Source organism: Pseudomonas atagonensis (assembly GCF_011369485.1).
GTDB lineage: Bacteria > Pseudomonadota > Gammaproteobacteria > Pseudomonadales > Pseudomonadaceae > Aquipseudomonas > Aquipseudomonas atagonensis.
The window spans coordinates 1-112,041 of record NZ_VXCA01000018.1; the positions used below are offsets into that span (position 1 = coordinate 1).

Here is a 112,041-nt window from a genome sequence, read left to right on the forward strand (position 1 = left end):
GTGCTTGGCACGAGGCCTGAAGGCTACGGAAGCGTTGGTGATACTGGCTCGCAAGCTGGCAAGAGTGATGTTCGCGTTGATGAAAAACCAAAGCGAATACAAGCCGAATTCTATGTTTGAGGGTTCCCCTCAAACATAGAATCTCCCACATTCGATTTGGGCAAAGAGACAGAAATGCATCAGTCCGTGATTGATTTGCCTGCAAGGCTCTTGCTGAATCTCGAGCCATGGCGCGAGGCTGCTCATTGGCATATCGCGTTCTCGGGTGGTCTCGACTCCACCGTCCTCCTGCATTTGCTCGCCCACCTCGCCAAATCTGAATCCCTCCCCACGCTTCGCGCCATCCACATCCATCACGGCCTTCAAACTGCGGCTGATGCTTGGCCGCAACATTGCCAGTCCGTTTGCGATGCACTGGGCGTGCCGTTGCGGATCGAGCGAGTGGCCGTGAAGCCGGGCGCAAGTCAGGAGCGGGCCGCGCGGGATGCGCGATACGCGGTGTTCAGTTCGCTGACGCAAGCCGACGACGTATTGCTCACGGGCCAGCATCGCGACGATCAGGCGGAAACGCTGTTGTTCCGGCTGTTGCGCGGAGCCGGGGTGCGTGGCCTGGCGGGGATGCCGGCGCAGCGGACGCTGGGGCAGGGCGCTCTGGTTCGCCCGTTGCTGGATGTCTCGCGGACTGAGTTGGAAGCCTACGCGCAGGCTTATGGATTGAGCTGGATCGAAGACCCGTCGAATCAGGATCCGCATTTCTCGCGCAACTTTTTACGCCATCAAGTCATGCCGACACTGACCGGGCGTTGGCCACAGGCAGCGGCGAGCATGGCCCGCAGCGCCGCGCATCTGCGCGAGGCGCAAGGGCTGCTGGATGAGCTGGCGCAAATGGATCTGGCGCAAGCCAAGACCCCGAACACGCTTGAATGGCTACGCCTGCCTTCGCTGGAGTGGGCGCCACTGGCGGCGTTGTCTGCCGCTCGTCAACGCAACGCGCTGAGTCATTGGCTGCAACCGTTGACGCGGCTGCCGGATAGCGACCATTGGTCGGGTTGGGCTGATCTGTGTGAGGCCGCTCACGATGCTACGCCGATCTGGCGTCTGGCCGAAGGCGAACTGCATCGCAGCGGCGGTCGGGTCTGGTGGCTCAGCGACGACTGGTTGCGTAAACCGGTGATCGGCGGCGAGTGGCAGACGCTCTCGGCGCCGCTACGCTTGGCGGATAACGGTCGTGTCATGTTCAGTGGCCAGCCGCCTCACGGGCCATTGCGCATTGCTTATCGGCAGGGCGGCGAAGTGATGCATCTGGCCGAACGGGGTCATCGCGACCTCAAGCGCCTGCTCAATGAGCGTGCTGTGCCGGGTTTTGTGCGTGGCAGATTGCCGCTGCTGTTTCGCGGCGAAGAATTGCTCGCGGTGGCGAACCTGCCGGGTCTTGATGGCAATGCGCTGGACGGCTGGAAATTGCATTGGCAGCCAAGAGACGAAGATCAAGGTTTGAGATGAAAGGGGCATTCCGGTAGACTACGCTCCCTTCTTGATACAACTTCTGTGGATTCGCCTGAATTGCAGGAGTTGCCGATTACCAAGCAGTCTTTGCTGGGCGATTCCAAAAAATGTGTAGCGAGCAACGTACCGGTGTTTCATCTGCCGGTCTGTCCCAACGCGGCGGTTTTTTTGAAAGGTGCACTGTGATTAATGCAGGTGATCGGGGGCTTCGGCCTTCCTTCGCTTTCCCCGGCGGCTCGTACCGCTTTAACGCAGACTTCTAGGGTTTTTCATGACGCGCTACATATTCGTCACGGGCGGTGTTGTTTCTTCATTGGGGAAAGGCATTGCCTCGGCTTCATTGGCGGCCATCCTGGAGGCGCGGGGGCTTAAGGTCACCATGCTTAAGCTGGATCCGTACATCAACGTCGACCCGGGCACCATGAGCCCGTTCCAGCACGGTGAAGTGTTCGTCACCCACGACGGCGCCGAGACCGACCTGGACCTGGGCCACTACGAGCGGTTCATCCGCACGACCATGACCCAGAACAACAACTTCACCACCGGCCGTGTCTACGAGCACGTGCTGCGCAAAGAGCGCCGTGGTGACTACCTGGGTGCAACCATCCAGGTGATTCCGCACATTACCGACGAAATCAAACGTCGCATCATCAAGGGTGCCGGCGACGCCGACGTGGCCCTGGTGGAAATCGGCGGTACCGTGGGCGATATCGAATCGCAACCGTTCCTCGAAGCCATCCGCCAGCTGCGTGTGGAAGTCGGTTCCAAGCGCGCGATGCTGATGCACCTGACCCTGGTTCCGTACATCGCCACCGCGGGCGAGACCAAGACCAAGCCGACCCAGCACTCCGTGAAGGAACTGCGTTCGATCGGCCTGCAGCCAGACGTGCTGATCTGCCGCTCCGACCATCCGGTGGATGTGTCGTCGCGTCGCAAGATCGCGCTGTTCACCAACGTTGAAGAGCGTGCGGTGATCTCCCTGGAAGACGTCGACACCATCTACAAGATCCCGGCCGTGCTCCACGCTCAGGGTCTGGACGATTTCGTCGTCGAGCGTTTCGGCCTGCAATGCAATGGCGCCGACCTGTCCGAGTGGGAAAAGGTTGTCGATGCCAAGCTGAACCCGGAGCACGAAGTCACCATCGCGATGGTCGGCAAGTACATGGAGCTGCTGGACGCCTACAAGTCGCTGATCGAAGCGATGAGTCACGCCGGCATCACCAACCGTACCAAGGTCAACCTGCGCTACATCGATTCCGAAGACATCGAAAATCAGGGCACTGCGCTGCTCGAAGGTGTCGACGCGATCCTCGTACCGGGCGGCTTCGGTCTGCGTGGCGTCGAAGGCAAGATCACTGCCGTTCAATACGCTCGCGAAAACAAGGTTCCATACCTGGGTATCTGCCTGGGCATGCAAGTGGCGGTCATCGAGTTCGCTCGTAACGTGCTGGGCTGGAAAGACGCCAACTCGACCGAGTTCGACCGTGCCAGCGGCCATCCGGTTGTCGGCCTGATCACCGAGTGGGAAGACGCCACCGGCGCCGTTGAAGTGCGTACCGAAGCGTCCGATCTGGGCGGCACCATGCGCCTCGGCGCTCAGGAATGCCTGCTGGAAGCCGGCTCCAAGGTGCACGATTGCTACGGCAAGGACGTGATCGTCGAGCGTCACCGTCACCGTTACGAAGTGAACAACAACCTGCTGCCACAAATCATCGAAGCCGGCCTGAAAATCTCCGGTCGCTCCGCTGACGCAGCGCTGGTTGAAGTGGTCGAAGCCCCGGATCATCCATGGTTCGTCGCTTGCCAGTTCCACCCTGAGTTCACCTCGACACCACGTGATGGCCATCCGCTGTTCAGCGGCTTCGTCAAAGCAGCGTTGGCTCAACACCAGAAGAAGGCGTAACCCCGATGGCACAGAAGATCATCCGCGTCGGCGACATCGAAATTGCCAACGACAAACCCATGGTGCTGTTCGGCGGCATGAACGTGCTGGAAAGCCGTGACATGGCCATGCAGGTTTGCGAAGAGTACGTGAAGGTCACCGAAAAACTCGGCATCCCTTACGTGTTCAAGGCCAGTTTCGACAAGGCCAACCGTTCTTCTGTGACCTCGTATCGCGGTCCTGGCCTGGAAGAGGGCATGCGCATCTTCCAGGACATCAAGCAAGCTTTCGGCGTGCCGATCATTACCGACGTCCACGAGCCTGATCAGGCTGCGGTCGTCGCTGAGGTCTGCGACATCATCCAACTGCCGGCCTTCCTGTCGCGTCAGACCGATCTGGTCGTCGCGATGGCCAAGACCAATGCCGTCATCAACATCAAGAAAGCCCAGTTCCTCGCGCCTCAGGAAATGAAACACATCCTGAACAAGTGCGTGGAAGCGGGTAATGACCAATTGATCCTCTGCGAACGTGGTTCGAGCTTCGGCTACAACAACCTCGTGGTCGACATGCTCGGCTTCGGCATCATGAAGCAGTTCGAGTACCCGGTATTCTTCGACGTGACCCATTCGCTGCAAATGCCTGGCGGTCGTTCCGACTCCGCCGGCGGTCGCCGTGCACAGGTCACCGATCTGGCCAAGGCGGGCATGAGCCAGTCGCTGGCGGGTCTGTTCCTCGAAGCGCATCCGGATCCGGACAACGCCAAATGCGACGGCCCTTGCGCCCTGCGTCTGGACAAACTGGAGCCATTCCTGGCCCAGCTCAAAGCTTTGGACGAACTGGTGAAGAGTTTTCCGACGGTAGAAACCGCGTAAACCTCAATTCTCCGGTAAAGTACCGCACGATTTGTCGCACATGCCCTCGGGCATGTGCGTTGTCGTCTGCAAGCTGCCCGCTGCACACCACTTGCCGACGGTAAAAAGATTTCCTCTAGCTGCGTCGTTTTCGTCAACTTTGGAGTGTTTACAACAATGGCAAAAATCGTCGACATCAAAGGTCGTGAAGTTCTCGACTCCCGTGGCAATCCCACCGTGGAAGCGGACGTGCTTCTCGACAACGGCATCATCGGCAGCGCTTGCGCGCCGTCCGGTGCATCCACTGGCTCGCGTGAAGCGCTCGAGCTGCGTGATGGCGACAAGAGCCGTTACCTGGGCAAGGGCGTGCTCAAAGCGGTAGCCAACATCAACGGTCCGATCCGCGATCTGCTGCTGGGCACTGACCCAAGCGACCAGAAAGCCCTGGATCACGCGATGATCAAGCTCGACGGTACCGAAAACAAGGCAACCCTGGGCGCCAACGCCATCCTCGCCGTGTCCCTGGCTGCTGCCAAGGCCGCTGCACAGGATCAGGATCTGCCGCTGTACGCGCACATCGCCAACCTGAACGGCACCCCGGGTGTTTATTCGATGCCGGTTCCGATGATGAACATCATCAACGGTGGCGAACACGCCGATAACAACGTCGACATCCAGGAATTCATGGTGCAGCCGGTTGGCGCCAAGTCTTTCTCGGAAGGTCTGCGCATGGGCACCGAGATTTTCCATCACTTGAAAGCTGTGCTGAAGGCCCGTGGTCTGAGCACTGCCGTTGGCGACGAAGGCGGTTTCGCACCGAACCTGGCGTCCAACGAAGACGCTCTGAAAGTAATCTCCGAAGCTGTGGCCAACGCCGGTTACAAGCTGGGCACCGACGTGACCCTGGCTCTGGACTGCGCGGCCAGCGAATTCTACGAAGACGGCAAGTACAACCTGTCCGGCGAAGGTCAAGTGTTCACCGCTGAAGGTTTCGCCGACTACCTCAAAGGTCTGACCGAGCGTTACCCGATCATCTCGATCGAAGACGGTCTGGACGAGTCCGACTGGGCTGGCTGGAAGATCCTCACCGACAAGATCGGCGAGAAGACCCAACTGGTCGGCGACGACCTGTTCGTGACCAACACCAAGATCCTGAAAGAAGGCATCGATAAAAAGATCGCCAACTCGATCCTGATCAAGTTCAACCAGATCGGCACCCTGACCGAAACCCTGGAGGCCATTCAGATGGCCAAGGCTGCCGGTTACACCGCCGTGATCTCGCACCGTTCGGGCGAAACCGAAGATTCGACCATTGCCGACTTGGCTGTAGGTACTTCGGCTGGCCAGATCAAGACCGGTTCGTTGTGCCGTTCCGACCGCGTTTCCAAGTACAACCAACTGCTGCGTATCGAAGAGCAGTTGAATGGCAAAGCCAAGTACAACGGTCGCAGCGAGTTCCGCGGTTAAGCGGAAACTGATAAAAGGACACCGGATTGTGTCGGAAAAGTCGTGACAGCGATGGATTTGCCACTAATCTGATGCCTTACAGCACAAGCCTGGTTCTTCCAGGCTTCGTGCTATCAGATGCTTCAAAGTTTTGGCGTGGCGGTCTTTTTTCACTGGATACCTGATATTCGATGCGCAGTCCTTACTGGTTGTTTCTCGTTTTGCTCTTGCTGCTGGCCGGTCTGCAGTACCGCCTGTGGGTGGGCAATGGCAGTCTGGCGCAAGTCGCCGAGCTGAATCAGCAGATTGCTGATCAACATGCCGAGAACGAAGGTTTGCTGGAGCGCAACCGAGTGATGGATGCTGAAGTCAGCGAGTTGAAGAAAGGCATGGAGACCGTTGAAGAGCGGGCTCGTCACGAATTGGGCATGGTCAAGGACGGCGAAACCCTTTACCAGTTGGCCCAATGATCGATTCCCTGCCGGCCTTCTGGGCCGTGATTCCTGCCGCGGGCGTCGGTGCCCGTATGGCCGCGGACCGTCCCAAGCAATACCTGCAACTGGGCGGACGTACAATTCTCGAACACAGCCTCGGCTGTTTTCTCGATCACCCAAGCCTCAAGGGGCTGGTGGTCAGTCTTGCTGCTGATGATCCTTACTGGCCGAACCTGGCCAGCGCCAGCGATCCGCGAATTGCGCGAGTCGAGGGTGGCGCCGAGCGTTCCGGCTCGGTGCTCAACGCATTGCTGCATTTGCACGCGCAAGGTGCTGACGACGAGGACTGGGTGCTAGTGCACGATGCTGCACGCCCCAATCTGAGTCGCGATGACCTCGACAAGTTGCTCGCTGAGCTGGCGGATGACGCGGTGGGTGGTTTGCTCGCCGTTCCCGCGCGCGACACGCTGAAGCGCGTCGACAAGCACGGTCGCGTGGTTGAAACCGTTGATCGCAGCGTGATCTGGCAGGCCTATACGCCACAGATGTTCCGCATTGGTGCTCTACACCGCGCGCTGGCGGACAGTCTGGTCGCGGATGCGGTCATCACCGATGAAGCTTCAGCGATGGAATGGGCGGGCCTGGCCCCGCGCCTGATCGAAGGTCGCGCGGATAACCTGAAGGTCACCCGTCCCGAAGATCTCGAATGGTTGCGTCAGCGCTGGGCTAACCGCCGCTGAGTTCACTGGCGTCTCTCAGATCGCCTTCGCGAGCAAGCCCGCTCCTACATTTGGAACGCATTCCCCTGTGGGAGCGGGCTTGCTCGCGAAAGCGGTACCCCCGGCCAGCCAATCTGTTGCTGACACATCGGTAATCTTCTAAGTCCGATACTCCGGCCTTTCAGCCAACCCTTCCTTCAAGAAATCAACCAGTTTGCGCACCTTCGGCGACAAGTGTCGTTGCTGCGGATACAACGCCCACACCGCTGTGTTCGGCGGTTGATGCGCCTCCAGCAAAGAAATCAGCGCACCGCTGTGCAGGTGCTCCAGCACGTAATAGTCCGGCAACTGACACAGACCGACGCCTTGTAGCGCCGCATCCAGCACCGCTTGCCCACTGTTGCAGCGCCAGTTTCCCTGAACGCGCTGGGAAAATTCCCGCCCGTTCTGTTCCAGTTGCCAGATGTCCGAGCTGCCGATCAGGCAATTGTGCCGACTCAATTCCGACAAGCTGTGTGGCCGACCGTACCGTTCAAGGTAGGACGGTGACGCGCACAGATACATCCGACGCGGCGCCAGGCGTGTAGCGACCAGCCGCGAATCCTGCAGACGACCCAGACGGATCGCCAGATCGAGCCCTTCATGCACCAGATCGAGTTGTCGATTGGTCAGTTCAATGTCGATGCGCAGTTGCGGGTATTGCCCCATGAACCGGGTGACCAGAGGCACGATGAAGCGTTCGCCGTAGGCCACGGCACAGGTCATGCGCAGCATGCCCTTGGGTTCGCTGGTCAGGTCACCCACCGCGCGCAAAGCTTCTTCACGGCCGTCCTGCAAGCGTTGGCAATGCTGCAGAAACGTCTGTCCCGCCTCGGTCAGTGTGACCCGCCGGGTACTGCGGTAGAGCAGACGTGTCTGCAATCGCTCCTCCAGTCGTACAATTTGTCGACTGACGTGCGAGGAGGAAACCCCAAGGCGTTCAGCGGCGGCGGTGAATTGGCTGCATTCGGCGACGGCCACAAACTCGTCGATGCCTTCCCAGCGGTTTTCCGACATTAGGATTATCCCTGTACGGCAATAATATTTTTCATTTGGTCAGATTATTAATCAGTCAGCGCTGAACTACACTGGCCGTCTGGTTTTTTATTCATTGGATTCACTGGAGAGTCAGCATGATCAAGTCGCGCGCCGCCGTTGCCTTCGAGGCCAAAAAGCCGCTGGAAATCGTAGAAGTCGATGTCGCCATGCCCAAGGCCGGTGAAGTGTTGCTGCGCGTGGTGGCTTCCGGGGTTTGTCACACTGACGCTTACACCCTGTCCGGTGCTGACCCGGAAGGTATCTTCCCGTCGATCCTCGGCCACGAAGGTGGCGCCATCGTTGAAGCGATCGGTGAAGGCGTGACCTCGGTGGCCGTCGGCGACCACGTGATCCCGCTGTACACCCCGGAGTGCGGTCAGTGCAAATTCTGCAAATCGGGCAAGACCAACCTGTGTCAGGCGATTCGCGCCACTCAGGGCAAGGGCTTGATGCCGGACGGCACTTCGCGCTTTTCCTACAAGGGAGAAACAATTTTCCACTACATGGGTACTTCGACTTTCTCCGAGTACACCGTGTTGCCGGAAATCTCCGTTGCAAAAATCTCCAAGGATGCGCCGCTGGAAAAGGTCTGCCTGCTTGGTTGCGGTGTGACCACTGGCATTGGCGCGGTGATCAACACTGCCAAGGTCAAACCGGGTGACACCGTTGCGATTTTCGGCCTCGGCGGCATCGGTTTGTCGGCAGTGATCGGCGCAGTGAAGGCCAAGGCTTCGCGCATCATCGCCATCGACATCAATCCGGCCAAGTTCGAAATCGCCAAGCAACTGGGTGCCACCGATTGCGTGAACCCGAAAGATTTCGATCGCCCGATCCAGGAAGTGATCGTCGACATGACCGATGGCGGCGTCGACTTCTCCTTCGAGTGCATTGGCAATGTGCAATTGATGCGTGCGGCACTCGAGTGCTGCCACAAGGGCTGGGGCGAGTCGGTGATCATCGGCGTGGCCGGTGCCGGTCAGGAAATCGCCACCCGTCCGTTCCAGTTGGTCACTGGCCGCGTCTGGCGCGGTTCGGCGTTCGGCGGGGTGCGTGGCCGTACTGAGTTGCCCAGCTATGTCGACATGGCGCAGAGCGGTGAAATCCCGCTGGATACTTTCATCACTCACACCATGGGTCTGGAAGACATCAACAAGGCCTTCGACCTGATGCATGAAGGCAAGAGCATCCGTACCGTCATTCATTTCTGATCAATCGTGGCGACATGGCTGCAAGTCTTGAAGGCTTGTGGCTGTGACCGCGTAGGAGTCTTTACATGAGTCTGGAAAACATCTCCTGTCAGAAGAGTTTCGGCGGCTGGCATAAACGCTATCGCCATCGCTCCGAAGTGCTGGGCTGCGACATGGTGTTTGCCGTGTATCTGCCGCCGCAGGCAGAGCAGGGCGGCAAGCTGCCAGTGCTGTATTGGCTGTCAGGCCTGACCTGTACGGATGAAAACTTCATGCAGAAGGCCGGCGCGATGCGCATGGCTGCCGAACTGGGTTTGATCGTTGTGGCGCCGGACACCAGTCCCCGTGGCGCCGATGTACCGGGTGACCCGGATGGCGCGTGGGATTTCGGTCTTGGTGCCGGGTTCTATCTGAATGCCACGCAGGAACCTTGGTCGCGGCACTATCGGATGCATGACTATGTTGTGCAGGAATTGCCTTCACTGGTTGAAGCGCATTTCCCGGCGTCGGACAAACGCAGCATCAGCGGCCACTCCATGGGCGGTCACGGTGCATTGGTCTGCGCGCTGCGCAATCCGGGGCGTTACCAGTCGGTGTCGGCGTTTTCCCCGATCAACAATCCGATGGATTGCCCGTGGGGCCAGAAAGCGTTCAGCCGTTATCTGGGCGAAGACCGTTCGAAATGGCGCGAGTGGGATGCCTGTGCGCTGATCGTCGAGGCGGACGAGAAACTGCCATTGCTGGTCGATCAGGGTGACCGCGACGACTTCCTCGCCACCCAGCTCAAACCCGAAGCCCTGCAACAAGCGGCAAAACAGGCGGGTCATCCACTGACTTTGCGCCTGCAACCGGGCTACGACCATAGCTATTTTTTCATCTCAAGCTTCATTGACGACCACTTGCAGCATCACGCACGCGCCCTGGGGGGGGTTCTCAGTTAGTTTCCACTCCGCGCCGGGTCTGCTGTTTTGCAGGGCAAGGCGCGAGAAGCGTGGTTTGGTCGTTCCAAATGAGCTTCGAGCAACGCAGCCCTGCAAAACAGCAGGCCCGGCCCTTCGGGTTGTGCCTTAAAGCGTGCCAAGCTGCGTTACAGGCCTTGGGAAGGGAACAACCATTCCCAGCGGCCTGCGCCTTGCCTGGCACGCTTTAAGGCGACAACGCGGAGGGGAAACTAATTGAGAACACCCCCCTGCCTAATGCAGGTAGAATCACGCCCTGACAAAAATCGGGGCGTTTTTTTTATGCGTATTGGCCACGGCTATGATGTGCACCGTTTCGCTGAAGGCGATTTCATTACTCTGGGCGGCGTGCGCATTACACACAGCTTCGGGCTGCTCGCTCATTCCGACGGTGACGTCCTGCTGCACGCCTTGAGCGATGCCTTGCTCGGCGCGGCGGCGTTGGGTGATATCGGCAAGCATTTCCCGGACACCGACCCGCAATTCAAGGGCGCCGACAGCCGATTGCTGTTGCGACATGTGGTCGCGCTGATCCACGCCAAAGGCTGGAAAGTCGGCAACGTCGACAACACTATCGTTGCCCAGGCACCAAAAATGGCACCGCATATCGAATCGATGCGCGCGCTGATTGCCGCGGATCTGCAAGTAGAACTGGATCAAGTGAACGTGAAAGCCACCACCACCGAGAAGCTTGGCTTCGTCGGTCGCGAAGAAGGCATCGCCGTGCATTCCGTTGCCTTGTTGTTGCGCGCATGAACGAACTGCAATTGCTCGGCCCGCGTGCCTACGGCGAGTCCCTGGGCAGCGCCGTACTGAAGGCGGTCGCGGAAGACTTTCAGGTCGATGAAGTGCTCGACATTCCGTTCAGTGGCGATGGCGAACACCTGTGGATCTGGGTGGAAAAGCGTGGCCTGAACACCGAAGAAGCTGCGCGGCGTATTGCCAAGGCTGCGGGTGTGCCGTTGCGCACGGTCAGTTATGCCGGTTTGAAAGATCGTCAGGCGCTGACCCGTCAGTGGTTCAGCGTACAACTGCCGGGCAAGGCCGATCCTGATCTGTCGGCGGCGGAAAACGACACGCTGAAGATCCTCAAGACCACGCGCCACAAACGTAAGCTACAACGTGGCGCGCATTCGGCCAACGGGTTCACCTTGCGCCTGACTCAGTTCAATGGCGACAAAGCTGCGATTGAAGAACGTCTGCAGATGATCGCCAAGCAAGGCATTCCCAATTATTTCGGTGCCCAACGTTTCGGCCATGACGGCGGCAACGTCGTCGATGCGCGTTCATGGGCGGCGCGCAAGGCATTGCCGGAGCAGCGAAACGTGCGCTCGCGCCTGCTGTCGACCGCGCGCAGTTTTCTGTTCAATCGGGTGCTGGCGGCGCGTGTTGCCGATGGCACCTGGCAGAAAGCCCAAGTTGGCGATCTGCTGGCCTTCACCGACAGCCGCAGCTTTTTTCCTGCGGGTGAAGCCGAGTGCAGCGACCCGCGTCTGGCGATTCTCGACCTGCATCCGACCGGCCCGCAGTGGGGCGAAGGTGACTCGCCAGCCGCCGGCGCTGTCCATGATCTGGAGCAGGGGATTGCCGCTCGTGAAGCGGATCTGCGCGATTGGTTGATTCACGCCGGCATGAGCCACGAACGTCGCATCCTGCGGCTGCCCATTGGCGGGTTGACGTGGCATTATCCCGAACCTGACATTCTGCAACTGGAATTCGTCCTCCCGGCCGGATGCTTCGCCACCGTATTGGTGCGCGAACTCGTTGATCTGGTGCCGGTGGGGCAGACGGACAGCCCATGCGTATTCTGATTTCTAACGACGATGGGGTAACCGCACCCGGTCTCGCCGCGCTTTATGCTGCGCTGGCGGATTACACCGAATGCGTGGTTATCGCCCCGGAGCAGGACAAAAGTGGCGCCAGCAGTTCGCTGACGCTCGACCGTCCGCTGCACCCGCAATACCTGGCCAACGGTTTTATCAGTCTCAACGGCACGCCGACCGACTGTGTGCACCTGGGGCTCAATGGTTTGCTGGAGCGCGAGCCGGACATGGTGGTTTCGGGCATCAACCTTGGCGCCAATCTGGGCGACGACGTGTTGTATTCCGGGACGGTCGCGGCGGCCCTCGAAGGCCGTTTTCTCGAACGTCCCTCTTTTGCCTTCTCGCTGGCTTCCCGGCAGGTGGACAATCTGCCCACCGCTGCCTACTTTGCGCGCAAACTGGTCGAGGCCCATGCCGGGCTCGATCTGCCGCCACGCACGGTACTCAACGTGAACATTCCGAATCTGCCAATCGACCACATTCGCGGCATTCAGCTAACCCGACTTGGCCATCGCGCCCGGGCAGCGGCGCCGATGAAAGTGGTCGATCCGCGTGGCAAGGCCGGTTACTGGATTGCTGCCGCCGGCGATGCCGAAGACGGCGGCCCGGGCACTGACTTTCATGCGGTGATGCAAGGTTATGTTTCCATCACTGCGCTACAACTTGATCGCACCTTCAATGACGCCTTCAGAAGTCTCGACGGCTGGCTGGAGGGACTGCGCTGATGGCTCGTGAACACGAAGATCGCCTGCGCAGCGGGATCGGCATGACGTCCCAGCGCACGCGGGAACGACTGATCCAGCGTCTCTATGAAGAAGGCCTGTCCAACGCCAAGGTGCTGGAAGTGATTCGCCGCACGCCGCGTCATCTGTTCGTCGATGAAGCGCTGGCGCATCGCGCGTATGAAGACACCGCGCTGCCCATCGGCCACAACCAGACGATTTCCCAGCCTTATATGGTGGCGCGCATGAGCGAGCTGCTGCTGGAGGCGGGGCCGCTGGACAAGGTGCTGGAGATCGGCACCGGTTCCGGTTACCAGACCGCCGTGTTGTCGCAACTGGTGGAGCGGGTGTTTTCGGTCGAGCGCATCAAGGTCCTGCAGGATCGGGCCAAGGAACGTCTGGTCGAGCTGAACCTGCGCAATGTCGTCTTTCGTTGGGGCGATGGCTGGGAAGGCTGGCCGGCGTTGGCGCCTTATAACGGCATCATCGTCACTGCCGTGGCCACTGATGTGCCGCAAGCGCTGCTTGATCAACTGGCTCCCGGCGGGCGCATGGTGATCCCGGTCGGCTCTGGTGAAGTGCAGCAATTGATGCTGATCGTGCGTGAAGAAAACGGCTTCTCCCGGCATGTTCTGGGCGCTGTTCGTTTCGTGCCATTGCTCAACGGGCCGCTGGCCTGAGCATTTGTTCAACGGCGCTGAATTCCTTTCGCTGGCTTCGGTCTTACACCGGCGACATTGGTTTAAACGCAGCGGATTGCCCACTTGCAAACGTGTGCGCGAAGCGATTTCGCTTCATTAAAGGTAAAGCCGATCCGGCCCGTTATACTTGCGACACCTCATGCCGGAATCCGGCATTCCAAATTTTTCAGCCACCACAAAGGGAGCGGCGGGTGAGTCTCACAGTCATTGCGCAGCGTATAGGTAACACGAGCTTTCAGCGCCTGGTGACTGGCCTTGTCTTGAGCACCTTGCTGGTCGGTTGCTCCAGCACCAAATCGAGCAACGTTCGGGTGGTCGATCGCAACAATGCGGTCGCGCAGCGTCCTGCGGTAACCACCGGGCAGTATGTAGTCCGTCCGGGCGATACGATGTTTTCGATCGCTTTTCGCTACGGCTGGGACTACAAAGCCCTCGCTGCCCGGAACAATATTCCTACGCCGTACACGATCCATCCGGGTCAGACGATTCGCTTCGACGGCCGTACCGGTTCAACGTCGACAGCGGTGGTGAGCAACGCCGGTTCTTCGCCTTCATCGTCGAGCAAAACCACGGTAATCCGGCGCCAGGCGAATGGCACGACGACCACGACAACCACTGGTTCCACGGGTGCAGTACCGTCCGTCGCCAACAAGCAAACCCCAGCGCCACTACCTCCGGCAGGCCCGGCCCCGACCGGCTGGGGATGGCCATCTAATGGCATTCTGATTGGAAAATTCTCTTCAAACGGTAGTTTGAATAAAGGAATTGATATCGCCGGAGATTTGGGACAGCCTGTTTTAGCTGCGTCTGATGGGACGGTGGTATACGCCGGGAGTGGCTTAAGGGGCTACGGCGAATTAGTCATCATCAAACACAGCGAAACCTACGTCAGTGCTTACGGACACAACCGTCGGCTGTTGGTACGGGAGGGGCAGCAGGTCAAGGTCGGACAGACAATTGCCGAAATGGGGTCAACGGGTACAGACCGGGTGAAACTGCATTTTGAGATTCGCCGACAAGGTAAACCTGTAGATCCACTGCAGTTCCTGCCAAGACGTTGATTTGTAGGCCAGCCTGTTCCGTCGCGTAGAGGGGACAGGCTCCAGCGTTGCCAAGGATAAAGGCGTCGCTTGAGCTTGGGGTCGAACTCACCAAAGGACTATAACAATGGCTCTCAGTAAAGAAGTGCCGGAGTTTGACATCGACGATGAGGTTCTCCTTATGGAGACCGGCATCGATTCGGATTCTTCGATGTCGAATGATGAAGGGGCTGCTCCACCTTCCGTTCGTTCCAAATCCAAACACTCCGCTTCACTTAAACAACATAAGTACATCGATTACACGCGTGCACTTGATGCCACGCAGTTGTATCTCAACGAAATCGGCTTTTCCCCATTGCTCTCTCCGGAAGAAGAAGTTCATTTTGCGCGCTTGTCGCAAAGTGGTGATCCGGCGGGGCGCAAGCGCATGATTGAAAGTAACCTGCGGCTGGTGGTCAAAATCGCCCGGCGTTACGTCAATCGGGGGCTGTCGCTGCTGGATCTGATCGAAGAGGGCAACCTCGGGCTGATCCGCGCGGTGGAAAAGTTTGATCCCGAGCGCGGCTTCCGCTTCTCGACCTACGCGACATGGTGGATTCGTCAGACCATCGAGCGCGCGATCATGAATCAGACCCGGACCATCCGGTTGCCGATTCATGTGGTCAAGGAGCTCAACGTGTACCTGCGGGCCGCACGGGAGCTGACGCAAAAGCTCGACCACGAACCTTCACCCGAAGAAATCGCCAACCTGCTGGAAAAACCGGTAGGTGAGGTCAAGCGCATGCTGGGCCTGAATGAACGGGTTTCTTCGGTCGACGTCTCGCTGGGTCCGGATTCGGATAAAACCCTGCTGGACACCCTCACCGATGATCGTCCGACCGATCCATGCGAACTGCTGCAGGACGACGACCTGTCGCAGAGCATCGATCAGTGGCTGTCGGAGCTGACCGACAAGCAGCGTGAAGTGGTTGTACGCCGCTTCGGTCTGCGTGGCCACGAAAGCAGCACGCTGGAAGATGTAGGCCTGGAGATCGGCCTGACCCGGGAACGGGTGCGCCAGATCCAGGTGGAAGGCCTCAAGCGTCTTCGCGAAATCCTTGAGAAAAACGGCCTGTCGAGCGAGTCGCTGTTCCAGTAAGCGCCTTTAACGATCGCCCGCCAAAAGCCCCGACTGGTTCGGGGCTTTTTGCTGTCCACCAGTGGCTGGCTCGAAAAGAAACATCATTGTCGGACATACGGTCGGCGTTTCCATCGTTTGTAGTCTCTCGCTGTAAGCCTTGGCTTACTCTTTCGTAAGTGTTCGTTATTTTTACAGTGCAGTAGACGTCTATCGAGATGATTGTTTGATCCTAACTTATTGATTTTGATATTTATTTTTTAATGTGAAGTGCTTATTACAGCGCTTTTCAGGCGAGAGGCCCGATTGCTCTTGGCCGGGAACTCTCTAGTATCTGGGTTGTGTCGACGGATAGACACGCCCATCAAGGATGAGGGGAACGGACATCGCAGGAAGCGATTCATCAGGACGATGAAAAGGAACACAGGGAATAGGGAAAAAATGTGGGCGGGTCAAACCGCCCCTTTTTTTCGCCTGAAGAAAAGCAAAACCCGGAAAAGCAAAAAGGCCCGCAAGGGGCCTTTTTGAAAACGCGCGACAGATCAGCGTTCGAGATCTTTGATCTTGCCTTTGACGCCATCCCACTCTTCGGCATCCGGCAGCGATTCTTTCTTCTCGGTGATGTTCGGCCAGATTTCGGCCAGTTCAACGTTCAGCTGAATGAATTCCTGCATCTCTTCCGGAACTTCGTCCTCGGAGAAAATCGCGACGGCCGGGCATTCCGGTTCGCACAGGGCGCAGTCGATGCACTCATCCGGGTGAATCACCAGGAAGTTCGGGCCTTCGTAAAAGCAGTCCACCGGACAGACTTCTACGCAGTCGGTGTACTTGCACTTGATGCAGTTGTCGGTGACGACGAAGGTCATTTCTAATTTTCTCCTCAGGCGGCGGCAGCGTTGCCCCTTCACGGTTGGGGTCGCCAGGTTCGGGAGCGATGTCTGCCAGCCAGGCTATTAGCCAGCAGCATCCCAAACCGCGCGAGATTCTAACAGCTTGAAGCCGTTTGCGTTATATCCGGTTCTTTAGTGCTTAGATCCGGTTCTTAAGTGCATATAACATTTCGAGCGCTCGACGCGGGGTCAGATCATCGAGGTCCAACTTGGCCAATTCATCCAGCACCGGATGCGGAAGGCTGGCAAACATGTCGCTTTGCTGCGGAGCGGCAGGCTTGCCTTTGACGGCAGGCTTCGGCGCTTCATGGGGCAATGCGGTGTCTTCCAGTCGGCTCAGGTGCTCACGGGCACGCACGATCACTTCGCTCGGTACGCCGGCCAGTTGAGCCACAGCCAGGCCGTAGCTCTGGCTCGCGGGCCCCGGCAGCACGTGGTGCAGGAATACGATGCGCTCGTTGTGCTCGGTGGCGTTGAGGTGCACGTTGGCCACCAGCGGCTCGGCTTCCGGCAATACGGTGAGTTCGAAATAGTGCGTAGCAAATAGAGTATAGGCACGCAGATGTGCCAGACGCTCGGCCGCCGCCCACGCCAGGGACAGACCGTCGAAAGTGCTGGTGCCACGGCCGACTTCGTCCATCAGCACCAGGCTGCGTTCGGTGGCGTTGTGCAGGATATTGGCGGTTTCGCTCATTTCGACCATGAAGGTCGACCGGCCACCGGCCAAGTCATCGCTGGAACCGATCCGGGTGAAGATTCGATCCACCAGTGACAGTTCGCAACTGGCCGCCGGCACGAAGCTGCCGATGTGCGCGAGCAGGACGATCAAAGCGGTTTGGCGCATGTAGGTGGATTTACCGCCCATGTTCGGGCCGGTGATCACCAGCATGCGCGTGTTGTCATCGAGGCTCAGGTCGTTGGCCACGAACGGCGTGGTCAGCACTTGCTCGACCACCGGGTGACGGCCCTGATTGATGCGCATGCACGGCTCGCTGACGAAGCGCGGGCAGTTCAAGTCCAGATTCAGCGCACGTTCGGCGAGGTTGCTCAGCACGTCCAGCTCGGCCAGAGCGCCGGCGGTGTCCTGCAGTGGCGGCAACTGGCTGATCAGATCTTCCAGCAGTGCTTCGTACAGCATCTTCTCGCGCGCCAGTGCGCGGCTCTTGGCCGACAGCGCCTTGTCTTCGAACTCTTTCAGTTCCGGCGTGATGAATCGCTCGGCGCCCTTCAGCGTTTGCCGACGGATGTAGTCCGCGGGCGCCGACTCGGCCTGCTTGCTCGGCAACTCGATGAAGTAGCCGTGGATGCGGTTGTAGCCGACCTTCAGGTTGGCGAGGCCGGTACGGGCCTTTTCCCGGGCTTCCAGGTCGATCAGGAACTGGCCGGCGTTTTCGCTCAGCGATTGCAACTCGTCGAGCTCGCTGTCGTAGCCGGTTTTCAGCACGCCACCATCACGGATCACCGCTGGCGGGTTGTCGATAATGGCTTTTTCCAGCAGTGCCGCCAGTTCCGGGTAGGTGCTGGTGGTGATGGCCAGTTGTTGCAGATGCGGCGCTTCCAGATCGGTCATTGCCACTTGCAATTCAGGCAGGGCGCCGAGGGCGTCACGCAGACGAGCGAGGTCACGAGGACGCGCATTGCGCAGACCGATCCGCGCGAGAATCCGCTCGATGTCGCCGATTTCCTTGAGCTGCGGTTGCAGCTTTTCGAAGCGGTAACCGTCGAGCAGGCAAGTGATCGACGTCTGGCGCGCCAACAACACGGTCAGGTCGCGCAAGGGACGGTTTAGCCAACGGGTCAGCAATCGGCTGCCCATGGCGGTCTGGCAACGGTCTACAACCGATTGCAGGGTGTTGTCGCGGCCACCGGCCAGGTTGGTGTCGAGTTCCAGATTGCGACGGCTGGCGCCGTCCAGCACCACGGTGTCATCGAGACGTTCGTGGCGCAGGCTGCGCAAGTGGGGCAGGGCGGTGCGTTGGGTTTCCTTGGCGTACGCCAGCAGGCAACCGGCGGCGCCGATGGCCAGGGTCAGGGTTTCGCAGCCGAAGCCTTTCAGGTCTTGGGTCGAGAATTGCTGGCAGAGGCTTTTCAGCGCCGAATCGCGTTCGAAGTCCCACGGCGCACGACGACGCACGCCGCGACGTTTCTCCGCAGGCAAGTCTTTCGGCCAGTCATCCGGAATCAGCAGTTCCACCGGGTTGACCCGCTCCAGCTCCGCCAGCAGATTCTCCCAGCCCTTGATCTCGAGCACGGTGAAGTTGCCGCTGGTGATGTCCAGCACGGCGAGGCCAAACAGACGCTCGTCGCCCAGTACTGCAGCGATCAGGTTGTCGCGGCGCTCATCAAGCAGTGCTTCGTCACTGACTGTGCCCGGCGTGATGATTCGTACGACCTGACGTTCCACAGGACCTTTGCTGGTCGCGGGGTCGCCAACCTGCTCGCAGATCACCACCGACTCGCCGAGCTTGACCAGTTTCGCCAGGTACCCTTCTGCCGCGTGGTAAGGAATCCCGCACATCGGGATCGCCTGCCCCGCCGATTGCCCACGCGCCGTCAGCGTGATGTCGAGCAATTTGGCCGCCTTCTTCGCGTCTTCGTAGAAGATCTCGTAGAAGTCGCCCATGCGGTAGAACATCAGCTGAACCGGGTGCTGGTTCTTCAGGCGCCAGTACTGCTGCATCATCGGAGTGTGGGAGGACAGGTCGGAGACGGCTTTATTCATCGGATTGTCAGGCAACTCGGTTTAAAGATGTAGGGCAAAAGCGCGGCAACCGCCGGGCTTTTCCGCGATGGGCGCAAGGTTACCATGGGCAGTCTTCCGGGCGCAGGCATCGCGGGCGACCAAGCGTTTTGTTCATCGAAAAGTTGATTTATGCATTACTTATGCAAATCAGCATTTGTCTTCGGGAAAGACTTCAAGCACTATGCGCGTTATGCAAAAACGCAACGTATCCTCCGTCTTAAGAGCACTGCTCGACCAGCACGGGATCTCCCCCACGGAGCTCCACCGTCGCACCGGCGTGCCTCAATCCACTCTCTCGCGGATTCTCAGCGGGAAGATCGTCGATCCTTCGGATAAACATATTTCGAAGATTGCCGAGTACTTCGCCGTGAGCACCGATCAATTGCGCGGGCGCGCGGATGTCGCGGCGTCGGCCGGTGCCGTGCGTGATGACGTACACGCGGAACTCAAGGACATAATGCTGTGGGACGACGATACGCCTGTCGATGATGACGAAGTATCGGTGCCGTTCCTTCGCGAGGTTGAATTGGCTGCTGGATCAGGAAGATTCGTCATCGAAGAGAGCGAGCGCTCTAGCCTGCGCTTCGGCAAGCGCAGCCTGCGCCATAACGGTGTGCAGTTCGACCAGGCCAAATGTGTGACCGTACGCGGCAACAGCATGTTGCCGGTCTTGCGTGATGGCGCCACCGTCGGCGTCAACGCCGGCAAGTGCGGCATCGGCGACATCATCGATGGCGACCTGTACGCGATCAATCACAACGGCCAGCTTCGTGTGAAGCAGCTCTATCGTCTGCCTACCGGCATTCGTCTGCGCAGCTTCAACCGTGACGAGCACCCGGATGAGGACTACAGCTTCCAGGAAATCCAGGAAGAGCAGATTGTCATCCTCGGTCATGTCTTCTGGTGGGGCATGTACGCCCGCTAACCCGACCTTTTCAGAAAAACCCGCCCATCGGCGGGTTTTTTTTCGCCTGGATGAAACAGGTCAACCCTTGAATCGCGGGGTCTTCATGCGTCCGTGCATTTCTTGCGCATAAATAAATGCATTCGTGCATTGACTGTATATGCATCCATGCATATTATTGCCACCAAGCCGCTCGACACAGCGGCTGGCAAGACAAGCTCTTTAGTTCCACAAGAACAGGCAGCGATGAACCGGCCTCAACGGTTCAGAGGGTTGGCAACTGACCCGGGTGTGCAGCGTAAAGCACCAGAAGCAGTTATCCGGCGGGCAGGGACCGCGGTCGGAAAAACAATCTGAATGGACTCGTACCGCGCCAGTAGCGCCGAAAAGTCAGCTTCCTTCACGTACACAGGATTGAAGGAAGGCGAAGGAGCGCATTACTGAAAAGCCCGGCCGTTGCGCCGGGCTTTTTGGAATGCCTGCCTTGCTCGCATAGGCATTACTACCAACCAATCATTCATAGATGAGAAGCCACACAATGTTGAAGAAATACCTCGCTCCACTCCTGGCCACCGCGGTGCTGTTCGGCACTGGCACACACGTGCTGGCAGCCAACCTTTTGGTCAACGGCAGTTTTGAACAATCGGATTGCGCTGGCGGCTGCATTCTGGACACCCCGGCGAAAGCCAATGCCATCACGGGCTGGACGACGTTCTTGTCCGGTGCTGAATACTTCAACATGCCGAATGCCATTGGCGGCTCTGTTGCCGCGGACGGCGTGATGATCGTTGACCTGGCCAACTATGTTTACGGTAACGGCGGCGGGATCCAGCAGAATTTTGCCACTACCCCGGGCGCCAGATACCGACTGACCTTCAGCGCCGGTAACTCCCGTTACGCCAGTCGTTCGGGAGACGGTGTCATTCAACTGAAAGTGGCCGGTCAAACCGCCACGTTCAACACACCGACAGCCAAAGGCGTTGCGGTTGAATGGAGCACCTTAACCTACGAGTTCACCGCAATTACCGCGCAGACAACCCTGGCGTTTTCCAACGAGCAGAATCCGTACGCCAACTATGCCTTTATCGATAACGTCATTGTTGAGCGCCTGTAACACCCTCCGCCAGGGAGCTGCGCTTACTACCAAAGTGAAAAGCAGCAGCGCACGGGTGCTGTCTGCGCACCACCTCTACTTTCATCAATGCTCCCGGGAGGCGTGACATGACAAACGAGCAACAAGCGTTGGCGGACATGCCGATCTGGCTGGTCATCCTCCTTGCCGTGGTGGGCGGGGTGTCCGGCGAAATGTGGCGCGCCGACAAGGAGGGCGCTCGCGGCTGGCCGCTGTTGCGGCGTCTGGCCCTGCGCTCCGGCGCCTGCATGATCTGCGGCGTCTCGGCGATCATGCTGCTGTACGCCGCCGGCATGTCGATCTGGGCTGCCGGCGCATTCGGTTGCCTGACCGCCATGGCCGGCGCCGATGTCGCCATCGGTCTGTACGAGCGCTGGGCCGCCAAGCGCATCGGCGTCTGCGAAGTCCCGCCGCGCGACCAGCCTTAACCTTGACTGTTTCCATGCCGCCGTTCTGGCGGCAGGGCTTCGCGTGGACGATTGAAAAGGAGGTCATGTATGCCCACACCGATTCAGCAGCCGTCGCAATTGTTCACAGCCATCGCGACGACGCTGCGAAACACTGCCGGACTCAACCTTAATGTCGGCAATAACGATGATTTCGCCGCGCCGGGCGATCAAGCCTGGGTGTTGATCGACTTCGACCGCAACGCGCCGGGAGTGCGCGCCGCTGACGGACGCATCGCACACGTCATGACGGTGTCGCTGCAAGTGATTCCGGCGCTGTCTGCCAGCGCATTTGCCGCGTGCGATCTGATCGCAGTGCTGAAAAACCTGATCACCGACAACCGCTGGAACCTGCCCGGCGATCAATGCGATCTGCCAATGAACATTGATGGTTTGCCGTCATCGCTTATCCGTGCCGAGCAGCAATACAAGGCCTGGACGTTGACGTTCAACCAGACCCTCTACCTCGGCCCGACGCTGCTCGACGATCCGCTCGGCACACCGAAATTTGCCCGCACCTGGGAAGTCAGCAGCATCGACGACCCCGACCAATACACCGCGCTGGAGGCCTGACCGATGTTCGACGCATTACTGCGCATGCAACTGGGTCCGCTCATCGAGCGCCTGGCCGAAATGGAAGCGGAAATCGATGACCTGCACCGTCGCGCCGAGAGTTTTTGTCGCATCGGCATTTGCCAGTCAGTCGATCCCGCGAGCAACACCTGTCAGGTCAGCCACGGCGGATTGCTGACGCCGGCCATCAAGTTCTTCAACCCGAGTGCCGGCGCGCAAAGCGAGTCGCGGATTCCCTCGGTGGGCGAGCAGTGTTTGCTGCTCAACTACGGCAGCGGTGAAAGCGGCGCCCAGAGCGTGGCGTTGTTCGGTCTGAACAGTGACCGTTTTCCGCCGACTTCGACTGTGCCGACGCTGACCCGCCGCGTGCATCAGGACGGCAGCGAAAGTGGCTACGACGACGCCACGCACACCCTGCAATGGCTCAACGGCCCCGCAGCCTTCAACGGAAACCGCGAGTCGCTGGAACTGAAAATCGGCCCCGCGCGCCTGGCGATGAGCCCACAGGCAATCAACCTGCAACTGGGCGCGGTCGGCCTGACCATCGACGCCTCGGGCGTGCACTTCAGCGGCCCGTTGGTCGATCACCAGGGCCGCGTCATCAGCCCCTGATTAAGAAACTTCCCATGATCGGAATCGATAGAGACAGCGGGGCCACGGTCGACGACTGGCTGCAGTTTGTGCAGCGCGCGACCCGGGCCCTGACCACGCCGCTGGGCACCCGGCAAAAACGCCCCTTGTACGGCTCGCTGATCCCCTCGCTCTTGGGGCAGAACCTTGGCGACGACGTACTGCTTCTGGCCCAGAGCCACGCCGCGCAAGCCTTCTACAACCGGCAGAACGGCATCGATGATTTTCAGCCGAGCGTGATTGTTGCCAGCCGTCAGGGAGCCGGTCTGCTGCTGCGTTTCGCCGGTACCTGGAAAAACCGTCAACAAACCTTCGAGGTCGTGACATGAGTATGTTGATCCCCGGCCAGAACCAACTGGCCGAACCCGCGCTGATCACCGTCGAAGCCTTCGAAGACCTGCTCGCCGAGTTCAAGACTTTCGTCATCGAATACGTCGGCGCGCGTTCGCCGGACAGCGCGGCGAAACTCAAGACCAGCCTGGAAAATGAAAGCGAACTGCTGACGCTGGCGCTGGAAGCGTTCTGCGTGCGCCTGCAAACCCATGAACGCAAATACAACGCTCGCATCAAGCAGATGCTGGCGTGGTGGGCGACCGGCAGCAACCTCGATGCGCGGCTGGCGGACATGGGCCTGGAGCGGCAGTTGCTCGATCCGGGTGATCCGGCGGCATTCCCGCCGGTGCCGGCGATTTATGAAAGCGACGACGACGCCCGGCTGCGTTATTACCTCGCGCCCCATGCTCCGGCGGCGGGCTCGCGAATGCAGTATCGCCGAGAAGTCTTCACCCTTGGCGAACGGCCGACGGTGAAGGTCGAATCCACCGACGCCGGTGTGGTCAACGTCACGTACACCTTCAACCCGGATGGCCTCGCTGCGCAGGTCAAGGATGGCAACGGTCGGCGCACGGCGCCGGGCGAAGTTCAGGTCACGGTGTTGTCCCGCGAGGGCGACGGCACGCCGACCGCCACACTGCTCGACGGCGTCCGCCAGCACTTCGCCCGCCCCGACGTCTGCCCGGAAACCGACAAGGTCACCGTCAAAGGCGCTGACATTCAGCGCTACAAGATTCGCGTGGTGGCGAAGATCAATTCCGGCCCCGATTCAGGCCTGACCAAAGTCGCTGCGCAGCAGCAATTGCAGGCTTACGCCGACAGTTGTCATCGCCTTGAAGGGCGGGTCGATCCGAGCTGGATCGACTACACGCTGCACAGCGCCGGTGCCGTGCAATTGCAGATTCTGGAACCGATGGCGCCGATCGTGTGCAGCGCTTTTCAAGCACCGTACTGCACCGCAGTTGAAGTCGAGGTGCTGACGCTATGAGTGAGCCAACTCAGCGGCCGACGTTGCTGCCAGCCAACAGCTCGGCGCTTGAACGCGGACTGGATCTGGGCTTCGGTGCGCTGCTTGATCGCATCGCACCGCCGTTTCCCGAGCTGATGAACCCGAGTGAAACCCCGGCCGCGTTTTTGCCGTATCTGGCAGCGGATCGCGGTGTCGCCGAATGGAGCAGCACCGCAGCGGAAGCGGAAAAACGCCTCACCGTCGAACTCGCCTGGCCCACCGCGCGCCAGGCTGGCACCCGCAAGGCTTTGGAAAACGCTGCCAAGGGTTTGCAACTGCGCCCGGAAGTCCGCGCCTGGTACGAACAGTTACCCCCCGGCGCGCCGTACAGCTTTTCTGTGCGGGCCTTCAGCGAACAACCCTACAGCGAAGAAATCGACGCGCGTCTTGATCGACGACTGGCCGATGCCAAGAGCGAACGGGACGTGCTGTCGGTCTCGGTCGGCCTGAGCGCTTTCGGCAATCACGTCATCGGCGCCGCGACTTTTTGCGGCGAGCTGACCACGGTTTATCCGGTGTTCGTCGAAGGGCTCGAAACTTCGGGAGAGGCATTCATGGCCGCCGGCATGTACACCGTCGAAACATCCACTATTTATCCTCAGGGGGCCTGAATGGCTGACTATTACACCCTGCTCACCAACGCAGGGATTGCCTACGAAACGGCGTGCAAAGCCGCGGGCACGCCGATCAAGTTGACGCAGATTTCCGTCGGCGACGGCGGTGGTTCCGTCTACAACCCGGCCGCAACCGCCACGGCGCTGAAACGCGAAGTCTGGCGCGGGCCGCTCAATGCACTGTTCCAGGACGAAAAAAATCCGAGCTGGCTGCTCGCCGAAGTGACCATCCCGCCTGATGTTGGTGGCTGGTACGTACGGGAAGCCGGGCTGTGGACTGACACCGGGATTCTCTACGCCATCGTCAAATACCCGGAGTCGTTCAAACCGGTTCTGGCGACGTCGGGCTCGGGGAAAGAGTTCTATATTCGCTCGATTTTCGAGACCAGCAATGCGTCGCTGGTGACGTTGTTGATTGATGACACGGTGGTCAAAGCCACGCGTGCCTGGGTCATGAGTTATCTGGCCGAAGAACTCGGCAAGCTGGATGGTAAGCAGTCGGTGCGTGTCGCCGCAACGGGCAACGTGGTGTTGAACGGCGCGCAGCAGATTGACGGTGTGGCTGTGATTGCTGGCGACCGCGTGTTGCTGGCGAATCAGACGCTGGCCAAGGACAACGGCCTGTGGATTGTCGCCAATGGTGACTGGGTGCGGGCAACCGATGCCAACAGCAGCGCCAAGGTCAAGCCGGGTCTGACGGTCATGGTGGAGGAGGGCACGGCGAACGGTGATTCGTTGTGGCACCTGACCACCAATGCACCGATTACCCTCGGCACGACTGCGCTGACGTTCAAGATGTTGGCCGGGCGCACCGGGATTGCTGCCGGGACTTACAAGAGTTTGACTGTTGATGAATATGGTCGGGCGACGGCGGGTGCGAACCCTGAGACGCTGGCCGGATTTGGCATCAAGGATTCGTACACCAAGGCTGAAGTTGAAGCGTTGATTGCCAAGGCGTCGGCGTTGCCGGTGGGTTCGATTGTTGCGTTCCCCGTTGATGCACCGCCGCCGGGTTTTCTTGAACTGGATAACAGCGTCAAGAGCAGTGCGACTTACCCGGACTTGAGCGCTTATCTGGGCGGCAAGTTCAACAAGGGTGATGAGGGTGTCGGGAATTTCCGTTTGCCTGAGGCGCGTGGGGAATTCTTGCGTGGTTGGGATCATGGGCGTGGGGTGGATTTCAGTCGAGGGATCGGTGACTGGCAGCCGGATGAAGTCAAAGAGCACTTGCATTTTCTTTCCGCGAAATATGGCGGTGGAACTGGCACATCAATAGCCGCGACGGTGCAGTTGGGACTTTCGGGTCAGCCTGACACTCAAAGTAAAACGACGGGAGTTGAAGCTCTTGATGGTTCGGCGATGGGAGGAGGTGAAACCCGTCCTCGCAACATCGCCGTCATGTGGTGCATCAAAGCCTGGAACGCCCCGGTCAATCAGGGAACCATCGACGTCGCCGCGCTGGCCAAAGAAGTCGAACGGCTGAAGTCCGCCGTTCCGGTGGGTGCTGTTCTGGCATTCCCAACGGGAATTGTTGCGCCTGGTTATCTAGAGTTGGATGGCAGTGTGCAAAGCATCGCGACCTATCCGGATTTGGCGGCGTATCTCGGTACGACATACAACAAGGGCAATGAGGGTGCCGGTAACTTCCGCTTGCCGGAATCGCGCGCTGAGTTCCTTCGTGGCTGGGATCACGGACGCGGCGTGGACGCTGGGCGTGGCATCGGCACTTGGCAAGCTGACGACAATAAATCCCACATTCACGGGACTACCTATGACGTCATCGCCGATATTTTCGCGGCCGGAGACGTCAGACGTAATTATCTTCAGCAATACAACAATGTTGACGATGTCGTAACAAAGGCGTCGGGTGGAGCTGAAGCACGTCCCCGCAACCTTGCGGTCATGTGGTGCATCAAGGCCTGGAACGCGCCGATCAATCAGGGAAGTATCGACATTGCTGCGTTGGCCGTTTTGGCACAGCAAGCGACTGAAACGAGTCAAGGCACCGCTAAGGTTGCCACGCAGATTCAAACCAACGCCGGAACCGACGACACAGTTATTGTTTCACCGAAAAAACTGCGCCTCGGATTCGAGATCAGTCTTGCCGCCAATGGATACATCATTTTCCCATCGTGGCTTGGCGGCCTGATGTTGCAATGGGGATTGGCGAATATGCCGGGGACATCCGCAAACTTCAGTTTCCCGATTGCCTTCCGCAACAATGTTTTTCAAATGATAGCTACCGATGGCGGCGGTGGTGCCCATTCATTGGGTGTGAGTCCAGGAACAACCGGCTTCACCGCTTGGGGCAATGTGGCGACAACGAACTTCCGCTATCTGGCCATAGGTAACTAAAAATGCGTTATTACAGCAAATCAACAGACTGCACTTATCTGGATCGTGTGCATTCGGTGATGCCGGATGACGTGATTGAAATCAGTGACGCTCTCTATCAGGAAGTCTTCGCCAATCCCATGCTCGGAAAAGTCCGTAGTGTGGATGAAAGCGGACTGCCGATCTTGATTGATCCGCCGGGTTTGACTTCAGAAGAGAGAGACAAGCTGGAACGCAGTTGGCGAGATGAACAGATCAACACTGTTCTTTGGTTGCGTGAGCGTCATCGCGACCAACTCGATCTGAACCAGACACCATCGCTGACAACTGAGCAATTCAGCGGACTGTTGATCTACATTCGAAACTTGCGCGATTGGCCCCAATCGCCAGATTTTCCATCGGCAAAAGCACGTCCGATCGTGCCTTCCTGGATCGCTGAGCAGCCTCAATAAACGCCCCGCACCCCGGGGCGTTTTCTTGTCCGCTTAAAACATTCAACACCCGCCAAAGCCCCTCCCTCTGAGGGGCTTTCCCGTTTATGGAGAAACGAAAAATGGCAACCCGCCAAACCTACACCGTGCTCGTTCCATTCCCCACCGGTGGTGGGCACTGGTCGAGCGTCGGTCAAGACCTTGATCTGCTCGACGTCGAGGCCAGTGCCTTGCACTTCGCCGGTCGACTGGAACTGAAAGCCCCCTCCACCCAGGCCAAAAAGGCCGCTACCAAGAAGGCTGACTGAATATGGCTGAGGTTCTGAACTTCGAGCACAACGGCATTACCGTCAATGCCACTGAATCCCCCGAGGCCATGGGTGGCCTGGGTGACAACGTCATCGGTCTGGTCGGCACCGCGCCGAAGGCTGATCCGCTGATTCCGCGTAACGCCCCGTTTCGCATCAACAGCTTCACCACCCACGCGCTGCTCGATCCGACCGGTTCGGAAGAGGGCACCCTGTACCACGCGGTTTACCAGATCCTCAAAGTGGTCAAGGTGCCGGTCTACGTGGTGATCGTCGAGGCGGGCGCGACCCCGGCCGACACCGTTAACGCAGTGATCGGCGGTGTTGAGCCGGCGACCGGCCGCAAGCTCGGTCTGGCGGCGCTGGGCAGTGTCCCGGAAGACCTGACCATCATCGGCGCGCCGGGCTTCACCGGCACCAAGGCTGTGGCCAGCGAGTTCGCCTCGTTCGGCAAGCGCATCAAGGCCCGTGTGGTGCTGGACGGCAAGGACGCGTCCGTCGCCGATCAAGTGCTGTACAGCCAGGAACTCGGCGGTGCGGATCTGGGTTTCGACCGTTGCCTGGTGGTGCACAACATGCCGGCCGTGTACTCGAAAGCGGCGAAGAAAAACGTCTTCCTGTCGCCGTCCAGTCTGGCGATTGCCGCACTGGCCAAGGTCAAACAGTGGGAGAGCCCGGGCAACCAAGTGACCTACGCCGAAGACGTCTCGCGGGTCGTTGAATACAACATCCTCGACACCTCCACCGAAGGCGATCTGCTCAACCGCTACGGCGTCAGCTATTACGCTCGCACTGTGCTCGGCGGCTTCTCGCTGCTGGGTAACCGCTCGATCACCGGCAAGTTCATCAGCTACGTCGGCCTCGAAGATGCGATCAGCCGCAAGCTGGTCAAGGCCGGCCAGAAAGCCATGGCCAAGAACCTGACCAAGTCGTTCATGGATCAAGAGGTCAAGCGCATCAACGACTGGCTGCAGACCCTGGTCGCCGACGAAACCATTCCGGGCGGCAGCGTCTATCTGCACCCGGAGCTCAACAGCGTCGAGAAGTACAAGAACGGCACCTGGTACGTGGTCATCGACTACGGCCGCTACGCGCCGAACGAGCACATGGTTTATCAACTCAACGCCCGCGATGAAATCATCGAGCAGTTCCTGGAGGACGTTCTCTAATGTTTACCAACCGCAATCGCCAGGCCATCGCGGCCACCCTGCAAGGCCTGCCGCTGTCGGCGACCGTGGAGGAATTCACCCCGCCGAAAATCGAATTCGACATGGAAGAGATGCGCGGCGGCCGCTTCATCGTCGAAGAAATGGCCAAGGGCGGCAAAGCCCTTGCCGCCAAGTTGACCCTGCAAGGCATGGGCACCGAAGTGATGCTGGCGCTGGGCGTGAAGCTGGGCGACGACATCCTGCTGAACGTGCGTGAAGCCGGTCAGGATCAGGACGGCAACACCTGGTTCACCTACCACACCGTCGGCGGCAAGCTGAAATCCCTCGAGGAGACTGCGGTGAAGATGGGTGAGAAACCCAAGACCAACCTCGAGCTGTCCTGCCGCACCTACAACCGCCTGGAAAACGGCGTGCCGGTGATCGACATCGATGTACGCACCCAGAAGTTCGTGCTCAACGGCGTCGACGTTCTCGGTGATGCCCGTCGTGCGGTGCTGATGCCTTAACGCAGTAAGTCCGCCGGGCATATGACCCTGTGGGAGCGGGCTTGCTCGCGAATGCGGTGTGTCAGTCGAAGCATGTGTTTCTGACCCTCCGCCTTCGCGAGCAAGCTCGCTCCCACAATGGGTCAGTGTGACTGGCAGATGTTTAGCAACACCCCCTCAAGAATCACCAAGGAATTCATTCATGTCGTGGATGCCACCCAAGCATGATCTGTTGTCGCCAATCACCGGCGATGACGGTTCGCAGATCGAACAGATCCAGCTCAAGCCGCTGTTCTACGCCGCGCAAAAAGAAGCGCTGGAGCGCGCCGGCGATGACGAAGACGATCAGTTTTTCGAACTGGCGCTGCTCGCCACTGGCCTGTCGGTCAAGGAGCTCGACCAGCTCAAACGCCCGGACTACGTCAGCATCGCCCAGTACGTGCACGAGATGTCGACCCGCCCGGCGGCGTACTTTCTCGATCAGGTCGAGGACGCGGAAAAGTCGAACGATCCCGATCAGATCCAGCTGCTGCAACCCTTGGCAGTCACCGGCCGCACCGTGACCTCGCTGAGCCTGGAAATGCCGGTGCTGCGCGCCACCAAAGTGATGAAGAAACTGAAAACGGCCAAGGAACGCGCCGAATTCATCACCGCCCATTGCACCGGCCTGATGATCCCCGATCTGGCCCTGTTGAGCGTCCCGGACTGGACGCAATTGCAGGTGCGCATCGACGATTTTTTAAACCAGCCGGCGGCCTACTTTCGGAACGCGACATCGAAGTAATCCTCGATATCGTCCCGCTCATTTACCCGGTAAGTGAAGCGGAGATTCTGGAATGGGACGCCGAAAAGGCGTTGCGCCGCTACGACATAGCGATCACTCGCCTTGGCGTTAAACAGGAGTAGAGCGGCATGGCAGAGAGCAAATTTGCGCTCACGTACGCCAATGAGAGTGGCAACGCAGCAAGCGGATTGACGAGCCCGGATGGCCTCGGCAGACCGCTGCAGGATTTGAACCTGACTCTGGCCGTGGCGAGTGTCGACATTCGCTTGCTGACGCAGGAACAGATCAAGCTTCGGGAGTTACTGGTCAACCAGCAGTCGTTGTTCAAGGCCAGCGGTTCGGCCCCGGCTGCCAGCAGTGAAGCGAAGTCAAAACTCAAGGCCGAGATCGAGCAGCGTTCGCCGCCAAAGCTCATGCAACCGGCGATGGCCAACGAAACGGCGCTGGTCGAACTCAACCAGTTGCTCAAGATGAGCCATGAACAGTTGCAGGCGCATTCCCGGGGCACGCTGGAACTCGCCAGCGAGAAGCAGGTTGCAGCCAGTGGTGCGACCAACGCGGATCTGTTGCAAGTGCAACTCATCGGCGCCCGATCCGGTATTGGCGAGGGTGCCAAGGGTGACCAGCGGGCGAATGTATTGACGTGGTTCTCCCGTGACGCCGCGATCAACGCGTCGGCGTTCAGGACGGATGTCAAAACCGCTGGCGAGATGTTGGCCGCCTGGCGTTCTTCGCTGAAGCTCGATCAATACCAGAGTCAGGATCTGGCCGATGCAACGAGTTACCTCGGCAGCAGTGGCCTTGATGCCAAGGCAGCTGATATCGGCTCGGTTGTACAACGTTCCGGCGAGGCTGCAATCAGCGCCGGAATGACGCCTGAGCAAGTGGCTGCATTCGCGGCGGCGTTGCTCAACAGTGGCGCAGACAAGGAGGGCGCCAGCGCTGCACTGAAGGGAATGACTTCGGTGCTGGCCAAGGGTGAAGCGGCATCGACCGAGCAGCGTGCGGCCTTGGCTCGTCTAGAGCTAAACCCCGAAGCGCTGGCTGGCGAGATGCACACGGACGCCCCGGCAGCCATCAACTCGGTTCTTGCGGCACTCAATAAACAACCTGTGCAAGAACGGGCGGCACTGACGAAAACGCTGTTTGGCGAAAACGACGCCCGGGTTCTGGAGCTGCTGAAGAAGCCCGAGGATGTACAAAGCGCCTTCTCTCGGGTGGCAGACAAAGGCAAATACGCCACATCGGAGCTTGGCGCAGACGCAGGCGCAGCGGCGAAATCTGCTGAGGCTTTCGGCGCTACCTCGCAGGGGCGCTGGAATGCACTGGATGCAAGCCTGACCCGACTGTCCACGGCATTTGGCACTGCGTTGGCGCCTTTGGCTGATGGCGCCGCGGTGGTACTCACGGCATTGGTCAATGGTGTCAGTGCAGCAGCCGAAGCGTTTCCGGCGCTCACGGCTGGACTGGTTTTACTGGGGGCGGCAGCTCTTCCCTTTGTAGGCGGTGCATTGAAGTCCGGCGTGGCCTCGGTGCTCGACGCTGTATCCAACAGGCTGTTACGCCTGGCGGCTACGCGATTGCCGACCGAAATGGGCGACATGATTGTCGGCGATGACGATGACAATGGTGGACGCAAGAAGAAACGGGCTGGCCGTCGACCCGCTCGACGACACCCGTCGAGCGGATCTCGCGCGGCAGCTTCACGTTCAGCTCCGAGGGGGCGCCTGGGAGGGGCGATGGCGAAGCTCACGCCTCTGTTTGACGATGTGAAAGTCGGGTTCAAGCTTTGGGGTGATGGGGCTGCCAGCAAACTGGCCCCCCTGACCAGGGGACCGGTCGCCAGACTCATGCCCATGGTCGAAAGTGTTGGCGCCAGGGTCATGCCATCGGTAGCCAAGGCTTTGCCCGCCATCAAAATCGGTGCGCCACTGGCCATTGCCCACGCCGCCTACACGGGATTGAAGGGCTGGCGCGAAGGCGATGACAAAGCCGTCAAAGGTGCCGCCGGTGAACTGGCCGGAACCGCCATTGGCGCCACAATCGGTACGTTCATTGCGCCGGGTATCGGTACGTTCATCGGTGGGACGCTGGGTGGAATGTTCGGTTCCTATCTGGGAGAACAATTGGCGACGCCCCCCGAGGACAAACTGGCTCCGCCCGCGCAGGTCGCCAGAGACCTGTCCAGTGCGCAGACACAAAACCAGCAACTCACCTATGCGCCGTCGATTCAGATCAGCGGCAGTGAAATCGCCAGTTCCGAAAAGGTCGGCGCGGTGATTTCGCAAGTCCTGCAAAACCATTTCAGCAGCCAATTCGTCTCCACGATGAGCACCAACCCCCTCGCCACCCGCCGCGACGCAGCCCTGACCGATGGAGTCGCCTGATGAAACAACAAATGGCACTGGGCAGTTTCATTTTCGGCCTGTCGCGTAACTTTGCGTACCACCAGTTGTTGCGCAAATCCGACGGTGGCTGGACCGAGCTGCAGATTCTCACCAGCAAACCCAAGTCCCACCAGACGGGACAGAAACCCGAAACCCTGACCATCACCGGCAAGTCGATGTACGCGGTGGCCATGGATCGGCTCGACGAACTTCGGGCACTGCAGGCTCTGCGCATTCCGCTGCCGTTAATCGACGGCATCGGTCGCAATTGGGGCTTGTGGCGAATCAACAGCGTGCAGGAAACCCAGACCCAGATCATCGATGACGGCACGGCGATGGTCGTCGACTGGGTCATCGAACTGGCGGAGTTCAACAATGCGTAAGGTACGAAGCGTGGCCGGTGATTCGGTGAATCTTTTGCTCTACCGCGAAACCGCTCGCAGTGATGACGCCGCCGAAGAGGCGTTGTGGAAACTCAATCCGACGCTGGCCGAATACGGCCCGGTTTTGCCGGCGGGCGTCTGGGTAACACTGCCGGAGCTCGACAGCAAACCCGCTGCGATCAAACCGGTTCTGGCCTGGGATTAAGGAGGCTGCATGGCACAGGGATTTACCCCGGCAATCGAAATCTACGGGGCCAACAAGGACCTGCTTAACCAGCGGCTGATCAGTTGGGAACACATCGATGCCGCAGGCATGGAGTCCGATCAACTGACGCTGGTGCTCGACCTCGAAGGCCTCGAAGGCTTGCCGAGCCTGGGTGGAACGATCGGCCTGCGGGTGGGTTATCGGGAGTCCGGGCTGGTCGAAAAAGGTCAGTTCAAGGTGACTCGACTGACACCGACGCTGTTTCCATTACGTCTGACGCTGGTGGCTACCGCAGCGCCCTTCAGTGGCAAGGACGAGAGCGAATTCAAGGAACGACGCACGGCCAGTCATGGCCCCACGACCCTCGGCGGATTGTTTCGGACACTGGTTGAGCCACACGGTTTCTCGCCGCGCGTCGATCCCGAACTGGCGCTGATCAGAATTGCCCATGTCGACCAGTCGAATGAAACCGACATGAGCTTCATCACACGACTGGCAAAAAAGTACGACGCGGTGGCCAAACCGTTCAACGATCTCTACGTGCTGGCGAAACCGGCGCAGCTCAAATCGCTGTCGGGCCAAGTGATACCGGACGTCAGGCTGGCGGTGACCCGCAACAATCGTCCGGGCGATCACGCCTTCATCAGCGCCACGCTGGAAGAGACCGCTCGCACCCAGAACCAGGGGTGCAAGACCTGCTTCTGGGACGGTGCTGTTGGCGAGCTGCGGGAGGTGATCACCGGTTCCGCACCCTACAAGGTCATTCGCCAGAAACAGGCCAGTGAGGAAGAAGCCAAAGCCATCGGTGAAGCCGAAGTGCGCAAGATGCTGCGCGAGAAATACACGCTGAAAGTCACCTGCCCGGGCGATCCGCTGCTGGCTGCCGAAGGCCTGTTGGTGCTCGATGACACTTGGCCGGACTTCATGCGCGGTCGCTGGTCGATCAAAAAGGTCACCGCCAGCGGCAAGCGCGAGGAAAGCTATCGCTGCCTGATCGAGGCAACCGGTCTCGACGCCAAGGCCTGATCCCGCGCGCCCCCACAGCGACAGATATCCCTGTGGAAGCCGCGGTGTCTTCCTCAATCTACCCCATTCTGGAACACCCTCATGAAGATCACCCCGATCCTCACGCAGTTGCGTGCGCAATGCCCTGGTCTGGCCAACCACATCGCGGTGGGTGTCGATCTGGCGTTGCTGCAAGGCAACCCTGATCTGCCGACACCTTCTGCCCATGTCACGCCGCTGGCCGATGTGGCCAGCAACAGCACCGCGCAAAACCTCATCACCCAACCGATCCGCGACCGCTTCGAAGTCGTCCTCGCGCTTGACGCCACCGACGCCACAAAAGCGCTGGATCTGTTGCATGACCTGCGCGCCGAACTGTGGCGTGCGCTGGTCGGTTTCAAACCGGACACCGACTACAACGCCATCGTTTACGACGGCGGCGAACTGGTCTCGATCAACAGCAGCCGCGTTCTCTACCGGCTGCGCTTTTTTGCCGAGTTCCAGCTCGGTCGCAATCTGCCGAGCCAGCCTGCGCAGAGTTGGCACGAACGTGAACTGGACGGCTTGTCGTCCTTTACCGGGGCCACCGTGCGGGTCGATGCGATCGACCCGGCCGACCCCAATCTGAAACACCCGGGCCCCGATGGGCGCGTGGAACTGACTTTCTCTGGAGACGTAACCCCATGAGCAATCGCATCACCGTACTGCCGGCCGCCGGCCGTGTCGTACCTGACCCGGAAGCGGGCGATCTGCTGCCCAAAGAAGGCCGTGAAGTGCTGGACAGCGCCTGGTGGCGCCGGCGTCTGGCCGACGGCGATATCACCCTCAAAACCGTAAAAGCTAAACCACAGGGAGCCAAATAATGGCGATCGGATTCAGCAACATCCCCGCGGACATTCGTGTGCCGCTGTTCTATGCCGAAATGGACAACTCGGCAGCCAATAGCGCGACCTCGGCCATGCGCCGTTTGATCGTCGCTCAGGTCAACGACAACATCGCTCCGAGCGAAGTCGGCAAACTGGTGCTGGTGTCCAGCGTGGCACTGGCGAAAAGCATCGGCGGCCAAGGCTCGATGCTTGCCTCGATGTACGAAACCTTCCGCAAGGCCGACCCGATCGGCGAGATCTGGTGCCTGCCGCTGCACAACGCTGAAGGGGCCATCGCCAAAGGCGTGCTGACCCTGACCGGCACTGCCACTCAGGCTGGCATGCTCAACTTGTATGTCGGTGGCGTTCGCGTACAAGCCACCGTGGTCAATGGAGCCACCGCCGCTCAAGCGGCTACCGCGCTGGCGCAGAAAATCAACGCCACCGCCGATCTGCCGGTGAGCGCTGCGGCGGCTGAAGGTGTGGTCACCCTGAACGCCAAATGGACGGGCGAGAGCGGCAACGACATCAGCCTGCAATTCAATCGCCTGGGCAAGAGCAACGGCGAAGAAACCCCGGCGGGCCTGACCACCGCGATCACCGCCATGGCGGGCGGCGTCGGCATACCGGATCAAATCGCTGCCGTCGCGGCGCTGGGTGACGAGCCGTTCGAGTTCATCGCGCTGCCGTGGTCGGATCTGGCCACCCTCAACACCTGGCAAGCGGTCATGGATGACAGCACCGGTCGCTGGTCGTGGGCCAAGCAATTGTTCGGTCACGTCTACAGCGCCAAGCGCGGCACCGTCGGCACTCTGGTGGCGGCCGGTCAGGCGCGCAACGACCAGCACATGACCATTCAGGCGCTGGAACCGGGTGTTCCGCAACCGGTCTGGGTGCAGGCTGCGGCACTGGCGGCACGTACTTCGGTTTTCATCTCTGCCGACGCCAGCCGTCCGACCCAAAGCGGCAGCCTGCCAGGTGTCGATCCGGCTCCGGCCAGCGAGCGTTTCACCCTGACCGAGCGTCAGTCGCTGCTCAATTACGGCATCGCCACCGCGTACTACGAAGGCGGTTACGTGCGCATCCAGCGTTCGATCACCACTTACCAGAAGAACGCTTACGGCCAGGCCGACAACTCCTACCTGGACAGCGAAACCATGCACCAGTCGGCGTTCATCGTGCGTCGTCTGCAAAGCGTGATCACCAGCAAGTACGGTCGCCACAAACTGGCTTCCGACGGTACCCGTTTTGGCGCCGGTCAGCCGATCGTCACCCCGGCGACCATTCGCGGCGAGCTGATCGCTCAGTACGCCAAGCTCGAACTGGAAGGCCACGTGGAAAACGCCGAACTGTTCGCCGAGCACCTGATCGTCGAGCGCGACGTGCAGGATCCGAGCCGCGTGAACGTGCTGTTCCCGCCGGATTACATCAACGGGCTGCGCGTGTTCGCACTGCTCAACCAATTCCGTCTGCAGTACGACGACGCGGCCTGATAAGCGCGTTTGACGCCAAGCATTCAGCCCACCGCGCGTGGGCTTTTTTATTGAAGGGAGTAACACCATGGGTCAACTGATTGCAGGCACCTGCTACGTCAAGGTCGACGGCGCACAACTGACTATCAATGGCGGCTGCGAAGCCCCGCTGATGGCGGTCAAACGCGAAACCGTCGTACCCGGCTTCTACAAGGAAACCGACATCGCGCCGTCGTTCAAAGTGACTGCGCTGCACACCGCCGACTTCCCGCTGAAGAAGCTGATCGAAGGCACCGACATCACCGTCACCTGCGAATTCAGCAACGGCAAAGTCTACGTACTGGCCGGCGCGTATCTGGTCGAAGAGCCAGTCTCCAAAGGCGATGACGCCACCATCGAACTGAAATTCGAAGGCATCAAGGGAACCTGGCAATGAGCGGCGCCGTGAAGCTTCAGGTTGCGATCGAAGCTCACGGCGAGCCCCTGACCGAACTCGTCCTGCGCCGCCCGACGGTGCAGGAAGTGCGAGCGATCAAGGCGCTGCCGTACAAGATCGACAAGAGCGAAGAGGTCAGCCTCGACATGGACGTCGCGGCCAAATACATCGCCGTGTGCGCCGGCATTCCGCCGTCGTCGGTCAACCAGTTGGATCTGGCTGACCTCAACGCGCTGAGCTGGGCCGTTGCGAGTTTTTTCATGAGTGCGGCGTCGGCGCCATCACCGACCTGATCGCCGTCGCCTATGACCTGGCCTGGTTCTGGAAGGTTGACCCCGAACAGATGATGGCCAGGCCACTGGATGTGCTCCGCGAATCGCTGGAGCACGCGCAACGGATCAATGCGATGCAGGAGGTGCAGTGATGGCAGACACGGATAACAAACCAAAAACGTCGGTGCTGATTACCGGCATCGACGAGCTGTCGCCCAAACTCGGCGCCCTGCGAGTAAAGGTCGAGAGCTTCAAGAAAAACCTCGAGCAGACCGGCCTCGGCAAACTCGACATCAGCGGTCTGTTCAAGGGTGGCAGCGTGATCACGCCGTTCGTCGACGGCATCAAATCGGCGGCGGCGTTTCAGGGCAAGTTGACTGAAGTCAGCGAGACGGCGAAAACCGTCGACCTGCCGGCTGCACCGAAAGTCGCCGCGCAGAACATGAACGTGTTCAGTGCGTCGATGGAGAAGGTCTCCACGGCGGTGAATGCCGCCCTGGTGCCGGCAGTCGGGGCCGTGGTCGTTGGACTTGAGCCGATGCTGACGGGTTTCGGCAGTTTGCTCGATGACAACCCTGAACTGGTGCAAGGCCTGGCCGCGGGCGCTATCGCGTTTTCGGCGATGCAAACCGCAGTGACCGGTGCGACGCAAGTGCTTGATGTCATGAGCCTGGTGATGAAGGCCAACCCGATCATGCTGATTGCCACTGGCATTGCCTTGGCAGCCGGTTTGATCGTGGCGTACTGGAAGCCGATCTCGACGTTTTTCGCCGGTCTCTGGCAGAAGATCGCCCCGGTGGTCATGCCGATGGCCGAGTTTTTCAAGACGATGTTCGGTTATACGCCGTTGGGGCAATTGATCAGCAACTGGGAGCCTGTCACAGCGTTTTTCGCGACATTGTGGGACGGCGTCAAAGCCGTTGCCGCACCGGTGATCGAGTTCTACAAGACGCTGTTCAACTACTCGCCGCAAGGGTTGATCCTCAATAACTGGGGACCGTTGGTGGGTTTGTTCTCATCAATCTGGGATCTGCTCAGAGCGGTGTCTGTGCCGGCGAAAACCTTCCTTCAGCAGTTTTTTGACTGGTCACCGCTTGAAGTGATCCAGGCGATCTGGGGTGGGGTGGTCAGTGTGTTCACGGCGATCTGGGATTACATCAAGCTGCCGTTCCTGGCGATGTACGCGATTATTCGCGAGCAATTGGGATGGTCGCCGCTGGAGAAAATCATCGAGAACTGGGCGCCCGTCACGGCCTGGATTGAAACGTGGTCGAACAGGTTTCAGGAGGCCATCGCACCGATCAAGGCATTTTTCAACGGCGGTTTCGGTGAGCTGGTAGCCGACGCCAAGGCCCGAGTGGATGTCTTCACGCAGGCCCAGTTGAAAACCAACGCTGAAGGCAACGGTGAGCTGGCGCCGGTGTTTTTCAAAGGCAGCAGCGAGTCGCCAGCGAGCAAGTTGTCCGCACCGGGCACCTTGCCGGAAAAGCCACCACTGCAAACCGGTTCACTGTCGCAAACCTCCAACACCCTGATCCAGCAAAGCGCAATCAACAACCGCACACAACTCGAAGGCGGCCTGACGGTGCGCTTCGAAAATGCGCCGGCCGGATTGCGCACCGATCAACCGCAAACCAATCAACCGGGGCTGGCGCTGTCTTCGCGCATCGGCTATCGCTCGCTGTCGGCAGGAGGTTCCAATGAACTGGCGTGACCGTTTGTTGCCGGCATCCTTTCGCGGTGTCGGGTTCTGGATCGATCAGGCGAAAACCCCGGTCGGTCGCAAAGGTCAGTTACACGAATACCCGCAACGCGACCTGCCGTATTTCGAGGACCTCGGCCAGCAGGCCAAGACCCACGATCTGACGGCGTTCATCATCGGCCCCGATTGCCTGGAGCAGCGCGACAAGCTGCTCAAGGCGCTGGAGGCGGGCAGTGGTGAGCTGGTGCATCCATGGCTTGGACGCCTGCAAGTCAAGGTCGGCGAATGCGACATGACCCACACCCGCCAGGACGGCGGGTTGGTGACCTTTGCGCTGAAGTTCTATCCCGACCAGCCGCTGCCGTTCCCCACCGCGACGGTCAGCACGCAGAAAGTCTTGCTGGTCAAAGCCGACACGTTGCTGGGTTCGGCGGTGGCGCGTTTCGAACAGGCAATGACCCTGATCAAGGCTGCGCGGATCGGCATTGCCAATCTGCGCAACAGCCTCACCGGGGTTTACGAGGTAATCAAGGAACAGCTCAAACCGCTGATCGAGCAATACCGGCAGATCACCGAACTGGTCAAAGCCGTCAAGGAGCTGCCCAAGGAAGTGGCAGCGGAATTCAAGGGTTTGCTCGGTGATATCAAGGAGCTCAAGGCGTTCGCGAAGGAGGGCTACCGTGGCGTGATTGCCGACGTGTCCCAACAACTCGAAGCCATCCGCAAGGCGGATGCGCCGAAGATCACCACTGGCAAGGACACCAACGCAGCAGCGCAGGCGATGGCCGATCTGGTGCAGGACACGGTGCTGGTCAAAGTGGCGCAGTGGGTTGCGTCGATGCCGGTGGCGACCACCCCGGTGAAGCTGCAATCGACACCGTCGTTGGGGCAACAGGCTACGAGCCCGGTGACCCGCCAGGAAGTGCCGGTCAGTGACGACATGAAAGCCCTGCGTGCAGCCGTGTCGGCTGCCATCGATCCAATGTTGGCGAAGGCCGGCCCGGCGCACTTTCAGGCGATCAACGATGTGAAAGAAGCACTGGTGGCGCACCTCAAGGCAGTGGCGTCCTCCGGTGTGCGGCAAGTCAGCAAGTCGTTTCAGGAAAGCTTTCCGGCACTGGTCGTCGCGTACAAGCAATTCGGCGATGCCACGCGGGTCGATGAAATCACTCAGCGCAACGGGATTACCCATCCGGGGTTCTCGCCCAACGATGTCAAAGTCTCCGGGGAGTGAACCATGAGCGAGATGGATAACCGCGTCACGCTGACGGTTAACAACATGGAATACGGCGGCTGGAAAAACGTGGAAATCAGCGCGGATCTGGAGCGTCAGTTTCGTACCTTCAAACTCGACATCACCTGGCAATGGCCGGGGCAGACGGTCGACCAGCGAATCAAACCCGGCGACCCGTGCGAAGTGAAGATCGGCAACGATCTGGTGCTCACCGGCTACGTGTTCAAGGCGCCGATCCGTTACGACGGCCGGCAGATCAGCCTGAGTATCGAAGGCAGTTCCAAGACCCAGGATCTGGTCGATTGCGCGGCCACCAACCGGCCGAATCAGTGGCAGGAACAGCCGCTGCTGCGCATCGTTCAGGGATTGGCGATGGAGTATTCGTTGCAGGTCGTCAACGAAATTCCCGAGACCGCGCGACTGGCCAAACACACCATCGTGCCGGGTGAAACCGTTTTCCAGTCGATCGACCGGTTGCTCTCGCTGTTCCGCGTGTTTTCCACCGATGACGAACAAGGCCGGCTGGTGCTGGCCAAACCCGGCAGCGGCGGGCGGGCTAGTGATGCACTGGAGCTGGGCAAGAATGTGCTGTCGGCCAGCGCGGCGATGGATTACAGCCAGGTGTTCTCCGAATACCGGGTGATCGGCCAGCAAAAAGGCTCGGACAAAAAGAGCGGGGCGGCGGTCAGCGAAGTTGAATCAACGGCTGCCGATCTGTCTTTCAAACGTCGGCGTACCACGATCATCAACGAGGGCACCGCGCTGACCTTCGAGTTGGCCCAGCAGCGTGCGCAGTGGGAAAGCGCGACCCGCATGGGCCGTGCGCAAACCACTACTTATCAGGTGCAGGGCTGGCGTCAGTCCAATGGCGACCTGTGGCGCCACAACACGCTGGTCAAGGTCACGGATCCGGTACTCGGGTTTGATGGCGACATGCTGATTTCCAAAGTGACGTATTCACTGTCGGCACAAGGTTCGGTGACCACCCTGCAAGTGGCGCCGCCACAGACCTTCGATCCCGATCCCACTCCACCGAAGAAACCCCAGGCCTGACACCCAACCCACATGTGTTCGGTGTCGGGTCTGCTCCCTGAGGACAATTCATGAGCCTACTGACACGCCTGCTGGCGCGCGGCACTGTCGTGCTCGCCAACTCGGCTTCCAGGCTGCAATCGCTGCAAATGCGCCTCACCGCCGGCGAGGTCAACGATGACCTCGAGCACTTCGAACCCTACGGTTTTACCAGTAACCCGCTGGCGGGCGCCGAGGGCATCGTCACCTTTCTCGGCGGCGACCGCTCCCACGCCATCGCGCTGGTGGTCGCCGACCGCCGTTATCGCCTGCAATCGCTGGCGGCCGGTGAAGTGGCGATCTACACCGACGAAGGCGACCGGATTCACTTCAAGCGCGGACGGATCATCGACATCGAAACCGCCACGCTGAACATTCGCGCCAGCAGCGCGGTGAACTTCGACACGCCGGTGATCAATCAGACCGGCAAGATCGTCTCCACTGGCGACCAGCTCGCTGGCGGCATCAGCCAGATTAAACACGTGCACGTCGGCGTGCAGGCCGGCAGCGGCCAGACCGGTGCGCCGGCAGGAGGCAAGTGATGTTTATCAGTCAGAACCTCCACGCCGCAATGACCCGCTCCGTACTCATCAGCCTGTTCACCTGGCGCCGCGCTGCCGATGACGATGCCCTCGACGACGAGGAGCGTTTCGGCTGGTGGGGTGACACCTTTCCCACCGTCGCCGACGACCGGATCGGTTCGCGGTTGTGGCTGCTGCGCCGGGTCAAGCTAACCCGTCAGACCCAGATGGACGCCGAATTCTATGCCCGTGAAGCCTTGCAATGGCTGATCGACGACGGCCACTGCCGCGCCATCGACATCATCAGCGAACGCCTCGACGCTCAGCGCCTGAACCTGCGCACGGTCCTGACCCTGGCCGACGGCGAACGTCTGGACATCAACCCTGATAACAGTTGGCAGGTGATCTATGCCGTTTGAAACCCCTTCGCTGCCGGTGCTGATCAAGCGCACCCAAAGCGACCTGGCCGGCGATTCGCTGCGCCAGTCCGATGCGCAAGTACTGGCCCGCACCTTGGGCGGCGCTGCTTATGGTCTGTACGGCTACCTCGACTGGATCGCCGAGCAGATTCTGCCCGACAAGGCCGACGAATCGACCCTGGAACGCATCGCCGCGCTGCGCCTGAACCAGCCGCGCAAACCGGCGCAAGTGGCCACCGGCAGCGTGAGTTTTACCGCGACTGCCGGTGCGGTGCTGGACGTCGATACGCTGTTGCAGTCGAGCGATGGACGCACCTACAAAGTCACCGCGTCACGCACCGCCGCCAACGGTACGAACAGCACCAGCATTGCTGCGCTGGAAGCGGGCAGCGTGGGCAATGCCGACGCCGGTCTGGCGTTGACACCGGTGCAGCCGGTTGCCGGGATTGTCGGCAACAGTTTCGTGGTGCTGGCGCCGGGCCTCAGCGGCGGCGTGGCCCGTGAAAGTCTGGAGTCGCTGCGCTCGCGGGTCATCCGCTCCTACCGCGTGATCCCCCACGGCGGCTCCGCCAGCGACTACGAAACCTGGGCGCTGGAAGTGCCGGGTGTGACGCGCGCCTGGTGCCGTGGCGGCTTGCTCGGGCCGGGCACGGTGACGGTGTTCATCATGCGCGACGACGATCCGCAACCGGTGCCGAACGATGAGCAACTGGCCGAGGTGCAGGACTACATCGAACCACTGCGCCCGGTGACCGCCGAAGTGCATGTGCAGCGACCGATTCAGGTGCCGGTGGTCTATCGCTTCAAAAGCGTCAATCCCGACACCACCGCCGTACGTGCGGCGGTCGAAGCGCAATTGCGCGATCTGCACAACCGCGAGGCCGATCTCGGCACGCCGCTGCTGATCAGCCATATCCGCGAAGCCATCAGCAGTGCCGGCGGCGAATACGATCACACGCTCACCGCACCGGCGTCTGACGTGCCTGCCGGCAAGAGCGAACTGCTGACGTTCGGAGGTTGCGTATGGGGGGCATAAGAACCGCCGCGCAATACCAGGCGCAATTGCGTGCGTTGCTGCCCAGCGGCCCGGCGTGGGATCCGGAGCTAGTCCCGGAACTCGAAGAAGTCCTGCAAGGCGTCGCCCTCGAACTGGCACGCCTCGATGCCCGCGCCGCCGATCTGCTCAACGAAATGGACCCGGCCGGCGTCAGCGAACTGGTGCCGGACTGGGAGCGGGTGATGGATCTGCCTGACCCGTGCCTGGGCGCCACTCCGTTGTTCGACGACCGCCGCCTCGCCGTACGCCGGCGCTTGCTCGCGGTCGGCAGTCAGGCGGTCGGCTACTACCTCGAAATCGCCAAAAGCCAGGGCTACCCCAACGCCACCATCACCGAACTCGAAGCCCCACGCATGGGCCGCGCACGTTTCGGCGCGGCGCATTTCGGCACCTGGGAAGCGCAATTAATGTGGACGCTCAACACCGGCGGCCGCTTGCTTCTCGGCCGGCGCTTCGGCGCGAGCTATTGGGGCGAGCGCTTTGGCGTCAATCCGGGTTCGGCACTGGAGTGTTTGATTCACCGCAGTGCACCGGCGCATACCAAGGTGCATATCAATTATGACTAGGGAGGAATGACGGGATGGATTATCCGAAAAGTGTGCCCAGTTCCGGGTTGGTGAATGGGAAGTTTGTTGATGAAAATCCGTTGACCGGCACGCCGGGATCTCTGATTCCGGCGACTTGGGGCAATGCAGTCACCGAGGAGCTGCTGACTGTGATTCGTGCGGCGGGAATGGTGCCTTCCGAGAGTGAGTCGAATCAACTGCTCAGGGCACTCAAGAGTGTGTTATCGCAGGATGCCTTGCCCTTTGCTGCATTGGCATTTCCGACGGTGGCCACGGTAGATGGGCGCGTTGCCGTGACTGCTGCCAGCGGCCTGGCGGGTGGAATCGTGTCGGTGCCGGGTGGGGTTCTCATCAGTCTCTGCGAGGAAGTGACCGTTGGCCTGACAGCTCGTCCGCGTGGGTTAAGTACGACAGCGTGGGCATCGCCTACCCTTGACATCAACAGCACCTATTTTCTGCGATTACAGGTGCGTGACGGGGCATTGGTTTTTTACACGCAAAAAGGTGCCGATACCGATGCGATCCCAGCAGCAATGAAGGGCGGAACAGGGGGCAGCGGTGGCGGGTTCGACTCCACCTGTATCGACATGCTGGTCGCCAAAGTGGTGACTGCCGGCGCAGGGACACTGCCCAAGCTGACGCTGCTGGCGAACAAGGCGCGACTTGAAGCCGTCGGGGTCTGGTCGGCTGCCAACGGCAATTATTCGGTGACGTTGAACTGGGCGCGCAAACCACGCGCGTATATCGCAGGGATCTACGATTATGACGGCAATGTCAAAACCGATTACGGCGTGGTCAGTGAGGAAATCGGAGTAGGCCTGTCGGGCGCGCAGATAGTGCCGGAAGGTGGATTTACGGACCGTTACATGGGGCGCGTGATCATTAATGCTTGGGCGCAGAATCTTAGTACGGCAGGTGTTATCAACGCGCGCGTACGGTGGGAGGTTTGACGATGAAAGCCATTATCGAAAACGGCTTGGTGACAGCTCTTGTAACTGGAGACGTCGATTGCGGCGTCGCGATTCCAGCAGGCAAGACGGTCTTGACTGGCTGGATCTATAAGGGAGACACCTTCAGTGCGCCCGCCGCAATTACCCTTTCGCAGGACGCCGCAGCCACAGCGGAGCGTCAATGGCGCGCCGCTGTTCTTGTAGAGTCTGATTGGCTGGTGACCCGCCATCGCGACGAATTGGATGCCGGAGTACCGACAAGCCTGAGTACCAAGCAGTTCGCAAAGTTGCTGGCCTATCGTCAGGCTCTGCGCGATTGGCCTGGCGCCAGAGACACTGTCGAGCCCGAATCGCGCCCGCAACCACCCAAGTGGTTAGCGAAGATGTCCTGATAGCTGCTTTATAACTTCCTCGCGCGTCACTCAAGCCCACTTCACTGTGGGCTTTTTATTTTCAGAAAACAGACCGTGAACAGACACACAGAAAACGTTGTGTCGACGCCGGTAATTTGTCATTTCAAAGGTACGAACAACTTATGGATTATCCAAAAAGCGTCCCCAGCGTCGGCCTGGTCGATGGCCGCTTCGTCGATGAAAATCCGGTGGCAGGCACGCCGGGATCGTTGATTCCGGCGGTGTGGGGCAACAGCGTTACTCAAGAGATTCTGAGTGTAATTACTGGCGGTGGACTGGTGGCTTCGGAAGCCGATACCGGCCAGTTGTACAAGGCGATTCAGTCGATCATCGCGAACGCGAGTCCTATGCGTTCGATCGTCACTCGGCTGGCTGCGTCCAGGACGCTCACCGAGGCAGAACTTGGTCTTGTGCTGGTCGATGGCAGCCCGGGGCCCGTGACCTTGTTGCTGCCACCGGCCAACGTCGCACTCGGTGTGCGCGACGTGATTGTGCGTCGGGTGGACAACAGCGGCAATCGCATGGTCATTCAGGCGTCCGGTACTGATCGCATCCGCTTTCATACGCATCTGTCGGCCAGCGGTTATCCGTTCTTCGTTTTGATGGGTGGCGGTGACTGGTGGCACTTGCGCAGTGATGGGGCGGGGAGTTGGTGGCCGGTCGGTCGCTTCGACAATACCCCGTTGGGACGGCCGTTTTTCGAAACGACCCTGATGCTCAGCCCCGGTGGATACGGTGCGCTCAATGGCACCGTCATGAAGCGTGCTGAATGGCCGTGGCTGTGGGATCACGCCCAACAATCGGGAATGCTGGGAGCAGAAGCCTTACGCGTGGGCACCGAGGGGAAGTGGACCACAGGTGACGGTGCGACGACGTTTCGTGGCCCTGAAGGACGAGGGGAATTTCTACGGGTTCTGGACGAAGGTCGCGGCGTGGACGCCGGGCGCGTCATGGGAACCTTCCAGCCCGGATCCACCCATTCGTATGCAATGGGGGCGAATGGTGGTGGCGCCGTCGGATCCCGCTGGACGGACAGCCTGACCGCTGTAGGGGCCGATACTCGAGAGGAGCCGCAGTACATTTCGGGACTCAGCAATGGCGGCCCGATCTATCCAGCAGGTACCAGCTATCAGATGGATCCTGCAGCCACTTTGCTCTACGCCTTTAAATCCCGACCTCGCAACATCGCCTATCCCGGCCGCATCAAACTCATCTGAGGCACTTTATGTTCAATTATCTATTTGATGGCGCGGGCGCTCTGTCGGGGCCCGTCGAGTTCATTGTCACGCCCGGCATTGGCGTCCAGCTCCCGGGCAATGCCATTGAACTGGCGTATGAGTTACCAGAGCCGGAAGCAGGACGCAGTTGGGCGCTGATCAAAGGTGTTCCCCGTGAAGTGATTGACCAACGGGGAGTGGTTTACCGCAAGGACGGCGGTGCCCAACAGCTCTGGACGGAGCTAGGGGAATTGCCCGACACCTTTACTGCTCAACCCTGGCCAGGTGAGTTCCATATCTGGCGCGACAACGCTTGGGTGCTGGATGAGCAGGCTCGCTTGTCGAGCGTCCGACAACAATGTCTCTCCCAGCGCGACGCACTGCTACGCGACGCCGTCCTGCGCATCGCTCCCCTGCAATACGCCGAAGACATCGGCGATGCCAGTCATGACGAGCAGTTGCTGTTGATGGAGTGGAAGCTCTACAGCGTAGAGCTGAATCGTGTCGACAAACAGCCTGGTTTCCCGCAGTTGATCAAATGGCCGCGGGTGCCAGTAGCGCACGCAGAAGGCTGATCACCACTCAGCCTCTGTGCAGTGAACCGTGAAATGGCTTGCCGCAAATCAAGGTGATTCAGACACCCCGGTGCTCTGACGTTTTTTCGTCCGTTGCGTTTTCAAAACGCTCGGCGATACCCCCGGGAACTGACCCAACCCAAAAACTCCTGCTTATCGGGTCGAATTAAACTCTCAATGAGGTGCTTATGTTTTATTACGCTTTTCAACAATACTCGCTGGAACTGATCTATGTGCCGGAGAACACTACGCACGAGGACAGTGATATTGCGCTGGCCGAAAAGCTGCCGCCCGCCGAACCGGGCCATGCATGGTCGTTGCGTGACGGGGTACCGGTCCAGGTGATCGACTTGCGAAGCAAACCTCTGTATCGCAAAAGTGATGGTGCTTCCGAAATGCTGTTTCAAGTGGGGCCACTGCCTGACCATCTGACGGAAAAACCGCGTCCGGGCATTTACTATGTCTGGAGAAATGATGACTGGGTACTGGACACAGAAGCTGAGCGAGCAGGCTTGATCGCGCAGGTTGAAATCAACCGCGACAATCGACTGCGTGAGGTCGTCATTCGTGTGGCGCCTTTGCAATATGCCGTTGATCTGAACGAAGCGAGCCTCTATCAAGTGACTTATCTGGAGGCGTGGAAGCGCTATGCAGTGAAGTTGAGCCTGGTTGAACTGCAATCGGGTTACCCATCGACAATCGACTGGCCCGTTGCACCTGCCAAAGTGGTTGTCACCCCCGCTGCATAACTGAACAAACCCATCGAAAACCTTGCAGGTGGCCTTGTGCTGTCGGCATTCGGCTGCCTGTAAAAAGCGTAATTTTGACGTGGACTATCCCAAAGGCATTCCAGGTGCAGACCTGGTCAACGGTAGCTTTGTCGCAAAAAAAACGGTGCTCGGAGCACCGGGTCGTTGATACCGCCCTTTGTTCATGTTTTCAGATAAGGATAAGAGTCTTGGACTATCCAAATAGCGTTCCCAGTGCGGGTTTGGTGAACGGCAAGTTTGTTGATGAAGACCCACTGACGGGCAAACCGGGATCATTGATTCCGGCGAGTTGGGGCAACGGCGTTACTGAGGAAATTCTGGGTGTTGTACGAGCGGGCGGACTGACGCCAAGTGAAGCGTCCAACACTCAATTGCTTGGCGCACTTCGAAGCACCCAGTTGTTCAAGACTGCTGCGCCATTCGATGTCAGCCGTTCGGCAGCTACTTGCGAGTTCGTACAACGAGCGCTGGGTAGCTATGCAGGTTCGCGAGGCATCGCTGGCGCCACGCAACTGACGATAGCCGATGTGGGCTGTTCGATAGGTCTGGGAGGCGACTCGTCTTACACCGTGACGTTGCCAGATGTCACCACGGTTCCCAATGGCGCAACATTGGGCTTTCACTGCCGTAGCAATGCCCCCGTCACGATTGCGCACCCCGGCAATCCACGAATAAGCCCGCAAGGCGTTTTGTTGAATTCGATTGTGATGAACGGTGGAGAGAGCGCCACCCTTGTTAAAGAAAGTGGGGTCTGGACTGTTCACGGGACGGCCAGTTTGAAATATGCCGCGCTGTTTTCCGGTTTGGCCGGTAATCCCGGATACCAGAAACACGCCAGTGGAAACATTGATCAGTGGGGATTCGGGACTACAGATGTCAACGGTGAAATGTGGGTGAATTTCCCGATCTCCTTCCCGAATGCTTTTTTCTCGTGCGTCGCCAACCATGTCGGCGGTGATGGCGCCATGGTGATTGTTGTTGGAGGCACCGCTACCAAACAAGGTGTTCGCTTGAAAGTGCGTGACTCGATGAACAGGGTCGCGGCAGGTTGGACCGTGTTTTACTTCGCCAAGGGCTATTAAATGAATACCTTCAACGTTTTCTTCAGTGCGAGTACCCGAGGGGCGTACATACCGGGTATCAACTCATCGGACATTCCGGACGACGTCATCGAAATTCCTCAGGCCTATTGGATTTCGTTGCTCCAGCAATTGGCAGTCACCGCGAAAGTAATTGGTGTGCATGTGGAAACCGGTTATCCGATCCTGATTGATCCGCCGCCTCCTTCGGCAGAACAAGCGGCAGATATCGAGCGCAATTGGCGCACCGCACAACTGGCCGCCACCGATGGTCTGGTCGCGCGCGACCGTGATGAACTCGAAGACGGCGGCGGTACGACACTCACCACCGCGCAATACGCTGAATTGCAAACTTATCGGCGCGAGTTACGTGATTGGCCGCAGGGTTCTTTCTTTCCGTTCAGCGAACATCGACCGGCGGCACCGCGCTGGCTGGCAGTGGCGCTTTGAATCAAGATGAGAACGTTGTCGGCGGAAAACTCCGGAAAGAAATGCCTGGCAGGCAGAGGCGGCAAGTCATGGTTCAATCCGGGGATATCCAGGGAGGATCAAGCATTATGCAAATAACTGAAAACAACCTTTCAACCATCATGCCCAACGCCCGCTCCCAAGCGGGCGTTTTTGTTTCTGCGCTCAACACTGCGATGGCGCGCCGGCGCATCGATTCGCCAAAACGCATTGCTGCGTTTCTTGCGCAGATCGGCCACGAGTCAGGGCAATTGCAGTATGTGCGTGAATTGGGCAACAACCAATATCTAAGCAAATACGACACCGGTACGCTGGCTCTGCGTTTGGGCAATACACCTGAAGCCGATGGCGACGGCCAGAAGTACCGGGGGCGTGGGCTGATTCAAATCACCGGTCGCAGCAATTACCGTCAATGCAGTCTTGGGTTGTTTGGCGATGAACGTTTGCTGGCCCTGCCCGAACTGCTCGAGCAACCGCAATGGGCGGCTGAATCGGCCGCATGGTTCTGGGAGCAGAACGGCTTGAATGAACTGGCCGACCGCGACCAGTTCAACACGATTACCCGTCGCATCAACGGTGGGTTGAACGGATTGCAGGATCGGCTGGAAATCTGGGCGCGGGCGAGGGCGGTGTTATGCCAATCCCCTGGCGAATGATTGGCGTCTTGTTGCTGGGTTTCGGTGTTTTTGCCGTGGCCTGGCAGTTTCAGGATTGGCGTTACGGCGAGCAATTGGCCGAGCAGTCTCGCTTAAACGCCGAAACCCTCAATCAACTGACTTTGACGGCCGCCACCGCGCAACAGGCCGAGCAGGACAAACGTCTGGCGCTGGAGCAGCGGCTCGCGACCAGTGAATACACACACTTTCGAGCGATGAGCGATGCCCAACGTGATCAGGATCGCTTGCGCGATCGCCTTGCCACTGCTGATGTGCGCCTGTCAGTCCTCCTCGACGCCGGCGACGTTGCCGCCGGCTGTGCGCTGCCAGCCGCCGCCGGCACCGGCGGCGTGGATCATGCAACCGTACGCGCCCGACTTGACTCGGCGCATGCTCAACGAATTGTTGCCATCACCGACAGCGGGGACCGGGGACTGATCGCCTTGCAGGCCTGTCAGGCCTATGTCAGAGCGCTGGCGCCCGAACATTTTGAATGAGTCTGTGTATTGAAAGCGCAACCGGCTCGTGTACGGTGGTACGCATTCCATCTGATCCGGAGCGTACCGTGAAAGAGATCACTCAACTGGCTGCCGAGCTGGGCCGACGTCTGCAGGTGCTCAATGCCCACGTCACCACGGCCGAATCCTGTACCGGAGGCGGGATCGCCGAAGCGATCACGCGCATTCCCGGCAGTTCGGCGTGGTTCGAAGCCGGTTACGTGACCTACTCCAATCGGCAGAAAACCCAGCAACTGAATGTCCCGGCAGAACTGTTCGGCACCGTGGGTGCCGTCAGCCGTGAAGTCGTCGAGGCGATGGTGGTCGGTGCGCAGAAAAACAGCCTGGCGCGGTTCGCCGTGGCGGTCAGTGGTGTCGCCGGCCCCGACGGCGGCACGCCGAACAAACCGGTGGGCACGGTGTGGCTGGCCTGGGGCGTGGGCGATGCGGTTTCCAGCGAGGTTCAACACTTCGCCGGCAACCGCGACGAAGTCCGCCGACAAACGGTGAAGGCCGCGCTAGAGGGGCTGCTGCGACTGGCGGCACGAGAAATCGAAAATCAGGGGTAGGCGATCCGCGAACGCTGTGGAATAATACTGGCTACTTATACAGGTGTTGGCCGTCAGGCCTTATTGATTACGTGAGGACTTTAATGGACGACAACAAGAAGAAAGCCTTGGCTGCGGCCCTGGGTCAGATCGAACGTCAATTCGGCAAGGGTGCCGTAATGCGTATGGGCGATCAGGACCGTCAGGCGATCCCATCCATCTCCACTGGCTCTCTGGGTCTGGACATCGCGCTCGGCATTGGCGGCCTGCCAAAAGGCCGTATCGTTGAAATCTACGGTCCTGAATCTTCCGGTAAAACCACACTGACCTTGTCCGTGATCGCCCAGGCTCAAAAAGCCGGCGCGACCTGCGCATTCGTCGACGCCGAACACGCCCTCGACCCTGAGTACGCCGGCAAACTGGGCGTCAACGTCGACGACCTGCTGGTGTCCCAGCCGGACACCGGCGAACAGGCTCTGGAAATCACCGACATGCTGGTGCGCTCCAACGCCGTTGACGTGATCATCGTCGACTCCGTGGCTGCACTGGTGCCGAAGGCTGAAATCGAAGGCGAAATGGGTGACATGCACGTGGGCCTGCAAGCCCGTCTGATGTCCCAGGCGCTGCGTAAAATCACCGGTAATATCAAGAACGCCAACTGCCTGGTGATCTTCATCAACCAGATCCGCATGAAGATCGGCGTGATGTTCGGTAGCCCGGAAACTACCACCGGTGGTAACGCGCTGAAGTTCTACGCTTCGGTCCGTCTCGACATCCGCCGTACTGGCGCGGTGAAGGAAGGCGACGAAGTGGTCGGCAGCGAAACCCGCGTCAAGGTTGTGAAGAACAAGGTGGCTTCGCCGTTCCGTCAGGCCGAGTTCCAGATTCTTTACGGCAAGGGCATCTACCTGAATGGCGAGATGATCGACCTGGGCGTGCTGCACGGCTTCGTCGAGAAGTCCGGCGCCTGGTACGCCTACGAAGGCACCAAGATCGGTCAGGGCAAAGCCAACTCGGCCAAGTTCCTGGCAGACAACCCGGAAATCGCCGCCAAGCTCGAGAAGCAACTGCGTGACAAGCTGCTGGCACCAGCGGCAGACGTCAAGGCTTCGCTGGCCAAGGACAAAATCGACGATATGGCTGAGGCCGACATCGACGTTTGAGTCTCTGAATGACACTTGTACTTGATACCCTCGTCGCGGTGCGACGAACCGCCATGGACCTGCTCGCACGTCGCGAGCATGGCCGAGTCGAGCTGACGCGTAAATTGCGTCAGCGCGGCGCTGAGGCGGAAATGATCGAAACAGCCCTCGACCGTTTGACGGAAGAGGGTCTGCTTTCCGAAGCCCGTTACCTTGAAAGCTTTGTTTCCTACCGTGCCCGATCTGGTTATGGTCCTCTGCGGATTCGCGAGGAACTGAGCCAGCGCGGTTTGCAACGCGCGGATATCGAGCTCGCCCTGCGCGAAAGCGGTATCAGTTGGCAGGAGCAACTTCAGGAAACGTGGCAGCGGAAGTTCTCCGGGCATTTGCCCATCGATGCAAAGGAGCGGGCCAAACAAGGTCGATTCCTGGCGTATCGGGGGTTCTCGATGGAGATGATCAACCGCTTGTTCAGCGGCAGAGGCATGGACGATTAAGACGATTCAATAAAAAACGGCCCGCTATGAAAATAGCGGGCCGTTTTTTTTTGCCTTCAGATTACCTTCGACGGTTCCCGGTTGCGTTGCGCGGTTTGCGGTTTGTAATGAGCCCAGTTTTCCGGCACGTTGATGTAATCGACCAGCTCCCTCAAGCGCCCATGATTACGGGCGTTGAAGGCAAAAGCCAAACGCGCCAGATGGCTGAACTTCGCGTCATCGTGCTCTTCGCCGCTGTAGGCGTGTTGATGAAAGTGGTCGCTCAGGCATAAATCGGCAAAGGCCTCCTGCATCTGCTCCAGCGCCAGATCGCTGAGCTTGTGATTCATACGGATCACGAATTGCCCCTTGAGCCAGCGACTGGAGTGGAAGTTGCTGTAGAACTGGTTGATCTGCTCCACCGCCTCCTCGACGGTGTAGACCAGCCGCATCAACTGCATGTCAGTCGGCAGGATGTAGTGGTTTTCCTGCAGTTGTTGGCGAATGAAATCCATCGCGCCTTGCCAAAAGGTGCCACCTGGTGTGTCCAGCAACACCACCGGCACCAGTGGACTTTTGCCGGTCTGGATCAGCGTCAGCACCTCCAGCGCTTCATCCAGCGTGCCAAAGCCACCCGGGCACAGCACCAGGGCATCGGCTTCCTTGACGAAAAACAGCTTGCGGGTAAAGAAAAAGTGGAAGGGCAGCAGATTGGCGGTGCCATCCACGGTCGGGTTGGCGTGCTGCTCGAAGGGCAGGGTGATGTTGAATCCAAGGCTGTGATCACGCCCGGCACCTTCATGGGCGGCAGCCATGATGCCGCCACCAGCACCGGTGATGACCATCATATCCGAGCGCGCCAGTGCAGCGCCGAGTTCCCGGGCCATGGCATACAACGGATGTTCCACCGGCGTTCGCGCCGAGCCGAACACGGTGACTTTGCGTCGCCCCTTGAACTGTTCCAGTACCCGAAAGGCCTGCTCCAGTTCGCGCAGGGCCTGCAGGGTGATCTTGGCGTTCCAGCGGTTATGGTCTTCCTGAGCCATGCGCAGCACGGTCAGGATCATGTCGCGGTAGATCGGAATATTCGGGCTGTTGGGGGAAACACGGTTGAGTTGTTCTTCAACCTTGCTGATGAGGTCGGGACCGCTTTCCTGAAAATGACGGCTCAAGAGGTCATTCGGTTGGTAAGGCATTCAACGTCTCCTTCTGCACAGAGCGGGTGGCCCTGACGAGCGGCGTCAGTGCCGCGCTGCAATAACACACACACGAACGGCAGTTCCTTGGCTGCCGGTGACAGGTGATCGGGAATACTCTGAATTTAGACCCTTGCGCGCATTTGCGCTGACTTGATCATTGCGCCGCGACGTCCTGACTGGCAACCGCTTATCGATTTGAGCCAAACGCCGCGCCGCTCGTCCGAACGTGCACCGGCAAGCATTCCCTCTGATTAACTAACTTACAGGCGCCGTACGACAGCTTTGCGTCAAAAAACGTACGCAAGGTGCACGCTATTCAAGGATTTGCGGGTGGCAAGGAGGCGGGACACATGACCAGAGTGGTTCTGGAGATCGATACGCAGCTGTATCGAATATTGAAGGCATCAGCCGAGACCCATCATGTCAGTCTCGAGGAGGAGTGTTGTCGGCGTCTGGCGGGAGGAGAGCGCCGCTCGCATTATCTTCAGGCCTTGTTGGCCGAGTTGCGCGCCGAGGATGAACAGCGGCGCGCCAATTCGCGATGATTACTTCTTCTTCGCCGGGGCCGCTTTCGGGCAATCCGATTCCTGGTAGCTGGCCGAGCCGATCGCTTTGTTGGTTTTCACTTCGGTGAAGTCGTAACGCATGATCGCCCCCTTGGCCATCAGCTTGCGGTACGACGGGTTGTTGCAGACCGAAGCGCCCAGCTGGAAATACACGGCTTTGGGATCGGCGCGCATTTTGTCGGCGTGGCTCTTTTGCACACTCAGGTGGTTGATCAATTGAGTGCCTTCAACGGTGTAGCCCTGATCAAGAATGTCTTCGTTGATCGCCCGTGGTGTGCCGACGCTGCTCTGGGCGGCGACGTTGCGCAGCTCTCGGTTCAGATTCTGCTCACTCAGGGATGCAGCCTGAGCGGTGAAGGACGACGCCAGCAGAATGGCAGCGGTGGGAACGATAAGGCGCAGCATGAAACTCTCCTGATTCGGTGACTGGTGGTTCGACCAGCCACGGGGCTGTGCGTTCAGTGGCGGCGAATTATAGGGGAGCCGGTCTGGACGGTACAGGCTTGTCCCCGTCGCTCTGGTAAACTGCCTGCCTTTATTGCCCTGCCGAGTTTTGTTCGTGTCGAGTTTTCCTGCTGTTCGGCGTAGCCCGCGATGAGTCACGCCCCCAACGCCGTAGCCCGCTTGCGCGACCAGCGCGAGGATGAGGGCATCAAGCCGATTCAGGCCCGGGGCTTTCGCTCCGAGCGTTGCCGCGACTGTCGCGTGATCATCAGCCATTGCCTCTGCGCCTGGCGGCCGAGCGTCGAAACCCGCTCTGGCGTGTGCCTGATCATGACCGGCAAGGAAGTGTTCAAGCCGAGCAACACCGGATGGCTGATCGCCGACGTGGTGCGCGACAACCATGCGTTCATCTGGTCGCGCACCGAGCCTGACCCGCAGATGCTGGCGCTGCTCAACGACCCGCAATGGCAGCCTTATCTGGTGTTTCCCGGCGAATACGTCGAGCCGTCGCGGGTGACCAACACTGTCGAACTCGATAGCAGCAAGCGCCCGCTGTTTATTCTGCTCGATGCGACCTGGACCGAAGCACGCAAAATTTTCCGCAAGAGTCCGTACTTCGACCGTTTGCCGATTCTCAGCCTGTTGCCCGACAAACTGTCGCGCTACCGCTTGCGTCGTTCGACCCGCAGCGAGCATCTGTGCACCGCCGAAGTCGCGGCATTGTGCCTGGAGCTGGCGGGCGACAGTGATGCCGCTTCGGCGCTGGACGCCTATTTCGATGTGTTCAGCCAGCATTACCTCGGGGCCAAGCAACAACTGGACGTGAATGAATCCACGCCGGCCCACGCCGAGTTGCAGCCCTATATACGAAAGCCGCAAGCGGAGTTGGCCCAATAGTGGCCCATACTGTACGCAGCGGTGGCCGTGCGGCTTGACCACCCCGTCTTCGCTGGGCATGCTTGGCGCCGATTAAGGTGCGGCCAAGGTTTGAAACGCCGTGTTTTGCTGGTTATTGGCGTTGAACGTGCCCCTGTGGATACCGCTTCGAAGCGGCATCTTGAGTTGCTTTGGCGCGACCCGAATACACCGGGACTGCCATCAAAAAACAGGATCATTTGAAAAATGGCCACATACGACATCCTGATTGCCGATGATCACCCACTGTTTCGCAGTGCCCTGCATCAAGCCGTGACCCTGGGCCTCGGTCCGGATGTACGCCTGGTGGAAGTGGCGAGCATCGCCGAACTGGAAGCGCGTCTGACTGAAAAGGCTGACTGGGATCTGGTATTGCTGGATCTGAACATGCCCGGCGCTTTCGGGTTTTCCGGGCTGGTGATGTTGCGCGGGCAATACCCGCAGATTCCCGTGGTAATGGTTTCGGCGCAGGAAGAAGCTTCGGTGATGGTCAAGTCTCGTGAATTTGGCGCCAGTGGTTTCATTCCCAAGTCCAGCGACCTGAGCGTGATTCAGGAAGCGGTGCGAAAAGTACTCGATGGCGATGTGTTCTGGCCGCCGCAAGCGTTTGAAGCGGTCGCTGTTTCCGACGAAGCCAAAGCCGCCAGCGATGGCCTGGCCAGCCTGACGCCGCAGCAGTTCCGCGTGTTGACCATGGTCTGCGAAGGCCTGCTGAACAAGCAGATTGCTTACGAGTTGAGCGTGTCGGAAGCGACCATCAAAGCTCACGTCACGGCGATCTTTCGCAAGCTGAATGTGCGCACCCGCACCCAGGCTGCACTGCTCCTGCAACAACTTGAGTCAATTCCGAGCCAATAATGGCTGGCGTCTTCACGCTTTTTTGACTTTTGTTGATCTAGCTTTCCCACTCCTTTTTGGTTGGTTTCTACTTTATGTCACCTTTCAAGGGCCAGACCGGCCTGAAACGTATCCTCAACGCCTCCGGTTATTCGCTGGACGGCCTGCGCGCAGCCTTCACCGGCGAAGCCGCGTTCCGTCAATTGGTACTGCTGAACGTGGTGCTGATTCCGCTGACGTTCTTCCTGAATGTCAGCCGGGTCGAGCAGGCGCTGCTGATCGCCGTATGTTTGCTGGCGCTGATCGTCGAGTTGCTGAACTCGGCAGTGGAAGCGGCCATTGACCGCATCTCGCTGGAATTGCACCCATTGTCAAAGAACGCCAAAGACATGGGCAGCGCCGCGCAATTCGTCGCGCTGAGCATGATCGCGCTGGTGTGGGCGGTGATTCTGCTTTAAGCGATGCTGGGCAGAACGATCTCGTCGCTGCGCTGCACCCCGGCGGTGAAAGCGCGGCAAAGATCGAGAAACTCGCGCATGGCCGAGGTCTGGTATTTCTGCTTGTGCCAGATGAAATAGAACTGTCGCGCCAGATCCAGATCCGGTGTTTCCACCGGCACCAGACTGCCGCGACGGAACGCGTCACGCAGGGCAAGGCGTGAGATGCAACCAATCCCCAGTCCCGATTCCACCGCGCGTTTGATCGCTTCGGTGTGCTCCAGCTCCAGACGGATATTCAGCGCACTGCGATGGTGACGCATGGCCTGATCGAAGGTCAGGCGCGTGCCGGAGCCTTGTTCGCGTAGAATCCACGCTTCGTGAGTCAGCTCTTCCATGGTCGCGCTGCCGCGTTTGGCCAGTGGGTGCTGTGGGGCGCAGAACACCACCAGTTCATCCTCGACCCAGCTCTGCACTTCGATGTCCGGGTGGCTGCAATCGCCTTCGATTAGACCCAGATCAATTTCGTAGTGGGCGACTTGTTGCACGATATTGGCAGTGTTCTGTACGTGCAGCTTCACCTGGCTTTCCGGGTGGCGCTGCATGAAACCGCCGATCAGCAGGGTCGCCAGATAGTTGCCGATAGTCAGGGTTGCGCCCACCGACAGCGAGCCGAAACCGGATTTGCCGTTGAGCAGGTCTTCGATTTCCTTGGCCTGATCGAGCAGCGCGACCGCCTGCGGCAACAGTTGTTTGCCCAGGGCGTTGAGGCTCAGCCGTTTGCCGGCGCGGTCGAACAACTGGCAACTGCACTGGCGCTCAAGCTCGGTGATAGAGGTGCTGGCCGCCGATTGCGAGAGGTTGAGCAGACCCGCAGCACGGGATACGCTTTCCTGCTGGGCGACGGCGACGAAGACTTGCAGTTGACGGAGAGTAAATCGCATATCGATATAACCGATAACCCTTATCTTAATAATCCAGTTAACAGATATTGTCGTCGCTATTAGAATGCGATGCAATTGCGCACCGTCAGCTTTAAAAGCCCGCGCAGACCCAATATCCAGGAGTCAAACGTACATGAGCAACATGAACCACGAGCGTGTCCTCAGTGTTCATCACTGGAACGACACTCTGTTCAGCTTCAAGTGCACCCGCGATCCGGGCCTGCGCTTCGAGAACGGTCAGTTCGTGATGATCGGCCTGCAACAGCCCAACGGCCGCCCGCTTATGCGCGCTTACTCGATCGCCAGCCCGAACTGGGAAGAGCATCTGGAATTCTTCAGCATCAAGGTGCAGGACGGTCCGCTGACCTCGCAACTGCAGCACCTGAAGGAAGGCGACGAAATCATCATCTCGAAGAAGCCTACCGGTACGCTGGTTCTCGACGACCTGAACCCGGGCAAGCACTTGTACCTGCTGAGCACCGGCACCGGTCTGGCGCCGTTCATGAGCGTGATCCAAGACCCGGAAACCTACGAGCGCTTCGAGAAAGTGATCCTGGTGCACGGCGTGCGTTACGTCAACGAAGTCGCCTACCGCGAATTCATCACCGAGCACCTGCCGCAGAACGAGTTCTTCGGCGAAGCGCTGCGTGACAAGCTGATCTACTACCCGACCGTGACCCGCGAACCGTTCGAAAATCAGGGTCGTCTGACCGACCTGATGCGCAGCGGCAAGCTGTTCAGCGACATCGGCCTGCCACCGATCAACCCGCAGGACGACCGCGCGATGATCTGCGGCAGCCCGAGCATGCTCGACGAGACCAGCGAAGTGCTCGACAGCTTCGGCCTGAAGATCTCGGCGCGGATGCGCGAGCCGGGGGATTACCTGATCGAGCGTGCGTTCGTCGAGAAATAATTCCGACGATGCCAATAGAAAAGCCCGCGTTGCCTGAGAAGGCAACGCGGGCTTTTTCGTTTCCGGGATTTACTCAGCGGCGGAAATCACTTCCAGCACGCGGATCTGCTCGGGCGTCGGGTAATGCCAGCGCACATCCAGATCCCAGAACTGAGCGCCATATTCGCGTTCAGGCACGGGCGTCTGATAGGCCGGACGCGGATCCTGCGCCAGGCACTGTTCGATCAACTCGACCAACGGCTCGTCAAGGCGCTGAGCATGTGTGTGCGCTTGTTGCAGCGCCGAGTCCGTCCACTGCACGACAATCAGTTGCGGCGCGGCGCTGGCGATGCTGTTGGAGGCTTCTGGAATGATGTCGGCGTAAGGCACGTAAGGTTTGATATCGAGAATCGGCGTACCGTCCAGCAGGTCGATGCCGGAGATAAACAGGCGATTGGCCTCGACCTTGTCCAGCTTCACCACCGACTGGCCGATGCCGTTTGGCCGGTGCGTGGCGCGGGTGGCGAACACGCCCATGGACTTGTTACCGCCGAGGCGCGGAGGGCGGACCTTCAGTCGCGGCTTGTCTTCCAGCGACTGATGAAACAGGAACAGCAGCCAGACATGACTGACCTGTTCCAGACCTTGCACCGCGTCTCCCTGATCGAACGGCGCCACCAGTTCCAGCACACCGCGGGCGGCGGGGGCCAGTTGCGGCTGGCGCGGGATGGCGAACTTCTCCTTGAAGCAGGAGCGGACGAAGCCGATAGGGGAGACGCTGTAAGTCATGGTGTGCATTCGAAGCGGAGCGGGGTGGGCATGATAACCCGTCAGCTCCCAATTCTGGTGGTGGCAGGTCGGACGCCATCGCGAGCAGGCTCACTCCTACAGGTGATTTCAGCGAACACAGATTTTGTGTCCACCGACGTCTCTGTAGGAGTGAGCCTGCTCGCGATGGCCGCACCGCCGATTTCAGAGGCTGAACCCTCCATCCAGCGGGATGATATTCCCGGTCATATACGCCCCGGCGGTACTGGCCAGACTGATCGCCAGCGCCGCCATTTCTTCCTCGCGCCCCCAGCGTTTCATTGGGATCAGCGCCGTATCCTCGGCCAATGCTTGCTGATCATTGCCGATATGCTGAGTCATCTTGCTCGGAAAGCGCCCGGGTGCGATGACGTTGACGTTGATGTGCTGGCTCACCAGCTCCCGGGCGAGAATTCGCGACAACTGATGCAGGGCAGCTTTGCTCGGGCCATAGGCATAGGCCTGTTCGCCAAAGGACGAAATCCCTGCCACCGAACCGATGTTGATAATCCGCGCCGGATTCGCCGCCGAGCCGGCCTTGCGCAGCAGTGGCAGAAACTGCTGGATGCAGGTGAACACGGAGGTCACGTTGAGCTGCATGACTTTCTCCCAGCCCTTGACCGGGTAACTCTCCAGCGGCGCACCCCACGTGGTGCCGGCGTTGTTCACCAGAATGTCCAGATGGGTGATCTGCTCGCCCAAGCGCGCAGCCAGCTCCTGTACACCTTCTTCGGTCGCCAGATTCGCCGCCACGCCGTGGCAAATGCCCAGAACACTGAGTTCTTCGGCCGTCTGATGGCAGGCCTCCGCGTCGCGCGAGCACACATAAACACGCGCACCAGCCTCAACATAGGCCTTGGCGATCATTTTGCCGATACCACGGGTGCCGCCGGTCACCAGAGCGATGCGGCCTTGCAGGGAGAAATACGGGAGCATGGCGAGTCCTGAGGATTAGGGATCAGTACACCCTAGTCGTCAGCCGCGAAAAGCGGAGCCACTATTTTTGCAGGGAATGAGCGGTCATGCGCTGCGGCGGCGACCATCAGTCGCCGCCGCAAAAGGGATCAGGCGACGCGAACGCGCAGGGTCAGACCCTTGAGGAAATTACGCAGTAACTGGTCGCCGCACGGACGATAGTTGGTGTGGCCGACCTTGCGGAACAGCGCGCTCAGCTCAGGCTTGGACACCGGGAACTCGGCAGCCTTGAGGATCGCGTGCATGTCGTCTTCTTTCAATTCGAAGGCCACGCGCAGCTTTTTCAGGATGATGTTGTTGGTCACCGGCACTTCGATTGGCTGCGGCGGACGGCTTTCGTCCTTGCCACGCTTGAAGATCACCAGACCGTCGAGGAAGTGCGCGATGACTTCGTCGGGGCAGCGGACGAAACCTTCTTCGTCTTCTTCTTTCTTGTCGAGCCAGGTGATCACGTCGGCGAGCGTGACGTCCATGCCGCCAAGTTTGATGATCTCGACGACTTTCTTGTCGCTGATGTCGAGCATGTAGCGCACGCTGCGCAATACGTCGTTGTGAATCATGTCGGTAATCCTGATGCGTTGTGGGCAGCGCGCCGGCGCGCTGCCGAAATGTGTGGCGGCAGTGGAAGCCTTAGAACTTCTCTTTGCCGGACAGGTAGCGCCATTGGCCGACCGGGACCTTGCCGATCGAGACGCCGCCGATGCGGATACGGCGGATGCCGACAACCTTGAGGCCAACCGCTTCGCAGAACTGGGCGATGATCCCCGGCTGCGGATTCTTCATAGCGAAGCGCAGGCGGTTTTCGTTCTGCCAACTGGCTTTGACCGGCGGCAGCTCCTTGCCCTTGTGGGTCAGGCCGTGCTGCAAGCGGTTGAGGCCGTGGGCAACCATATCGCCTTCGACCTCGACCACGTATTCCTGCTCGATCTTGGCGGCGTCAGCGGTGAGCTTGCGCAGGATCTTCCAGTCCTGGGTGAACACCAGCAGACCGCTGGCCTTGGCTTGCAGGTCGGCACTGGCGGTCAGGCGCAGGAAATGTCCGCGCAAGGGGCGTTTGCTGAAACGGTGTTCTTCGCTGAGGGTGTCGGCGCTCAGCGACTGCATGGCGCTTTCAACGTCCATGCCGGCCGGCACGTTGAGCAGGATGGTCACCGGCTCCGGCGCGGTGGCCTTGGCGTCCTTGTCGAGCTCGACTTTCTGGTCGCCGACCTTGAATTGCGGCTCGTCGATGACTTCGCCGTCCACGGTGACCCAGCCGCCCTCGATGAACAGCTCGGCCTCGCGGCGGGAGCAACCCACCAGTTCGATGAGGCGTTTGGAGAGGCGAATCGGGTCAGTCATGACAGGGCCGTAACAAAAAAGGGGTGGGCATTGTACCTGTGTGGCGCCGGTTAATCGCGATTGCATTTGTACCGTGTGGCTTTTAGCCGCGTACGGCGCGCTGTTCCGGCTGTTTCAGACGCATGTGCAGCAATGGATAGGGCTGGCCCATGCCGTCTACTTCCGACCGCCCGATCACCTCGAACCCCTGCTTGAAGTAGAAACCCAGGGCTTGCGGGTTTTGTTCGTTGACGTCCAGTTCATCGGCGTTCAGGTGCTGCATCGCGTAATTGAGCAGCTTCTTGCCTAGCCCCTGACCGCGATGCTCGGGATCGATGAACAGCATTTCGATCTTGCCTGCCGCCACGCCGGCAAAACCGGTGATGCGTTGTTCGCGATCCTTGGTGCAGATCAGCATCACGGCATCCAGATAGCGGGTCAGCACCAGGTTGCGCAGCAGTTCGATATAACTGTCCGGCAGAAAATCATGGGTCGCGCGAACCGAGGCCTCCCAGACCCGGGTCAGTTCCTGGTAATCACTGAGTTTCGGTGTGTGGATGACCGAATGGTGACGCATGCCCGATAGCCTCTTTGTCATTGATAAGGGGAGTCCTTCCCCTCACAAACGATAGCCGTAAAAAAGCCCCGCATCTCGTAAAAAGAGCGGGGCTTTTTGAATTTGTTACGGTGTCTGGCTGGATACATCTGTCGCCAGCAAGATCTCTCCCCCTCACCCCAACCCTCTCCCCCAAGGGGGCGAGGGGGAAGGGAGCTGATCTTCATGCTGTTCAAACCTGAGTTCAACCGGATAGCTCAGGTCGATGTACCTCGAAAGAACAACACGGTCAGCTCCCTCTCCCTACGGGCGGTCCGACGTTTCGGGAGGGCTGGGGTGAGGGGCTTTTGACGCTCAGATCAGATCTGCTCAGCCCACAGATCATATTCGTCAGCGTCAGTAACCTTGCACCAGACCTTGTCGCCCGGCTTCAGATTGCTGCCGTTGTCGATAAACACGTTGCCGTCGATTTCCGGGGCGTCGAAGAAGCAGCGGCCCACTGCGCCTTGCTCGTCAACTTCGTCCACCAGCACTTCGATTTCACGGCCGATGCGCATTTGCAGGCGTGCCGAGCTGATCGCTTGCTGGTGAGCCATGAAGCGCTCCCAACGATCCTGTTTGACGTCGTCCGGCACGACTTCCAGATCCAGGTCATTGGCAGGCGCGCCATCCACAGGCGAGTACTGGAAGCAGCCGACGCGGTCGAGCTGCGCTTCGGTCAGCCAGTTCAGCAGGTACTGGAAGTCTTCTTCGGTTTCGCCCGGGAAGCCGACGATGAAGGTCGAACGGATGATCAGATCCGGGCAGATTTCGCGCCAGTTCTTGATCCGCGCCAGGGTCTTGTCTTCGAACGCCGGGCGTTTCATCGACTTCAACACTTTCGGGCTGGCGTGCTGGAACGGGATGTCCAGGTACGGCAGGATTTTGCCGGCGGCCATCAACGGGATCAGTTCGTCAACGTGCGGGTACGGGTAAACGTAGTGCAGACGAACCCAGACTCCGAGGGTGCTGAGCGCTTCGCAGAGTTCGGTCATGCGGGTTTTCACCGGCGCGCCATTCCAGAAACCGGTGCGGTATTTCACGTCAACGCCGTAGGCGCTGGTGTCTTGCGAGATCACCAGCAGCTCTTTCACGCCGGATTTGACCAGACGCTGGGCTTCGTCGAGCACATCGCCAACCGGACGGCTGACCAGTTTGCCGCGCATCGACGGGATGATGCAGAAGGAGCAGCTGTGGTTGCAGCCTTCGGAAATCTTCAGGTAGGCGTAGTGGCGCGGAGTCAGCTTGATGCCTTGCGGCGGCACCAGGTCGATCAGCGGGTTGTGATCCTGACGCGGCGGCACGACTTCGTGCACAGCGTTGACCACTTGCTCGTACTGCTGCGGGCCGGTCACGGCCAGCACGCTCGGGTGCACGTCGCGGATGTTGCCTTCTTCCACGCCCATGCAACCGGTCACGATGACCTTGCCGTTTTCCTTGATCGCTTCGCCGATCACTTCCAAAGACTCAGCCTTGGCCGAGTCGATGAAACCGCAAGTGTTGACGACCACGACGTCGGCGTCTTGATAGGTGGACACCACGTCATAGCCTTCCATGCGCAGCTGGGTCAGGATGCGCTCGGAGTCGACCAGTGCTTTCGGGCAACCCAGAGATACAAAGCCAACCTTTGGATTGGCCGGCGCAGGAGTGGTGGACATGTCTAACCTCGGTATTTTGTGACGCCGCTTTCCTGATGCGAAAAGCCGACGGATGGGCGCTTAGGGCGCGCCTCTGATCAAAAAGTGCGCAATTCTAGCGGCGAGCAACGCACTTGACCAGCTTTATGCAGGGAAATACGACGAGTGCTGCGCTATGCTTCGCGCCGTTGCGCTTTACTGAATTTTTACAGTCAAGAAAACGTCTGTAACAACGGGTAAAACAGCGCATGCTGCACCACAAAGCATAGTGCTTCATTCAAAGAAGCCGGTTCGAGAATCAGGAGTGTTGGATGGGTCAGGCAAGTAGTCATGCGGCGGGCGCCGAGGGTTCGGCCACCAAGCCGCTGAGCATGCTGGTCGCGGCAGTCGGGGTAGTTTACGGCGACATCGGCACGAGCCCGTTGTACACCCTCAAAGAAGTGTTTTCCGGCGGTTACGGCGTACCGGTCAACCACGACGGGGTGCTGGGCATTCTGTCGTTGATCTTCTGGTCGCTGATCTGGGTCGTGTCGATCAAATACATGATGTTCGTGCTGCGTGCCGACAACCAAGGCGAGGGCGGCATCATGGCGCTCACCGCACTGGCACGGCGGGCGGCGGGGCAGCGCAGGAAACTGCGTTCGTTGCTGGTGGTTTGCGGACTCATCGGCGCGGCGCTGTTCTACGGCGACAGTATGATCACCCCGGCGATTTCCGTGCTGTCGGCGATAGAAGGTCTGGGGCTGGCGTTTGATGGCATCGACCACTGGGTCGTGCCGCTGTCGCTGGTGGTGCTGGTCGGACTGTTCCTGATCCAGCGTCACGGTACGGCGCGGATCGGCATCCTCTTCGGGCCGATCATGGTCACCTGGTTCCTCGTTCTCGGCGCCCTCGGTGTGTATGGCATCAGCCATACCCCGGAAGTGCTGCATGCGATGAACCCGGCATGGGCCGTGCGTTTCTTCACCGTGCATCCGGGCATGGGCGTGGCGATCCTCGGCGCCGTGGTGCTGGCGCTGACCGGTGCCGAAGCGCTGTACGCCGACATGGGCCACTTTGGTCGCAAGCCGATTGCCCGTGCATGGTTCATTCTGGTTTTGCCGGCGCTGGTGCTGAATTATTTCGGTCAAGGCGCTTTGCTGCTGGACAACCCGGAAGCGGCGCGTAACCCGTTCTATCTACTGGCTCCGAGCTGGGCGCTGATTCCGCTGGTCGGTCTGTCGACTCTGGCGACAGTGATTGCCTCGCAAGCGGTCATCTCCGGCGCGTTCTCCCTGACTCGTCAGGCGATTCAGCTTGGTTACATTCCGCGCATGTACATCCAGCACACGTCCAGCGACGAGCAGGGTCAGATTTACATTGGCGCGGTGAACTGGGCGCTGATGGTCGGCGTTGTCTTGTTGGTGCTGGGCTTCGAATCCTCCGGCGCACTGGCCTCGGCCTACGGCGTGGCGGTGACCGGCACCATGCTGATGACCACCATTCTGGTGTCGGCGGTCATGCTGCTGCTGTGGAAATGGCCGCCTATCCTCGCGGTTCCGGTGCTGCTCGGCTTCCTGCTGGTGGACGGCCTGTACTTCGCCGCCAACGTGCCGAAAATCGTCCAGGGCGGCGCATTCCCGGTCATCGCCGGTATTGCCCTGTTCGTGCTGATGACCACCTGGAAGCGCGGCAAGCAACTGCTGGTCGAGCGCCTCGACGAAGGTGCGTTGCCGCTGCCGATCTTCATCGGCAGCATCCGCGTGCAACCGCCGCATCGGGTGCAGGGCACCGCCGTGTTCCTCACCGCGCGCTCCGACGCCGTGCCGCACGCGCTGTTGCACAACCTGCTGCACAACCAGGTGCTGCACGAACAAGTCGTATTGCTGACGGTGGTCTACGAAGACATCCCGCGCGTCCCGCCATCGCGCCGCTTCGAAGTCGAAGCCCACGGCGAAGGCTTCTTCCGGGTGATCCTGCACTTCGGCTTCACCGACGAACCGGACGTGCCGCAAGCACTGAAGCTGTGCCATCTGGACGACCTCGACTTCAGCCCGATGCGTACGACTTACTTCCTCAGCCGCGAAACAGTCATCGCCTCGAAACTTGAAGGCATGGCCCGTTGGCGTGAGGCGCTGTTTGCGTTCATGTTGAAGAACGCCAACGGGAACCTGCGGTTCTTCAATCTGCCGCTGAACCGGGTGATTGAGTTGGGGACGCAGGTGGAGATGTAAACCGGCGTCATCAAAAGCCCCCATCAGCCTTGTGGCTGGCGGGGGCTTTTTCGTTTTTGTGCCGTTACATGCTTTCGGGCAACTCTGCTTCAGACTCGGTTTTCGTTCTCGCGGGTCGCGGCATCAGGGCCTTCATCACGTCGTCGACCAAAGCCTTGCCGATTATCGTCAGGTAATGCGCGGCCCAGGCGTGGCGGTCGCTTTCCTTGTCGTAGGCGGCGTCCTCGGCGAAGGATTTGGCGAGGAACAACAGGTCTGAAGCCTGGGACAGTGCTTCGACGATGGGGACGCCGGAGCGAACGTTGAGTAACGCCTGATCCGAGCTGTAGAGGAAAGAGGTGAAGCCGATGGTTGTGAGGTCTGCGGGGGACAGCGATTTCGTTTCGGTCATGGTGCTACTCCTTGGTTCGAGGAGCTGCGACTTCCGTTACCACACGAAAGGGAGGCAGCTGTACGCAGGGTGGTAAACCGGGAACCAAGGAAACCGGCACGCCCGAAGGCGTCCCACGCACAGCTGCCATAACTCGAAATCACAGACATGAAAGTGCCTGTGATTGAGATGAGGGCGCTGTTGCGCTGGTTTATCCGGGTTACCACGCCCGATCGCTGAAAGGGTCAGCGACGTCCAGAGAGTATCCCGTCGAAAAACAGCGCAATAGGGCGGCAAAGTGCCCAAACACGAGATTAGGAGTTTGCCTACAAGGTATGCGGACGTCATCTGATATTGCGACACCGGTCGGCGGAACTAAGGTGAAGAGCAATTTCAGGGACAGTGGATTTTGTGTGGGCGCCACAGAAAGTGAGGCCGAATAAAGGGCTTGACGATCAGATATTCTGAATGAGACAAGTGTCCACGTTTTATGGAATGTGGACACTTGGGGGTTTTAGGCTTCATGAAGAGTCAAGACATTTTACTTTTGTTCAAGATGGCCAGCCTTCACGCTCAGGAGGAAAACCTCCTTGGTGTAATGGAGTCAGAGTCGAATTCGAACAGGGTTGAGGAGCTGTTGAAGCCCTATGTGGTCAGCCAAATGACCGCAGGTGGGCGGGTGGGGCAGCCATTGGTCACCTACTCCACTGACGGTGAAGATACTGTATTCAGTCGACAGGACTTCGATTCGCCCCTGGACGATGAGGCGGGGTGGGAAGGGTGGTCGGAGCCGGTAGCTGTCCCGCCGCTGGCAAGCTGGAGTGAAGCCTACTCGTTGCGTGCGTTGTCTGCCGCTCTCGGGCTAAGCAAAAGCGAGGTATCAAATTCCCTCGCCAGATGTCGTGAGTCCGGCCTGCTCACCAATGACTATGAGACAGGGCTGGCGAAAGTTAATCGGCGGCAGCTACTAAGCATCACTGAGCACGCTCTGAAGTACTTTTTCCCTGTAAAACCCGGCGCAATGGTTCGCGGTATCCCGACGGGTTTCGCAGCACCGGCACTGTCCAAAAGCATCAAAAGTGCTGGTGGACTGATTCCGGTCTGGCCAGATGCACTTGGAACGGAGCGTGGTCAGGCAATAGAGCCGCTCTACAAGACAGTGCCGGAAGCCGTGAAGAAGGACAGGATTCTTTACCACTATCTTGCGCTTGCTGATGCGATCCGCCTTGGAGGCCCGCGAGAGTGCGGTGTCGCGGTCAACATTCTAAAAGCAGGGATGGGACTGAAATAACATGTCATCAAACGCTTATCACAACTACGAGCTTATAGAGTTTGTTGCCGAAGGCTTGGGAGAGGCGTTTCTCGCGGAGGTCGCGTTTGTCGGAGGTTGCACCACAGCCATGCTGGTAACAGATGCTGTTGTGCTGGACGACATTCGTTTCACCGATGACGTTGATCTGGTGATCGAGCTGGCAGGTATTAGCGCCTGGCAGCAGCTTACCGAACGGTTGTCGGCCAGGAATTTCAAGATTACCGGCGAGGATGAAGTCAACTGTCGTTTCCGCTTCAACGATATCGTCGTTGACGTGATGCCTTCTGATCCCGAAGTTCTTGGATATGCCAACCGCTGGTTTGTAGAGGGGTTGGCACGGGCTGATAAATTTACGTTGCCCAGCGGTACCGTCATCCAGATATTCAAACCGACCTATTTTCTCGCGACAAAACTGGAAGCCTTCAGCGGTCGGGGTGGTGGCGATCCATACCATAAAGATGTCGAAGACATCATTATCTTGATTGATGGACGTCCAGAGCTTTTAGAAGAGGTTCGGCAAGCGGAGTCCGAGCTCAAGGAGTTCATCACGACTGGGGTTCGAGCACTCAGGGGGCTCGCTGGCATCGACTATGTGATTGAAAGCTCGGGTTCGGTACAGGCCAATCCAGGAAGAGGGCAAATCATTCATAGGCGCATGAAAGAACTGGGCAGCGCATGAAATACCACACCAGATCGGTAACAGGGCGAGCCAGGAAAACCAATCATGACTTTGCTGGAGCGCTTTTTGATGGAGAGAGCGGCGTATTTGTTATCACAGACGGTACTTCGAGGATTGGCAGTGGCCAGTTGGCTGAATCCTTTGTGAAAAGTGTTTTAGCGGTCTGGTCAAAACACTTTGATCAGGGCCTCGATATCACTGAGTACGGAGCGGTTGAACAGGTACTGGTTTCTATGCTGGCCGACCTCCATCCCGTCTTGTTTGCAAGCCAGACAGGCGCCGCTTGTTATGTGGTGGGTGTCGCTGCTCATGGCAAACTCACGCTTGCGTATGAGGGTGATTGTTCGTGCGGTGTTGTGACGTCGGCAGGCGCGATCGAATGGATGACGTCGCCGCACTGTAAAGCCAATTGGAGGCGTGACCTTTCCCACTTCGAGCTGGCGCAGGATCCGGCTCGGCACCGGGTGACTCGATGTTTGAAGGCGAGTCGCGCGCCGAACCCTGATTTTGTTTTTCATCCATTAGCGTTAAGTGAGCGACTGGTGTTTGCAACCGATGGCTTTTGGGCGGAGCTAACCGAGTCGCAGCAAAGCAGCTTGTTAGCATCGCCGGATGGCAGCTGTATCGATGTTGAAGATGACATCACATGGATAGATGTTCAGTTCTAGTCCTGGCATCGATACAAGGTTTGACTGGCAGGAAGTGCTTCAAGTTTGCGTAAAAAAGCCCCCGCAACCCTAAGGTTGCGGGGGCTTTTCGTTGGTGCGCTTCAGATCACTCTTCCGCCACCTGCGCCGTGTTCTGGCGCTTCTCGATCAAATCCACCAGACGCTTGGCCAGCGCCGGGTAGTTCTCATCGAAGTGATGACCACCCGGCAGTTTCACTGCCTCACCCACCGCAGTCTTGTCGGTGCAGCCGCTTTCATCTGTCTCTTCTTCACCGTAGATGCACACGACCTTGGCCGGTGGCAGCTTGGCCATCTCAGGCCCGGTGGCGGCTTCTTTGCCGGCGTTACCCAGCCAGCCTTCGACTTCGATTTCGAAGCTGCCGGTGCGGGCGAAGGCCAGCAGGATGATTGCGTCGACGCGTTGCTGCTCGGTATCCGGCAGGCGGTTGTAGATGGCTGGCAGAACGTCGGCACCGAAGGAGTAACCGGTGAGGATGAAGCGTTTGGTGCCCCATTTCTGCCGGTAATGCTGCATCAGTTCGGTCAGGTCCAGCGCGCTCTGCTCCGGGCTCTTGTGCTGCCAGTAGTAGCGCAGGGTGTCGATGCCGACGACCGGATAGCCGATTTTGGCCATTTCACCGGCCACGTCGCGGTCGAGGTCGCGCCAGCCGCCGTCACCGGAGAGGAACAGGGTCACGGTGTCTTTGGCTTGGCCGGCCGGGACTTCAACCACCGGGATCGCCAGACCGCCGTTGGCCTTGTCGCCGCCGACGAGGATTTTGCGCAGTTCGTTGTTCAGCACCTGCGGCAGATTGATGTCGTAGTCGCTGATGCTGGTTTCGGCGTTCGGTTGATCGCGCACGAAACCTGCGCTGGCGTCGTCCGGGTTGTCGTTCCACGCCACCAGCCAATGGCCGTGGGCGGCAGATTTTGGCAGCAGGTGCGTGCAGCCACCCTTTTCCAGCGCCAGGTCGACGGAAACGGCCTGGGCCTTGTCGTCTTTCTGTTCCGACAACCAGCGCCACGCCAACACGGCGCCCGGGCCGATGCCGCTGACCAGAGTGGCCGGGCCGTTCAGTTCACGCAGGCCCGATTGCAGCGCGCGGCTTTGCAGCAGGCAGTCCTTGGGCAGGATCACCTGAACGATCTGCGCCGAAGCGCTGCGGCTCAGGGTGGTCAGTTGTTTTTCACTGAGTTTTTGATCGTCGTTGACCGCGATCAGCACCTGAGCCTTGGCCTTGGTGCCGGGAATGATGCGGGTCATGGCCGCGCCGTCAGCGGGGTTGAGCTGTTCGACGGTCGGTTCCGGTGCCGGGCGTTTGAGGTACCAGTAACCGCCGCCGGCAATCACGGCCAGCACGATCAGTGCGGCCAGGATGTACTTCAGGGAGCGTTGAATCATCAGCGTTTCACCAATCCAGTCAAGCCGCCCGCGATCAGGGCAGCAGTGTCGGCCAGCGCCACCAGCGGATCGAGTCCGGCGGGCACAGCCATATAACGAGGTTCCCAGTCAGGCTGGAACTTGTCTTTGAAGCGGCGCAAGCCTTGGAAGTTGTACAGCTGCTCACCACGGCGGAAAACCATCGAGCCCAGACGCTGGGTCAGCGGTGCACCACGCCGGGGTTGCAACCCCGACAACGGCACCATGCCCAGGCTGAAGCGCGCGTATCCGTGACTCTTATAGTGTTGAATCAGGCCGACCATCATGAATTCCATGGTCAGCTTGGGGGCGTCCGGGTGTGCGCGCATCAGGTCGAGACTGGCCAGGTCGTGGCCATAGGTCTCGAGCAGGTTGGCGAACGCCACCGGGCGACCTTCGAAGCGAATCACCGCGATGCGGAAATGCTTCAGGTAATCGTCGCTGAAACGGCCGAGGGAGAAGCCTTTCTCACGCACGTTCTTGCCGGTCAGCCACGCATCGGAAATCACTTTCAGTTCGTCCATCGGCGCCTGACCCGGCTCATGGATCTCCAGCGACAGGCCGTCGCGGGTACCACGGTTCCAGGTGTAACGCAGATCCTTCATCTCTTTGCCCTTGGCTTCGAGGTCAAAACGATGCAGGTCAACCCGGGCTTCTTCGCCAAGCTTGATCGCGGTCAGGCCGATGTCCATGTAGTACGGCAGATTCTCCGCGCGAACCTGATAGAACACCGGGCGCGCGTGGTAGATGTCGCAGAGGTCGCGGAACTGCCAGATCATCTCCGCCCGTTGCTGGCCGGGGCCGATCGGATCGTAGAGCGCGACCAGGCTGCGGCCACGACGGGCATACATAAGGAACGCTTCATCGTTGGGATGGAACAGCAGCGCCTTGTCGCCGGTCAGCGCGAGGCCGCCGTCGGGCTGCGCGGAAGCCATCAGGATTTTCGCGGCGCGTTCCAGTTCATCGGGTGTCGGCAGGTGGATCACCGGGCGCGCGGTACGCAGCAGCCAGGTCAGGGCGATCACCAGTAGCAGGACGGCGGCGCCGAGCAGCGAGCGCAAGCCACGCGGAGCATCGGCATCGAGGGTGAACTGCCACCACAACTGATGGCTGTACGGCACGTCCTGATAGGCAAACAGCAGCAGCCATGTCGAAGCGCCGAGAACGCACAGGCTGGCCACCAGATACAGAGGCGAGAACGGCAGTTCGGTCAGACGGCTCGGGCGATAGAACGAGCGACGGAACACGCCGAGCAGCGCGGCGGTGAGCGTCATCAGTGTGGCTTCTTCCCAGTCGAAGCCTTTGAGCAAGGAGAGCAGGGCACCGACCAGCAACAGAATGGTGGTCAGCATCCACGCCGCCGACAGGCGCCGGCGCAGGCCTTGTGCTAGCAGCAGGCACAACACGCCGATCAGGCTGGCGCCAAAGTGCGAGGCATCAACCAGACGATGCGGGATAAGAAAGCCGATGTGCTCAAGACGGGTGTCGATTTCCGGTGTCGCCCCGGAAAACAGCAGCACCACGCCGGACAGGAACACCAGCACCGCGAGTACAGGTGCGGCCAGGCCGGAAGCCGCGCGCATGGTTTGTGATTGAAACAGGCGCTGACCTTCATTGATCAGCAGCAGCACGCAGGCCACCAGCAACGGCAACACCACGTAGATCAGGCGATACAGCAACAACGCTGCAGCCAGTGGTGCGGCACCGAGCTTGTCGGCAAAGGCAGCCAGCAGAATCGCTTCAAATACGCCGACACCCCCCGGCACGTGGCTGAGCACGCCCGCCGCCAGCGCCAGCAGGTACACCAGCAGGAACGCACCGAAGGGTGGCGCTTCCGGCAGCAACAGATAGAGCACGGTTGCGGCAGCGGCGACGTCGAGGGCGGTGATGACCAGTTGCAGAAAGGTCAGGCGACGACCCGGCAGGCGCAGGGTGCGGCGGCCGGCGCGAACCAGCAGGTTATCGCGATAAGGTTGTTCCGGCAGACGCCGGCGATAGATGCCGATGGCGAGAATCGCGCCCAGTGCCAGCACCGCGCCTGCGACGCCGCCCAGCAATGCTTCGGACAAGCCAAGGGCCTGAGAGGCTGCCGGCAGGTCGCTCAGCGTGGCCAGCGCCGCCAGTGGCGGCAAGGCGCAGCCGAGTGAAAGACTGGCGAACAGGGTCATGTGCGCGACCTCGGCCGCCCCCAGACCATGACGTGCATACAAACGGTAACGCACCGAGCCGCCGGACAGCAGCGACAATCCGATTGCGTTACCGATCGCAAATGCAGTGAAGCCACCAAGGGCAAGGGTTCGCGGCGCCAGCGTCACGCCAGCATAACGACTGGCCGACCATTCGTAACCGAGCAGAATAATGAAACCGACCACGGTCGCGGCAAATGCGCCGAGCAGGGCAGGTTTAGGCACGTCGAGAATCGAGTCGTGCAGCGCGTCGAGATCGAGTTCGGCGAGCAGATGACGACAGGCAATCAGCGCAATGGCAAACAGCAACAGGGTAACCGCCAGACCGATCGGCTGACGGTATTTGCTCAAGCGATCCAGCAAGCGCAAACGCTCAGGCTTGATCGGTTGGTTCGCTGTGACGGTGTCTTGTGAATCAGACGAGTTGGCGCGCATCAATCACCTCTTGGATTGTGCGCGACAGGATGGAGGTATCCAGCCAAGTTACCAATCCCTGTAGAAAAAAATAATCACAAAATACTACGCCTCTCACCGGGTCTCGGCGAGGGCAGTCATGGATTGCAGACGCCTTGTCCGCGACTCAAGCATAGTCGCAACTCGGCGGGTCTGATGATCCTGGACGATTCACTGCACAGTGACAGATCATTGTTGCGAAAGGACTTTTTCCACAGATACAAAAAAGGCCACTCTTTCGAGTAGCCTTTTTTGATGTTTGGTTGCGGGAGCCGGATTTGAACCGACGACCTTCGGGTTATGAGCCCGACGAGCTACCAGACTGCTCCATCCCGCGTCTGTGTGGCGGCATTCTACAGGCGAACGCCGAGGTGTCAACCGCTAATCCCGTAAAGGGTCAAATAAGTGTGAAATCGCGTCAAACGGTCGCAGGTGACGCGTTAAGTTTTGGAAATGCAAAGAATTCCTGTTTGACGACTGCTTCCTCTAAAGGCGCTGATCGACAAAACCGACGTGCACAAAAAAGGCCACTCTTTCGAGTAGCCTTTTTTGATGTTTGGTTGCGGGAGCCGGATTTGAACCGACGACCTTCGGGTTATGAGCCCGACGAGCTACCAGACTGCTCCATCCCGCGTCTGTGTGTCGGCATTCTACAGAGGAACGCCGGGGTGTCAACCTTCAATCTGAATAAAATCTGTTGAGGTTCAAGCGGTTAGCGATTTTTGTCGGCCGTTTTAGAGGCTGCAAGTCAGGTAGGGCAAGGCTTTCAGCTCTATTGGTTGATGATTTTCGATTGAGAAAATAAATTCAAAGGACTTTTCCTACCGTCTGGAAAGAACATTCAGACCACTGGTGCTATATACAGTTGTCAGTGAGATACTGCCGATCCGGCTCGCCACGTTCCCTTTTCTGACATGACTCAGCGAAAAATCATCCACATCGACTGTGACTGTTTCTACGCCGCCATCGAGATGCGTGATGACCCGCGTCTGGCGGGCAAACCGTTGGCAGTGGGTGGTTCGGCAGATCGGCGCGGGGTGATCGCCACCTGCAATTACGAGGCGCGGGCTTACGGAGTGCGCTCGGCGATGGCTTCGGGGCATGCCTTGAAACTGTGCCCGGACCTGACCATCGTCAAGCCACGCATGGATGCCTATCGCGAAGCGTCGAAGGAAATTCACACGATCTTTGCCGATTACACTGACCTGATCGAGCCGCTGTCGCTGGATGAGGCTTATCTCGACGTATCCGACAGCGCTCATTTCGGTGGCAGCGCCACACGCATTGCTCAGGACATCCGCCGTCGGGTCTCCAATCAATTGCACATCACGGTTTCTGCCGGCGTGGCGCCGAACAAGTTTCTGGCGAAGATCGCCAGCGACTGGAAAAAGCCCAACGGCTTGTTCGTGATCACGCCTGATCAAGTGGAAGACTTCGTCAGCGGCTTGCCGGTGAGCAAATTGCACGGCGTGGGCAAGGTGACCGCAGACAAGCTGGGCAAACTCGGCATCGTCGACTGTTTGCAGTTGCGCGAGTGGGACAAGCTGGCGCTGGTGCGCGAATTCGGCAGTTTCGGCGAGCGACTGTGGAGTCTTGCCCGTGGGGTTGATGACCGTTTGGTGCACAACGACAGTCGGCGTCAGTCGATCAGTGTCGAAAATACCTACGATGTTGATCTGCCTGACTTGCGCAGTTGTCTCGATAAGCTGCCTGAGTTGCTGGAAACCCTGAAAACCCGCATGGCGCGCATCGACAGCAGTTATCGGCCGGGCAAGCCGTTCGTCAAAGTGAAATTCCATGACTTTACCCAGACGACGCTGGAGCAGGCCGGGGCAGGGCGGGACTTGGGCAGTTATCAGTTGATGCTGACGCAGGCGTTCAATCGCGGAGGCAAACCGGTGCGGTTACTTGGGGTCGGGGTGCGGCTGGAGGATTTGCGCGGCGGGTTTGAGCAGATGGAGTTGTTTGAGCGGTAGTTCTGCGGTGTTTGTCAGTCAGCCTTCGCGAGCAAGCCCGCTCCCACATTGGTTTTGTGTGCGACACAGATCCAATGTGGGAGCGGGCTTGCTCGCGAAGCTTTTAGCTTTGGCTTTTAATTCGGTCCCGGATCCGCCACCAGTCGCCCGGCATCCTTGGTCAGAGACTTGAGAAACTCCGTCTGCAACTCAGGATCATTGCGGGTCAGTTCGATCAGGCTTTGTTCCAGCTCGCTGGCTTCTTCTTCCAGACCCAGCTCCGACAGGCGCTTGACCCGGTGCACCCACTCGCTCACTTCGTCGTCCTCCAGATCGTCGTAGATCAGCCCGTGCGCTTCCAGCAACTTGCCGCGCAGGTGACTGCTGATCATCAGCGATGAGTCGGAATGCACGTCGTCCTTGGCGTCTTCGACGCTGATCTGCAGTTTTCCGACGTGATTGAGGTCGTTTTCGGCAAACGGGCTGTCGAGCAGGTTCAGGCGCAGCACACCGTTACGGTCGGTGGTCATGTCGAAGGTCTGCTTGCCAGCCTTGACCTGCACCGCGCGTTCGCTCCATGGCAGGCTCGAATACTCCGTACGCTTGTCGCGCTGGACTTCATCGATACCGGCCAGGTTTTGCTGCGCACGACCGTGGGACTGCACGTTCATGAACGGGTTAAGCCCGGCGAAACCGTAGCTGAGCCAGTCCTTGGTCACACTGTCCGGCAGGTTGCCGAGGGCGAAAACGTTGACCACGTTCGCGCCGACACCGGCTACCACCGCCACTGCGCCCAGCGGGATCTCATAGATTTCGCGCCAGGGTTGGTAGGGGGTGTAGCGATCGTAATGGCGGGTGACTTCGAACTCGGTGACTTCGAAAGTCTTCTGCTCGTTGATCTTCACGCGTCGCTGCGGCAGCTCAAGCACCTTAGGCTCACCGACATCGATCTGCAGGCTGTGATCGAGCAGTTTGCGCTCGACACGTTCCTCGTGCTCGCTGCGTTGTGACATGTGATTGGCACAGCCGCTGACCAGCAGGGTGCCGCACAGGGCGGCACCACCGAGGCCTAAGGTGTTTCGCTTGAACATGACGTCTCTATCTGGTTTCAGCGGCGGATACGGGCCTGAAGGAAGGACAGCACGTCAGCCACAGGCAGCGCTTGCGCTTCGCCTTCGGTACGGCTCTTGTATTCCAGGTTGCCTTCGGCGAGGCCGCGGTCACTGACCACGATCCGGTGTGGAATGCCGATCAGCTCCATGTCCGCGAACTTGATGCCCGGGCTGGTTTTCTTGTCGCGATCGTCCAGCAGCACTTCGAAGCCGGCCGCGGTCAGTTCGGCGTACAGCTTGTCGGTGGCTTCGCGAACCTGCTCGGTTTCGTAGCGCAGCGGTACCAGAGCGATCTGGAACGGCGCCAGGGTGTCGCTCCAGATGATGCCGTTCTCGTCGTTGTTCTGCTCGATGGCGGCAGCCACCACGCGGGATACGCCGATGCCGTAGCAGCCCATTTCCAGGGTCACAGGCTTGCCGTTCTCGCCCAGCACTTCGCACTTCATCGCCTTGCTGTACTTGTTGCCCAGCTGGAAGATGTGTCCGACTTCAATGCCGCGCTTGATTTCCAGCGTGCCTTTGCCGTCCGGGCTCGGGTCGCCGGCGACAACGTTACGCAGGTCAGCCACGGTCGGAACCGGCAGATCACGCTCCCAGTTCACGCCGAAGTAGTGCTTGTCGTCGATGTTCGCGCCGATACCAAAGTCGCTCATCAGCTCGACCGAACGGTCGATGATGATCGGCAGCGGCAGGTTCAGCGGGCCGAGGGAACCTGCGCCGGCGCCAATGGCGTCACGCAGTTCGGCATCGGTGGCCATGACCAGCGGGCTGGCCACGCCCAGTTGCTGGGCTGCCTTGATTTCGTTCAGTTCGTGGTCGCCACGAATCACCAGCGCGATCAGCTTGCCTTCTTCCTCGGCGCGAACGATCAGGGTCTTGATGGTCTTTTCAATCGGCAGATTGAATTTTTCCACCAGGGCGGCGATGGTCTTGGTGTCTGGTGTATCGACCAGGCGCAGCTCTTCGGTCGGTGCAGGGCGTGAGCTCTCGCGTGGCACCGCTTCGGCTTTTTCGATGTTCGCCGCGTAATCGGAACCGTTGCTGAAAACGATATCGTCTTCACCGGACTCGGCCAGTACGTGGAACTCGTGGGAGCCGGCGCCACCGATCGAACCGTTGTCGGCTTCCACCGGACGGAACTTCAGACCCAGACGCGTGAAGATGTTGCAGTACGCTTCGTGCATGCGGTCATAGGTGATCTGCAGCGACGCCTGATCCGCATGAAAGGAGTACGCGTCCTTCATGATGAATTCGCGGCCGCGCATCAAGCCGAAGCGCGGGCGGATTTCGTCACGGAATTTGGTCTGGATCTGGTACAGGTTGATTGGCAGCTGTTTGTAGCTGCTCAACTCGTTGCGCATCAGATCGGTGATCACTTCTTCGTGGGTCGGGCCCGCGCAGAAGTCGCGACCGTGGCGGTCTTTGATGCGCAGCAGCTCAGGGCCGTATTCTTCCCAGCGCCCCGACTCCTGCCACAGCTCGGCCGGTTGGGTGCTCGGCATCAACACTTCCAGAGAGCCGGCGGCGTTCATCTCTTCGCGAACGATGGCTTCCACCTTGCGCATGACTCGCAAGCCCATCGGCAGCCAGGTGTACAGGCCCGAGGCAAGTTTGCGGATCATGCCGGCGCGCAGCATCAGCTGATGGCTGATGACGACCGCATCGGAAGGCGTTTCTTTCTGTGTGGCGAGCAAAAATTGACTGGTGCGCATGGTTGGCCGTTGTCGGTTGCTATGACTGGAAATGACGGAGCAGTGTACCGGCGAGTTTTGCTGACGTACAGGCGTGTGGCCGGCGGAGAGGTTCAACGGCGGGAATCCTCCCGCCGTTGGCGAAACGTCTTACGATTCTTCCGCAACTGGCGTCGGCACAGGCTCGGGCGTTGGCGTCGGGCCTTCGCGGCGGCTTTCCTGGAACCAGTGCAGGGCGATCAGCAGCAGTGTCGGCACGCCGAGCAGGGCGGTGATCAGGAAGAAGCTGTGATAACCGAACTTCTCGACCATGACGCCCGAGTAGCCGCCCATCAGGCGCGGAAGCAGTAGCATGATCGAACTGAGCAGGGCGTATTGCGTGGCCGAGAACTTGAGGTTGGTCAGGCTCGACAGGTACGCAACGAACGCCGACGTAGCGAGGCCCGAACTGAAGTTGTCGAGGGAAATGGTCACCACCAGCATCTTCAGGTTCGGGCCCATGTCGGCGAGCATCACGAACAGCAGGTTGGTGGCTGCCGAGGCTGCGCCGCCGATGAACAGGATCGGCAGGATGCCGAAGCGCACGATCAGCAGGCCACCCATACCGGCGCCGACGAGGGTCATGATCAGGCCGAAGATCTTGCTGACACTGGCGATCTGATCCTTGGTGAAACCCTGGTCGATGTAAAACACGTTGGCCATCACGCCCATCACCGTGTCCGACATCCGGTACGTGGCGATCAGGCCGAGCAGCAACAACGCTTGCCAGCGGTAACGCAGAATGAAGTCGTTGACCGGTGTCAGCACTGGCGCCAGGCCGCGACGGCCCATGGTCGACAGGCACAGGCCGGTCAGCAGCGTGTAGAGAATGGCGCGCAGGAAGGCGCGGTCTTCGAGCAGCAGGTCGAGCGGGCTGACGCCTTCGAACAGCACGCTGGCGAAATCGGTGTTGTAGAGCTGGGTGAACATCGCCGGTACGGACACCAGCAACACGATCAGCACGAACACCGACATTAATTGATGCATGAATGTGTAGCGGCCGGCCTGCAATTGAGTACGCAGCGGCACCGGCGGCTCACGCATGAACAGCGTCGTCAGCAGCGCAGGCACCATCAATGCGCCGAACAGCACATACGTGCCGGTCCAGGCCGAGTGCTTATAGTTGAAGCCGGTGGAGCCAAAGCCTTCAGCGAAAAACAAGGCACCGGCGGTGGCGAGCAGGGCGGCGACGCGATAACCGGACATGTAGCTGGCGGCGAGGGCGGCTTGACGATTGTCTTCGGCGATTTCCAGGCGATAGGCATCCACCGCGATGTCTTGGGTCGCAGAGGCGAAGGCGACGATCACGGCAATGGCGATCAACCACGACAGATGCTTCTGTGGATCGCAGAAACCCATGCCGATCAGGCCGAGAATCACCAGTGTTTGCGAGAGCACCAGCCACGAACGTCGTCGACCCAGCTTGCCGAGCAGCGGCAGGCGCCATTGGTCGAGCAGGGGGGACCAGACCCATTTGAAGGCGTAGGCCAGACCGATCAGGCTCGCGTAGCCGATGGTTTCCCGAGCCACGCCGGCTTCACGCAGCCAGACCGAAAGCGTTGAAAACACCAGCATGTACGGCAGGCCGGCAGCGAAACCGAGCAACAACAGCACGAGCGTCGAAGGACTGGCATAGGCGGCGAGCGCGGCGCGCCAGGTTTTACGGGGCATGGGCTGAAGTCTGCCTCAAGATTGCGAAAACAAAGCGCGCACTCTAACCGCTGTGCTCTACCGGACGCCAGCCATGACGCCGAATATCCACACGATTGTTCAGGACGGTGATGCCTTCCATGCGCAATCGCGCCCGTTGTTCGTCCCCGGAAGGACTGCCCACCGGCAGGCTGATCCGACCGCCGGCGCCCAGTACACGGTGCCAGGGCAGCTTGGTATCGCCAGGCAACTGACTTAGAGTCCGGCCGACCCAGCGGGCGGCGCGCCCCAACCCGGCGAGTTCGGCCAACTGACCATAGCTGACGACTTTGCCTTCGGGCACTTGGGCGAGCGTCGAGTAGAGCGCCGTGCGTCGGATTTGCGCTTCGCTCTCACCTTCGTGAATCGGGTCTGTCACGGGCGTGGTTCCTGAACATCGTCCTGTTGATGCCCTAAGGGTAATCCGTCATCGGCCAGTTGAGAAATGAACTCAATAGAAATAGTCCGGTCAGTCCTTGTCAGGGACTTATTCCTACGGATAATGCCGACCTTTTTTCGCAAACTTGAGCCTTCGATTCGCTTATGTTGTCCAGATCCTTGCTGTGCCTTGCTGTTTTCAGTGCGTCCACGCCCCTGCTTGCCGACACCGTCTGGTTAAAGAACGGTGACAAGTTGAGCGGCACCATCACCGTGTTCGATGGCGGCAAACTGTTGATCCAGACCAAATATGCCGGTGCGGTCACGATTGACTGGAAAGAGGTCAAGACGCTGGACAGTGATCAGCACTTGCTCGTCAAGCAGGACGCCTATACCGGTGAAGTCTCCAAGTCGCTGACGGCCGCCGAAGATGGCAAGGTCACCCTGGCCAATGGCGAGGCGCCGAAAACGGTCGAGCTGGCCAGTATCCAGCAGATTCTCAAGCCGAAACCGATAGTCGAGGATCTGGTGTGGAAGGGTAATGTCGACCTGGCACTGGATTATCAGCGCGCCGAGAAGGACACCGACGACTACGACGTCGGCTTCAAGACATCCGCGCGCCATGGCCGCTGGCGTCACACCGCCGAAGGCGAGTACAACCGCGAAGTGCAGGACGACGAAGTCACCACCAATAACTGGCGCGCCGAGTACTCGCTTGACCGCTTCCTGACTGACAAGTGGTTCTGGCAGGGACGTTTGAACTACAAGCGTGACTACGTCGAAGAGTTGTCCCGTCAGCGCGTGGTCGGTACGGGCCCGGGTTATCAGTTTTGGGATGACGAACTGGGTGCGTTCTCGCTGGGCTCGCTGCTCAACCGCACCGATTACGAATACAGCGATGGCGGCAAGGACAATTTCTATTCGGTCGCGATGAAGTGGGACTACAACCGTTACCTGATCGGCAAGAAGGTCGAGTTCTTCACGACTGGTGAAGTCGGCAAGCCATTGTCCGGCGTGGCGGACTATGCGCTGGATGCCGAGATGGGCCTGCGCTACAAGGTCACCGATTGGGCGTCGCTCAATCTAAAGGCCGAGCGCGACATCATCAGCGGCACCAACGATGCTGACCTGAGCAAAACCCGTTACACCGCCGGGTTTGGCGTGGCCTGGTAAGGCCAAACAAAAAAATCGCAGCCATCGGGCTGCGATTTTTTTTGCCTGTACAAAACAGACGCCCACAAAAAAGCCCCGCTTTTAAGGGCGAGGCTCTTTTCTAAAGAAGCTACAAGTTAGATAACTTGTACTTCTTCAGCTTGCATGCCTTTCTGACCGCGGGTAGCGATGAAAGAAACCTGTTGGCCTTCTTTCAGGCTTTTGAAGCCGTCGGATTGGATAGCTTTGAAGTGAACGAACAGGTCGTCACCGGATTGTGGAGTGATGAAGCCGAAGCCTTTTTCATCGTTGAACCACTTAACGGTACCGGTTTGGCGATTAGACATGGTGTAACTCCTTGAACAAAGATAACTGCGACTCAGGAAGAACCCTGGCCGAGACTGAGTGCAAAGAGCAGGAAAAATTCTTGTAGATGGTTGGATCGAAATTCAACATATCGTGTAGAGATTCTCAGTGACACAAGCAGCACAGTGGCGCCACCTTAACCCTTTTTCCGGGACGTGCCAATGCTTCTTGCGAAGGTTTCTCTGTTTTAGGGATCGGCGGTGTGACTGTTCATCGCCAGACCGCGTATTTCCTGCGTGTTCGGCGAGAATTGCAGCGCGCACTTTGAACCCGGCGGCGCGCCCGGTAAGATGCCGGACAGAATTTTTCCACCTCGCTATTCAGGACACCCCGCCATGAGCATCAAATCGGACAAGTGGATTCGCCGCATGGCGCAGGAACACGGCATGATCGAGCCTTTCGTCGAGCGCCAGATGCGCGGCAGCGACGACAGTCGTGTGATCTCCTACGGTGTGTCGAGCTACGGCTACGATGTGCGTTGCACCAATCATTTCAAGGTGTTCACCAACATCAACTCGTCGATCGTCGATCCGAAAAACTTCGACCCGGGCAGCTTCGTCGACGTCCACAGCGACGTCTGCATCATCCCGCCGAACTCATTCGCCCTGGCCAGCACCGTCGAATACTTCCGCATTCCGCGTAACGTGCTGACCATCTGCCTGGGTAAAAGCACCTACGCGCGTTGCGGCATCATCGTTAACGTGACGCCGCTCGAGCCTGAGTGGGAAGGTCACGTGACGCTGGAATTCTCCAACACCACCAACCTGCCGGCGAAGATCTACGCCAACGAAGGCGTCGCACAGATGCTCTTCCTTGAATCCGACGAGGAATGTGAAGTTTCCTACAAGGATCGCGGCGGCAAGTATCAGGGCCAGCGTGGCGTGACCTTGCCTCGTACCTGATTTGTCCATCCGGCGGTTGCCGGGAATTCTTTGGCGGGCAGACACTCTATGGGGTGTACTGCCCGTTTTTGTTTCAGGCAAAACGGGCCTTCGCCGAGGAGTGTCCCATGAAGATCGATCCGCATATCACTGCCGAACTGGCAAGGCTTGAGCCCAATCAGGTTGGCGTATTGGCCTGGTCCTTGTTGGCACATCCGCAATTGAACATGGCCGGCGGCATTCCCGGTCAGCCCGACCCCGATACCCCCAACGAACAACCGACCGAGCCAGGCGAACCGACCCTGCCCGACGAGCCACCTCCGGCGCCTGTTGCCTGATCCCCAAGGGAAATGAATGGCCAGTCAGATGAAGTCCGGCAAGACTTCAACTGACTGGCCATATTTCGTTATCGCCAATGACAAAAATCCTGCAGTTGTCATCCCGCTCGACCGGGTAACCGCCGGTGAAGGCGCCAAACGCCGGCATCAGGCTCACCCGTTCAGCCAGTCGGAAACACGCCAGGCGCAAACGCTGTCGCCCCTTGCCGTGCAGCCGATAGACGGGATGCACGTGACCCGCCAGCACATGACGCTCAGGATGCGGATCCGGCTCATGCTGCAAGGCAAACGGCCCGAGCAGCAGCGGTTCGGGCACAACACGAATATTCAACGAAGCCGGCGGATCGCCGGCGCGTTTGTCGTGATTGCCACGAATCAACGTCATCGGCAGATCCCTATGGCGCGCCCGCCACTGCGCCAGAGCACGCAGCGTGCCTTCGGCGTGCGAGCCGGGGCCATGCAGAAAATCACCCAGAAATATCAGCTGCCGACAGGGCAGTTTGCCCAACAAGCGATCCAGTACTTCGATATTGCTCGCCGTGGTGCCTTGCGGAACCGGCTGACCCAGGCTGCGGTAAGCCGCGGCCTTGCCGAAGTGGACGTCGGCGATCAGCAGCGCCTGTTGCGCCGGCCAGTACAGGGCTTTTTCCGGCAGCAGCCAGAGTTCTTCGCCCGCCAGGCGAACCGGATAGGGCGCACTCACGACGATTGATCCTTATCGGCGGTGTTCTCCAGATCGCCGACCATTCTTCTGATGCGGTCAGCGAGTTTTTCCGAACTCATGCTTTCGCGCATGCGTTCCACCAGCAGCGGAAACCCCAGCGGTGTAGGGCGTTTGATCAGAAACACGTCGATTTTCATGCGGTTGATGCGCTCCAGCGTCTGTTCCAGCCGGCGAATATCCAGTTCTTCGCGCAGGACTTCTTCCCCGGCCTGTGCCAGCAGCAGATTGTCGGCGTCGTATTGTTTGAATACTTCGAAGAACAGACCGCTGGAGGCCTGCACCTGCCGGGTGCTTTTCGGGGCACCGGGGTAACCGGAGAACACCAGCCCGGCGATCCGGGCGATTTCGCGAAAACGCCGCAAGGCCAGTTCACCTGCGTTCAGGCTGGCGAGCACATCGCGCAATAGATTCTCGGCGCTGAACAGTTCCGCGTCGAGCTGTTGCGACCAGTCCACTGGCGTGGCACTGAGCAACTCCAGGCCGTAATCGTTGACTGCAATCGAGAAGGTCACCGGCTGCCGTTGACTGACGCGCCAGGCGAGCAGGCTGGCGAGCCCCAGATGTACCTGACGCCCGGCAAACGGATAGAGAAACAGGTGCCAGCCTTCACGGGATTTCAGCACTTCCACCAACAGTTTTTCTCGGGTGGGCAGGCCAGACCAGCGGGTCTGGGTTTCCAGCAACGGGCGCAAAGCCTGCATTTCCGCGCCGACAAACTCCCCCTGAGCCGCAGCGCTGAAACGCCTGACCACCGCCTCGGCCAGTTCGTTGGAAAGCGGCATCCGCCCGCCATTCCAGCGCGGCACGGCGGCTTTCTTCGCCGTACTGCGTTTGACGTAAGCGGTCATGTTCTCCACGCGGACCAGTTCCAGCAAGCGACCGGCAAAAAGGAACCCATCACCCGGTTTCAGCCTTGCGATAAAACCCTCTTCGACGCTACCCAACTGTTTGCCACCCCCGCCCTTGCTCCAGAACTTCAGTTGCATGCTTGCATCACTGACGATGGTGCCGATGCTCATTCGGTGACGGCGCGCCAGACGTGCATCCGGCACGCGCCAGACGCCGTGCTCGTCAGGCTCGACTCGACGGTAATCCGGATAGGCCGTCAGAGACATCCCGCCATGACGTACGAAAGCCAGCGCCCATGCCCAATCCGCAGGCGTCAGATCACGATAGGCCCAGGCGCCACGGACTTCTTCGTACAGCTCAGCGGGTAAAAAACCGCCGCCCAGCGCCATGCTGACCAAATGCTGCACCAGCACATCCAGCGGTTTGTGCGGTGACAGTCGCGGTTCGATGCGTCGCTGCTCCACGGCATCACGGGCGGCGACGGCTTCGATCACTTCAAGGCTGTGCGTCGGCACCAGTGTCACCCGCGAAGTGCGCCCCGGTGCGTGGCCGGAGCGACCGGCACGCTGCATCAAGCGGGCGACGCCTTTGGCCGAGCCGATTTGCAGTACGCACTCCACGGGCAGGAAATCCACCCCCAGATCAAGGCTGGAGGTGCAGACCACCGCTTTCAACTGTCCGTTTTTCAATGCCTGCTCAACCCAGTCGCGGGTGTCGCGTGACAAAGAACTGTGATGCAACGCGATCAATCCGGCCCAGTCCGGTCGCGCCTCAAGCAGTGCCTGATACCAGATCTCCGACTGCGCCCGCGTGTTGGTGAACACCAGACTGCTGGCGCAAACGTCCAGTTCGGCGACCACTTGCGGCAACATTTTCAAACCAATGTGCCCGGCCCAAGGAAAACGCTCGAGGGTGGGCGGGAGCAGGGTGTCGATCTTCAGCGCTTTTTCGCTCTGACCCTGGACGCTGACGCCACCGCCCTGTGGGATCAACACCTGTTCGGCGTGGGATTGATTACCGAGCGTGGCGGACACGCCCCAGACAAGCAGGTCGGGTTGCCAGCGCCGCAGACGGGCGAGGGCCAGTTGTAACTGGACGCCGCGTTTGTTGCCGAGCAGTTCGTGCCATTCATCCACGACGATCATTCGCAATGTCGACAGCGCCGTTTGCGCGTCGGCGCGGGCGAGCAGCAGGGTCAGGCTTTCCGGGGTGGTGATCAGCGTGGTCGGCAGGCGGCGGCTTTGGCGGGCACGCTCACTGCTGCTGGTGTCGCCGGTGCGCAGGCCGATGCTCCACGGGAGTCGCAGATCGTCGATGGGTGTTTGTAGCGCGCGTGCAGTGTCGGCGGCGAGTGCGCGCATTGGCGTGATCCACAACACGGTCAGCGCTTCGGCTGGCTGTTTGCGTTTGCGTGGGGGCGCATCGACGGGAGTGGTTTTGGCAAAGCGATTCAGGGCGGCAAACCACACCGCATAGGTTTTACCGGCGCCGGTGCTGGCATGCAGCAGCCCCGACTCACCGCGCTTGACCGCCGCCCACACCTGTTTCTGAAAGGCGAAGGGCTTCCAATCGCGAGCGCTGAACCAGATTTTTGCGAGGTCGGAGGATATCGCCATGCGGGCTGCGCGCGCTCTGGAGGTGTTCTTCCAGTGACCGCACGGTGGCCGCACAAGTTTGATTTTTGTAGACGATGAAGATCCATTGTGGGAGCGGGCTTGCTCGCGAAGGCGTCGTCACATTCAACTGCGTCGTTGACTGACAGACCGCTTTCGCGAGCAAGCTCGCTCCCACAGGGTTCTGCGCTAGCCGTTATTTGAGGTTGCCGCTAAGGAATTGCTTCAGGCGTTCGCTTTTCGGATTGCCGAGCACGTCTTCCGGCGCGCCTTCTTCCTCGACCAGACCCTGGTGCAGAAACAGCACCTGACTGGAGACTTTACGGGCAAAGCTCATTTCGTGAGTCACCATGATCATGGTCCGGCCTTCTTCGGCCAGGCCCTGAATCACCTTGAGCACTTCGCCCACCAGTTCCGGGTCGAGCGCCGAAGTCGGCTCGTCGAACAACATCACTTCCGGCTCCATCGCCAATGCCCGGGCAATGGCCACGCGCTGTTGCTGGCCGCCGGACAAAAACGCCGGATATTGATCCGCCACCCGCGCCGGCAGGCCGACTTTGTCCAGATAGCGCCGCGCACGATCATCGGCTTCCTGTTTGCTGCAACCCAGCACCCGGCGCGGGGCCATGGTGATGTTTTCCAGCACGGTCATGTGGCTCCACAGGTTGAAATGCTGGAACACCATCGCCAGGCGGGTGCGCAGGCGTTGCAGTTCATCGGCGTCGGCGACATGCATGCCGTGGCGGTCGGTGACCATGCGGATCGCCTGGCCGTCGAGGCTCATCGCGCCGTCGTTGGGTTGTTCGAGAAAGTTGATGCAGCGCAAAAAGGTACTTTTGCCCGAGCCGCTGGCGCCGATCAGGCTGATCACGTCGCCGGTTCTGGCCTTGAGCGAAACGCCTTTGAGCACCTGATGGTCGCCATAGCTTTTGTGCAGGCCTTCAACGGTCAGTTTGTACATGGGGCAGACATCCTCAAGGCGAAAGTAGGTAGCCGCTGCGATAGGCTTCGGCGCCCGCAACGTGGGCGATCACCATGCCGGCAGTGGCCATGCGCCGCAGCGAACGGGCGTACATCAGGCCGGCCGCGGTGCAATAAACAGGGGTGACCCGGTCGTGGATCGGGTCGATGATTTCGGCAATCTGTTGCCCGGCTTCCAGGTACTGTCCCGCCGTGGCGGTGTACACCAGCAGGCCGCCGACCGGCGTGGTCACCGGTTCCACGCCGGCCAGTGGCGTGGCGGAGTAAGGCAAGCGCGGTTGTGGTTTGGTCTCGCCGACGATCGCATCGAACTGAATCAGGTAGTCGATCAGTGCCTGACAGTCGCGACTGGCCAGCGGGTGGGTGACATCGCCCTGACCGCGCAACTCGACGGTCACCGAGAAACTGCCGAGCGGAATGTTGAAGTGTTCGCCAAAGCGCTCCTTCAATTGCCACCAGAGCAGGGTGAAACACTCATCGAACGACTGGCCGCCGGAGTCGGTGGCCAACAAACTCGCCTGCGACTCGATATAACGCGCCAGCGGCTCGACCTGCGGCCACGCTTCCGGCGTGGTGTAGAGGTGAACCACCGATTCGAAATCGCAATGCAGGTCCAGCACCATGTCTGCGTCGCAGGCCAGCCGTTGCAGGGTCAGACGCTGGGATTGCAGTTGCGTGGTGGCGGTCTGGCGGGCGAGGGCGTTGCGCAGGCTGGCGCGGATCAGCTCGAGGTTGTGCTGCGGATCGTCGTTGAGCCTGCCCTCGATGTCGTTGCCGATTTCTTCGCTGAGGTCGACAAACCAGCGGTTGAAGTTCTGCCCGCTCTCCAGTTCGTAACGGCCCAGCGGCACGTCCATCAACACTTGTTCGAGGCCGACCGGGTTGGCCACCGGCACCAGCACGATTTGGCTGCGCAGGCGCCCGGCGGCTTCCAGCTCCGCAAGACGCTGTTTGAGGTGCCAGGCGACGAGCATGCCGGGCAGCTCATCGGCGTGCAGCGAGGACTGAATGTAGACCTTGCCCTTGGCCTGCTCCGGGCCGAAGTGGAAGCTGTGGATCTGTCGTGCGGTCCCCGGCAGCGGGGCCAGCAGGTCATGGATCTGGTGTCGCATTACAAGGATTCCTAGTGTGTCGGCCCGAGGAAGGCCAGCCATCGGCGTTCGGCGAGACGGAACAGGCCGACCAGCGCAAAGGTAATGGTCAGGTAGATCAACGCGGCGATGCCGAACGACTGAAAGGTCAGGAAGGTCGCCGAGTTGGCGTCCCGGGCGACTTTCAGAATGTCGGGGATGGTCGCGGTGAAGGCCACGGTGGTCGAGTGCAGCATCAGGATCACTTCGTTGCTGTAATACGGCAACGAACGGCGCAGCGCCGACGGCATGATCACGTAGGCATACAGCTTCCAGCCAGTCAGGCCATAAGCCTTGGCGGCTTCGACTTCGCCGTGGCTCATGCTGCGGATCGCTCCGGCGAAAATCTCTGTGGTGTACGCGCAAGTGTTCAGGGCGAAGGCGAGGATCGTGCAGTTCATCGCATCGCGAAAGAAGCTGTCGAGGATCGGCTGCGCACGCACCGCCGCGAGGCTGTAAATCCCGGTGTAGCAAATCAGCAACTGGATATACAGGGGCGTACCGCGGAACAGGTAGGTGTAGAACTGCACCGGCCAGCGAACGTAGAAGTGGCTGGAGACCCGGGCGATCGACAACGGAATCGACACCAGGAAACCGATGAAGATCGAGGCACTGAGCAGCCACATCGTCATCGCGAGACCGGTAATGTTCTGGCCATCGGTATAAAGGAAGGCTTTCCAGTATTCCTGCAGAAGTTCGATCATCGTACGGCCTCCCGGGCACCGGCGGCGTAGCGGCGTTCGAGCCAGCGCAGGATGAAGTTCGAGGCACTGGTGATCAGCAAGTAGATCAAGGCAGCGAGGACTAGGAAGTAGAACAGTTGATAGGTGCTTTTACCGGCGTCCTGCGCAGCTTTGACCAGATCGGCGAGGCCGATGATCGACACCAGTGCGGTGGCCTTGAGCATCACCATCCAGTTATTGCCGATGCCCGGCAGGGCGAAGCGCATCATTTGCGGGAACACCACAAAGCGAAAGCGCTGGCCACGTTTGAGGCCATACGCGGTGGCCGCTTCAACCTGACCGCGCGGCACGGCGAGGATCGCCCCGCGGAAAGTCTCGGTGAAATACGCACCATAAATGAAGCCCAGGGTCAGCACCCCGGCGCTGAACGGGTCGATTTCGATGTATTCCCATTCCATGTAGTCGGTGAGCGTCGTCAGCCAGGTTTGCAGGCTGTAGAAGATCAGCAGCATCAGCACCAGATCCGGCACCCCGCGAATCAGCGTGGTGTAGAGCTGGGCGGGCAAGCGCAGCAGTTTGATTTTTGACAGTTTGGCACTGGCGCCGAGCAGACCGAGCAACACGGCCACCAACAGCGACAACGCCGATAATTTGATGGTCATCCAGGTGCCTTCCAACAGCAAAGGGCCGAAGCCCTTGAGGCTGAAGGCGGAGAGCCCCAGATTTTGTAAGAGGGTTTCGAACATAAATCAGCAACCTGAGCGGATGGGAAAGGCGCCCATCGAGGATGGGCGCCGGGGCATTATTTGCCGCTGTACAGATTCAGATCGCCAAAGTGTTTCTTTTGAATCTCGGCGTATTTGCCGTCGTCGTGTAACGCTTTGATACCTTTATCTAAAAGCGCCTTCAGCTCAGTGTTACCTTTCTTAATACCGACAGCGGTCTTGGCTGGCAGCAAGTGGTTGTCGACCGGCTCGCTGACGGCATACTCGGCGCCCTGTGGCGACTTCAAAAAGCCCAGTTCGGCCTGCAACATGTCCTGAATGCCCGCATCGAGACGGCCAGAGGTCAGGTCGGAATACACCTGATCCTGATTCTGATAGGCCTGGGTTTTTACGCCGGCCTTGTCCAGCACGGCTTTGGCGTAGGCTTCCTGAATGGTGCCTTGCTCGTAACCGACGGTTTTGCCTTTCAGCGAGGCGACGTCGTTGGTGATGCCCGAACCTTTTTTCGACACGTACGCCGTCGGGCCGGAGAACAGCTCGCTGGAGAAGTCGATGACTTTTTCGCGGGCTTCGGTAACGGTCATCGACGAGATCACACCGTCGAATTTATTGGCCTTGAGGCCCGGAATCATGCCGTCGAAGTCACTTTCGACCCACTTGCACTTGACCTTCAGTTCGGCGCAGATCGCGTTACCCAGATCGATGTCGAAGCCCACCAGACTGCCGTCGGCCGCTTTCGACTCGAACGGTGCGTACGAAGGGTCAACGCCAAAGCGCAGCTCTTTGTATTCCTTGGCCAGCGCGGAGCCGGCGGCCATGCACAACGCCAGTGCAGAAAGGGTCAGCAATGCTTTTTTCATTATTCAATCCCTAAGAACCAATATGAGCGCTTGTGGCGCAGAATTATTGTTACTGGAACGCGTACGACCTATAGAAAGTAGCAATTTCCGAACCAGAGTCCCGAACAAGTGTTTTAAAAGGTCGAGCGGGTAGGGATGAGGGCGATTGAATGCCCGGAAATGGGCATGGCGATTTCGTTGCACTGTTTCGGATCAAACAGCGCCATTGAGGTCAGGTGATCCCCTCACCACAAAGTGACTGTCTTCTGATTTCCCTGCAGTTCTCTGTCCCGGGAAAAGGGGTCAGGCAAGGAGGTCTTGCAGGGTGGCAAGGCTATCTGCCTCGTCCACGGTTTTATCCTGGCGCCAGCGCAGCATCCGTGGAAAACGCACGGCAATCCCGCTCTTGTGCCGCCGCGACAGAGCGATGCCCTCAAAACCCAGTTCGAACACGAGGCTGGGTTTCACACTGCTGACCGGGCCGAATTTTTCGACTGTGGTCTTGCGCACGATGCTGTCGACCTGGCGCATTTCCTCATCGGTCAGCCCTGAATAGGCCTTGGCGAACGGCACCAATGCGCGTTGGCTGGACTCGGGCGGGCCGTCCCACACGGCGAAGGTGTAATCGCTGTACAGACTGGCGCGGCGACCGTGGCCGCGTTGCGCGTAAATCAGCACCGCATCGACGCTGAACGGGTCGACCTTCCATTTCCACCACACGCCCATGTCCTTTGTGCGGCCCACGCCATACAAGGCGTCGCGGGCCTTGAGCATCATGCCTTCCACGCCCAGACGCCGGGACGCTTCACGCTGGCGGGCGAGGTCGAACCAGTCGTTGCCGGTCAGCACCGGCGAGGGCAGTAACACCGGGCTGTTGCTCTGGGCGATGAGTTCTTCCAGTTGCGCCCGGCGTTTGATTTGCGGCTGGTTGCGCCAGTCTTCGCCCTGCCATTCCAGCAGGTCGTAGGCGAGCACCACCACCGGTACGTCTTCGAGGATTTTCTTGTCGAGGGTTTTGCGGCCGATCCGTTGCTGAAGCAAGGCGAAGGGTTGCACCGCAGGCGGTTCAGTCGATTGCGGATCGAAGGCGTCTTCGGTGGTGGGATGGCTGCTTTTCCAGACGACGATTTCGCCGTCGATCACCGTGCCATCGGGCAAGCCATGCACCAGCACGTCGAGTTCGGGAAAACGCTCGGTGACCAACTCTTCACCGCGCGACCACACCCAGAAGCGCCCGTCGCGTTTGACCACTTGAGCGCGAATGCCGTCCCACTTCCATTCAATTTGCCAGTTGGAGGCCGGCCCCAGCAGCGCTTCAAATGTCTCGACCGGTTGCGACAGCGCATGCGCGAGGAAAAACGGATAGGGCTGGCCGCCGCGCTGGGCGTGTTCGTCGGCCGACTCGGCGGCGATCAGTTTCAGATAACTGGCGGCGTTCGGCCGATTGGACAAATCGGTGTACCCCACCAGTCGCTGCGCCACACGTTTGCTGTCCAGGCCGGCCATCGAGGCCAGCGCGCGGGTCACCAACAGTTTTGAAACGCCGACGCGGAAGCTGCCGGTGATCAGTTTGATGCACAGCATCAGGCTCGGCCGATCCAGTTGCGCCCACAGCGCCGGCAGTTGCCGCGCCAGATATTCCGGGGTTTCACCCCGCAGCGGCAGCAGTTTGTCTTCGATCCATTCGGCCAGACCCGCGTCGGAGCTGTGCGGGTTTTCCGGGAGCACCAGCGAAATGGTTTCCGCCAGATCACCGACGGCTTGATAGCTTTCCTCGAACAGCCACGGCTCCAGCCCCGACACGGCGACGGCGAGTTCGCGCAGGATTCGCACCGGCACCAGTTGCCGGGGTCGTCCACCGGACAAAAAGTACACCGCCCAGGCGGCGTCTTCAGGCGCAGCCTGAGCGAAATAGCTCTGCATCGCCGCCAGTTTGGCGTTGCTTGACGTGGTGGCGTCGAGTTCGGCGTACAACTCGGCGAAGGCTTTCATGCGGGTATCTCGGCAATGGACGGTTCGGCAGTGACGTTGTCTTCTTCGTCATCGCCGTATTCGGTATTGAAGCCTTGGGCATCGAGACCTTGTTCGCGCAGATGACGAACGAGGACGCCGATCGAACCGTGGGTGACCATCACCCGTTCGGCGCCGGTCTGTTCGATCGCCCAGAGCAGGCCCGGCCAGTCAGCGTGATCGGACAGCACGAAGCCGCGATCCACCCCGCGCCGGCGCCGCGTCCCGCGCAGGCGCATCCAGCCGCTGGCAAACGCGTCGCTGAAATCGCCAAAGCGGCGCATCCAGCTACTGCCGCCGGCAGAAGGCGGGGCGATGATCAGGGCCTGGCGCAACATCGGGTCATTTTTCTCCACGTCACCGGCGTAGATCGTCGGCGGCAGGTACACGCCCGCGTCGCGGTAGACCCGGTTCAGCGGTTCGACGGCACCGTGGCTGAGAATCGGTCCGATGCTTTCGTCGATGCCGTGGAGAATCCGCTGAGCCTTGCCGAACGAGTAACAGAACAACACGCTGGCCTTGCCGGCGGCGGTGTTGGCTTTCCACCATTCATTGATCTCGCCGAACACCTGCGTTTGCGGCTGCCAGCGGTAGATGGGCAGGCCGAAGGTCGATTCGGTGATGAAGGTGTGGCAGCGCACCGGTTCGAACGGCGCGCAGGTGCCGTCCGGTTCGATCTTGTAATCGCCGGACGCGACCCAGACTTCGCCGCCGTATTCCAGACGCACCTGTGCCGAACCGAGCACGTGGCCGGCCGGGTGGAAACTCAAGGTGACACCGTGGTGGGTCAGGCGCTGACCGTAGTCGAGGGTTTGCAAATTGATGTCTTGCCCCAGACGCGCGCGCAGAATCCCTTCGCTAGCGCTGCTGGAAAGGTAGTGCTGGTTGCCGGTGCGGGCGTGATCGCCGTGGGCGTGGGTGATCACCGAACGCTCAACGGGGCGCCACGGGTCGATATAGAAGTCCCCGGCGGGGCAGTACAAGCCTTCGGGGCGGGCGATAACAAGGTCCATGGCGTTACCGGAATGGAGGGACTTGTTAGCTATGAGGTTGGCGCGAAGTCAGAAGTTCTATTGATTTTGCGGTGGGAGCGAAGAATTTGGCTGGCGGGAAAAACCAGCCCTCACCCCAGCCCTCTCCCGGGGGGAGAGGGAGCCGACCGAGGTGTTTTGCGAGGTACATCGACCTGTGAGATCTAATCGACTATGGATTCGGTGACGCACTGTCAGGTCGATGTAAGGCTGAAGCATCCCCCGATCAGTCCCCTCTCCCTAAGGGAGAGGGTTAGGGTGAGGGGCTCTTGATCTTTGAGCTCATTTCCCAGGAGTGAGGGTCAGGCGGTTCTTCCCATAAACCCGGTCAAAGTTCTGCGGCTGCATCGGCAGGCCGATGTATTGCCCTTTCAGCCACGCATCGATGCCATTGAGGTAGTTCGGGCTGACCGGATTACCCGACTGCCCCGTACCGTTCTGCCCCATCAGCGGCTCGCTCTGGCCGAAGTCAACGATAAAGCGCATCGACGGCGCGCGCGTGGTCGCGAAGTCCTGACCCCAAGCGAACGCAGCGCTGTTCAGCGTCGTGTGATCGCCGCCGGCCGCCAGTGGCCCGCGAACGGTCTGGCCGCTGGCGTTGGTCCACACATAACTGTGCAGCTTGCCCCACTGCCAGGCTCTGTGATCGCTGCCCAACTGGCTATCGCCGGCACTGATCGCCGCCGCGAGACTGCGCGCGAGGATCACCGCTTTGTCTTCTTTCTGCGGTGTACGGATGTCGTCCCAGAACGGACTGTCTTCACGCCCCAGCAGATGATCGGCTTGCGCCGCGTAGGACAAGTCGCCATTGGAAATAAACGCTTTCCACGCCGGGCTGCTTTGCGGGCCGAGTTCGTCGAGGAAGATCTGCTTCATGCTTTCCTGCAAAAACAGTTCGTAGATCGCCGCGTCCGCCGAAGTCGGGCTGAGCTTGCCGTCGAACGCCATTAAGCGGCTGAAAGCCTCGCGGGCCTTGCTGCGATCAGCTTCCGGCAGGGCATCGATCGCCTGTTTCAGCGGTTGCTTCATGCCCGGGGCTTCGAAGACTTTCTTCAGCTTGGCGGCAAAGGTCGTCGTCTGGTCGTACTGCATGGCGATCACGCTGCGGCCGTCGTGCTTGCCGCTGCCGGCCAGTTCCGCCAGGCGTTCGCCGCGTTCCGGCGGCGCCCAGGAATTCGACAACTGCATGCCGTAACCGTGTGGGATCACGCGCTGGTTGGCGGTGCCGAGCCAGCCCTGCGCCGGATCCTGATCGTAGGGGTGCAGCATCGGGTCGGCGTAACCGTCCCAGTCGTAACGACCTTCCCAGCCCGGCGACGGCAGCAGGCCTTCGCCTTCACGGCGGTTGGGGAAACGTCCGGTGACCTGCCAGCCGATGTTGCTGGCATCGGCGAACACCAGATTCAGGGCGATGGCTCGGATCTCCCGGCTCGCGTCCGAGGCGCGCTCGACGTTCTGCGCGCGGCTCAGATCAAAGAACGCGTCGAGGGATTTGTCATCGGTGAAGCTTGGCGTCTGCAACGCCAAACCGAAGCCGTTACCTTGTGCGGCAGCCTGAGCGCTGTTGAGCAGCGCGCCGTGACGGGTTTCGTACACCGCTTCGCGAATCGGCCGCTGGCCTTTGACGAAATAGGTTTCGTTGCGCACGCTCAACGGCTGCCATTTGCCGTTGACCTCGTAGGTCAAGCTGCTGCCCTGACGACGGGTTTTTTCCAGGAACAGATCCTGGTTGTCGCCGAGCACACTGGTCATGCTCCACGCCACTTTGCCGTTGAAACCGCCCAGCACCATCGGCAGACCGGCAACGGTGACGCCGGCCGCCTGATACTTCGGCGCGCGGATCTGCACAAAGCTCCACAGCGACGGCGCGGCCAGCGGGCCATGACTGTCGCTGGCCAGAATGCTCTTGCCGCTGCGGCTGCGTTGCGGGGCAATCGCCCAGTTGTTTGAAGTCTGAGTGCCGAGCAGGTTCAGCGCTGACAGTTGCTGACTGGCGTTGCTCAATTCGCTCAGACCGGGGATCTGCCCGTTCAGCTTAAGGCCTTGCAGTTTGTCGGCTTCGGCCAGCGGCAGGTTTTCGTCGGGCGCGGACGGTGTCAGCCACGCCAGTTTGTCGCTGGTCACGGTTTGCGCCAGCACCAGGGAGGAAATTTCTTCCGGCAGGTTGGCCGACTGGCTGAAGTTCAGCAGGGCGAAAATCAGCGCCGAATCTTCCGGTTTCCAGTATTCCGGCTTGTAGCCGCTGGCAGCGAGATCACCCGGCAGCTTATCGGCGTAGCGGAACAGGTAGGCGTTGACGCCCCGTGCATACACTTCAAAGAAGCGCTTGAGCCGTGGCGACGAGGCCTTGTACAGCTCGCTGGCGCTTTTCTTCAGGTTGACGGCGCGCATGTAACGGTCGGCGTCGAGCATCGAGGCGCCGGACATTTCCGCCAGACGGCCCTGAGCCAACAGGCGCAGGGTGACCATCTGGTTGATGCGGTCGCTGGCGTGGACGTAACCGAGGGTAAACAGCGCATCGTGGAAGCTGTTGCTTTCGATCAGCGGCATGCCCATGGCATTGCGGCGTACCGAAACGTTCTGCGCCAGGCCCTTGAGCGGTTGCACGCCGGAGGTTGGCGGGAGGGTGTCCTGAGCGTTCCAGGTCTGGCAACCGGACAGGCTCAAGACACCGGCCACTGCTGCGGCAACGCCGAACCGGGGAAGAAAATGTGTAAGGGCTGGCGAGGCCATGGCAAAGCTCCTGCGGGGGTGTAGAGGCTGGGGGCGCAATAAAGCCGCTACGTTAGTGAGCAGGAGGAAGCCGCGCAAGCGGGGGCGGGGGTTATTTCAGGATTTGTCTGATAAACCGTTCACCTGAGGACAACACAAGACCTGTGGCGAGGGGATTTATCCCCCGTTGGGCTGCGCAGCAGCCCCAAAACCTGCAATCTTGGTGTGTCAGACACATCCTGGTAGCAGGAATCGGGGCCGCTTCGCATCCCAACGGGGCGGTGCGACGTTTCGCTAAATCCCCTCGCCACAAAAGCCCCTCACTCGGGATCAGGATTTGGGTGGATTGATCTTCTGCACCAGTGCATACGCCTTCGCCGTCGCGGGACGATCCTTGATGTGGTTGAACCAGCGCAGCACGTGCGGGAAGTCTTCAAGGTTCTGGCTTTGCCATTTGTGCGAGACGATCCACGGGTAGATGGCCATGTCGGCGATGCTGTACTCGCTGCCCGCAACAAATTCGTTATCGGCCAATTGCTTGTTCAGCACGCCGTAGAGGCGGGCGGTTTCGTCGATGTAGCGCTTGATCGCGTAGGGGATTTTCTCCGGTGCGAACTGGCTGAAGTGATGATTCTGCCCGGCCATCGGCCCCAATCCGCCCATTTGCCAGAACAACCATTGCAGCGCCGTTTGCCGACCACGCAGGTCTTTGGGCAGGAACTGGCCGGTCTTCTCCGCCAGATACAACAAAATGGCCCCGGATTCGAACAGCGACAGCGGCTCGCCACCATCGGCCGGCTGGTGATCGACGATGGCGGGGATGCGGTTGTTCGGGGCGATTTTCAGAAAGTGCGGCTGGAACTGCTCACCCTGGCTGATGTTGATCGGGTGCACCTTGTACGGCAGTCCGGCTTCTTCGAGAAACAGCGAGATCTTGTGGCCGTTGGGGGTGGTCCAGTAATACAGGTCGATCATGGAACGCTCCAAAACAGAAATTGGCTTACGTGCGGACAGCAAACGCCGGCGTCAGGTGATCCCGTGTGCGATCGATAGCTTGCCTGAGAGGTTGAGGTGATGCTGAACTGCGCAAAATTCAATGACCCTGCGTGAGAAAAATCGCCATGGAGCTTCGGGCCAACGCTGCACTGATCATCATCGACCAGCAAAAAGGCATCCTGCAGCCGCGTTTGGGGCGCCGCAACAATCCGCAGGCTGAAGAACAAATCCTCGATTTGTTGGGGCTTTGGCGGCGCAGCGGGCGGCCAGTCATCCACGTGCAGCATCTGTCCCGTGAGCCGGATTCTGTTTTTTGGCCCGAACAGGAAGGGGTGGAGTTTCAGCAGCGGTTTTTACCGCAGGACGGCGAGTGGCTGATTCAGAAGCAGGTGCCGGATGCGTTTTGTGCCACGGGCCTTGAAGCACGTTTGCACGAGGTGGGGATCGGGCAGTTGGTCATCGTCGGTGTGGCGACCAATAACTCGGTGGAGTCCACGGCACGCACGGCGGGCAATCTGGGGTTCGAGGCGTGGGTGGCGGAGGATGCGTGCTTTACCTTCGACAAGGCTGACTACTTCGGTACGTTGCGTACGGCTGAAGAGGTGCACGGGATGTCGCTGGGGAATCTGCACGGCGAATATGCGACGGTGGTCAGCACCGGGCGGATTCTGGCGGCAGGCTGAAAAACTTTAGGTGAATGGGCCGGCCCCTTCGCGAGCAAGCCCGCTCCCACATTTGACTGCATTCCGTCAGAAGGAATACGGTCGAAAGTGGGAGCGGGCTTGCTCGCGAAGACGATGTGTCAGGCGAAGAGATTCTTCGCCTGACACATCAAGCGCCGTGGCACTTCTTGAATTTCTTGCCGTTGCCGCATGGGCAAGGATCGTTGCGGCCGACGTCTTTCAGGGCGTTGCGCACCGGTTCCTGGTGGGCGTGGCCGCAGTTCGGGCCGTGAACGTGGCCATGGTCATGGTCGTGATGATGGTCGTGGTCGTGGTTGCAATCAGGGCCATGAACATGCGGTTGCTGGGTCATCGGGGTCACTCCTTAATCAAATCGGCGGGGATTATCACGCCATTGCGTTCCAGGTGCACGTAGTGAGCGATGAATAAACCGGTTTCCATTTCGCCCTGCAGTCGATAGGGAATCTGCTGATTGGGGTTTTTCAGCATTTTCACCACGTCCTTCACCTTGGGCCAGAGGTTGGTGCGGATCGGCACTTTGTAGGTTGAACTGCTTTTCGGCGCGACGGTGATCCAGTGTTCATGCTCTCCCTCGGCCAGCAGCATGTCGGCCAGATGCACGCGGTATTCCAGACCGCGCACGGTCAGGTCGCTGTCGTTGGGGTTGTCGATGCGAAAGTGCAGGATGAATTTCTGTTCGAGCAGTTTGGCCCGTACCACTTCGACTTTCACCAGGTGCACGGCGGGGTCGACGCTGTCTTCACTGAACCACGACGCGCAACCGCCGAGGTTCAGGATCAGCATCAGCGTAAAAAACCGGAATGTGCGCCATTGACTGAGCATCGAGTAAAACTCCCTTTGGCCCCAGTCTAGTCGTGGTCGAATCTAAGCGCTGAAATACCCCGCGCAGCACTTCTTGAACTTCTGCCCGCTGGCGCAGGGGCAGGCGTCGTTGCGGCCCGGCTTCAACTGCACCGTCGGGTCGATGAAGTACCAGCGACCGGCGTTCTGCACAAACGAGGAGCGTTCGCGGTGGCTGTGTTCGCCCTGATCGTCGTGCCAGCGCGCGGTGAAGGTGACGAAGGCGTGTTCCGGCTGGCCGCCGAAGACTTCCGAACTTTCGACATCGAGTCCGAGCCAGGTGCTTTGTGCGCTCCAGTTGCTGATCGACTGGCGATCCAGCCCCGCTTGCTGAGCGGGCAGGGTGGTCACCACCAGATAGTCGATCAGGCCCAGCACGTAGGCGCTGTAGCGCGAGCGCATCAAGGCCTCGGCGCAGGGCGCCGGGAGGCCTTCGTGATAGTGGCCGCAGCAGGCCTCCAGCAGATTGCCGCTGCCGCAGGGGCAAATGGCTGTACTCATTGCATTACCACCAATATTTCCCGAAGTTTTCCGGATTGGCCCAAAAACGTGAGTTGAGCCAGTCGGGGACTTGTTTGTAGTCAAGCAGATCGTAGGTGAACAGGGTCAGCACTTGATCGTCGCGCTGAAAGCGTTCGCTGGCCTGTAGCGCCAGCGAATAGAAATCGGTTTCCTGCCAGCCGCTGGCCGACAGATCCGCCAGCACCGCGATGCGGCTGGCGTTGAGATTGCGAATACCGCCCAACAGGTTCAGGCCGTCGCGTTTGGGCAAGTGCTCGAGGCAATCGACTACCAGCGCCAGATCAAAACGCCTTGCCGCCAGTTCCGCTGGCAAGACACCTGGCCCGGCGTGTGCCACGCAAGTGTCTGGATGCGCTTGCTTGAAAGCGCTCAGCGCGGGGAACTCACTGGCGCCGATCAGCAGCAGTCGCGCCGGGGCGTAGCGATCCAGCAAAGCGGCCAACGCCTGTTGCGGCGTGCGGGAAGAAATGGCGACGTTCATCGAAACTCCTCAATCTGAGCGCCAAGACTAGCGTGCCTGACTGCGTCGGCAAAGTGCCCTGTGACGCGGCTTTGCGGCAACGGCGGCGAAGTCCTGTGAACACGGTCGCAAACAGCAATGGCCTATTGCTGGCGGAGATTAAAACTCCGGTCTTTACTCCCTGAATCGGTTCTAAGCCGATCCCTCAGGAGAAAACCAGATGAGCATAGTTCGGACAGCATTACCTTTGATTCTGCTAACCAGTGTGTTGACTGGTTGTGCAGGTTTGCAGAAAACCGACTGGCCGACCTGTGCGGCCGTCGGGGGTGTCGTCGGTGCCGGTCTCGGCGCGACGGAGAGTTCGGCGTGGGCCGGTTACGGCGCATTGCTGGTCGGTGGTACGGCCGCCGCGTATTGCTGGGTACACGGTGATGGCGACGAAGATGGCGACGGCGTGCCGGACAGTCGCGACAAGTGCCCGGGCACTCCGAAAGGCGTGCAAGTCGATGCTGACGGTTGCCCTCCACCAACCCCTGCACCTGTGGTTGAAGAGGCTGTCGTGGTCAAGGAAGAAACCATCGTCATTCGCGATGTTCACTTCCAGTTCGATAAAGCCACACTGACCGGCCCTGACAAGCAAGTGCTCGACAAGGTCGCCACCCGCCTGAAACAGGAATCCTCCACTGCGCAACTGACCGTCACCGGTCATACCGACAGCGTGGGCAGCGATGCCTACAACAAAAAACTGTCGGACCGTCGTGCGCACTCGGTGGTGGAATACCTGATCCAGCAAGGTGTGCCACGCGCCAGCTTCGTTTCGGTGTCCGGTATGGGTGAAAGCCAGCCGGTGGCGGATAACAAAACCGCTGACGGTCGCGCGCAAAACCGTCGTACCGAAATCAAAATCGTCCGCTAGTCCTCTCGCATCCACGGCTTGTGCAGTCGCGGATGCGGGTCTTTACTCCTGTGTAACCGGTATGGGCCGGTGACACAGGAGCTTTCACAATGACTGTTTTCTCAAGGTCCGTCTTGCCGGTGCTGCTGCTAGGCAGCTTGCTCACCGGTTGCGCCACTCACAGCGATGGCACTGCACCCCTGAATCAACGTACGTGGCCGATCTGCAGCCTTATCGGAGGGCTGGTCGGTGGCGGTCTTGGCGCCATTGAAAGTGGCGGCTGGGCCGGTGGCGGCGCAGCGCTGGGGATTCTTACCGGCGGACTGATCTGTTATGCCCAGGACGGCGATGAAGACGGCGACGGCGTCTTTGACCGCCGCGACCGTTGCCCGGACACCCCGGCCAACACGCCGGTCGATCACCGCGGCTGTCCACTGCCGCAATATCCGGTCACCGAGAAAGTGCCAGAACCGGCCCCGCAAACTGAAGTCATCACGTTGAGCGATGCAGGCGACGTGCTGTTCGACTTCGACAAATCCGACCTGACGCCGGCCGCCAAAGCCCAGCTCGATACGCTGATGGACAAACTGCGCAATGCCGACGTAGTCAGCATCAAGGTGGTCGGTCACACCGATAGCAAAGGTTCGGATGCCTACAACCAGGCGCTGTCTGAACGCCGTGCCAGCAGTGTCGCGGCTTACTTGCTGAGTCAGGGGCTGGCGCCAAGCAAACTCACCAGCGAAGGCCGCGGCGAGAGCGAACCGGTCGCCGACAACGCCACCGACGAGGGACGTGCGAAGAACCGTCGCGTGGAGTTACACATCAACCGTTAGGACATGGCTGTAGTCCGCGGGCTAGAGCTGCCGGGCGATAATCATTGGCGCCCCGGCAGCCATCGGGCGGTCGAACAAAGATTTTTCATTTATCCCTCTGGCTTCTCCCCCACGGAAGCCGTTACTGTGCGCCCAAAGAATAATTCGCAACACGGGGGAGCGTATGAAAGTGTTCTGGGGGCTGGGGCGGTTATTGACCCTGCTGTTCTGCTGCGTGGTGCTGGCCAATCAACTGGTGCCGTTCGTACATCCGTTGCACCTGCTGGTCAATCTGGCCGGTGCGCTGCTGTTGCTGCTTCACGTACTCGAAGTGCTGCTGTGCAATCGCAGCCTCAAAGGTCGCCCGCATCCCTGGCGTGACCGTGCCCGCATCCTGTTGTTCGGCGTCTTCCACCTGCAATCCATCCCGGCCCCGGCCGCTCCGGAGGCTTCTTCTCATGCGTAAACTGTGTCTGCTCGCTGCTTTTATCAGCCCTTTGGCCTGTGCCCAGGTGGTCAGTGTCGAAACCAATTCCCTGATGCGCCTGCCCAACACGGCCAGCACTTTGCAGCTGGAGAAGCTTGAAGTGGCCGATTACGGCACCTTGCTGATTCCTGCCAACGTGACCGAGTTGACCGTGGGCGAATTGCGCCTTGGCCATGAAGCGCGCATTGCGATTGTTCCGGCCGAACAGGCGCTGGAGCTGAAAGTGGCGCGCGCCGAACTGAGTGAGGGCAGCCAGATCACCGCACGTGGTGCGCCGGGGACTTTTGAAAAAGCCGCCCGCGCCGGGCGCAATCTGAATCTGCAATTCAAGACGTTGAACGCGCCGAAGTTGTCCGTTGATGCCCGTGGCGGTACCGGTGCACCGGGTTTTGTCGGGCTGGACGGTGGCAACGGTGAAGACCCGGGCTGCACCTATGGCTCGGCCGGTCACGGCTTTGACGGCAGCAACGGCACCGATGGGCAACCGGGCGCACCGGGTGCGCTGGTACGCATCGAAGTGCCGCGCGAATTCCCGGCAGAGTCGATTAAAGTCAATGTCGCTGGCGGTGCCGGTGGCCCAGCGGGTGTGGGCGGCAAGGCCGGTAAGGGCGGCAAGTCCAAGGGTTGCCTGATCTATCGCGCCGACGGTGGCAAAAATGGCAAGGCCGGGGCAGACGGTCAGCCAGGGCCGGTGGGAGCGGCGGGTGCGGTGACCGTGCAACGTCTCTAAAGAACAACACGACTCAACTGTGGCGAGGGGATTTATCCCCGTTGGGTCGCGAAGCGGCCCCGCTCTTGATCGTTCCCTCACAGAGCGTGGGAACGATCAGTCACAGTGTTCACAGCTCGAAAACCTATACGGCTCAGAACATCGGCCGCGCCGCCGCAATCGCCACCAGCACCAGCCCGACAATCAGGTTAATCCCCACCACCCGGCGAATCCGCCCGAGCACAGCCGCACCCGCCGGCCAGTCTTTCGCTTCAACCGCTTTGCGCAACTCGGGCAGCATCAACCCCTGAATACGGATAAACAGCGCCGTCATCACCACGTACAACCCCATCATCACCTGCACATACTTGGGCGCAGTCTCGAAACCGATGTGCTGCAGATGAAGCATGCCCACGCCACTGATCGGCAACACAATCACGGCGACCCAGACCCAGCGGAAAAAACCTTGAAACACTTCCACCCACAGCGTCAGCCGGGCAGGGCCGTCCAGAGCCTTCACAGCCGCCGGGCGCAAGACCATCCAGGCGAAAAACATGCCGCCGACCCACACGAGGGCGGCGAGGACATGCAGGGGATAAACGAGGCTAAAAGGTGTCATTGGGGCACTCCGTTCTGCGCGGGATTAATTAGCGGGGTATGATAGCCGCCATCCGAAACCACTGAAAATTTATCCAGCGTTTTTTGCGCCCGACAATCCATGATCAGCACTGAACTCAAAACCACGATCCAGGGCGCCTACTCGCGTTTTCTAGAGGCCAAGAACCTCAAGCCGCGTTACGGCCAGCGCCTGATGATCGCTGAAATCGCCAAAGTCCTCGGAGATATCGACACCGACGACGAAGGCCGGCGCAGTGGCGACCCCGCGATTGTCGCGGTGGAAGCCGGCACCGGTACCGGCAAGACCGTGGCCTACAGCCTGGCGGCGATTCCGACGGCGAAACTGGCGGGCAAACGTCTGGTGATCGCCACTGCGACCGTCGCGCTGCAAGAGCAGATCGTCTACAAGGATTTGCCTGACCTGATGCGCAACAGCGGGCTGAACTTCAGCTTCGCCCTGGCCAAGGGCCGTGGCCGCTACATGTGCCTGTCCAAACTCGACATGCTCTTGCAGGAAGGCCACGCGCAAACCGCCACCGCGCAACTGTTCGAAGAAGAAGGCTTCAAGATCGAGGTCGATGAGGCCAGTCAGAAGCTGTTCACCAGCATGATCGAAAAGCTTGCCGGGAATAAATGGGACGGCGACCGCGACAGCTGGCCCAACGCGCTGGAAGACGCCGACTGGGCGCGCCTGACCACCGATCACAGCCAGTGCACCAACCGTCATTGCCCGAATTTCGGCCAGTGCGCCTTCTACAAGGCCCGCGAAGGCATGGGCAAGGTTGATGTGATCGTCACCAATCACGACATGGTGCTGGCCGACCTGGCGCTGGGTGGCGGCGCGGTTCTGCCCGATCCGCGCGACACCATTTATGTCTTCGACGAAGGCCATCACCTGCCCGACAAGGCGATCGGCCATTTTGCTCATTACACGCGCCTGCGTTCCACCGCCGACTGGCTGGAAACCACCGCCAAGAACCTCACCAAACTGCTGGCCCAGCATCCGTTGCCGGGCGATCTCGGCAAGTTGATCGAGCAAGTGCCGGAGCTGGCGCGGGAGATCAAGACCCAGCAACAGTTCATGTTTACGGCTTGCGAGCAGATCGCCGATTTCAAACCCGGGGAAGACGTCGAAGGTCGCGAGCGACCGCGCCATCGTTTCGTCGGCGGGGTGATTCCCGAGCACATGCGCGAAATGGGTATCGAGCTGAAAAAGGGCTATTCGCGCCTCAATGACCTATTCACCCGCCTCACCGACCTGCTCAAGGAAGGCATGGATGGCGAGGTCAATATCGGCATCGCCAGCAATCAGGCGGAAGAGTGGTATCCGCTGTTCGGCAGCCTGTTGTCCCGTGCTTCCGGCAACTGGGAATTGTGGACGGCGTTCACCGCCGAAGACCCGGAAGACAGCCCGCCGATGGCGCGTTGGCTGACCCTGGCCGAAAGCGGCTCGCTGTTCGACATCGAGGTCAACGCCAGTCCGATCCTCGCCGCCGAAACCTTGCGCCGCAGCCTGTGGAACGTTGCGTACGGCTGCCTCGTGACCTCGGCAACCCTGACGGCGCTGGGCACGTTCGACCGTTTCCGCATGCGCGCCGGCCTGCCGAAAAAAGCCGTCACCGCCGTGGTGCCGAGCCCGTTCCACCATGCCGACGCTGGCGTGTTGCGGGTGCCGGATCTGAAGGCCGACCCGCGTGATGCCGCTGCTCACACTGCGGCAATCATCCGTGAGTTGCCGGATCTGGTCGAAGGTTCGCGCGGCACGCTGGTGCTGTTCTCTTCGCGCAAACAGATGCAGGACGTGTTCGACGGCCTCGACCGCGACTGGCGCAAACAAGTGTTCATTCAAGGCAACCTGTCGAAGCAGGAAACCCTGAACAAGCACAAGGCGCGGGTCGATGGCGGTGATTCCAGCGTGTTGTTCGGCCTCGCCAGTTTTGCTGAAGGCGTTGACTTGCCGGGTGCGTACTGCGAGCACGTGGTGATCGCCAAGATCCCGTTTTCGGTGCCGGATGATCCGGTCGAGGCCGCATTGTCCGAATGGATCGAAGCCCGTGGCGGCAATCCGTTCATGGAAATCTCGGTGCCCGACGCCTCGCTGAAACTGGTTCAGGCCTGTGGCCGCCTGCTGCGTACCGAAGAAGATCGCGGCACCATCACCTTGCTCGACCGGCGTCTGGTGACCCAGCGCTACGGCAAGGCGATCCTCAATGCGTTGCCTCCATTCCGTCGTGAAATATCCTGAGACATCGGTGGGCAGTTTTGCCCGCCGCGCTGTCTATCTCTCTGCCATGCTTTTCCATTGGCCTTTGTTGGTCGTTAGGGAGAACTCCGTTCTTATGATCCGCCGTTCGTTGCCTGCCGTATTTGCCTTGATCTTTGCCGCCCCGTTGCTGGCGGCGCCTGCTGGCCAGCAGACGTTGTTCAACTTTGTCCGCCCCGCTGACGTGGTGAAAATCGCCACGGAAAACGCCGACCTGCCGCAAGCCAATGCCGAACAGACCCCGGAAGGCGAAGTGTTGCGTCGGGTGACGTTCAACCCGGTGACCCGCCCGACTTTGCGCCTGACCCCGCAAACCGGCGCTTGGGACTGGTCGCAGTCGGGCATGATGAGCCTGCGCATTCAGAGCGCGATGAACTGGGCCGTGACGGTTTACGTGCAGATCCAGAGCAACAACGGCCAGACGTTGACTAGCCGTGTCGACCTGCCGGCCGGCCCGGCGCAAACCCTATTGGTGCCATTGGTGGCGACCGCGCCCTTGAGTCAGGGCATGAAAGCCGGGCCGCCGATGCCGATGACCATCGATGGCCAACGAATTCTTTTGGCCAGCAGCGCCGGTGAACTGGATCGCAGCCAGGTGGTGTCGGTGAGCCTGTCGATGGATCAGCCGAAAGTCGCTCAGAGTTTGCTGCTTGAGCGCTTCGGCGTGCAGGACGGCGAAGCGGTGACGCAAGCGGTGTACGGCAATCTGGTCGACGCTTACGGTCAATCGACCCGCAGCAAGTGGCCGGAAAAAATCAGCAATGACGAACAACTCAAATCCGCCGCCGCCAAGGAGCAGCAACAGCTGAAAACCTGGCTGGCCGAGCGCGAGAAGTCCTCGCTGGACACGTTCGGTGGCTGGAACAAAGGCCCGGCGTTCAAGGCCAGTGGCTTCTTCCGCACGGAAAAGCGCGACGGTCGCTGGTATTTGGTGACACCGCAAGGGCATCCGTTCTACTCCCTTGGCGTCAATACCGTCAGCCCCGAGGTCAACCAGACCTATGTGGCGGGTCGCGAATACATGTTCGAATCCTTGCCGAAAACCGGTGATCCTCTCGCCATCCACTTCGGTGAAGGCGACAACCGGGGCGGCAACGGTGCCGATCAGGGCCGGGGTTATGGCAACGGGCGCTGGTACGATTTCTACGGCGCCAACCTGCAACGGTTGAATGGCGATCCTTGCAAAGACCGCAGCGACAGCAAGTCCGGCGTAGCAGAAGCGGCGAAGTCCGAAGCGGCTGAAACCGCCGCCGTCAATGCGACGGATCCGGCTACTGCGCCGGCCGAGTCGAAATCCGGCGTTGCTGAAGCCGCCAGGACTGGCGCGGTGCAAGAGACCAACGAAAAAGTCGCCGCGCCGTGCAAGGCGACCCTCGATGAGCAGCAGTGGGCCAGCCACACGCTGGATCGCCTGCAAGCCTGGGGTTTCAATACTGTCGGCAACTGGAGTGCCGATGCGCTGGCCGACGCCGATCGCGTGCCGTACACCTTGCCGCTGTCGATCGTCGGCGATTACACCAGCATCAGCACCGGTAGCGACTGGTGGGGCGGCATGCCGGATCCGTTCGATCCGCGTTTTGCCATGGCCACCGAACGCGCCGTGGCCATTGCCGCACGCGACCACCGCGACGATCCGTGGCTGATCGGTTATTTCGCCGACAACGAACTGGCCTGGGCCGGCCCCGGCGACGATCCGAAGTCGCGTTATGCGCTGGCCTACGGCACCTTGAAAATGACTACCGACGTGCCGGCCAAACGCGCGTTCCTCAAGCAGTTGCGCGACAAATATCGCAATCAGGCGGGGCTGTCGAAGGCGTGGGGCATTGATCTGCCGGCGTGGGAATTGATGGAAGATCCGGGCTTCGTGCCGCCATTGCCGAACCCCGAGCACCCGGAAATCGAAGCCGACTTCAAATACTTTCAGAAGGTGTTTGCCGACACCTACTTCAAGACCATTTCCGACTCGCTGAAATGGCACGCACCGAACCAGTTGCTGCTCGGCGGTCGCTTCGCCATCAGCACGCCGGAAGCCGTGGCGTCCTGCGCGCAGTATTGCGATGTGCTGAGTTTCAACATGTACACGCTGAAACCCCAGGACGGTTATGACTTTGCTGCGTTGAACGCGCTGGACAAACCGGTGCTGATCACCGAGTTTAACTTCGGGTCCACCGACCGTGGCCCGTTCTGGGGTGGCGTGACGCAGTTGGCCAGGGAAGAAGATCGCGGCGCGGCCTACGCCAACTTCCTCAAACAGGCGTTGAGCGAGCCGTCGATTGTCGGCGTGCACTGGTTCCAGTATCTGGATCAACCGGTGACCGGCCGTCTGCTGGATGGGGAGAACGGGCATTTCGGTCTGGTCGGCGTCACTGATCTGCCGTATCAGGGTTTTGTCGAGGCGGTGCGCAAGAGCAATCTGCAGGCCATTGATCAGCTCGGCAAAGAGGCTGAGAAAGCGGCCGCCGCAGCCGGGCATGAGGCTGAAGGCGGGCGCAAGGGCGAGGCTGGCAAGGGGCCGGGTGCCGGGCATGCGGGTGGGCATTCGGGCAATGGTCATTAAGATTTAGACCGCGTCATCGTTCTTCGCGAGCAAGCCACCTCCCACAGTGGATCTGTGTATCACTGAAGATCTCCTGTGGGAGCGGGCTTGCTCGCGAAGGCGTCAGCCACCTCAGCGAAAATTCTGAAATAACCGTCGGGCCCGCCGCTGTTTCCAAATCCCTCAAGGGCTGGAACAATGCGGGCCACTTTGTAGAGCGTTTTCGCGGGGGAGTTGCGGGTGCAGATTCAGGGACATTACGAGCTTCAATTCGAGCCGGTGCGCGAGGCTTTCGCCGCACTGTTCGACGATCCCCAGGAACGCGGCGCAGCCTTGTGCATTCAGGTCGGCGGAGAAACTGTCCTCGACCTCTGGTCCGGTACTGCCGACAAGGACGGCGCCGAGGCCTGGCACAGCGACACCATCGCCAACCTGTTCTCCTGCACCAAAACCTTCACTGCTGTTACCGCGCTGCAACTGGTTGCCGAAGGCAAGTTGCAACTGGACGTTCCCGTCGCCCGCTACTGGCCGGAATTTGCGGCCGCCGGTAAAGAGTCCGTGACGCTGCGCCAATTGCTTTGCCATCAGGCCGGTCTGCCGGCCCTGCGCGAACTGCTGGCGCCGGAAGCACTTTACGACTGGCAAACCATGGTCGACGCCCTTGCGGCGGAAGCGCCGTGGTGGACGCCGGGCACTGGTCACGGTTATGCCGCGATCACTTACGGCTGGCTGATCGGCGAATTGCTCCGTCGTGCTGACGGTCGCGGGCCGGGTGAATCCATTGTTGCCCGCGTGGCCAAACCGCTGGGGCTGGATTTCCATGTCGGCCTGGCCGACGAAGAATTCCACCGCGTAGCGCACATTGCCCGGGGCAAAGGCAACGCAGGCGATGCCGCCGCTCAGCGCCTGTTGCAAGTCACCATGCGCGAACCGACAGCCATGACCACTCGCGCCTTCACCAATCCACCGTCGGTGCTCACCAGCACCAACAAACCGGAATGGCGGCGCATGCAGCAACCGGCGGCCAACGGTCACGGTAATGCGCGCAGTCTGGCCGGGTTCTACGCCGGTCTGCTCGACGGAAGCCTGCTCGAAAGCGACATGCTCGAAGAGCTGACCCGCGAGCACAGCCTTGGCGAAGACAAAACCCTGCTGACCCGCACCCGTTTTGGTCTCGGCTGCATGCTCGATCAACCGGACGTACCTAATGCGACCTATGGTCTCGGCCCACGGGCATTCGGTCATCCGGGCGCGGGCGGCTCCATCGGTTTTGCTGATCCCGAGCATGACGTCGCGTTTGGTTTTGTGACAAATACCTTGGGGCCGTACGTCTTGATGGATCCGCGCGCGCAGAAGCTCGCGCGGGTGCTTGCCACTTGTCTGTAAAGCAGCAAACGAGGTTCCAGGGCCGGAACCTCGATGCAATTTTCGATTCAAAGCGACTGTTTATCCGGGCGAAAGTGCTCTGATTTTTCATTACTTCATTTTGTGGATTTTCAATGTCATCTAAAAAGACTCTCGCCCTGGCCCTGTGTGTGGCGATCACCGGTTGCGCACAGACCCCAAAAAACGACGCGGACGGCGGCAGCTGGTGGCCGTTCGGTTCTTCCGACAAAGTTGCAGGCAAAGAGCCTGCACCGGCTCCAGCCCCTTTGAAACCGGCTGCCACTGCACCGGTGGCCAAGGCTGAAAGCAGCAACCCGTGGTACTGGCCGTTCGGTTCCGATGATGAGGCCGTCAAGGCTGACATGAAGGCGGAAGTCAAACCTGAAGCCAAACCGGTCGCCGTCGCCAAGGCTGATGCCGACACGGGCAGCAAATGGTGGTGGCCGTTCGGTGGCAAGGATCAGCCGGCGACCAAAGCCGTGCCGATGCCTGACCCGAAAGTCACCCAGGCCTGGCTCGACGATTACGAGCCGCGCCTGCGCGAGGCCGTCAAGGACAGCAATCTGCAGCTTGAACGCCGTGAAAACGTGCTGGTTGTCACGGCGCCGGTAGAAGGCTCGTTCAACCCGGATCGCCCGGCCATGTTGCTGCCGGTGACCCTGGGACCGTTCACCCGCGTGGCGAAAATCCTTGAAGCTGACCCGAAAACCGCCGTGCTGGTGCTCGGTCACAGCGACTCCAGTGGCGCCGCCCCGGCCAACATCAAGTTGAGTCAGGAACGTGCCCAGGCCATCGCAGCGATTTTCCGCCTCAGTGGCCTGCAGCGTGATCGCCTGATGCTGCGCGGCATGGGCTCCGAAGCACCGCGTGCCGCCAACGACAGCGTTGAAGGTCGTGCCCTCAACCGTCGCGTTGAACTGCTGGTGACCCCGCAAAACACCATGGTCGCGCTGTTGAGCAAATACAACATGCCGGCGCCGAAGCCAGTGACCATGGTCGCGGCGCAGGACGTCAAGCCAGTCGCCAAACCTGTGACCCCGGCGCCAGCCGCGAAGAAAGCCGCGGTACCGGCCACCAAAAAGGCGCCGGCGAAAAAAGCTGCCGCCAAGGCGCCAGCCAAAAAGGCCCCGGCCAAGGCACCAGCGAAGAAGACTGCACCCGCCAAAGCCGCCGCGACCGACAAGAAAGTCGCCGCTGCCGACGCCACCAAAAAGTGATCCGCTAACGAAAAGGAATGCGCCATGACCCAGGCTCTGGCAGATATGCGTCGTGATTACACCCGGGATGGTTTGACCGAGGCGCAAGCCCCGGCCGAGCCGTTTGCGCTGTTTCACCAGTGGTTTGCCGACGCGGTGAAAACCGAGCAGGCACCGGTGGAGGCCAACGCAATGACGCTGGCGACGGTCGATACGGACGGGCGTCCGCACTGCCGCATTCTGCTGCTCAAGGGCCTGGACGAGCAGGGCTTCACCTTCTTCACCAACTACGAAAGCGCCAAGGGCCAGCATCTGGCGGCCAATCCGTTTGCCGCCATGACGTTCTTTTGGCCAACGCTGGAGCGTCAGGTGCGCATCGAGGGGCGGGTGGTGAAGGTCACGCCTGAAGAGTCCAACGCGTATTATCAGGTGCGTCCACTGGGCAGTCGCCTTGGCGCCTGGGCATCACCGCAGAGCCGCGTGATCAATGGACGCGGAGAGCTGGAAGACCTGCTCAAGGCAACCGAACAGCGTTTCACCGATTCCCAGCCAGATTGCCCGCAACACTGGGGCGGTTATCGCTTGCTGCCGGAGCGCATCGAATTCTGGCAGGGGCGTCCGAGCCGTCTGCACGATCGGCTCAACTACCGCTTGCAGGGCGCCGACTGGATTCTTGAACGACTGGCACCCTGAGCAGTCTACCGAGCGGGATAGCCTGCCGCAGCGGCCTCCAGCCACTTCGGCAGATCCCGGCGCTTGATTTTTTGCGCCTGAGCTTTCGCCAACTGTTCAAGCATGAAGGTGCGCTTGCCTTCATCCTTGCCGGCGAGCGACAACGCCAGGTCGCGATCCATCCAGCGTTTGATCCGCACGTACAGCCACCCGTGGAAGTACAAACCGGCGACAGTGGTGACGACGATGATGAAGTAATCCATGAAAATCCTTGGTGTCCGTGGCGCAGAATCGGTAATTTGGCGCTACTGTAGTGGCTATCTCAGGTAACGCAGGTGTCTGTACCGCGCCTGAATGAAAGCCAATTTATCCGGGCGGTGTCGTGACAGGCATCAAGCCACGGAGTTTAATGAATATATGTTTCTTTGGAGTTGATGCTATGCGTAAGTCTGTTCTGCTGGTTGCTTCCTTTTCCACGATGGCGATGTTGCTTACCGGCTGCCAATCGAGCCTGACCGGTGACTCTTACTCCCGTGACGAAG

The 112,041-nt window shown here is 59.8% G+C and carries 117 protein-coding genes, 2 tRNA genes and 1 pseudogene (1 of these 120 only partly in view); 81 read left to right on the plus strand and 39 right to left on the minus strand.

Features of this window, described 5'->3' with window-relative positions; all coding sequences use genetic code 11:
- The 7 genes and pseudogenes from F2P67_RS27780 to ispD all read left to right on the plus strand — a co-directional run.
- Positions 1–139: pseudogene (locus F2P67_RS27780) on the plus strand (IS110 family transposase); the annotation flags it as partial.
- A gap of 35 nt (positions 140–174) precedes the next feature.
- The gene (tilS, locus tag F2P67_RS12805; RefSeq protein WP_166220845.1) at positions 175–1,503 is read left to right on the plus strand and encodes a tRNA lysidine(34) synthetase TilS; all 1,329 of its coding nucleotides are present in this window, start codon (positions 175–177) and stop codon (positions 1,501–1,503) included.
- 274 nt (positions 1,504–1,777) lie between these two features.
- Positions 1,778–3,409 (plus strand): CTP synthase, encoded by a 1,632-nt coding sequence (pyrG, locus tag F2P67_RS12810; protein ID WP_003222153.1) that lies wholly within the window; start codon positions 1,778–1,780, stop codon positions 3,407–3,409.
- Between the two features lie 5 nt (positions 3,410–3,414).
- The gene (gene kdsA, locus F2P67_RS12815; protein WP_007954807.1) at positions 3,415–4,260 is read left to right on the plus strand and encodes a 3-deoxy-8-phosphooctulonate synthase; all 846 of its coding nucleotides are present in this window, start codon (positions 3,415–3,417) and stop codon (positions 4,258–4,260) included.
- 156 nt (positions 4,261–4,416) lie between these two features.
- Positions 4,417–5,706, plus strand: coding sequence for a phosphopyruvate hydratase (gene eno / locus F2P67_RS12820; protein ID WP_093436567.1), 1,290 nt, complete (start codon positions 4,417–4,419; stop codon positions 5,704–5,706).
- 170 nt (positions 5,707–5,876) lie between these two features.
- The gene (gene ftsB, locus F2P67_RS12825) at positions 5,877–6,155 is read left to right on the plus strand and encodes a cell division protein FtsB (protein ID WP_007908838.1); all 279 of its coding nucleotides are present in this window, start codon (positions 5,877–5,879) and stop codon (positions 6,153–6,155) included.
- Positions 6,152–6,859 (plus strand): 2-C-methyl-D-erythritol 4-phosphate cytidylyltransferase, encoded by a 708-nt coding sequence (ispD, locus tag F2P67_RS12830; RefSeq protein WP_166220846.1) that lies wholly within the window; start codon positions 6,152–6,154, stop codon positions 6,857–6,859. Before ftsB ends, ispD begins: the two co-directional genes overlap by 4 nt.
- Before the next feature lie 138 nt (positions 6,860–6,997).
- On the opposite strand, the gene F2P67_RS12835 is transcribed toward ispD, so the two are convergent.
- On the minus strand, positions 6,998–7,894 hold the full coding sequence (locus F2P67_RS12835) for a LysR family transcriptional regulator (RefSeq protein ID WP_166220847.1): 897 nt from the start codon (positions 7,892–7,894) through the stop codon (positions 6,998–7,000).
- 116 nt (positions 7,895–8,010) lie between these two features.
- Between F2P67_RS12835 and F2P67_RS12840 the strand changes: the two genes are divergently transcribed.
- From F2P67_RS12840 to rpoS, 8 genes are all read left to right on the plus strand, one after another.
- A complete protein-coding gene (locus tag F2P67_RS12840) occupies positions 8,011–9,123 on the plus strand; it encodes an S-(hydroxymethyl)glutathione dehydrogenase/class III alcohol dehydrogenase (RefSeq protein WP_166220848.1) in 1,113 nt (370 codons plus the stop codon).
- A gap of 65 nt (positions 9,124–9,188) precedes the next feature.
- Positions 9,189–10,043 (plus strand): S-formylglutathione hydrolase, encoded by an 855-nt coding sequence (gene fghA, locus F2P67_RS12845; RefSeq protein ID WP_166220849.1) that lies wholly within the window; start codon positions 9,189–9,191, stop codon positions 10,041–10,043.
- A 300-nt stretch (positions 10,044–10,343) separates the two neighbouring features.
- Positions 10,344–10,817, plus strand: a complete 474-nt coding sequence (ispF, locus tag F2P67_RS12850; protein ID WP_166220850.1) for a 2-C-methyl-D-erythritol 2,4-cyclodiphosphate synthase — start codon at positions 10,344–10,346, stop codon at positions 10,815–10,817.
- On the plus strand, positions 10,814–11,872 hold the full coding sequence (gene truD / locus F2P67_RS12855) for a tRNA pseudouridine(13) synthase TruD (RefSeq protein WP_166220851.1): 1,059 nt from the start codon (positions 10,814–10,816) through the stop codon (positions 11,870–11,872). The genes ispF and truD overlap by 4 nt, the downstream gene beginning before the upstream one ends.
- Positions 11,860–12,609 (plus strand): 5'/3'-nucleotidase SurE, encoded by a 750-nt coding sequence (gene surE / locus F2P67_RS12860; protein WP_166220852.1) that lies wholly within the window; start codon positions 11,860–11,862, stop codon positions 12,607–12,609. Before truD ends, surE begins: the two co-directional genes overlap by 13 nt.
- 41 nt (positions 12,610–12,650) lie before the next feature.
- Positions 12,651–13,286: a protein-L-isoaspartate(D-aspartate) O-methyltransferase gene (locus F2P67_RS12865; protein ID WP_178120928.1), complete on the plus strand. Its 636-nt coding sequence runs from the start codon at positions 12,651–12,653 to the stop codon at positions 13,284–13,286.
- A 212-nt stretch (positions 13,287–13,498) separates the two neighbouring features.
- Entirely contained in the window at positions 13,499–14,368 is an 870-nt protein-coding gene (locus F2P67_RS12870) for a peptidoglycan DD-metalloendopeptidase family protein (RefSeq protein WP_166220854.1), read from the plus strand.
- Positions 14,369–14,474: 106 nt separating this feature from the next.
- Positions 14,475–15,485: an RNA polymerase sigma factor RpoS gene (gene rpoS / locus F2P67_RS12875; protein ID WP_122591386.1), complete on the plus strand. Its 1,011-nt coding sequence runs from the start codon at positions 14,475–14,477 to the stop codon at positions 15,483–15,485.
- A 521-nt stretch (positions 15,486–16,006) separates the two neighbouring features.
- Here rpoS and fdxA read toward each other — a convergent pair.
- On the minus strand, positions 16,007–16,330 hold the full coding sequence (gene fdxA / locus F2P67_RS12880) for a ferredoxin FdxA (protein ID WP_007908827.1): 324 nt from the start codon (positions 16,328–16,330) through the stop codon (positions 16,007–16,009).
- Positions 16,331–16,493: 163 nt separating this feature from the next.
- Positions 16,494–19,076 (minus strand): DNA mismatch repair protein MutS, encoded by a 2,583-nt coding sequence (gene mutS, locus F2P67_RS12885; RefSeq protein WP_166220855.1) that lies wholly within the window; start codon positions 19,074–19,076, stop codon positions 16,494–16,496.
- 211 nt (positions 19,077–19,287) lie between these two features.
- On the opposite strand from mutS, the gene F2P67_RS12890 reads away from it, so the two are divergent.
- The 42 genes from F2P67_RS12890 to recX all read left to right on the plus strand — a co-directional run bounded on the left by F2P67_RS12890 (position 19,288) and on the right by recX (position 52,657).
- Entirely contained in the window at positions 19,288–20,022 is a 735-nt protein-coding gene (locus F2P67_RS12890; RefSeq protein ID WP_166220961.1) for an XRE family transcriptional regulator, read from the plus strand.
- Between the two features lie 517 nt (positions 20,023–20,539).
- The gene (locus F2P67_RS12895) at positions 20,540–21,115 is read left to right on the plus strand and encodes a DUF642 domain-containing protein (protein WP_166220856.1); all 576 of its coding nucleotides are present in this window, start codon (positions 20,540–20,542) and stop codon (positions 21,113–21,115) included.
- A gap of 107 nt (positions 21,116–21,222) precedes the next feature.
- The gene (locus tag F2P67_RS12900) at positions 21,223–21,561 is read left to right on the plus strand and encodes a phage holin family protein (RefSeq protein WP_077571337.1); all 339 of its coding nucleotides are present in this window, start codon (positions 21,223–21,225) and stop codon (positions 21,559–21,561) included.
- Between the two features lie 69 nt (positions 21,562–21,630).
- Positions 21,631–22,152: a hypothetical protein gene (locus F2P67_RS12905; protein ID WP_166220857.1), complete on the plus strand. Its 522-nt coding sequence runs from the start codon at positions 21,631–21,633 to the stop codon at positions 22,150–22,152.
- 3 nt (positions 22,153–22,155) lie between these two features.
- Complete coding sequence (locus tag F2P67_RS12910; RefSeq protein ID WP_166220858.1) at positions 22,156–22,764, plus strand: phage baseplate assembly protein V; 609 nt, start codon at positions 22,156–22,158, stop codon at positions 22,762–22,764.
- 14 nt (positions 22,765–22,778) lie between these two features.
- Positions 22,779–23,111 carry a phage baseplate protein gene (locus tag F2P67_RS12915; RefSeq protein ID WP_166220859.1) on the plus strand — a complete coding sequence of 111 codons (333 nt, stop codon included), beginning with the start codon at positions 22,779–22,781 and terminating at the stop codon, positions 23,109–23,111.
- Positions 23,108–24,103 carry a baseplate J/gp47 family protein gene (locus F2P67_RS12920; RefSeq protein ID WP_166220860.1) on the plus strand — a complete coding sequence of 332 codons (996 nt, stop codon included), beginning with the start codon at positions 23,108–23,110 and terminating at the stop codon, positions 24,101–24,103. The genes F2P67_RS12915 and F2P67_RS12920 overlap by 4 nt, the downstream gene beginning before the upstream one ends.
- The gene (locus tag F2P67_RS12925; protein ID WP_166220861.1) at positions 24,100–24,735 is read left to right on the plus strand and encodes a phage tail protein I; all 636 of its coding nucleotides are present in this window, start codon (positions 24,100–24,102) and stop codon (positions 24,733–24,735) included. Before F2P67_RS12920 ends, F2P67_RS12925 begins: the two co-directional genes overlap by 4 nt.
- Positions 24,736–27,093, plus strand: coding sequence for a phage tail-collar fiber domain-containing protein (locus F2P67_RS12930; protein WP_246226496.1), 2,358 nt, complete (start codon positions 24,736–24,738; stop codon positions 27,091–27,093).
- A gap of 2 nt (positions 27,094–27,095) precedes the next feature.
- A complete protein-coding gene (locus F2P67_RS12935; protein WP_166220862.1) occupies positions 27,096–27,524 on the plus strand; it encodes a phage tail protein in 429 nt (142 codons plus the stop codon).
- Between the two features lie 101 nt (positions 27,525–27,625).
- On the plus strand, positions 27,626–27,811 hold the full coding sequence (locus F2P67_RS12940; RefSeq protein WP_166220863.1) for a hypothetical protein: 186 nt from the start codon (positions 27,626–27,628) through the stop codon (positions 27,809–27,811).
- Positions 27,812–27,813: 2 nt separating this feature from the next.
- Entirely contained in the window at positions 27,814–28,980 is a 1,167-nt protein-coding gene (locus F2P67_RS12945; RefSeq protein ID WP_150604687.1) for a phage tail sheath protein, read from the plus strand.
- Entirely contained in the window at positions 28,980–29,486 is a 507-nt protein-coding gene (locus F2P67_RS12950; protein ID WP_166220864.1) for a phage major tail tube protein, read from the plus strand. The genes F2P67_RS12945 and F2P67_RS12950 overlap by 1 nt, the downstream gene beginning before the upstream one ends.
- A 181-nt stretch (positions 29,487–29,667) precedes the next feature.
- Positions 29,668–30,249: a phage tail assembly protein gene (locus tag F2P67_RS12955; RefSeq protein ID WP_166220865.1), complete on the plus strand. Its 582-nt coding sequence runs from the start codon at positions 29,668–29,670 to the stop codon at positions 30,247–30,249.
- Between the two features lie 128 nt (positions 30,250–30,377).
- A complete protein-coding gene (locus F2P67_RS12960) occupies positions 30,378–32,636 on the plus strand; it encodes a phage tail tape measure protein (RefSeq protein ID WP_166220866.1) in 2,259 nt (752 codons plus the stop codon).
- Complete coding sequence (locus F2P67_RS12965; protein ID WP_166220867.1) at positions 32,636–33,019, plus strand: phage tail protein; 384 nt, start codon at positions 32,636–32,638, stop codon at positions 33,017–33,019. The genes F2P67_RS12960 and F2P67_RS12965 overlap by 1 nt, the downstream gene beginning before the upstream one ends.
- Positions 33,012–33,224, plus strand: coding sequence for a tail protein X (locus F2P67_RS12970; protein WP_166220868.1), 213 nt, complete (start codon positions 33,012–33,014; stop codon positions 33,222–33,224). Before F2P67_RS12965 ends, F2P67_RS12970 begins: the two co-directional genes overlap by 8 nt.
- Positions 33,225–33,233: 9 nt before the next feature.
- Positions 33,234–34,250: a phage late control D family protein gene (locus F2P67_RS12975; protein ID WP_166220869.1), complete on the plus strand. Its 1,017-nt coding sequence runs from the start codon at positions 33,234–33,236 to the stop codon at positions 34,248–34,250.
- 81 nt (positions 34,251–34,331) lie between these two features.
- The gene (locus F2P67_RS12980) at positions 34,332–34,916 is read left to right on the plus strand and encodes a phage tail terminator protein (RefSeq protein ID WP_166220870.1); all 585 of its coding nucleotides are present in this window, start codon (positions 34,332–34,334) and stop codon (positions 34,914–34,916) included.
- Positions 34,913–35,092, plus strand: a complete 180-nt coding sequence (locus tag F2P67_RS12985; protein WP_166220871.1) for a DUF2635 domain-containing protein — start codon at positions 34,913–34,915, stop codon at positions 35,090–35,092. Before F2P67_RS12980 ends, F2P67_RS12985 begins: the two co-directional genes overlap by 4 nt.
- On the plus strand, positions 35,092–36,588 hold the full coding sequence (locus F2P67_RS12990) for a phage tail sheath subtilisin-like domain-containing protein (protein ID WP_166220872.1): 1,497 nt from the start codon (positions 35,092–35,094) through the stop codon (positions 36,586–36,588). The genes F2P67_RS12985 and F2P67_RS12990 overlap by 1 nt, the downstream gene beginning before the upstream one ends.
- Before the next feature lie 67 nt (positions 36,589–36,655).
- The gene (locus F2P67_RS12995; protein WP_007908779.1) at positions 36,656–37,003 is read left to right on the plus strand and encodes a phage tail tube protein; all 348 of its coding nucleotides are present in this window, start codon (positions 36,656–36,658) and stop codon (positions 37,001–37,003) included.
- On the plus strand, positions 37,000–37,296 hold the full coding sequence (locus F2P67_RS13000; protein WP_007908778.1) for a phage tail assembly protein: 297 nt from the start codon (positions 37,000–37,002) through the stop codon (positions 37,294–37,296). Before F2P67_RS12995 ends, F2P67_RS13000 begins: the two co-directional genes overlap by 4 nt.
- 130 nt (positions 37,297–37,426) lie before the next feature.
- Entirely contained in the window at positions 37,427–38,989 is a 1,563-nt protein-coding gene (locus F2P67_RS13005; RefSeq protein WP_166220873.1) for a phage tail tape measure protein, read from the plus strand.
- Entirely contained in the window at positions 38,976–40,211 is a 1,236-nt protein-coding gene (locus F2P67_RS13010; protein ID WP_166220874.1) for a DNA circularization protein, read from the plus strand. Before F2P67_RS13005 ends, F2P67_RS13010 begins: the two co-directional genes overlap by 14 nt.
- Positions 40,212–40,214: 3 nt before the next feature.
- The gene (locus F2P67_RS13015; protein ID WP_166220875.1) at positions 40,215–41,264 is read left to right on the plus strand and encodes a phage baseplate assembly protein; all 1,050 of its coding nucleotides are present in this window, start codon (positions 40,215–40,217) and stop codon (positions 41,262–41,264) included.
- Between the two features lie 50 nt (positions 41,265–41,314).
- Positions 41,315–41,824 carry a phage baseplate assembly protein V gene (locus F2P67_RS13020; RefSeq protein ID WP_166220876.1) on the plus strand — a complete coding sequence of 170 codons (510 nt, stop codon included), beginning with the start codon at positions 41,315–41,317 and terminating at the stop codon, positions 41,822–41,824.
- A complete protein-coding gene (locus F2P67_RS13025; RefSeq protein ID WP_166220877.1) occupies positions 41,824–42,222 on the plus strand; it encodes a phage GP46 family protein in 399 nt (132 codons plus the stop codon). The genes F2P67_RS13020 and F2P67_RS13025 overlap by 1 nt, the downstream gene beginning before the upstream one ends.
- The gene (locus tag F2P67_RS13030; protein WP_166220878.1) at positions 42,212–43,258 is read left to right on the plus strand and encodes a baseplate J/gp47 family protein; all 1,047 of its coding nucleotides are present in this window, start codon (positions 42,212–42,214) and stop codon (positions 43,256–43,258) included. The genes F2P67_RS13025 and F2P67_RS13030 overlap by 11 nt, the downstream gene beginning before the upstream one ends.
- Positions 43,246–43,845 carry a YmfQ family protein gene (locus F2P67_RS13035; protein ID WP_166220879.1) on the plus strand — a complete coding sequence of 200 codons (600 nt, stop codon included), beginning with the start codon at positions 43,246–43,248 and terminating at the stop codon, positions 43,843–43,845. The genes F2P67_RS13030 and F2P67_RS13035 overlap by 13 nt, the downstream gene beginning before the upstream one ends.
- Before the next feature lie 14 nt (positions 43,846–43,859).
- Positions 43,860–44,795, plus strand: a complete 936-nt coding sequence (locus F2P67_RS27785) for a hypothetical protein (RefSeq protein ID WP_246226497.1) — start codon at positions 43,860–43,862, stop codon at positions 44,793–44,795.
- Between the two features lie 2 nt (positions 44,796–44,797).
- A complete protein-coding gene (locus F2P67_RS13045; RefSeq protein WP_166220880.1) occupies positions 44,798–45,187 on the plus strand; it encodes a tail fiber assembly protein in 390 nt (129 codons plus the stop codon).
- A gap of 143 nt (positions 45,188–45,330) precedes the next feature.
- Positions 45,331–46,425, plus strand: a complete 1,095-nt coding sequence (locus F2P67_RS13050; RefSeq protein ID WP_166220881.1) for a phage tail protein — start codon at positions 45,331–45,333, stop codon at positions 46,423–46,425.
- A gap of 8 nt (positions 46,426–46,433) precedes the next feature.
- Complete coding sequence (locus F2P67_RS13055; protein WP_166220882.1) at positions 46,434–47,000, plus strand: tail fiber assembly protein; 567 nt, start codon at positions 46,434–46,436, stop codon at positions 46,998–47,000.
- A gap of 188 nt (positions 47,001–47,188) precedes the next feature.
- Positions 47,189–47,749 carry a tail fiber assembly protein gene (locus F2P67_RS13060; protein WP_166220883.1) on the plus strand — a complete coding sequence of 187 codons (561 nt, stop codon included), beginning with the start codon at positions 47,189–47,191 and terminating at the stop codon, positions 47,747–47,749.
- A 209-nt stretch (positions 47,750–47,958) separates the two neighbouring features.
- The gene (locus F2P67_RS13065; RefSeq protein ID WP_166220884.1) at positions 47,959–48,852 is read left to right on the plus strand and encodes a gp53-like domain-containing protein; all 894 of its coding nucleotides are present in this window, start codon (positions 47,959–47,961) and stop codon (positions 48,850–48,852) included.
- Complete coding sequence (locus F2P67_RS13070) at positions 48,853–49,299, plus strand: tail fiber assembly protein (protein ID WP_166220885.1); 447 nt, start codon at positions 48,853–48,855, stop codon at positions 49,297–49,299. It abuts the gene before it with no gap.
- Between the two features lie 107 nt (positions 49,300–49,406).
- Positions 49,407–49,973 (plus strand): glycoside hydrolase family 19 protein, encoded by a 567-nt coding sequence (locus F2P67_RS13075; RefSeq protein ID WP_166220886.1) that lies wholly within the window; start codon positions 49,407–49,409, stop codon positions 49,971–49,973.
- Complete coding sequence (locus F2P67_RS13080; RefSeq protein ID WP_166220887.1) at positions 49,952–50,470, plus strand: lysis system spanin subunit; 519 nt, start codon at positions 49,952–49,954, stop codon at positions 50,468–50,470. Before F2P67_RS13075 ends, F2P67_RS13080 begins: the two co-directional genes overlap by 22 nt.
- Positions 50,471–50,538: 68 nt before the next feature.
- Positions 50,539–51,039 carry a nicotinamide-nucleotide amidohydrolase family protein gene (locus F2P67_RS13085; RefSeq protein ID WP_166220888.1) on the plus strand — a complete coding sequence of 167 codons (501 nt, stop codon included), beginning with the start codon at positions 50,539–50,541 and terminating at the stop codon, positions 51,037–51,039.
- Positions 51,040–51,122: 83 nt separating this feature from the next.
- Positions 51,123–52,181 (plus strand): recombinase RecA, encoded by a 1,059-nt coding sequence (gene recA / locus F2P67_RS13090; RefSeq protein ID WP_166220889.1) that lies wholly within the window; start codon positions 51,123–51,125, stop codon positions 52,179–52,181.
- Positions 52,182–52,189: 8 nt separating this feature from the next.
- Complete coding sequence (recX, locus tag F2P67_RS13095) at positions 52,190–52,657, plus strand: recombination regulator RecX (protein ID WP_103302971.1); 468 nt, start codon at positions 52,190–52,192, stop codon at positions 52,655–52,657.
- Between the two features lie 56 nt (positions 52,658–52,713).
- On the opposite strand, the gene F2P67_RS13100 is transcribed toward recX, so the two are convergent.
- Complete coding sequence (locus F2P67_RS13100) at positions 52,714–53,832, minus strand: LOG family protein (protein WP_166220890.1); 1,119 nt, start codon at positions 53,830–53,832, stop codon at positions 52,714–52,716.
- 353 nt (positions 53,833–54,185) lie between these two features.
- Between F2P67_RS13100 and F2P67_RS13105 the strand changes: the two genes are divergently transcribed.
- Positions 54,186–54,380, plus strand: a complete 195-nt coding sequence (locus F2P67_RS13105; RefSeq protein WP_166220891.1) for a hypothetical protein — start codon at positions 54,186–54,188, stop codon at positions 54,378–54,380.
- Here the strand turns inward: F2P67_RS13105 and F2P67_RS13110 are convergent, their stop codons facing one another.
- Entirely contained in the window at positions 54,381–54,806 is a 426-nt protein-coding gene (locus F2P67_RS13110; RefSeq protein ID WP_007908738.1) for a PA3611 family quorum-sensing-regulated virulence factor, read from the minus strand. It lies immediately after the preceding gene.
- 189 nt (positions 54,807–54,995) lie between these two features.
- Between F2P67_RS13110 and F2P67_RS13115 the strand changes: the two genes are divergently transcribed.
- The 3 genes from F2P67_RS13115 to F2P67_RS13125 all read left to right on the plus strand — a co-directional run bounded on the left by F2P67_RS13115 (position 54,996) and on the right by F2P67_RS13125 (position 57,055).
- Positions 54,996–55,742, plus strand: coding sequence for a tRNA-uridine aminocarboxypropyltransferase (locus F2P67_RS13115; protein ID WP_166220892.1), 747 nt, complete (start codon positions 54,996–54,998; stop codon positions 55,740–55,742).
- 225 nt (positions 55,743–55,967) lie between these two features.
- The gene (erdR, locus tag F2P67_RS13120) at positions 55,968–56,618 is read left to right on the plus strand and encodes a response regulator transcription factor ErdR (RefSeq protein WP_093436424.1); all 651 of its coding nucleotides are present in this window, start codon (positions 55,968–55,970) and stop codon (positions 56,616–56,618) included.
- Positions 56,619–56,692: 74 nt separating this feature from the next.
- Positions 56,693–57,055 carry a diacylglycerol kinase gene (locus tag F2P67_RS13125; RefSeq protein WP_003222276.1) on the plus strand — a complete coding sequence of 121 codons (363 nt, stop codon included), beginning with the start codon at positions 56,693–56,695 and terminating at the stop codon, positions 57,053–57,055.
- On the opposite strand, the gene F2P67_RS13130 is transcribed toward F2P67_RS13125, so the two are convergent.
- Positions 57,052–57,978 carry a LysR family transcriptional regulator gene (locus F2P67_RS13130; RefSeq protein WP_166220893.1) on the minus strand — a complete coding sequence of 309 codons (927 nt, stop codon included), beginning with the start codon at positions 57,976–57,978 and terminating at the stop codon, positions 57,052–57,054. The two genes, F2P67_RS13125 and F2P67_RS13130, sit on opposite strands and share 4 nt — an antisense overlap.
- Positions 57,979–58,111: 133 nt before the next feature.
- Here F2P67_RS13130 and fpr point away from each other — a divergent pair, with 133 nt between their 5' ends.
- A complete protein-coding gene (gene fpr, locus F2P67_RS13135) occupies positions 58,112–58,891 on the plus strand; it encodes a ferredoxin-NADP reductase (RefSeq protein ID WP_007908723.1) in 780 nt (259 codons plus the stop codon).
- A gap of 69 nt (positions 58,892–58,960) precedes the next feature.
- On the opposite strand, the gene tsaA is transcribed toward fpr, so the two are convergent.
- The 6 genes from tsaA to rimO all read right to left on the minus strand — a co-directional run bounded on the left by tsaA (position 58,961) and on the right by rimO (position 64,225).
- Positions 58,961–59,659 carry a tRNA (N6-threonylcarbamoyladenosine(37)-N6)-methyltransferase TrmO gene (tsaA, locus tag F2P67_RS13140; RefSeq protein ID WP_178120927.1) on the minus strand — a complete coding sequence of 233 codons (699 nt, stop codon included), beginning with the start codon at positions 59,657–59,659 and terminating at the stop codon, positions 58,961–58,963.
- A 183-nt stretch (positions 59,660–59,842) separates the two neighbouring features.
- Positions 59,843–60,613, minus strand: a complete 771-nt coding sequence (locus F2P67_RS13145) for an SDR family oxidoreductase (protein WP_166220895.1) — start codon at positions 60,611–60,613, stop codon at positions 59,843–59,845.
- Positions 60,614–60,741: 128 nt separating this feature from the next.
- Complete coding sequence (locus F2P67_RS13150) at positions 60,742–61,212, minus strand: YehS family protein (RefSeq protein WP_166220896.1); 471 nt, start codon at positions 61,210–61,212, stop codon at positions 60,742–60,744.
- Positions 61,213–61,282: 70 nt separating this feature from the next.
- Positions 61,283–61,993 carry an rRNA pseudouridine synthase gene (locus tag F2P67_RS13155; RefSeq protein ID WP_166220897.1) on the minus strand — a complete coding sequence of 237 codons (711 nt, stop codon included), beginning with the start codon at positions 61,991–61,993 and terminating at the stop codon, positions 61,283–61,285.
- Between the two features lie 82 nt (positions 61,994–62,075).
- Complete coding sequence (locus F2P67_RS13160; protein ID WP_166220962.1) at positions 62,076–62,549, minus strand: GNAT family N-acetyltransferase; 474 nt, start codon at positions 62,547–62,549, stop codon at positions 62,076–62,078.
- 338 nt (positions 62,550–62,887) lie between these two features.
- Positions 62,888–64,225: a 30S ribosomal protein S12 methylthiotransferase RimO gene (gene rimO / locus F2P67_RS13165; protein ID WP_024011887.1), complete on the minus strand. Its 1,338-nt coding sequence runs from the start codon at positions 64,223–64,225 to the stop codon at positions 62,888–62,890.
- 350 nt (positions 64,226–64,575) lie between these two features.
- On the opposite strand from rimO, the gene F2P67_RS13170 reads away from it, so the two are divergent.
- Positions 64,576–66,417, plus strand: coding sequence for a potassium transporter Kup (locus tag F2P67_RS13170; protein WP_425511022.1), 1,842 nt, complete (start codon positions 64,576–64,578; stop codon positions 66,415–66,417).
- Between the two features lie 64 nt (positions 66,418–66,481).
- On the opposite strand, the gene F2P67_RS13175 is transcribed toward F2P67_RS13170, so the two are convergent.
- Positions 66,482–66,808, minus strand: coding sequence for a DUF3077 domain-containing protein (locus tag F2P67_RS13175; RefSeq protein ID WP_166220899.1), 327 nt, complete (start codon positions 66,806–66,808; stop codon positions 66,482–66,484).
- 502 nt (positions 66,809–67,310) lie between these two features.
- On the opposite strand from F2P67_RS13175, the gene F2P67_RS13180 reads away from it, so the two are divergent.
- The 3 genes from F2P67_RS13180 to F2P67_RS13190 are packed head-to-tail and all read left to right on the plus strand — an operon-like array spanning position 67,311 to position 69,446.
- The gene (locus F2P67_RS13180; protein ID WP_166220900.1) at positions 67,311–68,078 is read left to right on the plus strand and encodes a MarR family transcriptional regulator; all 768 of its coding nucleotides are present in this window, start codon (positions 67,311–67,313) and stop codon (positions 68,076–68,078) included.
- A gap of 1 nt (position 68,079) precedes the next feature.
- Positions 68,080–68,778, plus strand: coding sequence for a hypothetical protein (locus F2P67_RS13185; RefSeq protein WP_166220901.1), 699 nt, complete (start codon positions 68,080–68,082; stop codon positions 68,776–68,778).
- Positions 68,775–69,446 (plus strand): PP2C family protein-serine/threonine phosphatase, encoded by a 672-nt coding sequence (locus tag F2P67_RS13190; protein ID WP_166220902.1) that lies wholly within the window; start codon positions 68,775–68,777, stop codon positions 69,444–69,446. Before F2P67_RS13185 ends, F2P67_RS13190 begins: the two co-directional genes overlap by 4 nt.
- 106 nt (positions 69,447–69,552) lie before the next feature.
- On the opposite strand, the gene F2P67_RS13195 is transcribed toward F2P67_RS13190, so the two are convergent.
- The 4 genes from F2P67_RS13195 to F2P67_RS13210 all read right to left on the minus strand — a co-directional run bounded on the left by F2P67_RS13195 (position 69,553) and on the right by F2P67_RS13210 (position 74,139).
- The gene (locus tag F2P67_RS13195) at positions 69,553–70,848 is read right to left on the minus strand and encodes a virulence factor family protein (RefSeq protein WP_166220903.1); all 1,296 of its coding nucleotides are present in this window, start codon (positions 70,846–70,848) and stop codon (positions 69,553–69,555) included.
- The gene (mprF, locus tag F2P67_RS13200; protein ID WP_166220904.1) at positions 70,848–73,487 is read right to left on the minus strand and encodes a bifunctional lysylphosphatidylglycerol flippase/synthetase MprF; all 2,640 of its coding nucleotides are present in this window, start codon (positions 73,485–73,487) and stop codon (positions 70,848–70,850) included. The genes F2P67_RS13195 and mprF overlap by 1 nt, the downstream gene beginning before the upstream one ends.
- A gap of 278 nt (positions 73,488–73,765) precedes the next feature.
- Positions 73,766–73,842: transfer RNA gene (locus tag F2P67_RS13205), tRNA-Met, on the minus strand.
- Positions 73,843–74,062: 220 nt separating this feature from the next.
- A tRNA-Met gene (locus F2P67_RS13210) sits at positions 74,063–74,139 on the minus strand.
- 280 nt (positions 74,140–74,419) lie between these two features.
- On the opposite strand from F2P67_RS13210, the gene dinB reads away from it, so the two are divergent.
- Positions 74,420–75,481 carry a DNA polymerase IV gene (dinB, locus tag F2P67_RS13215; RefSeq protein ID WP_166220905.1) on the plus strand — a complete coding sequence of 354 codons (1,062 nt, stop codon included), beginning with the start codon at positions 74,420–74,422 and terminating at the stop codon, positions 75,479–75,481.
- Between the two features lie 116 nt (positions 75,482–75,597).
- Here the strand turns inward: dinB and F2P67_RS13220 are convergent, their stop codons facing one another.
- The 4 genes from F2P67_RS13220 to F2P67_RS13235 form a co-directional block, all read right to left on the minus strand.
- Entirely contained in the window at positions 75,598–76,551 is a 954-nt protein-coding gene (locus F2P67_RS13220; protein WP_166220906.1) for a hypothetical protein, read from the minus strand.
- A gap of 17 nt (positions 76,552–76,568) precedes the next feature.
- On the minus strand, positions 76,569–78,284 hold the full coding sequence (locus F2P67_RS13225) for a proline--tRNA ligase (RefSeq protein WP_166220907.1): 1,716 nt from the start codon (positions 78,282–78,284) through the stop codon (positions 76,569–76,571).
- Positions 78,285–78,413: 129 nt separating this feature from the next.
- Positions 78,414–79,973: an AmpG family muropeptide MFS transporter gene (locus F2P67_RS13230; RefSeq protein ID WP_166220908.1), complete on the minus strand. Its 1,560-nt coding sequence runs from the start codon at positions 79,971–79,973 to the stop codon at positions 78,414–78,416.
- Positions 79,974–80,016: 43 nt separating this feature from the next.
- Positions 80,017–80,370: an MGMT family protein gene (locus F2P67_RS13235; RefSeq protein ID WP_166220909.1), complete on the minus strand. Its 354-nt coding sequence runs from the start codon at positions 80,368–80,370 to the stop codon at positions 80,017–80,019.
- Positions 80,371–80,534: 164 nt separating this feature from the next.
- On the opposite strand from F2P67_RS13235, the gene F2P67_RS13240 reads away from it, so the two are divergent.
- Positions 80,535–81,542, plus strand: a complete 1,008-nt coding sequence (locus tag F2P67_RS13240) for a DUF481 domain-containing protein (protein ID WP_166220910.1) — start codon at positions 80,535–80,537, stop codon at positions 81,540–81,542.
- A 116-nt stretch (positions 81,543–81,658) separates the two neighbouring features.
- Here F2P67_RS13240 and F2P67_RS13245 read toward each other — a convergent pair whose 3' ends face one another.
- A complete protein-coding gene (locus F2P67_RS13245) occupies positions 81,659–81,868 on the minus strand; it encodes a cold-shock protein (RefSeq protein WP_002554837.1) in 210 nt (69 codons plus the stop codon).
- Between the two features lie 354 nt (positions 81,869–82,222).
- Here F2P67_RS13245 and dcd point away from each other — a divergent pair, with 354 nt between their 5' ends.
- Positions 82,223–82,789, plus strand: a complete 567-nt coding sequence (gene dcd, locus F2P67_RS13250) for a dCTP deaminase (RefSeq protein ID WP_007918616.1) — start codon at positions 82,223–82,225, stop codon at positions 82,787–82,789.
- Between the two features lie 107 nt (positions 82,790–82,896).
- Complete coding sequence (locus tag F2P67_RS13255) at positions 82,897–83,106, plus strand: hypothetical protein (RefSeq protein WP_166220911.1); 210 nt, start codon at positions 82,897–82,899, stop codon at positions 83,104–83,106.
- A 46-nt stretch (positions 83,107–83,152) separates the two neighbouring features.
- On the opposite strand, the gene pdeM is transcribed toward F2P67_RS13255, so the two are convergent.
- From pdeM to F2P67_RS13310, 11 genes are all read right to left on the minus strand, one after another.
- A complete protein-coding gene (gene pdeM, locus F2P67_RS13260; protein WP_166220912.1) occupies positions 83,153–83,809 on the minus strand; it encodes a ligase-associated DNA damage response endonuclease PdeM in 657 nt (218 codons plus the stop codon).
- A complete protein-coding gene (locus tag F2P67_RS13265) occupies positions 83,806–86,295 on the minus strand; it encodes a ligase-associated DNA damage response DEXH box helicase (RefSeq protein ID WP_166220913.1) in 2,490 nt (829 codons plus the stop codon). Before F2P67_RS13265 ends, pdeM begins: the two co-directional genes overlap by 4 nt.
- Positions 86,296–86,488: 193 nt before the next feature.
- Positions 86,489–87,253, minus strand: coding sequence for an ABC transporter ATP-binding protein (locus tag F2P67_RS13270; protein ID WP_166220914.1), 765 nt, complete (start codon positions 87,251–87,253; stop codon positions 86,489–86,491).
- Between the two features lie 13 nt (positions 87,254–87,266).
- Positions 87,267–88,385, minus strand: coding sequence for a succinylglutamate desuccinylase/aspartoacylase family protein (locus F2P67_RS13275; protein WP_166220915.1), 1,119 nt, complete (start codon positions 88,383–88,385; stop codon positions 87,267–87,269).
- Between the two features lie 11 nt (positions 88,386–88,396).
- Positions 88,397–89,107, minus strand: coding sequence for an ABC transporter permease (locus tag F2P67_RS13280; protein WP_166220916.1), 711 nt, complete (start codon positions 89,105–89,107; stop codon positions 88,397–88,399).
- A complete protein-coding gene (locus F2P67_RS13285) occupies positions 89,104–89,832 on the minus strand; it encodes an ABC transporter permease (RefSeq protein WP_166220917.1) in 729 nt (242 codons plus the stop codon). Before F2P67_RS13285 ends, F2P67_RS13280 begins: the two co-directional genes overlap by 4 nt.
- 56 nt (positions 89,833–89,888) lie before the next feature.
- Positions 89,889–90,671, minus strand: coding sequence for a transporter substrate-binding domain-containing protein (locus F2P67_RS13290; protein WP_166220918.1), 783 nt, complete (start codon positions 90,669–90,671; stop codon positions 89,889–89,891).
- Between the two features lie 282 nt (positions 90,672–90,953).
- Positions 90,954–92,642 (minus strand): ATP-dependent DNA ligase, encoded by a 1,689-nt coding sequence (locus tag F2P67_RS13295; protein ID WP_166220919.1) that lies wholly within the window; start codon positions 92,640–92,642, stop codon positions 90,954–90,956.
- Entirely contained in the window at positions 92,639–93,673 is a 1,035-nt protein-coding gene (locus tag F2P67_RS13300; protein ID WP_166220920.1) for a ligase-associated DNA damage response exonuclease, read from the minus strand. Before F2P67_RS13300 ends, F2P67_RS13295 begins: the two co-directional genes overlap by 4 nt.
- 300 nt (positions 93,674–93,973) lie before the next feature.
- On the minus strand, positions 93,974–96,424 hold the full coding sequence (locus F2P67_RS13305; protein WP_166220921.1) for a penicillin acylase family protein: 2,451 nt from the start codon (positions 96,422–96,424) through the stop codon (positions 93,974–93,976).
- 309 nt (positions 96,425–96,733) lie between these two features.
- Positions 96,734–97,378 (minus strand): glutathione binding-like protein, encoded by a 645-nt coding sequence (locus tag F2P67_RS13310; RefSeq protein ID WP_166220922.1) that lies wholly within the window; start codon positions 97,376–97,378, stop codon positions 96,734–96,736.
- Between the two features lie 146 nt (positions 97,379–97,524).
- Between F2P67_RS13310 and F2P67_RS13315 the strand changes: the two genes are divergently transcribed.
- Positions 97,525–98,082: a cysteine hydrolase family protein gene (locus F2P67_RS13315; RefSeq protein ID WP_166220923.1), complete on the plus strand. Its 558-nt coding sequence runs from the start codon at positions 97,525–97,527 to the stop codon at positions 98,080–98,082.
- 148 nt (positions 98,083–98,230) lie between these two features.
- Here the strand turns inward: F2P67_RS13315 and F2P67_RS13320 are convergent, their stop codons facing one another.
- Genes F2P67_RS13320 through F2P67_RS13335 form a run of 4 tightly spaced genes read right to left on the minus strand, consistent with a single transcriptional unit; the run spans position 98,231 to position 99,946 of the window.
- Positions 98,231–98,434 (minus strand): SEC-C metal-binding domain-containing protein, encoded by a 204-nt coding sequence (locus F2P67_RS13320; protein WP_003198420.1) that lies wholly within the window; start codon positions 98,432–98,434, stop codon positions 98,231–98,233.
- 5 nt (positions 98,435–98,439) lie between these two features.
- Entirely contained in the window at positions 98,440–98,925 is a 486-nt protein-coding gene (locus tag F2P67_RS13325) for an LEA/WHy family protein (RefSeq protein WP_166220924.1), read from the minus strand.
- Positions 98,926–98,967: 42 nt separating this feature from the next.
- Positions 98,968–99,444, minus strand: a complete 477-nt coding sequence (locus F2P67_RS13330; protein WP_166220925.1) for a YchJ family protein — start codon at positions 99,442–99,444, stop codon at positions 98,968–98,970.
- A gap of 4 nt (positions 99,445–99,448) precedes the next feature.
- On the minus strand, positions 99,449–99,946 hold the full coding sequence (locus tag F2P67_RS13335; RefSeq protein WP_166220926.1) for a DUF6231 family protein: 498 nt from the start codon (positions 99,944–99,946) through the stop codon (positions 99,449–99,451).
- Positions 99,947–100,145: 199 nt separating this feature from the next.
- On the opposite strand from F2P67_RS13335, the gene F2P67_RS13340 reads away from it, so the two are divergent.
- The 4 genes from F2P67_RS13340 to F2P67_RS13355 all read left to right on the plus strand — a co-directional run bounded on the left by F2P67_RS13340 (position 100,146) and on the right by F2P67_RS13355 (position 102,849).
- A complete protein-coding gene (locus tag F2P67_RS13340; protein WP_166220927.1) occupies positions 100,146–100,841 on the plus strand; it encodes a PA1041 family peptidoglycan-binding anchor lipoprotein in 696 nt (231 codons plus the stop codon).
- A gap of 89 nt (positions 100,842–100,930) precedes the next feature.
- The gene (locus F2P67_RS13345; protein ID WP_166220928.1) at positions 100,931–101,653 is read left to right on the plus strand and encodes a PA1041 family peptidoglycan-binding anchor lipoprotein; all 723 of its coding nucleotides are present in this window, start codon (positions 100,931–100,933) and stop codon (positions 101,651–101,653) included.
- 163 nt (positions 101,654–101,816) lie between these two features.
- On the plus strand, positions 101,817–102,098 hold the full coding sequence (locus F2P67_RS13350; RefSeq protein WP_166220929.1) for a DUF1145 domain-containing protein: 282 nt from the start codon (positions 101,817–101,819) through the stop codon (positions 102,096–102,098).
- A complete protein-coding gene (locus F2P67_RS13355; protein WP_166220930.1) occupies positions 102,091–102,849 on the plus strand; it encodes a collagen-like protein in 759 nt (252 codons plus the stop codon). Before F2P67_RS13350 ends, F2P67_RS13355 begins: the two co-directional genes overlap by 8 nt.
- Positions 102,850–102,982: 133 nt before the next feature.
- Here the strand turns inward: F2P67_RS13355 and F2P67_RS13360 are convergent, their stop codons facing one another.
- Positions 102,983–103,447, minus strand: coding sequence for a CopD family protein (locus tag F2P67_RS13360; protein WP_166220931.1), 465 nt, complete (start codon positions 103,445–103,447; stop codon positions 102,983–102,985).
- Positions 103,448–103,546: 99 nt separating this feature from the next.
- Here F2P67_RS13360 and dinG point away from each other — a divergent pair, with 99 nt between their 5' ends.
- The 5 genes from dinG to pdxH all read left to right on the plus strand — a co-directional run bounded on the left by dinG (position 103,547) and on the right by pdxH (position 111,520).
- Positions 103,547–105,691, plus strand: a complete 2,145-nt coding sequence (dinG, locus tag F2P67_RS13365; RefSeq protein WP_166220932.1) for an ATP-dependent DNA helicase DinG — start codon at positions 103,547–103,549, stop codon at positions 105,689–105,691.
- Positions 105,692–105,785: 94 nt separating this feature from the next.
- Positions 105,786–108,266: a beta-galactosidase gene (locus tag F2P67_RS13370; RefSeq protein ID WP_166220933.1), complete on the plus strand. Its 2,481-nt coding sequence runs from the start codon at positions 105,786–105,788 to the stop codon at positions 108,264–108,266.
- Between the two features lie 219 nt (positions 108,267–108,485).
- Positions 108,486–109,631, plus strand: a complete 1,146-nt coding sequence (locus tag F2P67_RS13375; protein ID WP_166220934.1) for a serine hydrolase — start codon at positions 108,486–108,488, stop codon at positions 109,629–109,631.
- A gap of 113 nt (positions 109,632–109,744) precedes the next feature.
- Positions 109,745–110,848: an OmpA family protein gene (locus F2P67_RS13380; protein WP_166220935.1), complete on the plus strand. Its 1,104-nt coding sequence runs from the start codon at positions 109,745–109,747 to the stop codon at positions 110,846–110,848.
- Between the two features lie 24 nt (positions 110,849–110,872).
- Positions 110,873–111,520 carry a pyridoxamine 5'-phosphate oxidase gene (gene pdxH / locus F2P67_RS13385; protein WP_166220936.1) on the plus strand — a complete coding sequence of 216 codons (648 nt, stop codon included), beginning with the start codon at positions 110,873–110,875 and terminating at the stop codon, positions 111,518–111,520.
- 5 nt (positions 111,521–111,525) lie between these two features.
- On the opposite strand, the gene F2P67_RS13390 is transcribed toward pdxH, so the two are convergent.
- Positions 111,526–111,762 (minus strand): hypothetical protein, encoded by a 237-nt coding sequence (locus F2P67_RS13390; protein ID WP_166220937.1) that lies wholly within the window; start codon positions 111,760–111,762, stop codon positions 111,526–111,528.
- 176 nt (positions 111,763–111,938) lie between these two features.
- On the opposite strand from F2P67_RS13390, the gene F2P67_RS13395 reads away from it, so the two are divergent.
- Positions 111,939–112,041, plus strand: partial view of an outer membrane lipoprotein gene (locus F2P67_RS13395; protein ID WP_007969461.1) — the beginning only. The gene runs 362 nt beyond the window's last position; 103 of the gene's 465 nt are visible here — the first part of the coding sequence; its start codon is at positions 111,939–111,941; the stop codon falls past the right edge of the window.

Coding starts and splice junctions, on each gene's coding strand:
- F2P67_RS12865 (WP_178120928.1), top strand. CDS start 12,651: ATGACGTCCCAGCGCACGCGGGAACGACTGATCCAGCGTCTCTATGAA.
- F2P67_RS13130 (WP_166220893.1), bottom strand. CDS start 57,978: ATGCGATTTACTCTCCGTCAACTGCAAGTCTTCGTCGCCGTCGCCCAG.
- F2P67_RS13330 (WP_166220925.1), bottom strand. CDS start 99,444: ATGAGTACAGCCATTTGCCCCTGCGGCAGCGGCAATCTGCTGGAGGCC.
- recA (WP_166220889.1), top strand. CDS start 51,123: ATGGACGACAACAAGAAGAAAGCCTTGGCTGCGGCCCTGGGTCAGATC.
- F2P67_RS13190 (WP_166220902.1), top strand. CDS start 68,775: ATGAAATACCACACCAGATCGGTAACAGGGCGAGCCAGGAAAACCAAT.
- F2P67_RS13370 (WP_166220933.1), top strand. CDS start 105,786: ATGATCCGCCGTTCGTTGCCTGCCGTATTTGCCTTGATCTTTGCCGCC.
- fpr (WP_007908723.1), top strand. CDS start 58,112: ATGAGCAACATGAACCACGAGCGTGTCCTCAGTGTTCATCACTGGAAC.
- F2P67_RS12955 (WP_166220865.1), top strand. CDS start 29,668: ATGTCGTGGATGCCACCCAAGCATGATCTGTTGTCGCCAATCACCGGC.
- F2P67_RS13080 (WP_166220887.1), top strand. CDS start 49,952: ATGCCAATCCCCTGGCGAATGATTGGCGTCTTGTTGCTGGGTTTCGGT.
- F2P67_RS13070 (WP_166220885.1), top strand. CDS start 48,853: ATGAATACCTTCAACGTTTTCTTCAGTGCGAGTACCCGAGGGGCGTAC.
- F2P67_RS13390 (WP_166220937.1), bottom strand. CDS start 111,762: ATGGATTACTTCATCATCGTCGTCACCACTGTCGCCGGTTTGTACTTC.
- F2P67_RS13315 (WP_166220923.1), top strand. CDS start 97,525: ATGGAGCTTCGGGCCAACGCTGCACTGATCATCATCGACCAGCAAAAA.
- mprF (WP_166220904.1), bottom strand. CDS start 73,487: ATGCGCGCCAACTCGTCTGATTCACAAGACACCGTCACAGCGAACCAA.
- F2P67_RS12990 (WP_166220872.1), top strand. CDS start 35,092: ATGGCGATCGGATTCAGCAACATCCCCGCGGACATTCGTGTGCCGCTG.
- F2P67_RS13100 (WP_166220890.1), bottom strand. CDS start 53,832: ATGCCTTACCAACCGAATGACCTCTTGAGCCGTCATTTTCAGGAAAGC.
- F2P67_RS13005 (WP_166220873.1), top strand. CDS start 37,427: ATGGCAGACACGGATAACAAACCAAAAACGTCGGTGCTGATTACCGGC.
- F2P67_RS13015 (WP_166220875.1), top strand. CDS start 40,215: ATGAGCGAGATGGATAACCGCGTCACGCTGACGGTTAACAACATGGAA.
- F2P67_RS13380 (WP_166220935.1), top strand. CDS start 109,745: ATGTCATCTAAAAAGACTCTCGCCCTGGCCCTGTGTGTGGCGATCACC.
- F2P67_RS12985 (WP_166220871.1), top strand. CDS start 34,913: ATGAGCAATCGCATCACCGTACTGCCGGCCGCCGGCCGTGTCGTACCT.
- F2P67_RS12920 (WP_166220860.1), top strand. CDS start 23,108: ATGAGTATGTTGATCCCCGGCCAGAACCAACTGGCCGAACCCGCGCTG.
- F2P67_RS13160 (WP_166220962.1), bottom strand. CDS start 62,549: ATGCGTCACCATTCGGTCATCCACACACCGAAACTCAGTGATTACCAG.
- F2P67_RS13145 (WP_166220895.1), bottom strand. CDS start 60,613: ATGCTCCCGTATTTCTCCCTGCAAGGCCGCATCGCTCTGGTGACCGGC.
- F2P67_RS13115 (WP_166220892.1), top strand. CDS start 54,996: ATGAGTCACGCCCCCAACGCCGTAGCCCGCTTGCGCGACCAGCGCGAG.
- F2P67_RS13225 (WP_166220907.1), bottom strand. CDS start 78,284: ATGCGCACCAGTCAATTTTTGCTCGCCACACAGAAAGAAACGCCTTCC.
- F2P67_RS12915 (WP_166220859.1), top strand. CDS start 22,779: ATGATCGGAATCGATAGAGACAGCGGGGCCACGGTCGACGACTGGCTG.
- kdsA (WP_007954807.1), top strand. CDS start 3,415: ATGGCACAGAAGATCATCCGCGTCGGCGACATCGAAATTGCCAACGAC.
- F2P67_RS13110 (WP_007908738.1), bottom strand. CDS start 54,806: ATGCTGCGCCTTATCGTTCCCACCGCTGCCATTCTGCTGGCGTCGTCC.
- recX (WP_103302971.1), top strand. CDS start 52,190: ATGACACTTGTACTTGATACCCTCGTCGCGGTGCGACGAACCGCCATG.
- pyrG (WP_003222153.1), top strand. CDS start 1,778: ATGACGCGCTACATATTCGTCACGGGCGGTGTTGTTTCTTCATTGGGG.
- F2P67_RS13010 (WP_166220874.1), top strand. CDS start 38,976: ATGAACTGGCGTGACCGTTTGTTGCCGGCATCCTTTCGCGGTGTCGGG.
- F2P67_RS13360 (WP_166220931.1), bottom strand. CDS start 103,447: ATGACACCTTTTAGCCTCGTTTATCCCCTGCATGTCCTCGCCGCCCTC.
- F2P67_RS12980 (WP_166220870.1), top strand. CDS start 34,332: ATGAAGATCACCCCGATCCTCACGCAGTTGCGTGCGCAATGCCCTGGT.
- F2P67_RS12960 (WP_166220866.1), top strand. CDS start 30,378: ATGGCAGAGAGCAAATTTGCGCTCACGTACGCCAATGAGAGTGGCAAC.
- dinG (WP_166220932.1), top strand. CDS start 103,547: ATGATCAGCACTGAACTCAAAACCACGATCCAGGGCGCCTACTCGCGT.
- F2P67_RS13345 (WP_166220928.1), top strand. CDS start 100,931: ATGACTGTTTTCTCAAGGTCCGTCTTGCCGGTGCTGCTGCTAGGCAGC.
- F2P67_RS13045 (WP_166220880.1), top strand. CDS start 44,798: ATGAAAGCCATTATCGAAAACGGCTTGGTGACAGCTCTTGTAACTGGA.
- F2P67_RS12895 (WP_166220856.1), top strand. CDS start 20,540: ATGTTGAAGAAATACCTCGCTCCACTCCTGGCCACCGCGGTGCTGTTC.
- dcd (WP_007918616.1), top strand. CDS start 82,223: ATGAGCATCAAATCGGACAAGTGGATTCGCCGCATGGCGCAGGAACAC.
- F2P67_RS13310 (WP_166220922.1), bottom strand. CDS start 97,378: ATGATCGACCTGTATTACTGGACCACCCCCAACGGCCACAAGATCTCG.
- F2P67_RS12900 (WP_077571337.1), top strand. CDS start 21,223: ATGACAAACGAGCAACAAGCGTTGGCGGACATGCCGATCTGGCTGGTC.
- F2P67_RS13060 (WP_166220883.1), top strand. CDS start 47,189: ATGTTTTATTACGCTTTTCAACAATACTCGCTGGAACTGATCTATGTG.
- F2P67_RS13285 (WP_166220917.1), bottom strand. CDS start 89,832: ATGTTCGAAACCCTCTTACAAAATCTGGGGCTCTCCGCCTTCAGCCTC.
- F2P67_RS13025 (WP_166220877.1), top strand. CDS start 41,824: ATGTTTATCAGTCAGAACCTCCACGCCGCAATGACCCGCTCCGTACTC.
- tsaA (WP_178120927.1), bottom strand. CDS start 59,659: ATGACTTACAGCGTCTCCCCTATCGGCTTCGTCCGCTCCTGCTTCAAG.
- F2P67_RS13290 (WP_166220918.1), bottom strand. CDS start 90,671: ATGAAAAAAGCATTGCTGACCCTTTCTGCACTGGCGTTGTGCATGGCC.
- ispF (WP_166220850.1), top strand. CDS start 10,344: ATGCGTATTGGCCACGGCTATGATGTGCACCGTTTCGCTGAAGGCGAT.
- F2P67_RS12910 (WP_166220858.1), top strand. CDS start 22,156: ATGTTCGACGCATTACTGCGCATGCAACTGGGTCCGCTCATCGAGCGC.
- F2P67_RS13280 (WP_166220916.1), bottom strand. CDS start 89,107: ATGATCGAACTTCTGCAGGAATACTGGAAAGCCTTCCTTTATACCGAT.
- F2P67_RS13125 (WP_003222276.1), top strand. CDS start 56,693: ATGTCACCTTTCAAGGGCCAGACCGGCCTGAAACGTATCCTCAACGCC.
- F2P67_RS13230 (WP_166220908.1), bottom strand. CDS start 79,973: ATGCCCCGTAAAACCTGGCGCGCCGCGCTCGCCGCCTATGCCAGTCCT.
- F2P67_RS13020 (WP_166220876.1), top strand. CDS start 41,315: ATGAGCCTACTGACACGCCTGCTGGCGCGCGGCACTGTCGTGCTCGCC.
- F2P67_RS13325 (WP_166220924.1), bottom strand. CDS start 98,925: ATGCTCAGTCAATGGCGCACATTCCGGTTTTTTACGCTGATGCTGATC.
- F2P67_RS13150 (WP_166220896.1), bottom strand. CDS start 61,212: ATGATTCACAACGACGTATTGCGCAGCGTGCGCTACATGCTCGACATC.
- F2P67_RS13340 (WP_166220927.1), top strand. CDS start 100,146: ATGAGCATAGTTCGGACAGCATTACCTTTGATTCTGCTAACCAGTGTG.
- F2P67_RS13030 (WP_166220878.1), top strand. CDS start 42,212: ATGCCGTTTGAAACCCCTTCGCTGCCGGTGCTGATCAAGCGCACCCAA.
- F2P67_RS13195 (WP_166220903.1), bottom strand. CDS start 70,848: ATGATTCAACGCTCCCTGAAGTACATCCTGGCCGCACTGATCGTGCTG.
- F2P67_RS13050 (WP_166220881.1), top strand. CDS start 45,331: ATGGATTATCCAAAAAGCGTCCCCAGCGTCGGCCTGGTCGATGGCCGC.
- F2P67_RS13170 (WP_425511022.1), top strand. CDS start 64,576: ATGCTGGTCGCGGCAGTCGGGGTAGTTTACGGCGACATCGGCACGAGC.
- pdxH (WP_166220936.1), top strand. CDS start 110,873: ATGACCCAGGCTCTGGCAGATATGCGTCGTGATTACACCCGGGATGGT.
- F2P67_RS13245 (WP_002554837.1), bottom strand. CDS start 81,868: ATGTCTAATCGCCAAACCGGTACCGTTAAGTGGTTCAACGATGAAAAA.
- F2P67_RS13220 (WP_166220906.1), bottom strand. CDS start 76,551: ATGTTCAAGCGAAACACCTTAGGCCTCGGTGGTGCCGCCCTGTGCGGC.
- F2P67_RS13185 (WP_166220901.1), top strand. CDS start 68,080: ATGTCATCAAACGCTTATCACAACTACGAGCTTATAGAGTTTGTTGCC.
- ispD (WP_166220846.1), top strand. CDS start 6,152: ATGATCGATTCCCTGCCGGCCTTCTGGGCCGTGATTCCTGCCGCGGGC.
- rimO (WP_024011887.1), bottom strand. CDS start 64,225: ATGTCCACCACTCCTGCGCCGGCCAATCCAAAGGTTGGCTTTGTATCT.
- F2P67_RS13055 (WP_166220882.1), top strand. CDS start 46,434: ATGTTCAATTATCTATTTGATGGCGCGGGCGCTCTGTCGGGGCCCGTC.
- F2P67_RS13175 (WP_166220899.1), bottom strand. CDS start 66,808: ATGACCGAAACGAAATCGCTGTCCCCCGCAGACCTCACAACCATCGGC.
- F2P67_RS13295 (WP_166220919.1), bottom strand. CDS start 92,642: ATGAAAGCCTTCGCCGAGTTGTACGCCGAACTCGACGCCACCACGTCA.
- F2P67_RS13180 (WP_166220900.1), top strand. CDS start 67,311: ATGAAGAGTCAAGACATTTTACTTTTGTTCAAGATGGCCAGCCTTCAC.
- rpoS (WP_122591386.1), top strand. CDS start 14,475: ATGGCTCTCAGTAAAGAAGTGCCGGAGTTTGACATCGACGATGAGGTT.
- F2P67_RS13300 (WP_166220920.1), bottom strand. CDS start 93,673: ATGGACCTTGTTATCGCCCGCCCCGAAGGCTTGTACTGCCCCGCCGGG.
- dinB (WP_166220905.1), top strand. CDS start 74,420: ATGACTCAGCGAAAAATCATCCACATCGACTGTGACTGTTTCTACGCC.
- erdR (WP_093436424.1), top strand. CDS start 55,968: ATGGCCACATACGACATCCTGATTGCCGATGATCACCCACTGTTTCGC.
- eno (WP_093436567.1), top strand. CDS start 4,417: ATGGCAAAAATCGTCGACATCAAAGGTCGTGAAGTTCTCGACTCCCGT.
- F2P67_RS12905 (WP_166220857.1), top strand. CDS start 21,631: ATGCCCACACCGATTCAGCAGCCGTCGCAATTGTTCACAGCCATCGCG.
- fghA (WP_166220849.1), top strand. CDS start 9,189: ATGAGTCTGGAAAACATCTCCTGTCAGAAGAGTTTCGGCGGCTGGCAT.
- F2P67_RS12935 (WP_166220862.1), top strand. CDS start 27,096: ATGCGTTATTACAGCAAATCAACAGACTGCACTTATCTGGATCGTGTG.
- F2P67_RS13075 (WP_166220886.1), top strand. CDS start 49,407: ATGCAAATAACTGAAAACAACCTTTCAACCATCATGCCCAACGCCCGC.
- F2P67_RS13350 (WP_166220929.1), top strand. CDS start 101,817: ATGAAAGTGTTCTGGGGGCTGGGGCGGTTATTGACCCTGCTGTTCTGC.
- F2P67_RS13335 (WP_166220926.1), bottom strand. CDS start 99,946: ATGAACGTCGCCATTTCTTCCCGCACGCCGCAACAGGCGTTGGCCGCT.
- F2P67_RS12925 (WP_166220861.1), top strand. CDS start 24,100: ATGAGTGAGCCAACTCAGCGGCCGACGTTGCTGCCAGCCAACAGCTCG.
- mutS (WP_166220855.1), bottom strand. CDS start 19,076: ATGAATAAAGCCGTCTCCGACCTGTCCTCCCACACTCCGATGATGCAG.
- F2P67_RS12970 (WP_166220868.1), top strand. CDS start 33,012: ATGCGTAAGGTACGAAGCGTGGCCGGTGATTCGGTGAATCTTTTGCTC.
- F2P67_RS12940 (WP_166220863.1), top strand. CDS start 27,626: ATGGCAACCCGCCAAACCTACACCGTGCTCGTTCCATTCCCCACCGGT.
- F2P67_RS13275 (WP_166220915.1), bottom strand. CDS start 88,385: ATGCGACACCAGATCCATGACCTGCTGGCCCCGCTGCCGGGGACCGCA.
- F2P67_RS13355 (WP_166220930.1), top strand. CDS start 102,091: ATGCGTAAACTGTGTCTGCTCGCTGCTTTTATCAGCCCTTTGGCCTGT.
- surE (WP_166220852.1), top strand. CDS start 11,860: ATGCGTATTCTGATTTCTAACGACGATGGGGTAACCGCACCCGGTCTC.
- ftsB (WP_007908838.1), top strand. CDS start 5,877: ATGCGCAGTCCTTACTGGTTGTTTCTCGTTTTGCTCTTGCTGCTGGCC.
- fdxA (WP_007908827.1), bottom strand. CDS start 16,330: ATGACCTTCGTCGTCACCGACAACTGCATCAAGTGCAAGTACACCGAC.
- F2P67_RS12890 (WP_166220961.1), top strand. CDS start 19,288: ATGCAAAAACGCAACGTATCCTCCGTCTTAAGAGCACTGCTCGACCAG.
- F2P67_RS13000 (WP_007908778.1), top strand. CDS start 37,000: ATGAGCGGCGCCGTGAAGCTTCAGGTTGCGATCGAAGCTCACGGCGAG.
- F2P67_RS12930 (WP_246226496.1), top strand. CDS start 24,736: ATGGCTGACTATTACACCCTGCTCACCAACGCAGGGATTGCCTACGAA.
- F2P67_RS12835 (WP_166220847.1), bottom strand. CDS start 7,894: ATGTCGGAAAACCGCTGGGAAGGCATCGACGAGTTTGTGGCCGTCGCC.
- F2P67_RS27785 (WP_246226497.1), top strand. CDS start 43,860: ATGGATTATCCGAAAAGTGTGCCCAGTTCCGGGTTGGTGAATGGGAAG.
- F2P67_RS12965 (WP_166220867.1), top strand. CDS start 32,636: ATGAAACAACAAATGGCACTGGGCAGTTTCATTTTCGGCCTGTCGCGT.
- F2P67_RS13265 (WP_166220913.1), bottom strand. CDS start 86,295: ATGGCGATATCCTCCGACCTCGCAAAAATCTGGTTCAGCGCTCGCGAT.
- F2P67_RS13105 (WP_166220891.1), top strand. CDS start 54,186: ATGACCAGAGTGGTTCTGGAGATCGATACGCAGCTGTATCGAATATTG.
- F2P67_RS13035 (WP_166220879.1), top strand. CDS start 43,246: ATGGGGGGCATAAGAACCGCCGCGCAATACCAGGCGCAATTGCGTGCG.
- F2P67_RS13240 (WP_166220910.1), top strand. CDS start 80,535: ATGTTGTCCAGATCCTTGCTGTGCCTTGCTGTTTTCAGTGCGTCCACG.
- F2P67_RS13255 (WP_166220911.1), top strand. CDS start 82,897: ATGAAGATCGATCCGCATATCACTGCCGAACTGGCAAGGCTTGAGCCC.
- truD (WP_166220851.1), top strand. CDS start 10,814: ATGAACGAACTGCAATTGCTCGGCCCGCGTGCCTACGGCGAGTCCCTG.
- tilS (WP_166220845.1), top strand. CDS start 175: ATGCATCAGTCCGTGATTGATTTGCCTGCAAGGCTCTTGCTGAATCTC.
- F2P67_RS12945 (WP_150604687.1), top strand. CDS start 27,814: ATGGCTGAGGTTCTGAACTTCGAGCACAACGGCATTACCGTCAATGCC.
- F2P67_RS13320 (WP_003198420.1), bottom strand. CDS start 98,434: ATGACCCAGCAACCGCATGTTCATGGCCCTGATTGCAACCACGACCAC.
- F2P67_RS13305 (WP_166220921.1), bottom strand. CDS start 96,424: ATGGCCTCGCCAGCCCTTACACATTTTCTTCCCCGGTTCGGCGTTGCC.
- F2P67_RS13270 (WP_166220914.1), bottom strand. CDS start 87,253: ATGTACAAACTGACCGTTGAAGGCCTGCACAAAAGCTATGGCGACCAT.
- F2P67_RS12975 (WP_166220869.1), top strand. CDS start 33,234: ATGGCACAGGGATTTACCCCGGCAATCGAAATCTACGGGGCCAACAAG.
- F2P67_RS12995 (WP_007908779.1), top strand. CDS start 36,656: ATGGGTCAACTGATTGCAGGCACCTGCTACGTCAAGGTCGACGGCGCA.
- F2P67_RS12950 (WP_166220864.1), top strand. CDS start 28,980: ATGTTTACCAACCGCAATCGCCAGGCCATCGCGGCCACCCTGCAAGGC.
- F2P67_RS12840 (WP_166220848.1), top strand. CDS start 8,011: ATGATCAAGTCGCGCGCCGCCGTTGCCTTCGAGGCCAAAAAGCCGCTG.
- F2P67_RS13155 (WP_166220897.1), bottom strand. CDS start 61,993: ATGACTGACCCGATTCGCCTCTCCAAACGCCTCATCGAACTGGTGGGT.